Genomic DNA, 109,203 nt, shown 5'->3' with positions numbered 1-109,203 from the left:
TCCGTTGCCCGCTGAAACCCGCGCCTATGTCGCCGCGCTCGCGCCCATTATCGGCGGCGCAGACGCGCTTGCTCCCGTCACGGTCGCGGCCGCCGATCCCAACGCCTGGACGCGCTCGCCGCTGTTCATCGTGCAATCCGAGCGCGCCGCCACCGCTGTTTCGACGACCGGCGATAGCGCGTCGAATGAGACCCCGGCTGCAACTCCGGTGCGCGATGCCACAGCCATCGCTCCGCAATCCGCAGGCCTGTTTGTCGCCCGAAACGGCGATGGGGGGCCGCGATGACGGTGCTCGCAGTATTTCGTGGAATAGCGTGCTCTGGCGGAAGGATGGCGGTCCGAGGAGGGAGAGCAGGCAACACAACCGCACGATGGCGAGATAAAAGCGCGCGAGGTGCGGCTTGGTGCGGTCGTGTGTTTTCAGGGACTTATGGCGCATTGGCGCGAGGTGCGCCTGATCGGCGCAGCCTGCGCATCCGCCATTTCGCCAAGGATTACCGCGCGATTGCGCGAGGTGCGGGGCCTCGGCCATGAGCAGCGAGGACGATTTCCGCATCCGGCCAGGCCGCATCCGCTCGACCCGCGCGCAGCAGGCGCGACCCTTCATCGCCCAAGCGCTGGCGGCCGCGCAGCGCGCCGGCGGCAGCGTCTCGCGGTCCGGCACGATCAGTTCGGGCAACCGCTCGCGTTTCGGGCGCGGCCAGCGCGCGACGGTGCAGGCCAACCGGCTGCTCACCAGCCGATCGCGCAACACCGTAATCAAGACGCGCGTCGTCCGTCATAGCGCGCGGGCCACGCCGCTTTCCGCCCACCTTAGCTACCTGCGGCGCGAGGGTGTCACCCGGGATGGGGAGAAGGCGCGGCTGTTCGGTCCCGAGACCGAGGACGCCGATCCCAAGGCCTTCGCCGAGCGGACCCAGGATGATCGGCATCATTTCCGGTTCATCGTCTCGCCCGAGGACGCGACGGAGATGTCCGACCTCAAGACCTATGCCCGCGACCTGATGGGGCAGATGGAAAAGGATCTCGGCACCAAGCTCGACTGGGTCGGTGTCGATCACTGGAACACGGATAATCCGCACGTCCACATCATCCTGCGCGGGCGCACCGATGACGGCCAGGACCTCGTCATCTCGCGCGACTACATCAAGGAAGGCATGCGCGCCCGCGCGCAGGATCTCGCCACCCAAGAGTTGGGGCCGCGCACCGATCACGAGATACGCCGCAATCTCGAACGCCAGATCGAGTCGGAACGCTGGACCAATCTCGACCGCCAGCTTTCGCGCGACGCCTATCGCACCGGCGTCGTCGATCTCGCCCCGCATCCCGATCGCCAGCCCGACGAGTTCCACGCGATGAAGGTCGGCCGGCTGCGGAAGCTGGAGACGCTCGGCCTTGCGGATCAGGTCGGCCCCGGCCAATGGGTCGTATCGGAGAATGCCGAGGCGACGCTGCGCGAACTGGGCGAGCGCGGCGACATCATCAAACGCATTCATCGCGGCCTGACGGAACGCGGTATCGAGCGCGGCGCCGCCAGCTATGTGCTCGCCGGCGAGAGCCTCAACGATCCTGTCGTTGGCCGGCTGGTCGATCGTGGTCTCGACGATGAGCTGAAGGGCACCGCCTACGCCGTGGTCGATGGCACGGACGGACGGACCCATCATATCAAGCTGCCCGACCTCGACGCGGCCGGCGATAGCGCGCCGGGCTCGATCGTCGAGCTGCGCAAATTCGACGACGCGCAGGGACGCAGACGGGTCGCGCTCGCCATCCGCTCCGATCTCGACATCGAGAGGCAAGTCCATGCAACCGGCGCGACCTGGCTCGACCGGCAGGCGATCGCCCGTGAGCCCGTTCCGCTCGGCGGCGGCGGCTTCGGCACCGAGGTGCGCCAGGCTATGGACCGCCGTGCCGACCATCTCGTTGGTCAAGGTCTCGCCGAGCGACAAACACGGGGCGTCAGCTTCTCACCCGGGCTGATCGAGATGCTGCGGCAGCGCGAGGTCGACGCCCTTGGCGAGAAGCTCGCGGCCGAGACCGGCCGACAATTCTCGAAGGCCGCAACGGGCGAGTATGTGGCGGGCACCTACCGGCAGCGCTTCGCGCTCGCGTCTGGCCGCTTCGCCATGATCGATGACGGCCTCGGATTCCAGCTCGTGCCCTGGTCGCCGTCCCTCGAACGCCAGGTCGGTCAGCACGTCTCCGGCGTGTCGCACGGCGCCGCTGGCGTCGACTGGAGCTTCGGCCGCAACCGCGGCCTCGGCATGTAGCCCAATCAAGAAAGGAGTGCCCGCCATGTCGGCGACCAAAATCCTCTGGGGCCAGATCCTCACCGTCGTCCTGATCGTGCTGATGACAACCTGGGCGGCGACGCAATGGACGGCCTATCGGCTCGGCTTCCAGCCACAGCTTGGACTTCCGTGGTTCGAACTGGCCGGTTGGCCGATCTACTATCCGCCAGCCTTCTTCTGGTGGTGGTACTTCTACGATGCCTATGCCCCGCCTATCTTCATCGAGGGCGCTTATATCGCCGCGTCAGGCGGCTTCATCTCCATCGCCGTCGCGATTGGCATGTCGGTCTGGCGGGCGCGTGAAGCCAAGAACGCCGAGACCTTCGGCTCCGCCCGATGGGCTGATGCCCGCGAAGTGAGCGCCGCCGGCCTGCTGGGCGTGGACGGCGTCGTCCTGGGGAAGTTCGATCGCGACTATCTCCGCCATGACGGTCCCGAGCATGTGCTATGCTTTGCACCCACACGGTCCGGCAAGGGCGTCGGCCTGGTCGTGCCGTCACTGCTGACCTGGCCGGGCTCCGCCATCGTCCATGACATCAAGGGGGAGAACTGGACGCTCACCGCCGGCTATCGCGCCCGCCATGGCCGCGTGCTGCTGTTCGATCCGACCAATACGAAGTCGGCGGCCTACAACCCGCTGCTCGAGGTGCGCCGGGGCGAGTGGGAGGTCCGCGACGTCCAGAACATCGCCGACATTCTGGTCGATCCCGAAGGTTCGCTGGAAAAGCGCAATCACTGGGAGAAGACCAGCCACGCGCTTCTGGTCGGCGCCATCCTTCACGTCCTCTACGCCGAGGCCGACAAGACGCTTGCCGGCGTCGCCGGCTTCCTCTCCGACCCGAAGCGGCCGATCGAGTCGACGCTCGCCGCCATGATGAAGACGGCGCATCTCGGCGAGGCCGGGCCACATCCCGTCATCGCGTCCGCCGCGCGCGAGCTGCTGAACAAATCCGACAATGAGCGGTCGGGCGTGCTGTCGACGGCCATGTCGTTCCTCGGCCTCTATCGCGATCCTGTTGTCGCCGAGGTCACGCGCCGCTGCGACTGGCGGATCGTCGATATCGTAGGCGGCAAGCATCCGACCACGCTCTACCTCGTGGTGCCACCGTCGGACATCAACCGGACCAAGCCGCTGATCCGTCTGATCCTCAATCAGATCGGCCGGCGTCTCACGGAGGATCTGAACGCGAAGAGCAACCGCCACCGGCTGCTGCTCATGCTCGACGAGTTTCCAGCCCTCGGCCGTCTCGACTTCTTCGAGAGCGCGCTCGCCTTCATGGCGGGATACGGCCTCAAAGCCTTCCTCATCGCGCAGTCGCTGAACCAGATCGAGAAGGCCTATGGGCCGAACAATTCGATCCTCGATAACTGCCATGTGCGCGTCAGCTTCGCGACCAATGACGAACGGACCGCCAAGCGTGTCTCGGACGCGCTCGGCACCGCGACCGAGATGCGCGCGATGAAGAACTATGCCGGTCATCGCCTGTCGCCCTGGCTCGGCCACATGATGGTCTCGCGCTCGGAAACAGCCCGGCAGCTGATGACGCCCGGCGAGATCATGCAGCTTCCGCCATCCGATGAAATCGTCATGGTCGCCGGCACCCCCCCGATCCGCGCGAAAAAGGCGCGATATTATGAGGATCGCCGGTTTCAGGAGCGCATCGTATCGCCGCCGAACCTGGTGAAGCCGGCAACGGCCCGACCGGACGACTGGAGCACGCTGCCCCTTCCGGCGACGCCGGCGGTCGCGATGGCCACCAGCGGCGGCAGATCGGAGGACGAGGATACGACCGACTCCGAGCGCCGGCATCAGCCGGAGCTGAGCCGCTCGAAACCCGTCGAGCCTAAGCAACCCATCGAAAACGAATTCGAGATCGATCCTCGCGACGACGCCGCCGATGAGGACGCCGCACGCCTCTCGCGCATGAATCAGACCATGCGCCAAGTGGCGCGCCAGGCGTCGCTCGATCCCGGCGACGGCATCGAGCTTTACACGGGTCGGCCGGCAGCAGGTCGCTGTCGACGTCTCCAGCGTCATCCGCGCGTCCCCGGACAGCTTCCGCGTCGCCTGGGTCGAGCGCCGATACGAAAATGGCCAGCTCGCCGAGACCACGCGCTGGACCGCGATCCTGACGATCGTCGTGCAGATCCCCCGAAACGCCGACCGGCTCAGGGCGAACCCGCTCGGCATCTACGTCAACGCCATCAACTGGTCACGGGAGCTTGGGCAATGAAGCCGTATTTCCGTAAAGCCGGAAACCCGGCTTCACACACACACGTACTCCCGGCTCTCCGTAGAGCCGCATTCCCGGTCGTTCTGCTAGCGGCGACCGCGCTCGCGGGCTGCGCGACCACCAATCCGCCGCCGGAGATTTCCTACGACAATGCGGCTGCGGCGGTGCAGACCGTCGATCCACCCGCGCCGGTCACCGTGGTTGAGCTGCCCCGGCCGCTGCCGCTGCCTGGCCAATTGCAGCGTGTGGAGGAGACGCGGCGTGCCCCGGAGCCTTCTAATCCGACCGCTCGCGTCAACCAGGCAAACGAGGCGGCACGAGTCCAACCGGTGCGCGACGGCTTCATTAACTCGATGCAGGTCTACCCGTGGACTCAAGGGGCGCTTTATCAAGTCTATACCGCCGTCGGGCAGATCACCGACATCGCGCTCCAACCCGGGGAGCAGCTTGTCGGCGCAGGCCCGGTGGCCGCCGGCGACACAGTGCGCTGGATCATCGGCGACACCGAGAGCGGATCGGGGGCAACGCGCCAGATCCACATCCTAGTAAAGCCCACCCGCGCCGACCTGATGACAAACCTCGTCATCAACACCAACATGCGCACCTATCACATGGAGCTGCGCTCGACAGAGCGCACCTATATGGCGTCGGTCTCATGGCAGTATCCGCAAGACCAGCTCATTGCGCTGCGCCGTCAGAACGCCGAGGCGCAGGCGGCCCAGCCGGTGGCGAGCGGCGTCGATCTCGCGAACGTCAACTTCCGCTATGCGATCGAGGGCGACCGTGCGCCGTGGCGGCCGCTGCGCGCCTTCGACGACGGACGCCAGGTCTTTATCGAGTTTCCGCGCGGCATCGGTCAGGGCGAGATGCCGCCACTCTTCGTCGTCGGCCCCGAGGGCAACACCTCTGAGTTCGTGAACTATCGCGTTCGCGGCCACCACATGATCGTTGATCGTCTGTTCGCGGCTGCCGAACTTCGCTTCGGCTCCGGCCGCGAGCAGAAGCGCGTCAGGATCGTCCGCACAGACGGGAGGCCGACCTCGTGAGCGAGAACCCGCCCCGGATTGAGGAAGTGCCGGACGACGATGCGCAGCCCCTGACCGGCGAGCCGGTCGGGCCTGCGCCGATGCGGCTGCGGGCCGAACCGCCCCGCGTCACCCGGTTGTCGCGGAAGGTTCTCGCCGGCCTCGGTCTTGTCGCCAGCGTCGGGCTCGGAGGTGCGCTGATCTACGCGCTTCAGACCCGCGACGCCGGTCGGCCGAACGACGAACTCTATTCGACCGAGAACCGCTCGACCGCTGACGGACTGGCCGGCCTGCCGCGAGATTACAGTGGCGTGCCACAGCTCGGTCCCCCTCTTCCCGGTGACCTCGGTCGGCCGATCCTTAGTACCCAGGATCGCGGACAGCCGGTGCCCACACCCGGGACGGCCACGCCCAATCCCGGCATCAGCCCGGAAGAGCAGCGCCGCCTTCAGGAGATCGAGACCGCTCGTACAAGCCGTCTCTTCTCCGGATCGGAAAGCCGGGGCGTACCCGCTGCGGATGGTGCTGTCACATCGCCCCAACCCGCGCCGGACCTGACGAGCCTCGGTCTCGCGCCGCCGCCCAGCTCCCCTTCTGCACAGGACCGCCAGAACGCCTTTCTCAATGCGGCAGCCGACCGGAGGACGGTAGCGCCCGATCGCGTCATTGCGCCGGCGTCACCGAACATCCTTCAGGCGGGAGCCGTGATATCCGCCGCACTGATCACCGGCATCCGCTCCGACCTTCCCGGCCAGATCACCGCCCAGGTGACCGAGAACATCTACGACAGTCCGACCGGCCGCATCCTCCTCGTGCCGCAGGGCACGCGCGTCATCGGCCAGTACGACAACAACGTGCAGTTCGGGCAAAGCCGTGTGCTGCTTGTCTGGAACCGGCTGATCTTTCCGAATGGCCGCTCGATCGTTCTTGAGCGCCAGCCTGGTGCTGACGCTGAAGGGTTCGCCGGGCTGCAGGATGGGGTGGATTACCACTGGTGGGATCTGGCCAAGGCTGCGGGATTGTCGACCCTATTGAGCGTCGGCGCCGAACTCGCTGTCGATAGTGACGATCGCCTTATTCAGGCGATTCGGAACGGCGGCCAGGACACCATCAACGACGCAGGACAGCAGATTGTCAGACGGCAGCTCAACGTCGCACCCACGCTCACTATTCGGCCCGGATTTCCCGTGCGCGTTATCGTGACGCGCGACTTGGTGATGGAACCATATGGAGGGTGATGATGTCGAAGCTTAAGCTAGGCCCCATAGCGGACGAAAAGCCGGTTAAGGTACAGGTCGAGCTACCCGCAGCTCTCCACCAGGACCTTGTTGACTACGCCCACCTATTGGGCCGAGAGCAAGGTCAGTCCGCCCTTGACCCAGCTCGGTTAATCGTCCCGATGTTGCAACGGTTCATCGCGACAGACCGTGGCTTCGCCAAAGCCAGGCGAACGTCGGCGCCGGGGAGCACCGATTAATCGGTGGCTCCCGGCCTAATCCTAGAAAGGTTGTCGAAACACTTCAGTAGTAACGGCAGAGCCGGATTGTCGTTGTCGCGGGACGAAATCATAGCGGCCGTCGGGGCCAGCGCCGAAGGGAGCGGAATCAAGGCAATATCCGGCCGGTAGACCACACTGGTTATGGTCAGACCGAAGCCCTGTTCGACCATCGTCAGCAGGGTTTCTCGGCTGACTTGTTGGATCGAGAGGTGAACCGCTCCGTCTTCGGCGCCCACCATGCGCCGGAGCATTCCAGCGAGTTCACGCCCGGCGCCATCCGAGCGAACGAGGAAGACTTCGTCACAAATGTCGTCCCACGACAGCTGTGGCCGTGCTGCCAACTCGTGAAGTGGGGACAATGCCACGAACAGATTTGGTTCGCAGAGGCGTCGAACTAGGAACTGAGGGCTCTTGCTCGCACTCAGGCTGATTGCTGCGTCCAGTAATCCGCGCTTCACCCCCAAAGTGTTTTCTTCTGAAGTGCCTTCCTCAAGCTTTACCTCGATCGTCGGATGTCTATTTCTGAATGCCGAGAGAATGTTGATGATCGGGCACGCCGGGAACGCTTCAAGCATTCCGAACCTCACGAGCCCGGTCTTGAGTTTCCGCGCGGAGTGGATCTCCGTTGCGGCGTTACGAAGGTAGCGCGCTCCCACCACCGCTTGTTGAAGGAAGCGCTCACCTTCTGGAGTCAGCCCTGCCCCCGCTCGCGTACGCTTGAAGAGAGAAAAGCCAAGTTGGCGCTCAAACAGCTGCACACGTCGGCTGACGGTGGATTGCGATATCGATAGGCGCTCCGCCGCTCGGCGGAAGCTGCCGGCCTCGGCGACCTGAACGGCGTACTTCAGGTATCGGAGATCAAGAGTCAGGTCGAGCATGAGACCCGTCCGATCATACCGGCGGTCTCATCGGCGAACCGCCTGCGCCCGGTGAGCGGCACCCATGCACGTCCACTTTCATCGAGCCCACCCCCGCTAGCGCCTGGGAAACGAGCACGTCCGTTGATCTCAGATGTGGAATCCGAGTTGAGCCCCTCAATGAGCATGACCATGTCCGAATCTGTCATAGATGCATGCGGCGGTCATACATTTTCACACGCTTGAAGTCTATGCGCGAAGCATATATTCTTGCGGTATGGAGCCTGAGGTCGCCAAGTACCATTTAGGTGCACTCGCGTTGGCGGTTGCAGACAGCATCGCCAGTGTCTCGGCCTCGTTTTCACCAAGCGGCCCGGGGACCGCCGTGATGGTGTTACTCAGCATGGAGCCCGGACTGCCGATCAGCGTTTTGGCTACCTCGATCGGGCTTTCTCATGCCGGGACGGTGCGATTGATCGATAGGCTCGAGCGCGAACAGTTGGTGGAACGACGAAGACAAATCACCGACAGGCGGGCGCGCTTCATTCACCTCACCAATTCGGGGAAGAAGATAACGGAAGCCTTGCTCAAGGCACGGGAGCAGGTGATCTCCGAATGTGTTTCGCCCCTGTCGCCCAATGACCTCGACATTCTAGGCATGCTGTCAGAGCGGCTCCTTGTGGCAAACGGCTTCGACAAAGATGGCTCGGTCAGCCTTTGCCATCTGTGCGGCTACAGCAGGATCGCGCCTTCCCGTGGTAAAGCTAAGCCGGGGCGCTCGCCACGCTGGAACGTCGCATCAGAAGGCTGACGATATGATCAGGCAGGCTTGATATAATGGGATCGTTTGCGCTCGAACTTCTTCTATGCGTACTTGCCTTCGGGTTCGGATATGCGGCGAACCAAGGCGGAACCTGTTTAGTGGTGGCCGCTCATGAGTTACACAGAAGACAGCCGCCGAAAATGTTCGTCGGATTTCTCGCAGCGTCGGCAGCGGCAGGCCTGGTTGCGGTCCCGATAGTCTGGACGGGAACACTGGGCGCAACACTCGCACCCTCGACCAGCATCAATTTCCTCCTGCTCATCGGCGCCATCGCCTTCGGCCTCGGCGCACTCATTAATGACACATGCCTGCTCGGATCGCTGGCGCGGCTTGGGGATGGGGAGATGCGACTTCTAGCTCTACCCTTGGGATTAACGATTGGTATCTTGGCTGCCGACCATGGCAGGTTCGGCTACGATTCAACATGGCCAAGCTTAATCTCCAAACCGAGTGCAACAGGCCTCGTTACTCTCCTAGCCTTCCTAGTTGTGCTCGTGCTGGCACTCGTTTTCGTTTCCACGAAGAGCGTTCTGCGAACAAAGCCGGGTTGGTCGTTCGGCGCTTCGATGATTGGACTCGGTATCACTGGCGGACTTCTATATGCACTCTCGCCGGCCTGGACCTTCGCAGACGTGATTCAACGCGCCCTTCCTCTCAGAATGTCGCCGGCCGGCGAGGTCGCGCTCACTGCGGTGATCTCTTCGATCGCAGGCGCCCTTACCGCCTCCTTTCGCCAAGGAAATCTGCGTCTCCAACTGCCGACAGCCAATGGCATTCTGCGATCTGTCGTCGGCGGCACATTGATGGGTATCGGAATAGCGCTCATACCCGGCGGGAATGATGGGTTGATCCTCGCAGCGGTTCCGACTCTTTCACCTGGTGGGATAGTCGCCTACCTTCTGATGACGATGACAATCGTCTTCGGATTTGCAGCGCGTGGTAATTTGTTTCGGCGCCGCCTTTCACGGCCATGATAAGGGCAACAGAGGACGCCGGCAGTCTGCTCCGCGACATCTGGGGTGGTGATGAAAAAGGCCACCTTCGCTATTTATACGGTTGATCGCGCGCACATCCTTCGGGGGCAAGCTCGGTGTCGCTGATCTACCTGCGCGGCCTGGATGACGGCGCTGACGCGCGGTGATTCTCGGGCGCGACCTATGGCGATTCCGAGCGGAGAGGCTCGCCCTATAGCCGCCAGGTATCAACGGTTCCGCGGCCTTGACGGGCCGGACCCGCTTTCTTCGGCGCGCTTGATCAGTCGAAATCCTCCGAAACCCTTTTAAAACAAGACCTTTTCCATAAGCCTCCCGGAGGAAGAAGACCACGGTATGACTTGCTGTCTATGCTCCGCGCACATATAGATGTGGCAATGGATGGACCTCGAGATCGAAACATTTTTGGGGCGTTCGCACTCATGATCAGCGACGACATCGTTCGCGCTAGTTCATCGCGGGCGCCGGAAGCTGGACCCGCCGCCTCAGCGCTGGCGTTGCTCGCGCACAAGCCCGGGCTCTCGATCCGTATGCTTGCGGTCGGGGTGGGCCTTTCACATGCGGGGACCGTTCGCCTAGTGGATCGATTGGCCACCGAGGGATTGATCGAGCGTAGGGAGCATTCGACAGACGGGCGCGCGCGATCTCTCTATCTTACTACAGTTGGCAAGGTCGCGAGCGACGAGGTCCTAGCCTCGCGCGATCAAGTGATTGCCGAAGGGCTATCGATCCTTAATCCAGACGAACTGAAAATCTTATCGGACATCGCTGAACGCGTTCTTCGCAATCGCTTGGAAAACCTGGAGCAGTCATACCGCATCTGCCGGCTGTGCTGCTACGAGGGTTGCACGAACTGCCCCATTGATGCCGAATTGTATGAACGAGGTGTAGACCGTGAGAAGAGCGACGACGCGTAGAAGGCTCGCAATCTCGGCCTGTAGCGACGCGTCGCGCTTTCGACTCCATTCTCCAGGTATTAAGACAGTATCTCCGACTTGCTCATTGAGCTGATCTATCCAAACGCCAGGTCGGACGCGCGAAGTGGCAACTATAGCCCCCAGGATAGCGTACCAGGTATCTTTGGTGCTCTGGCTCCGCCTCCCAAAAGGGTTCTTCCGGATTGATTTCCGACACGACCGGGCCAGGCCAGCGACCTGATGCCTCGATCTCGGCGATGGTCGCCAGGGCGACTTCCTTCTGCATCTCGGTGGTATAGAAAATTGCCGATCGATAGCTCGGACCGACATCGCTGCCCTGTTGCTCGTAGGTTGTGGGGTCGTGGACCTGGAAGAAGAGCTCCAAGAGAGAGCGATAACTGAGAACGGAAGGGTCAAAGGTCACTTCCACTGCTTCCGCATGACCGTGATGTCTCGCATAGGTCGGATCAGGCATTTCTCCGCCTATGTAACCGACACGCGTCGATACGACTCCCTTCGCTCGGCGCAGCAAATCCTCCATGCCCCAGAAGCAGCCGCCTGCGAGAACCGCTCGCTCTGTTGCGACCGCCTCATTACCGGTAGCTGATTGGCTCACAGTCCGTTCGCCTTTCTCTGCAAGCGCCAAGGTCAAGCCAGCCTCGTGGGATCCGCAGCCTGATTGGTGCTCGAGAACTCGGTCTGTACGTCGGAACCCCGGACAAGAGTTAAATCAACCGGACACCGATCAGCGATCGCGAGAATTCGAGCGCGCTGATCATCACTCAGCGGCCCATCGAGGGCGATGGTGCGGGTGAATCGGTCGGGCGGCATCATGTCCGGCACCTTCTCGTGCTGCACGGTCGTGCTCGCCCGTTCGAGCGGAAAGCCCTTGCGGTTTGCATAGAGACGCATCGTCATCACCGTACAGGCTGCGAGGCCGGCGGATACCAGTTCGTAAGGAGATAGGCCGGTTCCGAGACCACCGACCGTCGCTGGCTCATCGGCGAACAGAGTGTGCTCGCCACTGCGGACCTTGAGCTGGAACGTCCCCTCAAGAGTTTCGGTGGCGACGACGCCCTCGGCGACCTCGACCTGCGGAAGATCCGTGGTGAGTGGTGGGAGAAAGCGGCTTGCCCAAGCCGCCACCATAGCCGCGGCGTAGTTGGCGTCTGAAACATCGGTGAGAAGGTGATCCGCGTTGTCGAGAGAGATGAAGCTTTTTGGATGCCTGGAGGCGACGAAGATGCGCGACGCGTGGTCGATCCCGACCACCTGATCCAGCGGAGAATGCATCACGAGCACCGGACGTCGCAGAGAGGCAATGGACTTCTCGACGTCGATCCCCTCAACCGCCTCAAGGAACCCGCGGCGAATGAGGAAGGGCCTACCGGCGATCTCCACCGAAGCCTCGCCCTCGCTCGCGATGGTGTCCAGATCATTCGGTCCGAAGAGGCGCAAGATATGCTGAAGGTCGGCCGGCGCACCAATCGTCGCGACCGCCGCAATATCAGGCAAGTCGGCGGCGGCTACGATCGCAGCGGTGCCACCCAGGCTGTGCCCGACGAGGAGGGACGGTGACATGCCCGCCGCCGCCATAGCCTTTGCGGCTGCCCGTAGGTCCTCGACGTCCGACGCAAAGTTCACAGGTTCTCCCGTCCCACCACCGATCCCGGTCCCGGCGAAATCGAACCTCAAGACCCCGATGCCCGCACGCGACAGCGCGCGCGAGATGTAAACGGCGGCGCGACTATCTTTCCCGCAGGTGAAGCAGTGGGCGAAGATCGCCCAGCCCCGCGGCGTCCCTTCCGGCGGTTCGAGGTGCCCGGAAAGCTGAGAGCCAGCCCCAATAGCAAACGTGAATGTTTTTTCTGCCATGTCCATCGAACCTCCAGCAATTGGCTTGGCCGTTCCGCTCCCAGAACCTTCGACGGAACTGAGCGGAGCGCGCCGCCAAACGAATAATCGTCATCTCAGGGTATCATTTATATGCCTCGCGCATATAGACAAGCCCCTAGATCGTGATTATATGCGCCAAGCATACTTCTGCGGCCTGCTCTCCGAAGGCGGTCTCACGGAAGAGGCATCAGTCAGGCGCATGGGCCAAAGGACTATGGAACTCAATCAAGTCAGCTATTTCATCAACTTGGCCGAGACGCTGAATTTCACAGCGGCCGCTCGCTTGAGCGGTGTGTCACAGCCAAGTCTGACCCGCGCGATCCGCCGCTTGGAAGATGAGCTTGGCGGGCCGCTGATCTATCGCGACGGGAAGAATAGCCGCCTGACTGGCCTTGGCCATGACGTCGAGGCAGAATTCCGGCGCATGGTGGTCGCGATGAAGAGCGTTCGCAATCACTCGGAGCACTGGGCGATGGGGGGGCACCGCGTGCTGGATGTTGCCGTCGCGCCCACCGTCGGACCAAAGGAATTTACGGCATTCTTCGAGAGCGCATTGGCGGAGATGCCATCCATCGAAATCAAGCTGCACTCGCTCCAGTCGAACGAGGACACATCGGAGGTGCTTTCAGGAAAATACCACGCGTGCATCATGCCGCGTGAAACAAGACCGGAACGCAAGCTGGATGTGCATCCTCTATTTCGGGAGCGCTTCGTGCTCGGCTGCTCTGCAAACCATCCCTTAGCAGCCAGTGAGATCGTTAGCGGCGAGGACCTACTCGAATTTCCTTTCGTTGATCGCCTGAAATGCGAGTTTCGCGATCAGATCCTCGATCACTTCGCGCCGCGGGACTTGCTCATGCAACCCCGCTTTCGATCAGATCGCGAGGACTGGGTGCAACGGGTCGTCGCTGACGGCCACGCCATATGCATTCTTCCGGAACGATCGGCCACCGTGCAAGGCCTCGTTACTCGGCCGATCGACGGATTTGACTTGGAGCGCGAAGTCGTGATCGCGACGGTATCCGGCTCCACGGCAACGGTCGAGATACGGAAGATCGCGCAACTGGCAGCCCGGTACGAGTGGAACTGAATTACGACTTGAAGAGCTTCGGCGCTATGGAAACTATACGCGCAGCGTATTGGATAAATCTGAGGCGTACTGCGATAGTCGACGCGATGACTGCCAAGATAAATGACAGTGTGTCTAGCTCTCTAGATTAATTATTGGAGACTATCATGAAGTTTGAAAAGTCACAGACAGCAGTTGACCGCCTGACCCCCGAGCAACGCCGGATTACCCAGGAGTCGGGGACCGAAAGGCCCTTCACGGGCGAGCACAACGACAACAAGGAGCCTGGCATCTACGTCGACATAGTGTCGGGCGAGCCGCTGTTCGCTTCAACGGACAAGTTCGATTCGGGTACTGGCTGGCCCAGCTTCACCAAGCCGATCGTTCCGGCAAACGTGAACGAGGTGCGGGACAGCGCACACGGCATGGTCCGGACGGAGGTCAGGTCGGTACATGCCGACAGCCATCTCGGCCACGTGTTCCCAGATGGTCCTTCCGACCGCGGCGGTCTGCGCTACTGCATCAACTCAGCGTCCCTTCGCTTCATCCCGCGCGACGAAATGGAGGCCGAGGGATACGGTGAATATCTCGATCAGGTAGAGGAGGCTTAACATGCATCAGCGCGCTATTCTCGCAGGCGGATGTTTCTGGGGCATGCAGGATCTGATCCGCAAGCGGCCCGGCATCGTCTCGACTCGTGTAGGTTACACTGGCGGCGATGTTCCGAACGCCACTTATCGCAATCACGGCACGCATGCCGAGGCGATCGAGATCGTTTTCGACCCGGCGGTGACGAGCTACCGGAACATCCTGGAATATTTCTTCCAGATCCACGATCCGACGACCAAGAACCGCCAGGGCGGTGATATTGGGCTCTCCTACCGGTCGGGCATCTATTACGTCGACGAGGAGCAGAAGCGCGTCGCCGAGGACACGATCGCCGACGTGGATGCCTCCGGGCTGTGGAAAGGCATAGTGGTCACTGAAGTCGTCCCGGTCGGAGATTTCTGGGAGGCCGAGCCCGACCACCAAGATTATCTGGAGAAACGGCCGGGTGGCTACACATGCCACTTCCCCCGTCCCGACTGGGTTCTTCCGAAGCGGCGTGAGGCCGGCGATATGAGCCCTGCGGCCGGGGCTGCAGCGGAATAAGCTTCGCTGCCGTCCGTGTCGCGTCGATCCGGTTCGCAACCTTCGACGACCGCGTCAATCGACGCGGTCGTCGAACCTGGCCTTGAAGCAGATCATTTCATTCAGCCGCCGTCGCAGTGCCAGGATCCAGATATGACAGACCTCTCCTCCTTTCCCATCACGCAGCGCTGGCCAGCATCTTATCCGGATCGCCTGCAACTATACGCGGCCCCCACGCCCAACGGCGTCAAGGTCTCGATGATGCTGGAGGAGACTGGCCTGCCGTACGAGCCCCACTTCGTCGACATCTCGAACAACGAATCGAAAGATCCAGCGTTCGTGTCGTTGAATCCCAACGGCCGCATACCCGCGATCATCGATCCGGCTGGCCCTGACGGCCAGCCCATTGGCATATGGGAAACCGGTGCGATCCTCGTCTATCTGGCCGAAAAGACTGGCCAGTTCATCTCAACCACACCCACCCAACGATACGAGACTCTGGCCTGGGTGTTCTTTCAAGTGTCCGGCATCGGGCCGACCTTCGGCCAGCTTGGCTTTTTCCTGCGATCTGCTGGCAAGGATTATGAGGACAAGCGGCCTCGGCAGCGCTTTATCGATGAATCCAAGCGTCTTCTCGGGGTCCTAGATCGCCGCCTGGAAGACCGCGAATGGATTGTCGATGATTACTCGATCGCGGACATCGCGACGTTTGGCTGGGTGAATGCGCTGGTTGAATTTTACGCTGCTGGCGACATCCTCGGCCTTAGCAGCTATCCTAACGTCCAGGCATGGGTCGGGCGCGGGCTGGCGCGGCCCGCGGTACAGCGTGGCCTGCGAATTCCTGCGAGGCCTGCATGACCATCATCGCCGCTTATTATTACAACGAAGGCAAGCGAGTCCGGGAAATCGCGCTCGACGAGCGCATTGAACTGGGCGAGAGTCGTTCGGGCTTCTGCTGGATCGCTCTTCTGGATCCCACCGCCGACGAACTTCACGCGCTTCAGGCGACGTATCACCTCCATCCGTTGGCAATCGATAACGCGATGCACCCGCTGTGCCCGCCCAGGCTCGACGTCTACAACGGCGAGCTATACATCGTCGCGCAGACTGCCGAACTGGTCGGCGACCGGATCAGCTACGGCAAGATGGCGATCTTCACCGGTCACAATCATCTCATCAGCGTGCGGCACGGCAACGCCGGAGCGCTAGGCAAACTTCGGGAGCAACTCGAGGCTTCGCCGGCGCTCTTCGGAAAGGGTGTCGACTACGTGCTGCACGCGATCTTGCACCGTATCGTCGACCAGTATCTGCCCATCTTCGAAATGATCGAGGATGACGTCCTCGCGATGGAGAAACGGTCGTTAGACGATTTTCTCGGACGGGCAGAAGTCGCCCGCATCTTCGGGCTGAGGGCCGAACTCACGCGCTTCCAACGCACGCTCGGCGCTATGGCCGAACTGGTCAGAAAACTCGTCCGCGGGCATTTCCCCTGCATCAGCGCCGAAGTGAGGCCGTACTTTAACGATGTCGCGGATCACGTCGATCGGGTGCAGTCAATGGTCGACGGCCTCCTTCAGGTCCTGTCTACAGTCTTTGAGGCCAGCAGCCTTTTGGAAGCACAAAGGATCGGGGTGATCACCCGTCAGCTTGCCGCTTGGGCGGCAATACTCGCAGTCCCGACGGCGATCGCTGGAATATACGGCATGAACTTCAAGCATATGCCGGAACTGGACACGGCCTACGGATACTTCGTCGTACTCGGGGTGATGGCGATATCCTGCCTTTTCCTGTTTGTGCGCTTCAAGATGGCCAAGTGGCTGTGAATACCGCGTCTCGCAAAACTCGCCGTCATCCGACCGGTCACAGCGCGCCCGACGCCGGGGCGGGCTCAATACGACACCAAGCATAGGTGCAGCCGTGACATCCCAAGTGACCGACGTTCTAGAAACAGTGCAGTCCTTCGTCGCCAAGGGCTACAACCGCGAGTACCGCGTCAAAGACGGCAATCTCGTCGATCTCGATCTCGGATCAACACTGGACCCTTGCGCCCTTCGCATCGACGCGGCGTTACGTCTCGAAAGCGGGAGTGACGCAGAAGACGCCTCCAACATCTACGCGATCACCGATCCAGCGACAGGGCACAAGGGCCTGTTGATCGACGCGTTCGACGTATTCGACGAAATGTGTCACCGCGACCTCTCTGAGCGCCTCGTAGCGCATCGGGAAACAGTCCCGGCAGGTGACCAGGATGTGCCGAGCAAGCACGGACTGCGCAAAGTCTACAAGAGCGAGTTTGACCGCGATCCCGAGCGTTACGTTGTGCGGCAGGGCTTTCCAGACTTCCCAGCATGCCCCTTCGGCGGAGCCTTCAGCATTCTCGGCTTCGATACCGCCGAGCGGTCATATGTCTGGCTCGTCACAAGCATCATCCGAGATTCACGGCTGATTAGAATTCCTTATCAGGGAGAGGACGTCATCAGCGATGAATAGCAGGATCAGCGAGCCCCTGTGGTCCCCTCCCGAAGAGGTCGCGGACCAGTCTACCGGATATTTGTATTATCGAAACATAACGAGGTGATTTATGGATTGGAATAAAGACCATATTCGGGAAACTATGCTTTCGATGGAAACTGCAGCCTTGCATAGCGCTCGCGACAATTATCTGGATTATGTCTCCACCGCTCGGCTCGATCGGAGCGAACCGATCGAAAACGACGAACTAGCTCAGGCCGAGGTCGCAAGCGACTTCGCCGAAGCGCTCGATGACACGCTCCATGACTATGCTGATAAACTCGAAAAACTCAGGACGATCGATTTCGGTCCCAAGTTGGCCGTCAACGAAGGCGCAGTCGTCAAGCTGTCTGGCCGCCACTTTGTGATCGCGGTGTCAACGAGCAAGTTCACCTGTCAGGGGCGTGAGCTCATGGGCATTTCCACGATGGCGCCGATCTTCGAAGCAATCGAGGGTGCCCGAGCCGGGGAGACCGTGCAGTTCAACGGACGGGATCTCACAGTAGAAGACGTAGAATAAGGCACCCCACCGCCGCCCACACTAATGCCGAACGTCCTGGGTCTTTCCTTGCATGCATATCATCGTATCGAGAGATCCCGTGATCATCGGCGTGCTCGGACAACGGGCGCCGGCCTTGGCCTGGTTTGGGGGACTCGGCTGCCTGCGTGTGACGGCCAGCACCGCCAGGATGATGAGCAACGCCGCCGCATAAAGGAACAAGCCGCCTGGACCTACGATAGCCATCGCCGCTCCCCCGATGAGGGGGCCCGCGGCTGTCCCGATCCCGTTGAGTAGCAGAAGCCCGCGCGCGGTGCCCAGTAGCCGACTGGCCGGAAGATCGTCGTTCGCGACCGCGAGGCACAACGAATAGATCGGTATGCCAAAGCCACCAAAAAGAGCACCCGCCGCGAGGAGCAGGGGCAGAGGTGCTTCCGCGGCCATCGCTACGCCGACGGCAGCCGCCGCGGACGCCAGTGCCGCACCGGCGATGACAAGATTTCGGGACACTCGATCCGAAAGCCAGCCGAGTGGCCACTGCAACGCCAGCGTTCCACCAAGAACCGCAGCCATGAAGGCGGATATGCCGCCCACATCGAGTCCGATCCTCTGGCCAAAGTTTGGGCCCATGCCCCAGAAACCGCCGATAGCCAGGCCGGCCAGGAACGCGCCAGCAGCAGCGAGGGGCGATGCGAGGACGAGGTCCCTGAATACGACCCGCTCCTGTTCGACCTGGGCCGGCGGATGACTGGGCAGCAAGGTGATCGGAACCACAGCCGCCGATATCAAGAGCGACACGATGAGGAACAGTGTCACGTCGGCGGGCGGTGCGATGTTGAGTAGCGCCTGCCCGATTGCCCATGAGCCCATCGAGACGACTCCGAATATCGACAGGAGTTGCCCGCGCGTGGATTGCACTGCGTGCGCGTTGAGCCAGCTCTCCGTTGCGAGGATCATGCCTGCATAGGCGAAGCCGGTAATCAGGCGAAGCGGCATCCAGGCGATCGGCTCCACGAACGCCACATGGAAAAGTGCGGTCATCGAAGCGATGGCCGCAAAGCCGGCGAAGGTTCTAACATGCCCTACGGAGACGATGATCCGCGGCAACACGAGCGCACCGATCGTGAAACCCGCGAAGTAGAAGGACATCATCGCGCTGATCGCGCCGGTCGAGAACCCCTCCTGGCCGGCTCTCACGATCAGGAGCGTGCCTAGCAGGCCGTTGCCCAGCAGCAAAGCGGCGACGCTCAGCAGCAGCGCCGCCACTGGCGCGAGAACTAGGCCGCGCTTACCTGCAGACCTCATGGTATCCATCGCCGGGCTCATTTTCGAGCCTGACTTGAGGGTTGATACTCTGCCGCACTGATGAACTGGTCGAATGCTTCGCACCAGACGACGACCGCGCTGTAGTCGCGAACATCGACGCCGACAGGCACCTCGACGATGAAGCCGTTGAACGTCTTCACGTCGCCCACGCGGAGCGATTCGCCCTTGATCTGGAGAAAGGCTTCCTTGGTGTCGACGAAACGTGGGGCAAGGTAGAGCTTGTAGTCGGGACCAGGGGCGAGCCGCCCAATGTGTGCGATCCGATTGCGCGAGACCCGGATTTCGCCTTCCCCCCAATGAAGCAGGTCGCTGCCTTTGAGATCGCGAGCCAGGCGCCCTGCGTAAAGCGTTTCAGTCGCGATCATCTGAAAGGCTGCCGTGTCCGGCGCGCGGGGCGCTGTGAGGATCGGCAGCGTATAGATGCCGCCAGCAAAGCCCATTGCGAGCACGACGAGATGGCTGGCAATCAGGATGAGCCAACGCCGCATTGGTTACGCGAGCTCCAGTTCCTTCACGAGTTGGTCCGCGTCGAGATGGAAGTCCGAGAAAGCGATGCGGCCGCCAGCGTCAATAACCGTGAACCAGGGCGTTCCCCGTGTGCGGTAGTCCTCCATGAACGTGGGAAGCGTCGCGCCGACTGGTGGCTCGTCATGACCGAAAGCGACAGGAAGCTCATACTTGAGCTGGTTCACGCGCAGCTTCTCGAAGGTGTTCTCATGCGCTCCTTCGAAAACGGTCTGGATCACTGCGAACCCCACGCCCTTGTAGCTCAATGCACCATGCAACACTCGTAGCGTCGGAAACCCATGCAGATGGCAGCCACGGCACCAGTGCTGAAATGCGAACAAGATCTTTGGGCCGGTGCCGAAATCCGCCAGTTTGAGCGGCGCGACCACGCTTCTTCCATCCTCGCCAATCCATTTTTGCACCCGCAACTCAGGCGCTTGTCGTTCGTCCACGCTCATCTGATCCTCCAACCCCGATGCAGAAGCCCGCCGGATGGTCGAGCGTCGCGACGGTATGCGAACTTCTGACCTTGATTGCACCCTGCATCCTGAAGTCTTGATCGATCATATCGACGTTTATTTCGGACTATACTTGGCCATTAAAGGTGTCGCGCGTCAGACTATGAAGGTATCCGCTGAGATTTTCCAATAGCGGCGCGACATAGTTTTTATACCTTACATCTGTCCAGCCACGGGGGCCGCGCCTACATAGCTCGGAGGCATAGCAGCTCGAGAATGGCAGTGACGGGCAGCCCACGCTTATATGCTATCCTTTGATAAGCGCGGACGATCGTAGCTGCTGCCGAATGCATGGGCTTGCCCTCATGTCGACCTCTCAGCGGTAGCGTTAGCAACGGCGATCTCGCCCCCCATCTACACCACCACTGGCAATCAACGGGGTCCGGTCGAAATCCGCCAACGGGGATACGCCTGTAATGCCACTGTGAAGGCTATCAAAACTATAGCGACAGGGTATTTGGAAATCATACTGAACTGACGCTATAGTGTACATAAAATAATCACGACTCAACGCGAGTACAACGCATTTCTATACTGATATAACATCCGGTATTCTGATTTTCAGTCAATTGGCCCGTTCGACGGATGTGCGTGCAAAGGTCTTGTACAGAATTCTGAATTGATGCCGGTTCAGGTCTGTCGTGACAAGCAAGGGGGTTTCGCTATGGTCACTAGAGGTTTCACCGGCCGCGGTTCAGGCGGCGACCAGTCCGATCGGATTCCGCCAGGTCAGCATCTCGTGGAGAATTTCCCTGTTCTGACGGCCGGGCCAACGCCGAGCGTGGAGCCCTCCGATTGGAAATTCACCGTCAAGATCGGTCCGAAGCCCGTCAAAGTGTGGAACTGGAGCGAGTTCAACGCCCTACCGAAGACCAAGATCACCCGAGACATTCACTGCGTCACGTCCTGGTCCAAGCTGGATACCGCGTGGGAGGGCGTACTCATCGAAGACATCCTTGCAGATGCAGGGCTCGATCGGCCCACCGATTTCGTCTTGGCGCACTGCTACGATAATTACTCGACAAACGTCCCGCTGGCGGATCTGCTCTCCGGGAAAGCGATGGTCGCCCTCAACTATGCGGGCAAGCCGCTTCCCCGCGATCATGGAGGGCCGGCGCGTCTTCTGGTTCCGCACCTTTACTTCTGGAAGTCCGCCAAATGGGTGAACGCGCTGCAATTCACAACGCGTGACGAGGCGGGCTTCTGGGAGCTGCGCGGCTATCACATCTACGGCGATCCGTGGCGCGAGCAACGCTACACCAATGACTGAGAACGGCGCGCAAATCGCGTGGCAGCCATGCGTAATCGACGAAATCGTCCAACAAACCCCGAGTATCAAAAGCTTCATCCTTCGGTTGAGCAAACCGTTCGCGCACATCGCAGGTCAGCACGTCGATGTCCGGCTGACCGCGCCTGACGGCTACAGTGCGATGCGTAGCTACTCGATCGCGTCGTCGGCAGTCTCGTCCCCGACCGTCGAGCTCGCTATCGAGCGCCTGCCGGATGGCGAAGTTTCGCCGTTCTTTCACGATGTCGCAGCGATCGGCGACGAAATCGAGCTTCGTGGTCCGCTCGGTGGCCATTTCCTATGGCCTGAACCTGCCATAGACCCGGTTCTGTTGATCGGGGCAGGCTCCGGCCTCGTGCCGTTGATGGCAATGATCCGGCAGCGCCGCGCACTGGCCCAGACCGTTCCGACAGCGCTGCTCCTGTCCGCACGAACCGCTGAGGACGTTCTCTTTTCAGAAGAGCTTCATTCCATCGAAATCGCCGATCCGGCGTTCGTCTTGGCGCTGGCGATCACGCGCGAGAGACCGATCCGCGCATCGGACTTTGCGCGACGAATCGACAGCTTGATGGTCCAGGAAATTCTGGCTCGGCTTCACGGAAAGCCGACACAAGTATTCGTTTGCGGGTCCAACGGTTTCGTCAACATCGCGACCGAGGGCGCGCTGCTGGCCGGCCTGGACCCCACCATTATCAAAACCGAGCGCTACGGTGGTTAGCGGCCCAAGCGACTGCGCGTTCCGCCGTCGCGGAAGTGCAGCCCAGAAATAGTTTGGAGATCATAATGAGCCGCTTTGCCGAACCCGTCTTCGTTGCAGCCGGCCTTCGGACCCCTTTCGGCCGCGGTGGAGGCGCGTTGGCGGCTTACGACGCCATCTCTCTGTCCGTGCCTGTCGTACAGGCGATGGCGACGCAGGCGGAGCCCGATCTCCTTGTCTGGGGAACCGTGATCCCGAATTTGGGCTGGAGCAATATTGCTCGCGAAACCTGGCTTGATGCCAAGCTCAATCCGACTGTTCCGGCGTTCTCCGTCGTCCTGGCATGCTCGACCAGCATGACGGCGACCTTCGCTGCGGCAGGGATGCTGGGCGGAGGAACCGACCTCACCATGGTCGGCGGGTCCGAAGTCATGAGCCGGCCGTCAATCGCCCTGACGGCCGATGCATCGAAGCGGCTCACCGACCTCTTTGCGCAGGATGCGACCGCCGCGCTTGCCGCCCTCCAGTCTCTGACTCCACGAGACTACGTGCTCCCCACAAAGGGCTGGGCCAACCGGATCACCGGAAGGACGATGGGTGATCATATGGAGGAGACCGCCCAGGCTTGGCGGGTCTCGCGCGTCGCGCAGGATGATTGGGCGCTCAAGAGCCACCAGCGGGCAGTCGCTGGTTGGGAACGTGGCTTCTTCGACGATCTCGTGATTTCGCTGCCTGAGCTGGCGCGCGATGCGAACCCGCGCGCCGATACGTCGCCCGAACGGCTGGCCGCACTCAAGCCCGCCTTCGATCGCGACAGCGGGAGGGGAACCCTGACCGCCGGTAACAGCTCACCGATTACGGATGGAGCCGCCGGGTGTTGGGTCGCTACCGAAGCCGGTGTGGCGAGACTCCCGGCGGGCACCCCCTACGCGCGGCTCGTCGACTACGAGATCTCTGCCGTCGATTTCCACATCGAGGGTCTGCTGATGGCGCCCTCCTATGGCATTCCGCGCCTGCTCGCGCGGCATAAACTCAGCTTCTCCGACATCGCGCTCTGGGAAATCCACGAAGCCTTCGCAGCCCAGGTCCTGGCGAACGTCGCGGCCATCACCGATCGGGAGTGGGTGCGCGCGACAGCCGGTGTCCAGGCGGCTATGGGCGATTTCGACTGGGACCGCGTCAATCCCAATGGAGGCTCGGTCGCCCTGGGTCATCCGTTCGGCGCTACAGGCGCGCGCGACCTCAGCCAGGCGGTGAAGGAACTTTGGGCCATGCCGCCCGGATCGCGCGCAATCGTCAGCATCTGCGCCGACGGCGGTCAAGGCACAGTCGCCCTCCTCGAACGCGGCTGACCGTAGATCAACGCCATGACAGCGATCCGCTTCCAACTGTCGGAGACGCGATATGACAACTGATGTGCTGCTGTACACCACGAACTGGTGCCCGTTCTGCCGCCGGGCGAAGACGCTCCTCAAGGAGAAGGGCGTGCAATGGAAGGAACTCGATATCGAGGCGGATCCGGTTCACCGGCAGGCCATGACGGAGGCGTCGGGTCGAAACACTGTGCCGCAGATCTTCATCAACGGCACGCATGTCGGTGGCTCCGACGAGCTTTTCGAGCTCGATGTCAGAGGCGAACTCGACAAACTCCTCGGGCGCACGCCGCGCGCCAACTGAGGGGATGCGGCCCGGGCAGACACCCCGTGACCCCGTGCCGGTTTTTGAACGGGAAAGGAGAGTCCGTTGGTCTCAGCTATCTGGAATGACGCCACCATCGCCACAAGCAACGAGACGGTCGTCGTCGAGGGAAACCACTACTTCCCACCGTCGGCGGTCGATTTTGGCCTGCTTGAGATGAGCCCGCACACGTCCGTCTGTCCGATCAAGGGCACCGCGCGCTACTTCCATGTTCGTGTGGGCGATGCGCTCAACGCGAACGCGGCCTGGACCTATCCCGATCCGACGCCGGAAGCCGAGGGCATTCGGGATCACGTCGCTTTCTGGAAGGGCGTGGACGTTGCATAGCAGACCGGTCAGGCGGCGGCTTCGCTGATGGCCCTGTGCAAGCGCCGGCATCTCAGATCGTCCGCCCATCCCGAAGCGGCTCGGCTGAAGGATACTGCCCCGGGCCGTTCGGCGCCAACAGCGTCGAATCCTTGCGGCTCTGCCGGATCAAGACGGGTGGATTGAGATGGAGCATGCCGGGTTCGATGCCGCTTTCGCCAAGCTTGCGGAGGGATACAGCGAAGGCGCCTACGAAGGCCGGCGTTTCGGCCTGACTGTCCGGCGATCCGCGGATGGGCGCCGCAACAGCCTGTTCGCCAGGGAGTTGGCCGGGACCGACATTGTCAGCTTCAACCTCTACCGCGTTGCGTCAGACAAAACCTTGCTGAAGCCGTGCGAGATGTCCGCCGAAAAGGTCGTGGCGTTCGTGCTGGATTTCCGACCGGACCCCTGACGGGCAGGTGGAGGTCCCGGCCGACCGGTCCGCCTGCGACGCCCGCCCCCTACGATTGCGCATGTCGCTCAAAGGTATCGAAACTATAGCCGCTGATCATTGGACTTCGTCTGGCGATGAATTCATCTTCTATACATCACCATCCGTGGGGGAATCGGTGCTGGCTCCCGTGTAAGCCAGATTGAGAAAGTCCAAGCGATGACGAACAACAATGCCGCCACCCTTCCGACGCCTTCTGATCTTGACGAATGCGCGGCGATGACCGTCGCCGAAGCTCTGAAGATTATTCTGGCGAACAGCTACGCGATCTACCTGAAGACAAAAAATTTCCACTGGCACGTCTCCGGACCCTACTTCAGGGACTATCACCTGCTTCTTGATGAGCAGGCCGCACAGATCCTCGCCGCCGCCGATGCGATCGCCGAGCGCGCCCGAAAGACTGGCAACACCACCATACGATCGATCGGCGATATCGCGCGCCACCAGACCATCAAGGACAATGATGCTGAGTTCGTGACGCCGCAGGACATGCTGGGCGAGCTCCGCGCCGACAATCTCCACATGGTCGAGTCGTTTCGCCGCGCAAAGGACGTCGCGGACAAGGCGAAGGATAATGCGACGTCCGGCCTGATCGATGCCTGGACGGACGAGGCTGAGCGCCGTGCGTGGTTCCTCTTCGAAATCAGCCGCTAGCGCTTCGCCGGGCAAACCTACGTCAGGAATGACGCCTGGGCGTGGAGGTGATGATGGCGAAGGCCGGCTTTGGAGGGGGGTGCCATTGGTGCACAGAAGGAGTGTTCCAGGCGTTGCGCGGCGTCGCCCAGGTCGACCAGGGCTTTGTTCAGTCGGACGCGCCGGCGGATACCTGGTCAGAAGGCGTGATCGTTACCTTCGATCCATCGGTTATTCCGTTGGCGACGCTTTCCGAGGTCCATCTCAGAACGCATTCCGCTGCCAGGGCCCGTTCACCTCGCAGCAAATACCGTAGCGCGATCTACATCTTTGAAGAGAGCCAGCGGCCTGAGGCCGAACAGGCGATCGTCCGCTTCGCCGGCGCGTCTGCCAAGGCGGTGCACACCCTGGTCCTCCCGTTTAAAGGTTTCAGAGCGTCGGACGAGCGTTACCAAAACTACTATCGAACCGACCCGAGCAGGCCCTTCTGCCGCCGCTACATCGATCCCAAGCTGGATCATATCCGACGGCACTTTTCGGAACTGGCGCTCCCTGAAGCGAACCCGACTGTCCGGCAAGTCATCGATAGCGGTGATGGCTCGTGGTTCTAATGCGGCTCCGTGCTGAAGCATTCGACGAGTTCGCGCGTAATGAGACCTTGATTGCCATGCCCCATACGGCGTTCCCCGGAATCGGCCATGTCCGCCGCAACCCTGTCGGATACGCATGGGTTGCTCTCAACTACACCAACCGCGACCCCAACTGATCATCGACAGCGCGGTGCGCCTATTCGGCCCATCTTCGGACTGACGGCCGGCAGCGTTCCGGTTAAGCGGCTCGCCGTGGAACAGCGCGGTAACGCCCGTAGCCAACCTTGATCAACAGTCCTTCCTCGCACATCCTTGTTAAGTAGCACCGAGGAATGCCGACCTCCGTCAAATCACGGGTGCGGACTTCGCCTAGCTTCTCCGCCAACATCACTGCGCGCTCTCGGAGATTCGGCATCGGCCCGCCGGCGGCGACAATCCTTTCTGCTCTCAGTCGATCACGCTTGCGCATCTTGACGGCGGGCCTTTGGATATGATTGAGGGGAATCGGCAGATCGAAGTTCGCATTTTCACCGACTCCGGCGAGCCGGGTGAGATTCGAACTTTTTGGCCGTCGGTTTACCTTGAGATTAAAGGTGGTGCGGGTGGTCGGAATCGAACCGACACTCCTCTCGGAACCGGATTTTGAATCCGGCGCGTCTACCAGTTCCACCACACCCGCACGGTGCCGAACCCCTGCGTGCAGTGCGCCTGAGGGTAGCTTGGCGCTCCTATACAGCACCTGCGGAAGAATTTCTAGACGGAAACCGAGGCCATTTTCAATCGGATTGTCAGGCCTTTAGTGGCAACTGGACGTCTCCACCCGACCGCTTCGCCGCTATCTCTTTGCACCTGTGGTGCCCCTAAGAAGTTTTTCATTATCGAGCCGTGAGCGGAGGGTCGCAATTGCGAAGCTCGTATTCGGCGTGCTCAGGCTGGGCTTTGCGCAGTGTCGGACATAGGTAACCGGCACCGCAGGAAGGCTTATCGAAATTTTACGAATGCACGGATCAGGCACCGTGCAAAGCCCATTCCGGTCTTTCCAGCACCGCTTAGCCTGAGCTGAAGATGTAGGCAAATGACGACAGCTTCACATAGGGCGTCACAAGTGTTGACATATGACACGTGAGCGATGTACACAGTTGTGACAATCATTCACGGAGGAAGTCCATGGAGCACGATCTGGTCGGCATCAACGAAATCGCGGCAATGGCGGGAGTGAGCACGCAGGCGGTCGCCAACTGGCGAGTTCGGTCATCCGATTTCCCGCAGCCGCTCAAGGAGTTGGCCTCCGGCCCCGTATTCCGGCGCACGCAGGTCCGCGCTTGGCTCAAGCGCAATAATCGCAAACTTAACGCACTCGAGGAATCGTCCTCCTACTACCCGCGTCTCAAGAGTTTCCGGAACGACGACGAGGCGCTCTCCAACTGCATAGAAGAGATCGTGGACGAGCTCGAGAGTGCATCCACCACCGGCGACAAGCCGGGCATGCTCCTAGGTAAGATCCAGTCGGGCAAAACGCGCGGCTTCGTCGGCGTCATCGCCAGGGCGTTCGACCGTGGCTTCGACATGGCCATCGTTCTGACTAAGGGTACGAAGACGCTCTCGGCCCAGACCGTTCGCCGTCTCGAAGGCGATTTCGCCGAGTTCATCGAAGACGACGAATTCCTAGTGGTCGACATCATGAACCTGCCGGGCACATTGCGTCGCAGCGAACTTCGCCGGAAAGTGGTCATTGTCGCCAAAAAGCAGGCTCGCAATCTCGATAAGCTGATCGAATTCATCGAGAAGCATGAGGACCTGCAGAACCGGAAGGTCCTGCTCGTAGACGACGAGGCCGACCTCGCCAGCGTTCGTTTCGTACGCAAGGCCGGCGATCCCGCGATCAACCAGGGCACCATCGCCGATCAGATTGATCAGCTCCGCGAAATGACCACGGGCATCGCTTTTCTCCAAGTCACCGCTACGCCCTACTCGCTGTACCTCCAGCCCGAGGATTACGACGAGGCGAACACGAACTACGTCTTTAAGCCCAAGCGTCCGGCCTTCACCAAGCTGTTGCCGATCCACTCCGGCTACGTCGGCGGCGACGACTATTTCGGACCCTTCGAGGAAGACGATCCCCGCTGCAAGCTGATAGTCGAAGTGGCCGAGCAGGAGCAGGACGCCCTGCGCCGTCCGGACAAGCGCCGCATCAGCTCGAACAACGTGCTCGAGACCGACAACGTCTCCGGCCTGCGCCGCGCCATCATCACCTTCGTAGTGGCCGTCGGCGTGCGCCGCTGGCAGCAGCGTGAAGGCGGCGAGCGCGCGAAAAAGTACGCGATGGTGATCCACAACGACATTGCACGGGCAGCCCACGCTTGGCAGGACCAAGTGATCGACTGGATCTTCCAAGCAATCGTCGATGCTGCCGAGAACGACCCGACGCAACTGCGTCCGCTGTTTGACGCGGCCTACGCCGACCTCGAGGCATCGGTGCTGGCCGACAAGGGTAAGATGCCGCCGCGCGACGACGCCTTCGATGCCTTCATCGACGCCCTGCAGAGCGACGACGTGGCGGTCGAAAAGGTGAACTCGGACACAGACGTTATGGCTCTGCTCGACGCCAATGCCGAGCTGAAGCTCCGCACGCCCTACAACATCTGGGTAGGCGGTAACATCCTCGACCGTGGCATTACGATCCCAAACCTCATCTCATTCTACTACGGGCGCAACCCCAAGACGATGCAGGCAGACACGGTGCTGCAGCACTCGCGCATGTACGGCAATCGCGAACGTCGCGACCTGGCGGTGACCCGGTTCTACACGTCACGGGCAGTCTATGACCGGCTGTACACGATCAATGCCCTTGAGGGTTCGCTCCGAAACGCCTTCGAGACGGGCGCGCATGATGCCGGCGTGGTGTTTATCCAGTCCGATGGCGCCCGACGCGTGCGCCCCTGCGCGCCTAACAAGGTCCTACTGAGCGCCGTCGTTGCGGTCTCGCCGAACGACATGCTGCTGCCCAGTGACTTCCAGACCAAGGGCGGTACGACGATGGCGAAGATTCAAGCCGAACTGGATCGCCTGATCAGGCCGGAATGGCGCGACAAGGAGGATTTCGTGGCCGTCGATCGCAAGACTGCCATCTCTATCATCGATACCATCGAGAAGAGCATGGAGTTCGACACGGTCGAGTTCGAGTGGGCTGCCATGCGCGGCTTGATCGACTATTATGCCGACGTGGCGCAGGGCGGGAACGGCAAAATCCTGATCTACGCCGAGACTGGCAGAAAGCTGTCGCGGGCGGGATCGGGTGACAAATCCGGCCGCTCGATCCTCGGCACATCCCTTCGCAGGAAGGTTCTGGGTGAGCCTCGCTCTAAGCCGGCGCTTATCTTGCTCCAGCAGGAAGGCGGCCGGGAGCTGGGCTGGACCGCGCATAAGTTCTGGTGGCCGCTCTTCGCTGCTCCGACCGATGCCGAGCCCTGCGTTTTCGCGACGAAAGTTGCTACTTGAGTTCAGCCGGGATTGGCGCTCCGGTGCCCTGCCCAAGAGACGACTTCATCACTGCCCTATCGCGCCACGCCATTCTTGCAGTCTGCATACTGATACCAACGTCACCTTCCAGCGGGCCACCCGGGGATGACCTCTTCGGGTTGAAGGCTGCGTGAGACCAACAAGCTCCGATTACACCTGCTATGCTTGGATTCAAAGTTTAAGGGGGCTAGCCGATGAGACAAATCCCAGACTACGGCGACGACAGAAATAAGGGATATTGCGTGCATTGCGGTAGCGGTGCCGACGAAAGCCGGGATCATGTTCCCTCGAAAGTCTTCCTCGACGAACCGCTTCCCGATAATGTAGCGGTCGCGTCCTCATGCCGTGAATGCAATCATGGATTCTCCCTCGATGAGCAGTACATGGCCTGCTTGCTGGAATGCGTGATGGTGGGGCTCGTCGATCCTGACCAGATCGAACGGTCGAAGATCTCGCAAACGCTTAGAAACGATGCGAAGCTCGCGGCAACTTTGGCAAGCACGCGGCAGGATAAGGACGGTCGCATCGTTTGGGATGCCGATATGAACCGTATCAAGCGTGTGGTGATCAAGCACGCCCGCTGCCATATGGCGTATGAACTGAACGAGCCCCAGATCGATGAACCCGAATTCGTTTCGATCAAGCCCCTGGAGCTTATGTCGGCAGACGAACGCAGACTTTTCGAACAAGACGAACAAGCGTTCGACTTGTGGCCAGAGGTGGGAAGTAGAGCGCTGAACCGGTTGTTAATCGCCGGCCCGGACGTCTTCTCCGAAGGCTGGCTGGTCGTCCAGGAAGGCAGATATCGTTACCGGGTGACGCAGCACGATGGTAATCGCGTCAGAATGGTGTTCCGCGACTATCTGGGTTGTGAGGTGGCCTGGTAGAAAGAAAACTCTCGAGGCACTCCATGAGCCGCTCGCGGTCTCTCGCTTTGGTTTCGCATTCCCAGATGATCAGCACCTGCCACCCGGCCTTTTGCAGCGCCCGGAAATTGCGCTGATCGCGCTCAACATTGCAGTTAATCTTGGCTTTCCAATACTCCGAGTTTGCCTTCGGTTGTCTTGCACCCCGGGCGCAGTCGTGGCCATGCCAGAAACATCCGTTGACGAGCACAATCTTGCGCGGACCGGGAAACACCAAGTCTGGATTGCCCGGCAAGTCCCTGCGATGTAACCGGTACCGGTAGCCCAGCCCATGTACCAGCCGACGCACGACCATTTCAGGCGCCGTGTCCTTCGACTTAACCGCCCTCATTACCGCGCTGCGCTGGGGATCAGTCGTTTTCGCCTTCGTCACCATTCTCTGTCTCGACAGACGCGGCACCGCCTAGGGCCAGGTAGCGACGTTCCGCAAGCCACTGCAGGCGTTTCGCCTGCGTCAACAGAACCCGACGTAGGCCGCCCTGAACCTTACGTTCGGATATCACCTGCGCTAGGCGCGAGATGATTAGGCTGCGGCGGGCAATCCGGAAATCGGGATGGCTCCTGATATTAGCGACCTCATCTGAAACGACGCGCAACTTGAAAGAAGGCGGAATCTCAATCGACACGGTCGGTACAGGCGGGTCCTTTTCGTTGAGGATCGCCTTAAACTGGCTACCTGCGATCGCCTTGCCGAAAACAGCATACTCCAGTGCATTTAGATGCGCCCGCGCTGCTGCCCGGTCTGTGGTGCTATTAATGTCCTGAAACTGTGGGAGGGGGAATACCTCAATTTCATAGACCTCGAACGGGTCGAGGACGGACATAGCCACCGCATCGGTCCGCTGGTTGGTAAGGTGACGGCGGATGCGGGTGCGGAGCATCTCGTTGGTCTGCCCGACATAGATGGGCTCACCGTCATAATCGTAGAAGATGTAAACGCCCCACCTGAAATTGCCGATGCGACGCTTCCCGCCTGTGATGGCGTCGTCAAATTCGCTGTCAAGGAAGGTGACTAGGTTACGGCGAAGGTCCTCGGTCTCGAATGGTGGGATATTGATATTGTCCGGTTTCTTCTCCGCCGCCATTCAGCCCCTCCGGATTGGAGTCATCTCCGATTCGACCTGGACTATACCTGCACGGGTCACGGTAGTCTTCCGCCAGGTTTCGGAACCGGTGAGCTGAATTTCGAAATCCACGAAGTTGACCTCGTCGTCCCGGCCGCCAAAGCAGGTGTGGAAAGCCTGCAGCAGCGTGACGTCGGCGAGCTGCTGCGCGATGGCCTTCGTTACGGCACCAGCTGGCACGATAGCGGGGAACATGTAGACGCACGGTGGCGGAACGCGGAAAGGACCGAGGTCGGTGAGCCTGGGTTCATCCGCCCCCATGATCTTTGGGCACGGCCGGCCAACGGTACCGCACACCATGTCCCATATGATCACACCATCGACTTGCTGGTCGCGTGCGATCATTTCGGCCGACAGCCGGGTGTGGATACCAGACCACGCATTGCGCCGAGGATCGCCGGCAGCATTAGTCATAATGCTCCAGATGATGAACTCGTCCGCAGAGCCAGGGCGTTCGAATAGAGTGACGTTGTTCCCATCCATGCCGCCTGTAAGGGCGATCACTGCGTTGCGGCCATGCGTTAAGCGGACCCAATAGTCACTGCGCTCGGCTGCCTCGCTGAGATCCCAACCCTCGATCAGACCAGAGTCCTCCATGTGGTTGAGAACATGCTGCACGAACTCCCGCTTCGGCCGCATAGTCGCCGAGTACTGCCCTCGAATACGCTCAATCGCACCCCGGAACAGGCCGGAATTGCAGAACTCCTTTTCGTCGAGCCCATGCTCGCCAAGCAGATGAGCTTGGGTCTTGAGGACCTCTGCGAATTTCTCTATCTGGTCGCGTAGGCCAGCGTTCTGCTCACAGGGAATGACGCTCATGCAGCAGCAGCATCCTGGGCCTTTTGGCGCTTGAGGAGGGGCTCGATCAAGTGATGGGCTAGATGCCTCACGACGGGCACAGCGACGCCATCGCCAGTAAGGTGGTAGGCCTCGTTGTAGTTCTTCGGAAGCACGTACTCTTCATCGAGCCCCATAAGGCGTGCGGTCTCGCGGGAAGAAATGAGGCGCGAGCGAATGCGATTGCCGTCGACCACAACGATAACCTGCCGCGACGAGCCGCCGGCAGGCGTGCGAAGGCAACCTGCTAAATCATCGAAGCGCACTTCAGCGCGCTGGTGCTTTATGCCATTTTCGATGCGCGTTCGCTTATACACGGCACCGACCATGCGACGTCCGGCGCGTTTGGCAGCCTCGACCTTCGCCAGGTTGATAGGCGACATCTGAGCGAGTAGCTTCGTGGTCTCCGCAGCAGTATGCCACTTTACGCTCTTTGGCTCTTCCTCAATAAGATCTGCAAAAACGGTGTTGCGATGCCGCGGCGTGGGCATGTTCCACCACAACCACTTCCCTTTAGCATCGTCATTTATCCGTTCGTAGGCCGCCTGCAGGCCGCGGGTGTGGAAAGGCTCGATCGGACCGGGGGAAACCATGGCGTCCTCGACTTCAACATCGTCACGGACACCAACAACAAACAGACGCGGACGCGAATGCGGCACGAACAGAGCGGCGTCGATCACCAGTGCGCCGTATCGATAGCCGTTCTCAGCGAAGGTCTGGCATATTGCCTCGAAATCCTTGCCGCTGTGGCTAGTTAATGTGCCGGTGACGTTCTCAAGCGCGACCACTCGCGGGGCACGACCCTCAGCGATTAGAAGCTTCACAATGTCCCAGAACGGGTAGAAGGTGCCGGAGCGCTCGCCCCGAAGACCAGCGCCGCCGCCAGCTAGTGACAAATCTTGGCACGGGAAGGATGCCCAGGCGAGATCAGCGATGCCCGGCAGCTCGCTTATCTCGACCGTACGGATGTCGCCCACCTTGAGGACCGTCTGACCGTCCTTGTCCCAGTTGGACTGATATGCCGCGCCCTTTTTAAAATCGAAGTCATTCGAAAAAACGCACTTCCAGTCGCCGCCGAGACCGGCGCGGGCCATTCCTCCACCGGCAAAAAATTCGTAGAAAGTAGGCTTGGTGGTGTCCGTCATTTGGCCCTCAGCATCCATCAGCATACCCGACAGTCGTTTACGGTTCGTTCTCACTCTAGCATTGTTCACGTGAATTCATAGAGGAGACGGAAAGTCTTCGCACCGCAATGTTCGTCGCAGGCTTTCATAAGCGCACGAAGGAACCGTGGCCGGAGAGGGCCGAAGGTATGAGAATGTCCCCACCCTTTTGCCGCCGATTACAGCCGGCGCTCCCTGCACCTATACTGCACCTAGCGCCAATCTCGACCTGCGGCGGCTTGAAATCCTATCTTGGCAACTAGTTGATCTTATTACAGTTTCGCATCACCGCAAAACCTGTGGATATGGTAGACAAACCACTTTTTGAAGGGAGTCGCGTCTTCCCCCCCCCGCCTGCAACCGCCCCGCAGTGACCTCGAAAAACGCCTCATTCGTCGACGTAGCGACACCTATGCCGCACCTGACCGCTGCCGCGGTCACCTGGCAGAGAGCGCAACCCCGCCGATGTGGCGTCGCCTGTATCCATTTTCCCGACACTCACCTGAAAGCGCTTTTGCGGAAGAAAATTGCACAGCATTGATGTCGGTGCAGAAGCGTGAGCGCCCGGGCCTGGGTGATGAAAGTGGTGATCCGGAGGGACGGCCTTCGGCCTCATCGCCTACACGCGATCGTCAACCTAGAATCGGCGACACGACCTCAGTCGTTGCGGCGGACGGAGGCAGAAATGGCAGAAAGCAAATTCCTTACTCCGGAAGAGGTGGCGGAGCGCTACCGCGGTGGCATCTCCGTTGGGACCCTCCGAAATTGGCGCGCCATGCGTCATGGTCCTTCGTTCGTCAAAGTTGGCAAGGCGGTGCTCTATCCAGTTGACGAGCTTGATGAGTGGGACGAAAAGAATAAAGTGCAGTGCCGTGCATCCAAACGACTTGTCGAACACACGGGTGATCAGGCGTGATTATCACGGTCGGGCACGAACAACCGATCCCAATGCGCGGCACCATCATCTCCAAACTTCCAGAATAATACTGCAAAATCAGCAGGTTGGAAATCTCGTTGGCGTGGTCCACAACCACCCCTCCGGGGACCCGACCCCGTCGCGCGCCGACATCGACATGACGCGCAAGATCATCGACGTGGCCAAGCCGCTGGGCATCGAGGTGCACGACCACATCATCGTCGGCAAGGACGGGCACGCCAGCCTGAAGGGGCTCAGGCTGATCTGATGGCGCCGGCTGGCCCTCAATGGCCGGAGAAGGACACCAGGGTGCGCACCGACACACCCGCGCGCCGCAGCTTGTCCGCGCCACCGAGATCCGGCAGGTCGACGATGAAGCAGGCCGCTTCCACCATGGCACCGCAGGTCTGAAGCAGCTTCACCGCGCCGGTGGCGGTGCCGCCGGTGGCGACGAGATCGTCAACCAGCAGCACGCGCTCGCCGGGCATCACGGCATCCACATGCATCTCGATCTCGTCCTCGCCATATTCGAGGGCGTAGGCCATGCGGACGGTCTGGTGGGGCAACTTGCCCTTCTTGCGGATCGGGACGAAGCCTGCCGAGAGCTGGTGCGCCACCGCCCCGCCGAGGATGAAGCCCCGCGCCTCGATGCCGGCCACCTTGTCGATCTTGGCACCCGCCCAGGGCTGCACCAGTTCGTCCACCGCCCGGCGGAAGGCGCGGGCGTCGCCGAGCAGGGTGGTGATGTCGCGGAACAGGATGCCCGGCTTGGGATAGTCCGGGATGGTGCGGATGCTGGCGGCAAAATCGTCAGGTGACATCGAGCGCTCCGGGAATGGCTACGCTTCCTTAGGGCCGGACACGCCGAAGGAAAAGCACGTTGACGCGCCACCGCCTCACGAACGGGCGAGACGCACAACCGATGTCGCTTCGCGCAGCGCTCACGCCTGCGCCGGCCTCGCGATCCCGGGCGGGGCCGTGGGGCTTTCCGGCGGAGCCCGCAAACGAAAAAGGGCCCCGAAGGGCCCTTGATCGTCGGGGACGAAACTTGGCTCAGTGCGCCACGTTCTGCCACACCTTCTTCTTGGTGAAGTAGAGCAGGCCGGACAGGACGATGAGGAAGATCATCGCCTGGAAGCCGATGCGCTTGCGCTCCTCGAGCTTCGGCTCCGCCACCCACATCATGAAGGCGGCGACGTCGCTCGCATACTGGTCCACCGTCTGCGGGGCGCCATCCGGGTATTCCACCTGGCCGTCGCTGATCGGCTTGGGCATGGCGATCTGGTTGCCCGGGAAATACTTGTTGTAGTTCAGGCCCGGCTGGAGATGCACACCGGCGGGCGCATCCTCATAACCGGTGAGCAACGCGTGGATATAGTCCACGCCATGCTCCTGATACTGGATGAAGGCGTCGGTGATGAAGCCGGGGAAGCCCACGTGGTAGGAGCGGGCCTTGGCCAGAACCGAGAAGTCCGGCGGCAGCGCACCACCATTGGCGGCGCGGGCGGCGTTGTCGTTCGGGAAAGGCGCCGGCCAGTGGTCCGACAGGCGCCCGGGACGCTGGAACATGTCGCCGGCGTCGTTCGGACCGTCGGTGATCTGGTACTCGCCAGCCACCTGCTTGGCCTGGGCCTCGGTGAAGCCGGGGCCGCCCGGCTGGGCCAGGTTGCGGAAGTACAGGTAGTTCGCCGAGTGGCAGGCGCTGCACACTTCCTTGAACACCTTGAAGCCGCGCTGGAGCTGGCCACGGTCGTAGGTGCCGAAGGGGCCCGCGAACGACCAGGACAGGCGAGGCGGGCGGCCGTCGTGACCGCCGCCGCCTTCCGACGCCAGCGCGCCGGCCGTGCCCGAGGCCAGGAGGAGCGCCGCCGCGACGGCACCGAAGAGACTGCTACGAATGGTCATTGCTGTTCTCTCCGCGCCGGCTCACTTGGTCTCGGGGCCGGCCGCACCGGCGACCACCACCGCTCCACCCTTGCTCTTGGCAAGGACGGCGTCCGCGATGGAGGCCGGCACAGGCTTCGGACGTTCGAACAGGCCGAGCAGCGGCAGGATGACGAGGAAGTGGGCAAAGTAATAGACGGTGAAGATGCGCGAGGCGATGACGTAGCCGCCCTCGGCCGGCTGCGAGCCGAGATAGCCGAGACCGACGGACACCGCCGCGAACACCCAGAAGAACTGCCGGAACAGCGGGCGATACTTGGCCGAGCGCACCTTGGAGGTGTCGAGCCAGGGCAGGAACGCCAGCACTGCGATGGCCGCGAACATGGCCAGCACGCCGCCCAGCTTGTCCGGCACCGAGCGCAGGATCGCGTAGAACGGCAGGTAATACCATTCGGGCACGATGTGGGCCGGGGTCGAGAGCGGGTTGGCCGGGATGTAGTTATCCGAGTGGCCGAGATAGTTCGGGATGTAGAAGATGAACCAGGAGAAGAAAATCAGGAACACCACCATCGCGAAGGTGTCCTTGATCGTGGCGTAGGGGGTGAAGGGCACCGAATCCTTGGCCACGTTCTTGATGTCGACGCCGTCCGGGTTGTTCTGGCCCACATGGTGGAGCGCCCAGATGTGCAGGCCAACCACGCCGGCGATCATGAACGGCAGCAGGTAGTGGAGCGAGAAGAAGCGGTTCAGCGTGGGCGCGCCCACCGAATAGCCGCCCCAGAGCCACTGCACGATGGTCTCACCCACCAGCGGGATGGCCGAGAACAGGTTGGTGATCACGGTGGCGCCCCAGAAGGACATCTGGCCCCAGGGCAGCACGTAGCCCATGAAGCCGGTGGCCATCATGAGCAGGTAGATGATCACGCCGAGGATCCACAGCACTTCGCGGGGGGCCTTGTAGGACCCGTAATACATGCCGCGGAACATGTGGATGTACACCGCCATGAAGAACATGGAGGCGCCGTTGGCGTGGATGTAGCGGATCAGCCAGCCGTAGCTCACGTCGCGCATGATGTGCTCGACGCGCTCGAAAGCCACCGGCGCATACGCCACATAGTGCATGGCGAGCACCACGCCGGAGATGATCTGGCAGACCAGCATCAAGCTCAGGATGGCACCGAAGGTCCACATGTAATTGAGATTCTTCGGCACCGGATAGGCGATGGCCGAGGAATGAATCAGCCCGACGATCGGCAAGCGGCTTTCGAACCACTGCGCGACCTTCCCCTTGGGCTGGTAGGTGGAATGTCCTTCCATGGGTCCAACCTTTTTGAAAGCGGCGACGATGCGCGCGTCAGCCGATCACGATCTTGGTGTCGGTGGTGAAGGTGTAGGGCGGGAGCGCGAGGTTGAGCGGCGCCGGTCCCTGCCGGATGCGGCCCGACGTGTCGTAGACCGAGCCGTGGCAGGGGCAGAACCAGCCGTTGTACTGGCCCTGATGGCCGAGCGGCACGCAGCCGAGGTGGGTGCAGATGCCGATCACCACCAGCCACTGGTCCTTACCCGCCTTCACGCGGTCCTGGTCGGGCTGGGGATCCTTCAGTTCCGAGAGCGGCACGTCCTGCGCCGACTTGATCTCCGCCGGAGTGCGATGGGAGATGAAGATGGGCTTGCCGCGCCACTGGACGGTCACGATCTGCCCCACGGCGATGGGGGAAATGTCCACTTCGGTGGTGGAGAGCGCGAGCACGGAGGCGTCGGGCTGCAGCTGGGAGATGAACGGCCACACCATCGCGGCGGCCCCGACGGCGCCCACCGCGCCCGTGGCGATGTAGAGGAAATCCCGACGCGTCGTCGTGTCCGACGTCTCCGTATGTGCCACGGCGCAGTCCCCGATCTGTTATCGTCTCGGCGCGCGCCCCGATCCAGAGGAACGCAGGCCACACGCGATGCGGCGTCGCATGAGCCCATGCGGCGCCACTTTCAAGCGCCTCTAATTGCACCCCCGCCCCATCTTGTCCAGATCGTGGCCGTGCGGCACGCGGTCCTGTCGTGCGACACCGGCCTGTCGAATCTCTGCGATAAGCTTCGCTCACCTTAAGGTAAGGCTTGCACCGGCGACGCAGCGTCATCCGCCCGCGGCTGAGGCGGGCAAGGCCCCAAGGCCAAGCTCAGGTATTGTATGACCATCGCGCCAACGATAACGTTCTTCCCGCGGGACCCCTGCGCACGGACCGGAACCGGTCTGTCGTTCGTCCTGCGGAACCTCAAACGCCAAAGCTAGCACCGCTATTTCAACTGCCGATCAAGGGGGAGCATATGCGCACGTGGGTCTTCTGTTCCGCCGCGGCAGCGGCGCTCGCCTGCGCCGGCATTCCGCAAGCAGCGGATGCGCAGACACTACCGGTCACGATCATCAACAAGACCGGCATCAAGGGTAAGATGTACATAACGGTCCTGGGACGGAGTCCTCAAAATCCAGCGATTCACATCTACAGCGACGCGAACGGCAATACCAGGCAATTTACCGTCAATCCGACGCCGACGGACTATGGATTTTCAACCACGGCACTGAGCTATACCTTCAAGATTCCCCAGATCAATTCGGGGCGAATCTACGTCTCCTTCTGCGCGCCGGCCTGGACCACCGCCAGCCAGACCGGCGACACGCCGCCCCAGATCGCCCCCAACACGCCGGCCACCTGGGTGCCCACAAACAAGAACTTCAATACCGTCCTGGACTTCGCCGAGTTCGACTGGGTTCCCTCGGGCAGCACCACCTCGATGGATATCGACACCACCCAGGTGGACGCCCTGAGCATCCCGATGACCCTCTCCCTCAGCGGGACACCCGGAGGCCGGGCCACGACGTTCACCTCCGGCTTCAAGGACCAGACCACCAGCACCAAGGTCGTGCCGGCGCTGGCCTCTGCGCCGTGGAACAAGCTCGTCGTCTACGACACCAGGAAGCGCCCGATCCGCATCCTGGTGCCGGAAAAGGCGATGGCGCTTCCCTCGTCGCATCCCAATTATTTTCCGAACAACTACCTGAGCAGCTACATCGGCCAGGTGTTCTCCAAATTCGCGACGCCGGGACAAACGTTCACCATCACCGGCGACGATGGCACGCTCTATTCCGGCAAGATCCAGAACAACCAGATCGTCCTGAAGCCGAACAACGGCAACCCTGCCAACGTCTTCGGCAAGCCGAGCACCGTGTATGTCTGGCAGAACGGCGCGCCGCCCGTGAGCGGCCCCGCGGCAACGGCGCCCCAGCTGCAGAAATACATCCAGGCCGCCTTCCTGCGTTCGACCTTCCTGAATACCACTACGAACTCGCTCTCCACCTGCCAGGGCGTGGTTCCCTATTCGTTGCCGCCGCAGAATTTGTACTCCAGCACCATCCACGCGCTCTCCATCAATCAGGGCGCCTATACCTTCCCCTATGACGACGTTTGCGCGCGCAGCAGCAACATCTCGCTGACCAGTCCCACGTCGGTGACCTTGACGCTGCTTCCGCTGAGCACCAGCATGAGTTCCATGACCTGCAACTGACGATGCGAACCCCGCCGCGGGCTCGATCGCAGCCCACGGACCGGTTTCACCCCAGATCATGGCCGTGCGCATCGCCTTGTACTGTCCCGACATTGCCCAGAATGCCGGGACGATCCTGCGAATCGGCGCCTGTTTCGGCATCGAGGTCCACATCATCGAGCCGGCCGGCTTCCCGGTGGGGGACGCCGGCTTTCGGCGGGCCGGCATGGACTATATCGACCAGGTAACGTGGCGGCGGCATGCGTCCTTCGCCGCCTTCGACGCAGAGCGGCGGGCCGAGGGCCGGCGCGTGGTCCTGTTCACCACGCAGGGCGCCGAGCCCCTGTTCGGCTTCCGCTTCCAGCCGGATGACGTGCTGCTGTTCGGCCGGGAATCGGCGGGCGTGCCCGAGAGCGTCCACGCCGTGGCCGACGCCCGCCTGCGCATCCCCATGCGGGCCGGGGTGCGCTCCCTCAACGTGGCGGTGAGCGCGGGGATCGCGCTGGCCGAGGCCCTGCGCCAGACTGGCGGCCTGCCGGATTGAACCCGGCGCCTGCCGCCTTGCTTTCTTCCGCCGCGCCGAAGCGATAAAAGCCCGAACCAACAAGATCTGGTCCCAAGGCGATCAAGACAGGCGGAGCGCCCCATGTGCCCCTCGACCTCAGCGCCCGACGCGGCGTCCGCACCCGAAACCGCCGGCGATGGGATCCTGGAGGAGCGCCGCAACCGCGCCCGCTCCTGGTTCGAGGACCTGCAGGGCCGCATCATCGCCGCCTTCGAGGCGCTGGAGAGTGAGGCGGACGCCGCCCTCTATGCCGGCGCGCCCGGCCGATTCGCCCGCACCCCCTGGTCGCGCACCGACCATACGGGCGCGCCAGGCGGCGGCGGCACCATGGCGCTCATGCGCGGACGCCTGTTCGAGAAGGTGGGGGTGCACACCTCCACCGTGTTCGGGGAGTTCGCACCCGAATTCCGCAGCCAGATCCCCGGCGCGGCGGAGGATCCGCGCTTCTGGGCGTCGGGCATCTCCCTCATTGCCCACATGGCCAACCCGCACGTGCCCGCGGTGCACATGAACACGCGCTTCGTGGTCACCACCAAGGCATGGTTCGGCGGCGGGGCCGACCTCACCCCCGTGCTCGACCGCCGCCGCACCCAGGACGACCCGGACACGGTAGCCTTCCACGCCGCCATGGCAGGTGCCTGCACCGCCCACACGGTGGCCGACTACGCGCGCTACAAGACGTGGTGCGACGACTATTTCTTCCTGAAGCACAGGAACGAGATGCGCGGCATCGGCGGCATCTTCTACGATTATCTCGACAGCGCCTCGTCCGGCACCGGGACCTGGGACAACGATTTCGCCTTTACCCGCGACGTGGGGCTCGCCTTCCTCGACATCTATCCGAAGCTGGTGCGGGCCAACATGGGCCAGCCCTGGAGCGCGGCGGAGCGCGAGGAACAGCTGGTGCGGCGCGGGCGCTACGTGGAATTCAACCTGCTGTACGACCGGGGCACCATCTTCGGCCTGAAGACCGGCGGCAACGTGGATTCGATCCTCTCCTCCATGCCGCCCGTGGTGAAGTGGCCGTGATCGGCCCGTCATGAACGCCGGCTAAGGCTGGCCCGGCGGCGTCGCGCATCGACGACAGCGGGAGACTGAAGCCATGGCATTCGCACCCGGAGATATCGTTCAGCTCAAGTCCGGCAGCCCTGCCCTCACCGTGGTGACGGCCTCGGAAACCGAAGTGTCCGTGGTCTGGTACGCGGAGGAGGACGACGCCTTCCGCACCCACACCCTTCCTGTCATCGCCCTCGAGAAGCTCGAAGTCGCCGATTTCGAGGATGAAGAAGAGGAAGAAGACGAAGACGAAGAGGAAGAAGACGAGGACTGACGCCTCAGGCGGCAGACGAGGCCTTGACCGCCTCCGCGAGGAGGCCGGCGACCACGTCCGGATCCGTCGGAAAGTCGGCGGCGATCCATCGTGCCTCGGCCCGGGCCAGGGCCGCGCCGAGCGCGCGGCCGGGGGTGAGCCCCAGCCCCATCAGGTCGGCCGCGGCGAACGGCAGGCGCGGTGGAGTCCAGGAGGCCGCCATGGCCGCCACCGCCTCCATCCCCCCGCGGCCATGGGCTGCGGCGAGCAACGCCAGGTCGAGCGCCGAATCCACGCCGTTCCGGTACAGAAACGCGCGCACCGCCCGGGCGTCGGGAAGGTCCGGCACGGTCGCGGACAGGGCCGCGAGCCGGCGGGCCTCCGCATTGGACAGCCGCAACCGGTCGCGCAGGCGCGCCGCGTCATCACTGACGCGCACGGCGAGAGCCGCGAGCCGGCGGATGGCGTCGGGCTTCGCCTGCCAGTCCCGCTCCAGCGCCGCGAGCCGCGTGAACGCCCCCACGTCGGCGATGCCGGCGATCAGCGGCTGGACGAGGCCGGCATCGCTCATGACGGCGAGGGTCGCCGCAGCGCCCGGCGCCACCAGCAGCTTCAGCATCTCGGTCCGCACCCGCTCCCGCGACAGGGTGAGAAGGCCGGCCCGCCGGCGCACGCTGGCGATGAAGGCGTCCTTGTCCACCGGCCCCGCGCCATAGGCCGCATGGAAGCGGAACAGGCGCAGGATGCGCAGGTAATCCTCGCGGATGCGCGCCTGCGGGTCGCCGATGAAGCGGATGCGCCGCGCGGTGAGATCCGACAGGCCGCCCACCAGGTCCACCACCGCCCCGTCAGCCGTCGCATAGAGGGCGTTGAGGGTGAAGTCCCGTCGCTCGGCATCATGCAGCCAGCTGCGGCCGAAGCGCACCACCGCGCGGCGGCCATCGGTTTCCATGTCCTCGCGCAGGGTGGTGACCTCAAAGGCGTGGTGGTCCGCCACCACGGTCACGGTGCCATGCTCGACGCCGGTGGGCACCGGCTTCAGGCCGGCCTTGCGCGCCCGCTCGGCCACCACCTCGGGAACGGCGGTGGTGGCGATGTCCACGTCCGAGACCGGAAGGCCGAGGAGGGTGTTGCGCACCGCGCCACCCACCACGCGCGCCTCCTCCCCGTCCGCATTGAGCGCGGCCAGCACGGCCATGAGGCCCGGCGTGCGCCAGAACGGCGCGCCGACGATGGACAGGCTCATTCGAAACGCCCCGGCACGAACACGCCGTCCTTCACCTGGGCGGGCACATAGCGGCTGCCGGGCGGGGCCACATTGCCGTGCTCGAACAGGAACAGGCCGGCGACCACCAGCGCCACGGCCGTCGCCGCCACCAGCGCAAGGGCGCGCGGCGACCAGTGCTCCGGCACCACCGAGCCCTTGGTGGCAAGCAGCAGAGCGCCGTAGAGCAGGAACGGCGTGAGAAAGAGCGCGAACTCGACCAGGAAGCTGCGCAGCATCAGGCGTAGACCTTTTCGTAGAGGTTGCGCAGCATGCCTGCGGTCGCCCCCCAGATGTTCCGCCCTTCATAAGGCATAACGTAGAAATGGCGCAGCGTGCCCTTCCAGTCGCGCGACTGGCGCTCATGATTGCGCGGGCTCATGAGGAAGCTGAGCGGTACCTCGAACGCCTCATCCACCTCCGCCGGATTAAGGGTCAGCGTGTAGGCTGGATCGACCAGCCCCACTGCCGGCGCGATCCAGAATCCGGTGCCGGAGAGATAGCCGTCCAGATAGCCGAGCGGCCGTACCAGCTGCGAATCGAGCCCCACTTCCTCTCGCGCCTCCCGCAGGGCGGCATCGAGCTCGTCCCGGTCGCCGGGGTCCACCCGCCCGCCGGGAAAGGCGATCTGCCCGGCATGGTTGGAAAGGCTCGACGACCGCAGGGTGAGCAGGATGGTAGGCTCCGGCCGGGCCACCACAGGAACCAGCACCGCCGCATGGCGTGGCGTCGCCGCCGGCGCGAGGCTCGCCTTCTCCGGCTGGAGGGCATGATCGCCATTGAGCCCGAGGAAGGCCGCCTGCGAATAGAAGGGCGGCGGCTCGGAAGACAGGCGCGCCGCCGCGCGGGCGAGAAAATCAGAAAGGCCGTCGGCTGTCCCAGTCGCGACGGACGCCTCCGCGTCGGTGTGGTGCGTCATTCGGAAAAATCCACATCGGCCCCAAATTCGAGCCCCAGATCGGCCGCCGGCAGGATGGGGAAGAAAACGCCCGCCGAGCCAACCCCGAACATGGGGACGCCGCCCTCCGCGCGCACCTCACCCTCCCCCATGAGGTCGAGATGGACCGCCCGGGTCAGCCGAGCATCAAGGCCGCGCCGCACATGGACATAGGGCACCACCTCGCCGGGGGCACCGCCGGGGGCAAAGCGCAGGGCGTGGCCGGGGCCGCAACGCACCAGATCGTCCAGGTTGGTGCGAAACACCAGGGTGCGGCCGTCAGCCGCATCCTCCACCGCCATCTCGACCGCGAGGAAAGGGGCGTCCTCGACTCGGATACCCACTTTCTCCACCGGCGTCTTCAGCACATAGCGCTCGCCGTCCCGGGTCAGCACCGACGCGAACAGGCGCACCAGGGCCGGCCGGCCGATGGGCATTCCCATATAGTGCCAGCTGCCGTCTGCCTTGATGACGAGGTCAATGTCGCCACAATCGGGCGGGTCCCACTTCTCCACCGGCGCCGGGCCGCGACCACCGGCCTCGCGCACGGCCGCCATCAGCGCATCGAGGCGGCCGGAGGCGGAAGCGGCAACGGGCGCGGTTGTGGCCTTCGGGGCTTCACCCGGCATGACTTCTCCCTTCCGCAGGGCCAGAGCCCCTTTCGGGGAACGGCCTCGCGACGACGTGAGTGCGCTCGGTTCCGGACGGCCGGGAGCGGGGTTCGATGTCCGTCGATCTTATCGTAAGCTCTGTGTCCGGGTGGCGCGACCCTTGCTACGTCGATCCGGGATTGGGTCGGGGCGTTATATTGCCGCTTTTGGCGGCAAGCCTGTCCCGCAGGCGCGTTGCGTTATGGAGAAGCTGAGATGTCGGCTGCCGGCGAGACCTTCGACCTCGACCAGATGATCATCCGCAATGCGGAGGCCGCGGCGGCCCATGTGAAAGCGGCGCGAACCGCCATCTCCTCGGTCATCTTCGGCCAGGAAGCCGTTGTGGACCGGGCGCTCATCACCATCCTCGCCGGCGGCCACGCGCTGCTGGTGGGCGTGCCAGGCCTGGCCAAGACCAAGCTGGTGGAGACCATGGGCACGGTGCTGGGCCTCGACGCCCGCCGCGTCCAGTTCACCCCGGACCTCATGCCCTCCGACATCCTCGGCGCGGAGGTGCTGGAGGAGAGCGCCGGCGGGCGCCGGGCGTTCCGCTTCATCAAGGGGCCGATCTTCGCCCAGTTGCTGATGGCCGATGAGATCAACCGCGCCTCGCCGCGCACCCAGTCGGCCCTGCTCCAGGCCATGCAGGAATACCATGTGACCGTGGCCGGCGAGCGCCACGACCTGCCCAAGCCGTTCCACGTGCTCGCGACCCAGAACCCGCTGGAGCAGGAAGGCACCTACCCTCTCCCCGAGGCGCAGCTCGACCGGTTCCTGATGGAAATCGACGTGGATTATCCCGACCGCGATGCCGAGCGGCGCATCCTATTCGAGACCACCTCCGCCGAGGAGCAGAAGCCCCGCGCCGCCATGAGCGTGGACGACCTCATCGCCGCCCAGCGCCTGGTGCGCCGCCTGCCGGTGGGCGAATCGGTGGTGGAGGCGATCCTCACCTTGGTGCGCTCGGCCCGTCCGGGGGCCGAGGGGCCGGAGCAGCGCTACATCGCCTGGGGTCCCGGCCCCCGCGCCAGCCAGGCGCTGATGCTGGCCGTGCGCGCCCGTGCCCTGCTGGATGGGCGCTATGCCCCCTCCCTCGACGACGTGGTGGCGCTGGCCGAGCCGGTGCTGAAGCACCGCATGGCCCTCACCTTCGCCGCCCGCGCGGAAGGCGAGAGCATCACTCACATCATCCGCCGCCTCACCGAGCGCCTCGGGTGACGGCGGACCGGGCCGACAAGGTGGCGCAGGACGCCCACCGCTCCGTCGAAACCGCCGCCCTCGCCGCAGCGGGCCTTGCGGCCGCCATGCCGCGGCTGGTGCTGGAGGCCCGCCGCATTGCCATGAGCGTGCAGCACGGTCTACACGGCCGTCGCCGCGCCGGGTCTGGCGAGAATTTCTGGCAGTACCGCCGCTTCGTCGACGGCGAGCCGGCCCAGCGGGTGGACTGGCGCCGCTCCGCCCGCGACGACGTGCTTTATGTGCGCGAACGCGAGTGGGAGGCCGCCCACACCGTGTGGATCTGGCCGGACCTCTCCCCTTCCATGCTCTATGCCTCAAAGGGCCAGGCACCGAAGCGCGACCGCGCGCTCATCGTCGCCTTTGCCCTCGCCGAGCTGCTGGTGAAGGGCGGGGAGCGGGTGGGCATTCCCGAGCTGATGCGCCCCTCCGCGACCCGACGCATCGTGGAGCGCATGGCCGAATCGGTGGTGCTGGCCCCCGTGCTGCCCGCGAGCCTTCCCGTGGCCTTCGCCCCCTCCCCCCTCTCCGAGGTGGTGCTGCTGGGTGATTTCTGGAGCCCGGCGGACGAGGTCGCCGCCACCCTTCATGCGCTGGCCGCCTCCGGCGCCCACGGCCATGTGGTGCAGATCGTCGATCCGGCGGAGGAGACCTTCCCCTTTTCCGGCCGCATCGAGTTCCGCGAGCCCGAGGGCGGCGCGCGGCTGACCGTGGGTCGCGCCGAGAGCTGGCGCACCGATTATGACCTGAAGCTGGTGGAGCATCGCGCCCGCATCCGCGCCGCCGCCGAGCGGCTGGGCTGGAGCTTTGCCGTCCACCGCACCGACCGGCCGGCGAGCGAACTGCTGCTCGCCCTGCACGCCCGCATGGGCGCTGGCGGCGGCCCTGCGATGACGCGCAAGGGGCGCTCCACGGGCGGCGACCATCCCTTCGTCTCGGGAGGCCCTGCCTGATGTTCGGCCTGCCCCTCGCCTTTTCCGCGCCGCTGCTGCTGACTGCGTTCGTAGCCCTGCCGCTGCTGTGGTTCCTGCTGCGCGTGGTGCCGCCCAAGCCTCGGGAAGTGGCGTTTCCGCCCATGCGGCTGCTGCTCGGCATCACCCCCAAGGAGGAGAGCGCGGCCCGCACCCCGTGGTGGCTCACCGCCCTGCGGCTGCTGCTGGCGGCGCTCATCATCCTGGCCGCCGCAGGTCCCATCCTGAACCCGCCCGCCGCCGGCCCCTCCTCCGGCGGGCCACTGGTGCTGATCATCGACCAGGGTTGGCCGGCCGCCGCGAGCTGGGAGGCGCGCCGCGCCGCCGCCGCCGCCCTCATCGACGAGGCGGAGACCAACGGGCGCGGCGTCGCCCTGATCCCCACCGGCGACGTGCCGCGCGAGGCCACCCTGCTCAGCCCTTCCGCCGCCCGCGACCGCCTGCGCTCGCTGGAGCCGGTGCCCTACGGCCCGGCCCGCAAGGACGCGCTGACGCTGGCCCAGCGCCTGCTCGGCAACGAGCCGCAGGCCGGCATCGTCTTCCTCGCCGACGCGGTGGATCTCGGCACCGACCCGGACCTCGCCCAGGGCTTTGCCGCCCTCAATGGCGCCGGCCGGCTGCTGGTGGTGGGCGGTGGCGTCGCCGCGCCCCTCGCCCTGGCCGGGGCCGAGAACGGCGCGGAGGCCCTCACCGTGAAGGTGCTGCGCCCCGAAGGCTCCGGCCCCCGCGCCGGTCGCGTCACCGCCCACGACATGCGCGGCCTCACCCTGGGCGAAACCGCCTTCACCCTGCCCGAGGGCGCCACCGAGGCCGAAGCCCGCTTCGACATGCCGGTGGAGATCCGCAACGAGATCGCCCGGCTGGAGATCGCCGGCGAGCGCTCGGCCGGCGTAGTGCAGTTGCTCGACAAAAGGTGGCGGCGCCGCGCCGTGGGCCTCGTCTCCGGCACCAGCACGGATACCGGCCAGCCCCTGCTCGCCCCCACCTATTATCTCTCCCGGGCGCTTGGCCCCTATGCGGACCTGCGCGTGGCCGAGACCGGATCGGCCACCGAGAACATCAACCGCTTCCTGGAACAGCGCCTGCCGGTGCTGGTGCTCACGGATGTGGGCACCATCCCGCCTGCCACCCGCGCCCGGCTCAATCGCTTCGTGGAAGAGGGCGGCGTGCTGGTGCGTTTCGCCGGCCCCCGCCTGGCCAATGCGCAGGACGACCTGTTGCCGGTGAAGCTGCGGCGCGGCGGCCGCGTGCTCGGCGGCTCGCTGTCGTGGGAGACGCCGCAGAAGCTTGGTGCCCTCTCCGCCGAGGGCCCGTTCCGCGACCTGCGCCTGCCCGACGACGTGACGGTGACCCGGCAGGTCCTGGCCGAGCCCGACGGTTTGCTGGGCGAACGGGCCTGGGCGACATTGGCCGACGGCACCCCCCTCGTCACCGGCGTACGCCGGGGCAAGGGCGCGCTGGTGCTGTTCCATGTGACCGGCGACACTTCCTGGTCCAACCTGCCGCTGTCCGGCACCTTTGTGGAAATGCTCCGCCGCGTGATCGCCCTGTCCGATGCTCCGCCCCCCGCCGAGACGGCGCCGGCGGAAACCCCTGTCCGCGCCTCAAGCCGCCCGGATGTGGCGGCGCTGCCGCCGGCCCGCGTGCTGGACGGCTTCGGCGCCTTCCGTCCCGCCGGTCCCACCGCCCGCGCCCTTCCCGCCGATTATGCCGGCCGCGCCACCGCCGACCATCCCCCCGGCTTTTACGGCCCGCCGGACGGGCTGGTGGCGGTGAACACGCTGCTGCCCGCCGACCGGCCGAAGGCGCTCGACCTCTCCGCCCTCGGCGGGCGCGTTGAACCCTTGCAGGAAAGCGCGCCGCGCGACCTGCGCGGGCCGGTGCTGGTGGCCGCCATGGGGCTGCTGCTGCTGGATGCGCTGGCGGTGCTGTTCCTGGCCGGCGGCTTCAGCCGCATGGGTGGCCCCAAGGTGCGGCGCGGCGCCGCCGCAGCTCTGTTCGCCGCGCTGGCGCTTGGCGCGGCCGGCTTTGCCGGTGCTCCGGTCCCCGCCCGCGCCGACGATGCCTTCGCCCTGAAGGCAACGCTCCAGACCCGCTTCGCCTATGTGGTGACCGGCGACAGCGAGGTCGACGAGATTTCCCGCGCCGGGCTCGACGGGCTCGCCACCTTCCTCGGCCAGCGCACCGCCCTGCAGGCCGGCGAGGCCATGGGGGTGGACATCGCCAAGGACGAACTCGCCTTCTTCCCCCTGCTCTATTGGCCCATCCTGCCCGATACGGCCGCACCCTCGCCCGCCGTGCTGGCGCGCATCGACGCTTACATGAAGCAGGGCGGCACGGTGATCTTCGACACCCGCGACGCCATCGAGGCTTCCGGCGCCCCCGGTGCGCCGCTCTCGGCCGCCGGGGCGCGGCTGAAGGATATCCTGTCGCGCCTCGACATTCCCGAGCTGGAGCCGGTGCCGCGCGACCACGTGCTCACCAAAGCCTTCTATTTGCTGAAGGATTTTCCCGGCCGCTTCACCGGCGGCACCACCTGGGTAGAGGCCCTGCCCACCGCCAACTCCGATTCGGATCGTCCCGCGCGGGCAGGCGACGGCGTCTCCCCGGTGATCATCACCTCCAACGACCTCGCCGGCGCCTGGGCGGTGACCAAGAGCGGCGAGCCACTGCTGCCACTGACGCCGGGCGAGCCGCGCCAGCGCGAGATCGCCTTCCGCGCCGGCGCCAACATGGTGATGTATGTGCTGACCGGAAACTACAAGGCGGACCAGGTGCATGTGCCGGCCCTGCTGGAAAGGCTCGGGCAATGAGCACTGACGCGCGCGCTGCGGACGCCGGCGCATGAATTACGGCATCACCTTCTCCCCCTTCCTGTCGCTGCCGCTGCTGATGGCAGTGGGCATCGTCGCGCTGGTGCTGGCGGGGCTGCTCCTGGCCTCGCGCACGCGGGGCGCCGTGTTCCGCGCGCTGGCGCTGGCGGTTGGGCTGCTCGCCCTCGCCAACCCCTCCTTCACGCGGGAGGAGCGCGAACCGCTCACCTCCGTGGTGGCGGTGGTGGTGGACAAGAGCGCCAGCCAGTCCTTCGGCGAACGCACCCAGCAGACGGACGCCGCCCGCACGGTGCTGGCCGAGCGGCTGGGCAAGCTCTCCGGCGTGGAGGTGCGCACCATCGAGGCCGATGCCGGCGACGGCTCCGCCGACGGCACGCGGCTGTTCTCCGCCCTCTCCGCAGGCCTTGCCGACGTGCCGCCGGAGCGGGTGGCGGGCGCCATCATGATCACCGACGGGCGCGTCCATGACGTGCCCGAGAACCCGCAGGCGCTGGGCTTCTCTGCGCCGGTGCATGCCCTCATCACCGGCCACGCCGGCGAGCGCGACCGCCGGGTGGCGCTGGAGAAGACGCCGCGCTTCGGCATCGTCGGCCAAAAGCAGGCGGTGACCTTCAAGGTGACCGATGAAGGCGCCCCCGCCGGCGCCCGCGTGGTGGTCACCATCCGCCGCGACGGCGAGGTCATCGCCCGGCCCACCGTCACCGCGGGACGCAGCACCTCCGTGGACGTGGACATCACCCATGCCGGGCCCAACATCGTCGAGTTCGAGGTGCCCGCGCTCGACGGCGAGCTGACGCTGGTGAACAACCGCACTGCCGTCGCCATCGACGGCGTGCGCGACAAGCTGCGCGTGCTGCTCGTCTCCGGCGAGCCGAACGTCGGCGAGCGCACCTGGCGCAACCTGCTGAAGAGCGACGCCAATGTGGACCTCGTCCACTTCACCATCCTGCGCCCGCCGGAGAAGCAGGACGGCACCCCCATCAACGAACTCTCGCTCATCGCCTTCCCGACCCGCGAACTGTTCCAGACCAAGATCAAGGATTTCGACCTGATCATCTTCGACCGCTACGCCCAGCAGGGCGTGCTGCCGCAGGTCTATTTCGACAATATCGTGCGCTATGTGCGCGCCGGCGGCGCGGTTCTAGTGGCGGCGGGCACGGACTTCATCGACACCGGCTCGCTCTATAACACGCCGCTGGAGGAGATCCTGCCCGGCGTGCCCCGGGGCGATGCCACCGACGCGCCCTACCACGCCCGCCTCACCGATCCGGGCAAGCGCCATCCCGTGACCCGCGCCCTGCCCGGCTCGGAGAGCGAGCCGCCCCACTGGAGCCGCTTCTTCCGCGTCATCGACGCCCAGGTGCGCTCCGGCACCAGCCTCATGTCCGCCCCCGGCGACAAGCCGGTGCTGCTGGTGGACCGGGTCGGCGAAGGCCGCGTGGCGCTGCTTTTGTCCGACCACATCTGGCTCTGGGCGCGCGGCTATGAGGGCGGCGGCCCGCACATTGATCTGTTGCGCCGGCTCTCGCACTGGCTCATGAAGGAACCTGACTTGGAGGAAGAGCGCCTGAAGCTCACCGTCTCCGGTCGCGATCTCGTGGTGGAGCGCCAGACCATGGCCGACAGCGTTCCCACCGCCACCATCACTACCCCATCTGGTGCACTGCGCACGCTCACCCTCACCCAGGCCGAGCCCGGCCTGTGGCGAGCGGCAACCCCGGCCGACGAGTTGGGCCTGTGGCGCGCCGCCAATGGCACGCTCACGGCGCTCGCCAACATCGGACCGCTGAACCCGAAGGAATTTGCCGAGGTGACAAGCACCCGTGATGTTCTCGCGCCCGTGGCGGCGGCCACCGGAGGCGGGGTGTGGCGGCTCGCGGACCTCGGCGGCACGGTGCCGCGCCTGGTGCAGGTCTCCGCATCCGACCGCCTCGCCGGCGAGGACTGGATGGGCCTGCGCACCCGCGATGTCTCGGTGGTGCGGGGCATCGGCCTGTTCCCGCTATTCGCCGGCCTGTCCGGTCTCCTGCTGCTGCTCGGCGCGCTCACCGCCGCCTGGGTGCGGGAGGGACGGTGATGGCCATGGCTATGTCCAAGGGCGCAACTGCCCTTCTCACGCGCCGCCGCATGCTCGGCGCCGGCCTGCTGCTGACCGCCCTCTGGGGCGGGCCGACGCTGGCTCAGGACATGCCGCTCACCCCCGTCGGCGCGTGGCTGGCGGAGGATATCGGCGGCGGGGGCGTGCTGGACCGGATCCAGACCACTCTCGTGCTCGGCGCCGATGGCGCAGTCTCCGGCTCGGGCGGCTGCAACACCTATAGCGGCAAGGCCAAGCTCGCGGGCCCCGCCCTGCTGTTCGGCGGCCTGTCCTCCAGCCGCATGGCCTGCGCGCCCGCCGTGATGGCGCAGGAACAGAAATTCCTGCTGGCGCTGGAACGGACGCGGGCCTGGCGGATCGATCCGTTGAAGCGCAAGCTGATCCTCATCGACCTCACCGGCACCGAGCTGGTTCGCTTTTCCACGCGGTAGGCACACCCGGGAGACCGGAGCGCGGCGCGCCGATGAAGTGCGGCGCGCTCTCGCTTGCCTCAGAATGCCAAAACCCTCCGGCGGCGCCGCCGCCGGCAGCACCTAGCCCGTCATGGCCGCGCGCTCTTCTGCCTGACGCTGGTTCTCCGCCCGCTTGGTCATGACCGACGCGATGATCACCACCACCGTCACGATGGCGATGAGGATGGTGCAGACCGCGTTGATCTCCGGCGTCACCCCGAGGCGCACCTGCGAATAGATGCGCATGGGCAGCGTGGTCGCCCCCGGCCCGGTGGTGAAGCTGGCGATGACCAGGTCATCCAGCGACAGGGTGAAAGCCAGCATGAAGCCGGACACCACCGCCGGCAGGATCAGGGGCAGCGTGATCTTGAAGAAGGTCTTGAACGGCGGGCAGCCGAGGTCGAGGGCCGCCTCCTCCAGCGCCCGGTGAAGGTGACGAGGCGCGACTGCACCACCACCGCCACGAAGCACATGGTGAAGGTGATGTGGGCCAGGAGCACGGTCCAGAATCCGCGATCGAAATTCACCGCCACGAACAGCAGCAGCAGGGACAGGCCGGTGATCACCTCGGGCATGACCAGGGGGGCGTAGATCATGCCGGAGAACAAGGTGCGCCCGGGAAAGCGGCCGTAGCGGGTGAGGGTCAGCGCCGCCATGGTTCCGAGCACGGTGGACACCAGCGACGAGAAGAAGGCGATGCGCAGGGTGACCCAGGCCGCATCCATGAGCTGCTCGTTCTCAAGCAGCGCCCAATACCATTGGGTGGAGAAGCCGGCCCACACGGTGACCAGCCGCGAGGCGTTGAAGGAATAGATCACCAGCAACAGGATGGGGATGTAGAGGAAGGCGAAGCCCAGCACGATTGACGTGATGTTGAACCAGGTAAGGCCTTTTCTCATTTGCCCGCCTCCAGCTCGCGCTGCTGGATGTTCTGGTAGATCACGATGGGGATCACCAGCACGAGCAGCAGCAGCACCGCCACCGCGGACGAGACCGTCCAGGACCGGTTCACGGTGAACTCGGTCCATAGCGACTTGCCGATCATCAGCGTGTCCGAGCCGCCCAGGAGGTCGGGAATGACGAACTCGCCCACCGCCGGGATGAAGCACAGCAGGGCGCCGGCCGCCACGCCCGGCAGGGAGAGCGGAAAGGTGATGGTCCAGAACGCCTTGGCCGGCGGGCAGCCGAGATCGGCGGCGGCCTCCAGCAGCGTGAGGTCGAGCTTTTCCAGTGCCGCGTAAAGCGGCAGCACCATGAAAGGCAGGTAGGAATAGACGATGCCGATATAGACGGCGAGGTTGGTATTCAGGATCTCCAGCGGCGTGTGGATCACCCCCAGCGCCATCAGGGCCTGATTGAGCAGCCCTTCCTGCGACAGGATGCCGATCCACGCATAGACGCGGATGAGGAAGGAGGTCCAGAACGGCAGGATCACCAGCATCAGCAGCGTCGGCTGGATCGAGCGCGGCGCCCGCGCCATGGCGTAGGCGACTGGGTACCCCACCAGCAGCAGAAGCACGGTGGAGATCGAGGCGATGATCAGGCTGGAGCCGTAAGCCTCCAGGAACTCATTCGAAAAATCCAGCACATAGGCATAGTTCGCGAAGGACAGGCCCGACAGGAATTCGGTGAAGCCCGCCCAGCCCTGCGCCAGGTCGAGGGTCGGCGCGTAGGGCGGCTGGGCCACCACGTCCTGCGACAGCGAGATCTTGAATACGATGAGGAAGGGCGCAAGGAACAGCGCGAGGAGCCACAGATAGGGCACCGCGATCACGAACCAGCGGCCCCGTCCCTTCTCCCCGGCCATCGCCATGGTTGCCTCCCGGCGCTTCCGCCCAATGAAAACGCGTCAGAACCCTCAACTCATACCATCGGCCCCGGCCTGCCACCGATGCCAGGCGGGTCACGCTCAAGCGCCGCGCAGGCCCAGCCCGTCGCGCGACCAGTGCGCAACCCTAGCCCATGAGCACCACGCCGGCATGGGGCGCAAAGGTCACCCAGACCTTGTCGTCCCACGAGATGGGGCGTGCCACCATGCGCGACAGGTTGGGCTGCGAGACCTTGATGCGCTGCCCGCAGGCCAGTTCCACATGGTAGATGGAGAGGTCGCCCAGATAGCCGATGTCCCAGATCTCGCCCTCGAAGACATTCTCGGTCGGGTCGACCGGCGGCTCCAGCGTGATGCGCAGCTTCTCGGGACGGATGGCGATGCAGGCGGTGTCGCCGGCCTTGCAGTCCACGGTCTGCGTCACCACCAGCGGAAAGGGCGTCACCGGCGAGGAGATGCGGGTCTCGTCCGGGCCCGCCTTGGTGATCTTGCCCTCGATGAGGTTCACCTCGCCGATGAAGTCGGCCACGTAGCGGGTGGAGGGCTGCTCGTAGATCACCGAGGGCGGCGCCACCTGCACCAGCACGCCATTATTCATCACCGCGATGCGATCGGCCACCGTCATGGCCTCTTCCTGGTCGTGGGTCACGATCAGGAAGGTCATGCCGAGGTCCATCTGCAGGTCCATCAGCTCGAACTGGGTTTCCTCGCGCAGCTTCTTGTCGAGGGCGCCCAGCGGCTCGTCCAGCAGCAGCACCTTGGGCCGCTTGGCGAGCGACCGGGCGAGGGCCACGCGCTGGCGCTGGCCGCCGGAGAGCTGGTGCGGCTTGCGCTTGGCGAACTTCTCCAGCTTGACGAGCTTCAACATCTCCTCGACGCGGGCGTCGATCTCGCCCTTGCCCATCTTGTCCTGCTTGAGGCCGAAAGCGATGTTGTCCTGCACATTCATGTGCGGAAACAGGGCGTAGGACTGGAACATCATGTTCACTGGCCGCCGATAGGGCGGCACGCCGGCCAGATCCTCCCCCGCGAGGGTCAGGCGGCCCTCGGTGGGCTCCTCAAAGCCGGCGAGCATGCGCATGAGTGTCGTCTTGCCGCAGCCGGAGGGGCCAAGCAGCGCGAAGAACTCGCGCTCGTAGATGTCGAGGCTGACGTGATCCACCGCGGTGAAGTCGCCGAAGCGCTTCACCACATTCTCGAAGCGAATAAGCGGCGTCTTGGTGGGATCGGTCCACGGGGCGAACGAGCGCCGGACAGCGCCGATGGTTTCCTTCCGCGCCTTATCCGCAGCCATCACGTCCCCCGAACTGGCCTCGTGATGTGGAGGCTAGCCGGGGAAACGGAAACGCTCAAGCCGTGTGCACGCGCAAAAATGCATCGCTGCGGCTGCTCAGACGTGCAACCCGTCCACATCTGGGGAGAAGTCACATCTTCGCCCCTCATGATGCATCGCCCCCTTGCACGTCCCCCCCGCATGTGGCAGAGGAAGCCGCCTGACGACGGCGATGCCCGTCGCCTTCCGGGCCGGTGGATTATTCTCTTGGAAAATTCCAAGGCCCACCCGGTGCGCTGCGGTAGCTCAGTGGTAGAGCACTCCCTTGGTAAGGGAGAGGTCGAGAGTTCAATCCTCTCTCGCAGCACCATCCCAACCCATTGCCCGGCCATAGTTTGTTGAAAATCACGGAATTTCGGGTCGCTCACTGAAACACGGGAGCGGCACACAATGGCCCGTCGCATGCCCGCCCCGTCCGTCGCCCAGACACCTCATTCCTATCCTTCCGCGCCCGAGTCCCTGCGGATTGCCTGTGCCACCTTCTGCGCCCTGTCGGTCACATAGCCGAAATCGGGAGGGATGTTCGTAGGCAGCACGCCATCTGCAATGAGCTTGGGGAGCAGCGGTCGCCATGGCCGGTCGGCGCCGAGCACGACCAGCGGCATCCGCTTGAGCAGCGGCGCGGCGCGGACCTGATCGAAGTTACGGTCGGCAGTCTGCGGTTAGGCGCGGGCCATGGCGTGGGCATGCTGGGATGAGAGCCAGGCGGGGGGCCGCCGCCGCATGTCAGTCCGCACAAGCCGTGGAGCCGACGAAACAAGGCGGGGCAGCCTCGCTCAACGCTCCGATCCCGCCGGGCGCGAGCGCGGATTCGCGCGGGGCGGACACCGCGCTCGCCATGGAGATCAGTCCGGCTGTGAGAACGCCGGCCGCGAGCGCTGACGCGCAGACGCCAAACAACCGGCGGAACGACACATGGTGGACACTCTTGGATTGGCCGTGCGGGGGCAGTCTATGGCCGCGCACGGCGCTCGTGTAGCGGAACCTGCCGGAACAGACACCCTGGTCGGGCAGGTTCAGCGGCGGTCGCGAGGGGCGGGGCAGCTCTGGAGGATGCCCCGCCTCGCCCGCCTCAGTTGCCGGTGGGCAGGGGCAGCTTGAAACCTTGTTCCTTCAGCGCATCCTGCACGAACTTGAAGCGCTCATACTGGGACAGGGTGATCGGGCCAGAATAGGCCTCGCTCTGGGCCTTGCGGGGCGGATATTGCACATAGGTCTTCATGAGCTTCTCGACCGCCACGTTGAACGGGATCGCCGCCCAGGTGCTCTCGGTGAAGGTGGTCATGAAGATGTCGTAGCGCTCCTGCGGATCGGCCGGCAGGTCGAACACCTGCGGCACGGTCGCCACGTACTTCTCCGGCCCCTTCCAGCCCTGGTTCGTGTCCACTGCGAGGCCGCCCGTATAGGCGCCGTTATCGCCGCGCAGGTTGAAGACATATTTGAAGTTGTCGACCCGCACGGCCCCGGGGGTGAGCTCGTTCTCGGTGAAATAGAACCACTCGTGCCGCAGATCCGCCCCCTTGCCGAGCCAGACCGGAGTCATGTCGTAGCTGTCGAAGATGATGGGCTGTCCCTCGCGGTCCTTCTCCGGCAGCTTCACGCCGGCGACGGAGGCGAAGGTGGCCATCAGGTCGAGGCCGCCCATGATGTCGTCGCTCTTGGTCGCGGCCTTGATCTTGCCCGGCCAGCGGGCCATGGACGGGACGAGGTTGCCGCCTTCGCGCACGGTGCCCTTGGTGCCGCGGAACGGGGTGTAGCCGGCGTCGGGATAGACGTCCTGCCAGGCGCCGTTATCCACGGTGTAGACCACCAGCGTGTTGTCGGCGAGGCCGAGCTGGTCAAGCTTCTTCAGCACGTTGCCGATCCGCGCGTCCAGCTCCACCACCGAATCCGCATACTTGGACTTGGAAAGCGACTTGCCCACGAATTCGGGCGCCGGCAGGTTCGGCTGGTGGTTCTTCATGAAGTTGACATTGATGAAGAACGGCGTGTTGGGCGCCTTGGCGGCCTCCTCCAGAAACTCGACCGCGGCCTTCTCGACGTAGGCGTCAAGGAAGGGAATGCCGACCACGCCCTTGTCGGGCGTGTCCACATACTCGCCGTTGACCTTGAAGTCTTCCTTCACCGGGCCGCCGGCGTTGCCGGATAGCGCGCCCTTCGTGACGGTATCGAACATGTGCCGCAAATCGGGGCTCATGCCGGGGAACCATTTGGGATCCGGATAGGTGTAGGCGTTCAGGTGGTAGAGGAAGGCGTACTTCATCACGTCATAGCCCTGGGCGTTGGGCAGCGCATAGTCCGCCTCGCCGAGATGCCATTTCCCGGTGAAATAGGTCTTATAGCCGCCCTGCTTGAGCACGGAGGCCAGTGTCCATTCGGCCTTCGGCAGGCCGCCGCCCTGGCCCTGGAAGGCCACGGTGGTCATGCCGGAGCGGTTGGGGATGCGCCCGGTCTGGATCGCGGCCCGGCCGGGCGTGCAGCTCGGCTGGCCGTAGAAGTTGGTGAACACCATGCCCTCGGCCGCCAGTTCGTCCATGTTGGGCGTCGGCATGCCGCGGCGCGCGCCGCCGAGATAGGCGCCGAGGTCGCCCCAGCCGGTATCGTCGGAGACGATCAGGAGGATGTTCGGCTTCTTGGCCTGGGCTGCGGCAGGCGCGGTGCCTTGGGCCTGGGCTGCGGGCCCCCAAACGATGAGCGTTGCCGCCACCGCGGCGGCCAGCGTGGTCGAGATTGCTGTTCTCATTGTCGTTTCCAGTGCAGTTGGAGACGTAAGCTGCGGTGAGGCGTTCACTTCGCCGGCGGGAAGATCGTCTTCCAGTCGGACTTCATGTCCACGACCGTCCAGCCCTGGCTTGCCGCCGCATCGAGCGCCCTGTCGAGATGTCCGAACGCCGACTTGCGGTCATAGGCGTATTCGCGCTCGGCATCGGTGTGGTGAACGATCAGCCCGAAGCGGGCACCGTCGCCGGCGGTCGTCCATTGCAGCATCTCAAGGTCGCCGTCGGAATTGCCAAAGGCGGCGATGGGGCGTTGGCCGATGTGCTGGTTGATGCCCACCGGCTTGCCGGCGCCGTCGTCGATGAAGTTCAACGCCGGTTCTCGCACCAGGGTCGGCTTGCCATCCACACTCTCGAACCGGGTCTTGATGCTCGATCCAACCACCTGGGCGGGGAGGATCCCATAGACCTTCTCGGACCAGGGCCGCATGAACTCGATGCCGCCACCGGAGACGATGTAGGTCGTGAAGCCGTTCTCGCGCAGATAGGCCAGCAGTTCCAGCATGGGCTGGTAAACGAGTTCGGTATACGGCTTCTTGAAGCGCGGGTGCTCGGCCTTGGCGAGCCAGTCGGTGACAACCTTCTGGAATTCGTCCGGCGTCATGCCGGCATGGGTGACCATGACCAGTTCCAGAAGCCCCTTGTCGCCGGCAGCGGCGACGGCTTTGAGGTCACCTTCGATGGCTGCCTTCAGCGTCGGGTTGCTCTGCCACTCCGGATGCTTCGGCGCCAGTTCCTTCAGCCGGTCGAGGGCGAAGGCCAGCTGCGTGTACATGGGCTGCTCGACCCACAGCGTGCCGTCATTGTCGAAAACGGCGATGCGCGCCTCAGGACGCACGAAATCCTTGCTGGCCGGATCGGTTACCCGCTTGACGAAGCCCTGGATCGCCGCCTTCGCGGACCCGTCGTTCCACGACGGGAGCACTTCCGCCAGAACGGATCCAGACGAAAACAGAAGCAGTGCCGTGATAACCAAGGCGCGGGCGAGGAACTTCATGCTTGAGTCTCTTTTACTCCTTGGATGGAAAACTTCCACCCGAACGAAACTTGCGTCAACGAAGTAATGGGCCGCGCATCGCGGATGCCCCACCATGGTGCGGCACGCATGGACAGCGGCGTCGAAACCAACTTTCCCTCTGCTTCGGACTTCCAGTCTCCGGCTGTCGTTTGCTAGAGAAGCCTGAACGTGTCTTTGATCTAGGCCATATCATCCCGGCGCTCTTCGCATTTTGCGTCACTCGACGAGGTTTCGATGCGTGGTCCGGGTTCAATCGTCCTCGTCCGCGCAAAGGGCTTCGGCGCCTTGCCCGAAAAGATCGAAAGGCAGGCCGGCGAACAGGCTCTCATCGACATGTTCGCCCGGGAGCACCTGCCGATGGCTCTACGGGACGCTCCGCAAACGCCCATACCGCTCCATTCGATGATGGGCTTGTTCGCACGGGGTGCCGCGGCCCTGGACCACCGCACATTCGGCCTGGACGTGGGCGAGGAGATGACCCACAGGGGCTATGGCCTCTGGATCGAGCATGCGGCCGCGGCCCCAACGCTCGGCGAGGGCCTGCGCCGCGCGATAGCGACGAGCTGGGCCCACCAGAGTGGCGCGCGGCTGGAACTGGTCCGGGACGGCGGGCACCGTATCCTGCGGTTTGCGACGCCCACTTTTGACGTGAGCAAGGTGCAGCATTGTGACCACCTCCTCCCGCCCATGCTCACTTTCGTTCGCCTTTATCTCGGCGCCCGATGGCGACCCGACTGGGCGGAAGTTGAATATGCACGCGACCCGGAAGCGAAGCAGGTGGAGGACCGCTTGCAGGTGGATCTGCGTTGCGAGCGGCCAGGTTCGGGCCTTGCCCTGAAGGCGAGCGAACTGAGCCGCCGACGCATCAACAGGATCACAGGAAGAACGCGAATCGTCACTCTGCGGGACGTGCTTGCCGACGTCATTCTCTCCGACGCGCCGGAACCGGCACGCGCGCTCTCTGCCATTGTCGCGCTCCGCCTCCTCGATGGCCAAAGCGACATCGACGGCGCCGCGCACCTCGCCGGCCTCGGAGTGCAAGGATTGCAGCGCCGCTTGCGCGAGAAGGGATTCACGTATCGCGAGATCGTCGAAGAGGCGCGCCGCGCACGGGCCATCCGCCTCCTCGTCGAGACGCAGATGTCGATCCTCGCGATCTCTCTGTCCCTCGGCTACGATACGCACGGCAGCTTTACCCGAGCCTTCATCCGCTGGATGGGATGCTCGCCATCAGAATACCGGCGCAGTGTGTTGGCGGTGCCGGAGCCTCACGAGGATCCGTGCTGATCAGTCGTGGGATTTTGGTGAAGCGGATGGGCAACAATCTGCACCGCCACAACGATATCATGGTCTTGGAAGACGCGTACCGTCGAGGCGCGCGTGCGGTCCTGGCCGCCGGCGCGCCAGCCGCCTCAGGCCTTCATGTGCATGTCGATCGCATTGCCGCGAGCGCGCGTCGTCTCGTCGAGCCGCGCGGCATCGAGGAAGCGGCCCGCCGTGGCGGAAACGTCCGCTTCCGGATCACCGACCAACGACAGCTTATGGCGCGGCGCGGTACATCGCGAATAGCCCTATTGGGCCAGGATGCTCTCCACATAATCCGCAAACGCGCGCGCCTTGGCGCTGGCGAGGCGCCCGGTCGGGAACACCGCCCACAGATCGACGGGCGGAAGCTCCCAGTCCTCCAGCACGCGCCGGACCGCGCCGCTCGCCAGTTCGGGGGCGAACATCCAGTCGGAATTGACCGTCAGCCCCAAGTCGGCTAGCACGGCCGCGCGGATGCCTTCCGCCGCGCTTAGACGCACGCGTCCGCGGACCGCGACGGACGCCTCGGTGCCGTTCCGGCGGAAGGTCCAGCTGGCGCCGAGCTGGCTGTAGACGATCGCCTCGTGGGTCGCGAGATCGGCCGGGACCAGGGGCGTGCCGGCGCGCGAGAGATAGGCGGGCGTCGCGATCACGGAACGCCGGCTGCGGGCGATCTGCCGGGCGATGGCGGCGGAATCGGTCAATTCCCCCATCCGCAGAGCCAGGTCGATGCCCTCTGAGACAAGATCAATGACCCGGTCATCGAGCAGCACGTCGATTTCGATGTCGGGATGGCGCGCTAGGAATTCCGGCAGGCGCGGAACGATGAGCAGACGCGCGAAGGTCGTGGCGGCCGAGACGCGCAGGCGTCCCGACAGGCCCGCGCCGGCGCCCCGCGCTTCGAGTTCGGCCTCATCCGCCTCTCGGATCGCCGCGCGCGCCCGTTCATAGAAGCGCACGCCCGCATCGGTCGGCGCGAGGCTGTGGGTCGAGCGCACGAGCAGGCGCACCTGAAGGCGCTCCTCGAGCTGGGCGATGGTCTTGGAGATGGCTGGTTGTCCGACACCGATCTGCCGTGCGGCAGCGGAGAACGATCCCGCCTCCACCACGGTCACGAACACCTGCATGGCCTGAAGTCGATCCACGCCCATTCCTCCTGAGAATGAGCGTTATCGCCTTAACCGGCCTGCCGCAACTTTCTAGGAATGATCATAACAGGCTCACGAACAGACCCAGACGCTATTCGCGGAGCTGAACATGATCGAAGTCTACGCATTCGCCACGCCCAACAGCGTCAAGGTCCCGATCGCGCTGGAAGAGATGGACCTTGTCTATGAGCTGAAGCCGGTCAACGTCCGAAAGGGCGAGCAGAAGAACGCCGCCTTCCTCGAACTGAACCCCAACGGCAAGGTGCCGGTGTTGGTCGAGCGCGACGGCGATGCGGCATTCGTGCTGAGCGAGAGCGCGGCGATCCTGGTCCATCTCGCGCAAAGGACCGGCAGACTACTGCCGGCGGACGCGGAAGGACAGGCGCGGGTTTTCGAGCAATTGTTCTTTCACGCCTCGGCGCTGAGCCCGGCCTTTGGCAATGCCGGCTTCTTCAAGCGCTCGTCGCCCGAACCTCAGCCGATCGCCGAAGCCCGCTTCTCCGCCGAGGCAGAGCGCGTCCTCGATCTCCTCGAAGCCAAGCTGGCGACCCAGCGTTTCGCCGCCGGCGACGATTTCACCATCGCCGACATCGCCCACTTCGGCTGGCTGTGGCGACGCGCATTTCCCGGCGTGACTCTGGACGCCCGCCCCAACCTCTCCCGCTGGTACGACCAGATCGCCACGCGGCCCGCCGTGCAACGCGCGATCACCCGTGTCGAGGCCCTCGTCCCGGCGGCGTGATCTTCCCCCCGATCCATTCGCCCCTGCGAACACACCAAGGAGCCATCCCATGTCCCGCTTCAGCGCTTACAAGGACGCCTTCCCCAATGCCCAGCTCACCCGCTCGGACAGCGGCGTGCTCGAAGTCCGCTTTCACACCGACGGTGGAAAGCTGGTCTTCAACGGCCATACCCATGAACAGTTCGTCGAGCTGTTTCACCAGATCGGCGCCGACCCGGACAACCGGGTGGTCATCCTGACCGGATCGGGCGACGCGTTCATGGATGCGATCAGCCCCGAGGGCTTCGATTTCTTCTCGCCGCGCGGCTACGACAAGATCTATCGCGAGGGCAAGAAGGTGCTCATGAACATCCTCGACATCGAGGTGCCGATGATCACCGCGCTCAACGGCCCCGTTCTGCTGCACAGCGAATATGCGCTGCTCACCGACATCATCCTCGCCACGCCGGAAACCGTGTTCCAGGACAAGCCGCATTTCGACTTCGGGATCGTACCGGGCGACGGCGTCAATCTGCTCTGGCCGGAAGTGATCGGCAGCGTGCGCGGCCGCTATTTCATCCTCACCCGGCAGGTGCTCGACGCCGCGACGGCGAAGAACTGGGGCGTGGTCAACGAGATCGTCCCTGCTGACCAGCTGCTCATCCGTGCCCACGAAATCGCCGAAGGGATCGCTGCTCTGCCGCCGCTCACCAGCAGCTACACCCGCATCGCGCTGACGCAGAAGCTGCGTCGGATCATCGACGAGGGCACCGGCTATGGCCTCGCGCTCGAAGGCATCAGCGCCGCCGAGGTCGCCCGCTCGATGGCGGCCGGCTGACGGCCGGCTGTCCTCGTCGCACACGCCATACCACCCGACAAGGAGCACCCCCATGTCCCTCCAGGCGAAGCTTGACGCCTTCAAGGCCGATTTCGAAACGGGCAAACCGCCCCACAACGTGCCACCCGCGGTGATCGAAACCATGCGCCGCGCCACCGCTGAACTCATCGCCTCCGGCGCGGCACGGCAGGCGCTAAAGGCCGGCGAGAAGATTCCCGCCTTCACCCTTGCGGACCCCGAGGGGAATGCGGTGTCGTCGGCCGACCTTCTCGCCAAGGGGCTGCTGGTCATCACCTTCTATCGCGGCGTGTGGTGCCCCTATTGCAACATGGAATTGCAGGCGCTTCAGGAGGCGCTTCCGCAGCTCCAGGCGCTGGGCGCGAACCTGATTGCGATCTCGCCACAGAACGCCGTGAACAGCCGCAAGTCGGTCCGCCAGAACAAGCTGTCGTTCCCGATCTTGTCGGACCCTCGTAACGAGGTCGCCGCGGCGTTCGGTCTGCGGTTCGCGCTGCCGGATTATCTGGTCGAGCTCTACAAGTCCTTGAAGAATGACCTGCCGTCCTTCAACGGCGACCCGAGCTGGACCCTCCCCATGCCGGCCCGTTTCGTGGTCGGCCAGGACGGCACCATCCTCTATGCCGAGGTCAATCCGGACTATACCCGCCGGCCCGAACCGGCGGACATGCTGCCCGCCCTTCGCCGCGCCGCGGGTGCCACCGCCGCCTGATCCACCCCGACATGCCCCGCCCCAACATGCCCCGCCCCAAGCGAGCGGGGGGGAGAACCCACCCATGCAACGCACCTTCCTCATCACCGGCGCCAGCAAGGGCATCGGCCTCGCGCTTTCCCTGCGCCTCGCGGCGCAGGGCCATCGCATCATCGGCATCGCCCGACACCGCAGCGACGGCTTTCCCGGAACGCTCCACGCGCTCGATCTCAGCACGCAGGATGCGGGCAGGCGGCTGGCGCAGATCGTCGCTGCCGATCCGGTCGACGGCATCGTCAACAATGTCGGGCTGGTGCGCGCCGAGCCACTCGGGGCGATCGAGGCCGAAACCCTCGACGAGGTGCTGCGGACCAATCTCCATCCTGCGCTCGCCGCCGTCCAGGCGGCGGTGCCGGGCATGACCGCGCGCGGCTGGGGACGCATCGTCAATATCTCCAGCCTCACCATCCTCGGCGCCGTCGAGCGCACCTCCTACGCCGCAGCCAAGGCGGCGCTGGTGAGCTTCACCCGCAGTTGGGCGCTGGAGCTTGCGACCTCCGGCATCACCGTCAATGCGGTTGCGCCGGGGCCGACCGAGACCGAACTGTTCCGCGCCAACAACGCGCCGGGAAGCGCGGGCGAGGCGCGCTACCTCTCCGGCGTGCCGATGAAGCGGTTCGGAACCCCGCAGGAAATCGCCGCCGCCGTCGCGTTCCTGATGTCAGACGATGCGGCATTCATCACCGGCCAGACGTTGCATGTGGACGGAGGCGGCTCGATCGGAAAGGCGTCGTTCTGACCTTCGGCCAATGTCCGGACTGGGAGGCGCAGCGAGGGTCTGCTCCCGGCGCGCGACAGACTGCCCAGGCATTCACAGCCGCAGCGTCTCGAACTCGATCTTGCCTATCTCCATCGCCAGGATCGCTGCGAATTTGGCGCCACCACCCCCATCCATGGTCACCCGCCCATCGGGCGCCCCGGAACGACGAATGCGACAACCGTCGCACCCGTTGCGCCCCAAGCCCTCTGCGAACCCGCCTCAACGCCAGCCCAGCGCGGGCGCCACATGGGTGAGGATGGCCTCGATCACGTGCGCGTTGTAGTCGACGCCCAGCTGGTTCGGCACGGTGAGCAGCAGCGTGTCCGCTTCGGCGATGGCCTCGTCCGCGGCAAGCTGCCGGATGAGCGCGTCCGGCTCGTCGGCGTAGCTGCGGCCGAAGATGGCGCGGGTCTTCTCGTCGATGAAGCCGACGGAATCCTCGTCCTTTCCGCCCCGCCCAAAATAGGCGCGGTCGCGATCGTCCACCAAAGCGAAGATGGAGCGGCTGACCGAGATGCGGGGCGCGCGGGCGTGGCCCGCCTCCGCCCACGCGGCACGATAGGCGCGGATCTGCGCGGCCTGCTGGATGTGGAAGGGTTCGCCGGTCTCGTCGTTCTTCAGGGTGGAACTCTGCAGGTTCAGGCCCAGCTTCGCCGCCCACACTGCGGTGGCGTTGGAGCTGGCGCCCCACCAGATGCGCTCGCGCAGCCCCTCGGAATGGGGTTCCAGCCGCAGCAGGCCCGGCGGGTTGGGGAACATGGGCCGCGGGTTGGGCTTGGCGAAGCCCTCGCCCTCAAGCACCTGAAGGAAGACCTCGGCATGGCGGCGGGCCATGTCGGCGTCGGTCTGGCCGTCCGGCGGCGCATAGCCGAAGTGCCGCCACCCCTCGATGACCTGCTCCGGCGAGCCCCGGCTTATGCCGAGCTGCAGCCGTCCGCCGGCGATGAGGTCGGACGCGCCGGCATCCTCCGCCATGTAGAGCGGGTTCTCATAGCGCATGTCGATGACGGCGGTGCCGATCTCGATCCGCCGCGTGCGCGCGCCCACGGCGGCGAGCAGCGGGAAGGGCGCGGCCAGCTGGCGGGCAAAATGATGGACGCGGAAATAGGCGCCGTCGGCGCCCAGATCCTCCGCCGCCACCGCCAGCTCGATGGATTGGAGCAGCGCATCGGCGGCCGAGCGCGTCTGCGACTGGGGCGAGGGCGTCCAGTGTCCGAACGAGAGAAAGCCGATCTTCTTCAAGGTGGATGCTTCTCGGTTGCGCAAAGATGCGCCAGCCTAGCCCGACGCCCCGCCGGACGCACCTGACACGCCACGGTCGCTCCTCGCCCCCTCACCGCCATGGTGGGGGCCGGCCGTCGCGGAGGAGATGACCACGCGGTTCTCGCCACCCGCTACGGTCGCAAGGCGTCCGCCCGCCGCCGCCTGACAGAGGATCACGGCTCAGGTGGTGCCGTAGCCATTACGCTCAGCCTACGGAAGTTGATGCGCCGGCCCTCTGTTGCGCCGGCATGCCCTGCGGCTTCCCTGCACGGGATATGCTTGAGCATCCGGAAGACGATGCATTTCCTCTATTTGAGATGCTCGTCTTTCGGTGTTCGTCCCGGTGGACTTCTGCCTTGAGCGTCGTCGCAACCGGTTGCAACAAGCCGCGGCTCTTCACCCAAGGTTCCGATATCGCGCCCCCTTACGGGTTCGTCGGGACTGGACGACACCGGCCGATGGAGCGGAGCGCGCGGAAATTCACGGTGCGCTGCTGAACATGCGCCCTCAAGCGATCTCCAGAACCTCCACCTCGCGGCCGGCCACCAGCGCCACATCCCCCACGACCTTGCTCATCAGGGCCTTCGCCAGCGGCGAGACATAGGACACCGAACCCTTGGCCGGGTCGGCCTCGTCCTCGCCGACGATGCGAAAGACCTGGCGGCGGCCATCCTCGCGAGAGATGGTGACGGTGGTCCCGAACTGGACCGACTGAGGATGAGCAACAGCTTCAATGAGTTGGGCGCTGGCCCGGCGGGCGCTGTAGTAGCGCAGGTCGCGGGTCGCGCGCGCCATGGCCATCCGGTCGGCCTGGATGTCACCCATCTGCGCCAGCGCATAGGCGGCCCGGGCCTCGCCGAGGGCCGCATCCAGCGCCGCCATCCCGGTGGGGGTCACCAGATTGGGATGCGGCGAGATCGGCCGGTCCGGCAGGTCGGCGGCGGTCGCTTCGAGGTCGTTTTCGCGCGTAAAGGCGACGGACATGCTGAACGGGATCCAGAGTGGCAAGACCCACGAACATACAACGCGGGACCCGCAAAGTCGCCCGTTTGCCCCAGCTGTCTCCCATCGCTTCAGTGAACCGGTTGCACCGGCGCCGAGCGGCCCGCCGGCTATGGCACTTGACATAACGTAAGCAGACAGGCTGTGATCGCCCCATGAGCGCGACGACCCACACCTTCCGCCGCACCTGCCCCATCGCAGGACAGTAGCCCCGCGCTCGGCCTCCGCGCCCCGGGCGCCGGGGTGATGATGTCTCGCCGTGCGCCTGCACGGCACCCGATGACGGCGCCCCAAGCCTTCCCATTCCCCAAGCCTTGCCCGCGCTGCCGCTCGACCGTGGCCGCGCGATGCCGGCAGTCCTTTGACGACGACACCCATGATGAAAAAGCAATCCAGATCTCAATCAAGGTCCCCTCGCCTGCCCGCGCTCGTTCTGAGCCATCCGGACCACGAACGCCTCGCTGGCCTCGCTACAGCCGCGCTCGACCGCATTCCCGACGTGGCGGAGGAGCTTCTCGCCGAGCTGGACCGGGCGCGTCTGGTCCCCATCGGCCGCGTCCCCGCCACCGCGGTGCAGATGGGCTCCAAAGTCACCTACGAAGCGGGCGGCAACGCGCGCACCGTGACACTGGTCTATCCGGAAGACGCGGACATCGCCGCTGCCAGGGTGTCGGTGATGACGCCCATCGGCGCTGCCCTGATCGGGCTCTCCAAAGGCCAGTCCATCTGCTGGACGGCCCGTGACGGTCGCCGCCACGAGTTGAAGGTCATCGAGGTCCAGCCACCGGAGGAGAAAACGCTCCTCTGACCTCTTGCGTCTTCACCGGTCTGATCGTTGCACCCGGTTGCACGACCTCCAGACGGATCCGGCGGGAGCTAGAGGCGGCTCCCGCCCACCTCGGGACGGTCCGAGCCCGGCGGCGAGGCGGCATGACACCCGCCGCCTCCGGCCAAGAATGCATGAGGTTAAGGGCAGGGTTTCCTCGTTGCCGCCCGTCGCCGGCGGCGCCACACGAATCCTTGATCTTGCGCGCCACCGCGTCAACCATAGCCTCAGCACGGGTCAGACCGAGACCGAGAGCAACACCGACACGGACATGGCGACGACAACTCTTCCTCTGGTGCGGGTGGCTGCCGCCTTCCCGTTCATGATCTGGCTCAGGGACAACGGGCGTCCGCTGGACCTCCTGCTGCGGGAGGCCGGACTGCCGCCCACGCTCGTCGCCGACCCCGACCAGCCGATTCCGCTGCAGGTGGGCATCGAATTCCTGCGCAGCGTGGCACATGCCGAGGGGCCCGATATCGGCTGCCGCGTGGTGGAGCATGCCGGCGTCGATCAGATCGGCCTCATCGGGGAGTTGGTGCGGGCGTCACGGACGCCGCGGGAAGCCTTTCACCTTGTCGCCCGCGCGTTCTTCCACCACGGCTCCCACGAGGTGTTCACCTTCACCCCCCACGCCGGCGGAGCCACGGTCCGCCACGTCTTCCGCGTCCCGCTCGATGATGAAGCCCTCTTCATCACCCAGCAATTCGTGGCGTCCCTGATCGCCAGCGTGGTGACCCGCGATGGCAAGGACAGGCCCGCCCTCGAGCGTGTGGAACTCACGCCCCATCCGGTTCTCGGGCTCTCGCTGCTGGAACCCCATTTCAGCTGCGCCGTCAGCCCCACTCTCACCGGCGCGGTGGCCGTGACCTTCAGCGATGAGGCGCTTGACGAACCTTATTCCCAGAGCCGCATTCCCCTCGCGCAGCAGGTGACGGAGGGGTGCGGCGTGATCCGCGGCGACGGCACGCTTGCCGGCTCCATCCGCGCCGTCCTGCCGCTGCTGCTGGCGCGCGGCGGCGAGCCGACCCTTGCCGAAGTGGCCCGCTTCGCCTTCATGAGCCCGCGCACCCTGCAACGCCGCCTCACCGCCGAGGGCACCAGCCTGTCTCGGCTGATCGAGCAGGAGCGCGCGGCCCGCGCCATCGCGCTGCTGACGGCCAGCACCAACCGGGTACAGGAGGTCGCGACGGAGATGGGCTACGGCTCCGGCGCCAGCTTCACCCGCGCCGTGCGGCGCTGGACCTCGGCGCCGCCCACCCGCCTGCGCAAGGGCAGGATCGGCACCCGATAGGCCTTGACGACGCTCAATCGCCGCGCGGGCGTGACCAGAGACGCCGCGCCATCACGGCCGAACTGACGCGAGCGCCGGGTCCGGCGGCCGGCCGAAGCTGCGCATTTCCCCCAGGAGCCAGGATTCCAGCGCCTTGAGATCGGATCGGAAGGCCACCTGAGGCGCGATCCACATCCTGAGGTGCCGCCCGCCGGGCACGAAGCCGAAGGGCGCGACAAGGCGGCCGGACTGCAACTCGCTCAGGGCCAGCATGTGGGGCACCACCGCCACCCCGAGGCCGCAGGCGGCGGCCTGGATCAGCAGGTAGAAGTGCTCGAAGCTGCGCTGCGCCTTCAGGCCGAGGTCGCCATTGCCAGTGGCCTGCGCCCAGTCGCGCCACGCCTCGGGACGCGTATTCGTGGACAGAAGATGCGCACTTCCAAGATCTTCCGGTGCGGCGAGGTCCCGGCCGGCAAGATAATCGGGCGAACACACCGGCCCGATCCATTCCGTTCCCAGCTCGCGGATGATGGCATCCCGTGGCGGCACGATGGTGCTGGAACGGATGGCGACGGAGATCTTGTCCCGGCTGAAATCCACCTTGTCGTAATTCATGTTCAGCTCCACCTGCACGTCCGGATTGCGGCGATGGAAGCCCGCCATGCGCGGGATCAGCCAGCACAGCATGATGGAGGCGGAGCAGGAGAGCGTGAGCGGGCCGGGCCGCAGCCGGTCGAGGGTGGCGTGGATGAGGCCGAAGGCGGTGGACAGGCCCTCGGCGAGCCGCTGCCCCTCGGGCGTCGGCTCGCTGGCGCCACCGCCGCGCGCCACCAAAGGCACGCCCAGCGTCGCCTCCAGCGCCTTGATGTGGCGGCTCACGGCGCCGTGGGTGACGCACAATTCCTCGGCCGCGCGGGTCATGCTGCGATGGCGGGCCGTGGCCTCGAACGCCCGCAACGCCACCAGTGAGGGCAAGGGCTGGTTGCCGATCTGCGACATGGAGCCAAGGTCCTGCGTTCACGTTCTTTATTGCTGCGTCGCAGCATCGATGATGTGAGTTTAGCTCACAACTCAAGGACAACAAATCGATTGTTCGGACCGCTGCCGGGCGCCTAATTGCGAGCGTCGATACCCCGGCTTGGCGGCCCGCGTGCCGTGCTCCCGCCGGGGCAAGAAGAACAAGAAGCGCAGATGCCGCAAGATCTGCCCCATTTCCTGGAGGAAATCCCATGACGGAGCCCGAGGTGTCCGCCGTCGAGCGGTCGGCCATTTCCAAGGTCTCGTGGCGGCTGACGCCGTTCATCGGCCTGATGTTCTTCATCAACTTCCTGGATCGCACCGCCGTGTCCTTCGCCGGACCCAACGGCATGTCGCGCGATCTCGGCCTCACCGCGTCCCAGTTCGGGTTCGCGGCGGGCATCTTTTTCCTCGGCTACATCCTGCTGGAAGTGCCGAGCAACCTGGCCCTGCACAAGTTCGGCGCCCGCCGCTGGCTCGCCCGCATCATGGTGACCTGGGGCATCGTCGCCCTGCTGTTCACCTGGGTGAGCAGCGTGGAAGGCCTCTATGTATTGCGCTTCCTGCTCGGCGTCGCCGAGGCGGGCTTTTTCCCCGGCGCCATCCTCTATCTCAGCCTCTGGGTGCCGGCCCGCCACCGCAACAAGGTGCTGGCCCTGTTCTATGTGGCGCAGCCGCTCACCATCGTCATCGGCGCGCCCTTCGCCTCGCTGCTGCTGGGCGCGGACGGCATGATGGGACTTGCCGGCTGGCGCATCATGTTCTTCGGCGTCGCCATTCCGGCCATCTTGGTCGGTATCGTCGCCTGGTTCTACCTGGTGGACCGGCCTGCCGACGCCGAATGGCTCACCACCGCCGAGCGCGACTGGCTCACCGGCGAGCTTGCCAAGGAAGAGAAGGCCAAGGCCGGCAAGCACAACATCCTTGCCTCCGGCGCGTTGCTGAACGGGCGGGTGTGGCTTTTGTCCTTCATCTACTTCGGGCTGATCTACGGCCTTTACGCGCTGGCCTTCTTCCTGCCCACCATCATCGGCGGCTTCGAGGCCCAGTTCGGCACCAAGTTCGACGTGATGCAGAAGGGCCTCATCACCGCCATTCCCTACCTGCCTGCGGCCGCGGCCCTGCTGCTGTGGAGCCGGCATGCAGCGAAGACCGGGGTGAAGCCCTGGCACGTGGGCCTGCCGGCGCTCATCGGCGCCCTGTCCATCCCGGCGGCTTTGTTCATGAACTCGCCCGCCGCCACGGTGGCGGTGATCACCATCACGGCCTGTGCCATCTTCTCGGCCCTGCCCAACTTCTGGGCCATCCCGGCACGCTTCCTGTCGGGGGCGGGCGCTGCGGCAGGCATCGCCCTCATCAACACGGTGGGCAACGTGGCCGGGTTTGCGGCCCCCTTCATCACCGGAGCGGTGAAGGACGCGACAGGCTCGTTCCAGGTCGCCATGCTGGTGGTGGGCGGCTTCATGATGCTCTCCGCCGTCCTCACCCTGGTGGTGTCGCGGCAGCGGGACGCCGTGCCGGACGCAGCGGCGATGGCCGCCCGCTCGGCCTGAAAAACAGGGGGCCGGGCGAACCGGCCCCATTCATCGGGGACCCTGTCCCGGAGTGTTGGAGATACCGGAATGAACGCGAAGATCGCCCTGTTCGGGGCCGGCGGGAAGATGGGCGTGCGCCTGTCGAAGAACCTCGCCAAGTCCGACTTTCAGGTCGCCCATGTGGAGGTCAGCGACATCGGCCGCAAGCGCCTCAAGGATGAGGTGGGCGTCGACTGCACCGAGATCGACGCCGCCCTCGACGGCGCCGACGTGGTCATCCTGGCCGTGCCCGACACCCTCATCGGCAAGGTCGCGCACAGCATCTCGCCGAAGCTGAAGGCGGGCACCATGGTGATGCTGCTCGACGCGGCGGCGCCCTTCGCCGGCCACCTGCCGGACCGGCCGGACCTGATCTATTTCGTCTCCCACCCCTGCCACCCGCTCATCTTCAACGACGAGACCGATCCGGCGGCGCGGCGTGACTTCTTCGGCGGCGCGGGAGCCAAGCAGTCCATCACCTCCGCCCTCATGCAGGGGCCGGACGAGGCGTTCGCCCTGGGCGAGGCGGTGGCCAAGGCCATCTATGCCCCGATCCTGCGCTCCTATCGCCTCACCGTGGACCAGATGGCGATCCTGGAACCCGGCCTGTCGGAGACCATCTGCGCCACGCTGCTCGACGTGATGCGCGAAGCCATGGACGAGACCGTGCGCCGGGGCGTGCCGGAGGAGTGCGCCCGTGACTTCCTGCTGGGCCACATGAACATTCTCGCCGCGGTGATCTTCAAGGAGATCCCCGGCGTGTTCTCGGACGCCTGCAACAAGGCCATCCAGTTCGGCAAGCCGCGCCTCATGCGCGACGACTGGATCAAGTGCCTCGACAAGCCGGAAATCGCCGAGAGCATCCGCCGCATCACCTGATTGCTCGGACGGGGTCCTCCCTTAAAGGGACGCGGCCCCGCCCCTCCTCACGGCCCGGCCCCTCCCCTGCGTGGCAGCGGCGGCCGGGCCGCGCTACACACAGACGGCTGCAGGAATCCTCCGCCATGAGCGAACGCGTCTATGCCACCTACTGGATGGAGACCGGCGGCGACCCGGCCCGCACCGCCGAGGTCATCGCCGGCGAGCAATCCAGCGGCACCTTCGTGGCGCTCGCCACCGAGACCGCGGAGCTGAAGGAACGCTCCGGCGCGCGCGTGGAGCGGCTCGACATCCTCGACACGGCGGACACCCCCAGCCTGCCGGGCGGCATGGCCTCCGACCGCTACACCCGCGCCATTCTCGAACTGTCCTGGCCGGTGGAGAATTTCGGCCCCTCCCTGCCGAACCTCATGTCCACCATCGCCGGCAACCTGTTCGAACTGCACCAGGTCTCCGGCCTGCGCCTCATCGACCTGAAGCTGCCCCCGTCCTTCACCAATGCCTTCGCCGGCCCGGCCTTCGGCATCGCCGGCACCCGCAAGCTGGCCGGCGTGGCGCAGGGGCCGATCATCGGCACCATCATCAAGCCGTCCATCGGCCTCACGCCGGAAGAGACCGCCCAGCAGGTGCGTGAGCTGATCGCCGGCGACATCGACTTCATCAAGGACGACGAACTCCAGGCTGACGGCGCCCGCTGCCCGTTCGAGGCGCGGGTGAAGGCGGTGATGCGCGTGGTGAACGATGCCGCCGACCGGCGCGGGCGTAAGGTGATGGTGGCCTTCAACATCACCGGCGACCTCGACGAGATGCGCCGCCGCCACGACCTGGTGCTGGCCGAGGGCGGCACCTGCGTCATGGTCTGCCTGAATTCCATCGGCCTCGTGGGGGTGCGCGAGATCCGCCGCCACACCCAATTGCCCATCCACGGCCATCGCGCCGGCTGGGGCTATCTCTACCGCTGCCCGTCGCTGGGATGGGACTATGCCCCCTGGCAGCAGCTGTGGCGGCTCGCCGGCGTGGACCACCTGCATGTGAACGGGCTCGACAACAAATTCTCGGAGGCCAACGCCAGCGTCATTGCCGCCGCGCAGGCGGTGCTCTCGCCCCTCAACGATGCGGCGCCCATGGGAGCCATGCCGGTGTTTTCCTCCGGCCAGACCGGGCGGCAGGCGGCCGAGACTTACGCGGCCATCGGCTGCGCCGACCTCATCCACACGGCAGGGGGTGGCATCTTCGGTCATCCGGCGGGGGTGCCGGCGGGTGTCGAAGCCCTAAGGGCCGCCTGGCGCGCCGCCATGGCCGGCGCCAGCCTCGAGGACGAGGCAACCCGCAGCCCTGCCCTGCGCAGCGCCCTCGGGTTCTGGCGATGACGGCGGGCGCCTCTTCTGCCGCCTCATGGCCCGCCGGCCTGCTGCTGGCCTATTACGGCGACGACTTCACCGGCTCCACCGATGCGCTGGAAGCCATCACGGCGGCGGGCGTGCCGTCCGTGCTGTTCCTGCGCCTGCCCACGGACGAGATGCTCGCCCGCTTTCCCAGCGTCCGCTGCGTCGGCCTCGCCGGCTCCTCGCGCGGGCGCTCGCCGGAGTGGATGGACGCCGAGCTGCCCGCCGTGTTCGCCCGACTGAAGGCCTTGGGCGCGCCGATCCTGCACTACAAGGTCTGCTCCACCTTCGATTCCGCCCCGCACGTGGGCTCCATCGGCCGTGCCGTGGATCTGGGGGTGGGGGCCATGGGCGGGCGCTGGAGCCCCATGGTGGTGGGCGTGCCGCGCCTCGGCCGGTTCCAGGTGTTCGGCACCCTGTTCGTCACCGTGAACGGCACCACCTACCGGCTCGACCGCCACCCCACAATGTCGCGCCATCCGGTGACGCCCATGGACGAGGCGGACCTTGGCCGCCACCTCGCCCGCCAGACCGCACGGCGCATCGACCTCATCGACATGGCCCAGATCCGCGCCGACGCCGCCGACACCCGCCGCGCCATGCTGGAGGGCGACGATACCCCGGTTGTGCTCATCGACGTGATGGACGAGGACACGCTGACCGAGGCCGGCCGCCTCATCTGGGAGAACCGGGGCGAGGGCCTGTTCAGCGCCTCCTCTTCCGGCCTGCAATATGCGCTGGCCGCCCACTGGCGGCGGCTGGGCCTGCTGCCGGCGCAGCCCGGCCTGCCGGCGGCGGCGGGCGTGCCGCAGATCGCGGTGGTGAGCGGCAGTTGCTCCCCGGTCACCGCCGCCCAGATCGGCTGGGCGCGGGCCCACGGCTTCCACACCGAGCGGCTGGACCTGTCCCGCGCCCTCGACCCGACGCTGCGCGAGGCCGAGATCGCCCGCACGCTGGAAGTCGCCCGTGCGGCGCTCGGGCGCGGCGAGAGCCCGGTGATCTACAGCGCCGAAGGCCCGGACGATCCCCACGTCCTCGCCTTCGACCATACGGCAAGCACCCTCGGCCTCACTCGCGCGGAGGCGGCGCGGACGGTCGGCACAGTGCTGGCCGAGATCATGCGGCGCATGGTGGAGGCCCGGCTGGTCCGCCGCATCATGGTGGCGGGAGGCGACAGCTCCGGCGAGGTGATGGAGGCGCTGAACGCTTTCGCCCTCGACATCGCCGCCGGCCTTGCCCCCGGCGCGCCCCTGTGCCGTGCGTGGTCGGACGATCCCCTCTATGACGGGCTGGAAGTGGTGCTGAAGGGCGGCCAGATGGGGCCCACGGACTTCTTCACCACCGTCCGCGACGGGCTTGCGGCGGCGCCAGTCCGCGCCACGGACCGGAGCGCCGTGGCGTAGCCGGACGGCGGCCGGGTCCCCTCATTCGCCGTAGTGGTTCCATGACTGCGGAAGGCGGCAATCCATTCTGCCGATCGCGAGGGCAGCTAGGCGCTCTCACAGATCGCAGCTCATGCGGTCAGCCCCGGCACGTCCCGAATACCGGCGCCTCGCCTCCTGCAGGAAGTCCCTGCCCTCGCCATTTTCGAGACCTGCAGCCCGAGCCGGTGATATAAGCACGCCGCAGTTCGAGAAACGCGCGCCAAGCGCGCCGCAGCACAAGGAAGGCACCCCATGGGCTCGAAACACTGGCTTCTCGCAGCTTCGATCCTGGTCGCCGGCGCGCCGGCCGCCCTGGCCCAGACCCCCGCACCGGCACCCGCCCCTGCAGCCCCCGCCGCCCCGGCGCCCACCGTGGTCAAGGCGGACCTCGTCGGCAATAGCGGCAAGCCCATCGGCAGCGCCACCGCCACGGGCACCGACCGCGTCACCATCGTGCGCCTCGTGCTTCAGCCCGGTGCCATCCCGCCTGGCTGGCACGGCATCCACTTCCACGCCGTGGCCGACTGCTCCGACACCGAGAAGTTCCTGGCCTCGAAGGCCCATGTGAATCACGGCGGCAAGGCCCACGGCCTGCTCAATCCCAACGGTCCCGACGACGGCGACCTGCCCAACATCTTCGCCGTCGCCGATGGCTCGGTATCGGCCGAGGTGACGAGCCCGGTGGGCCTCACCGGCGCCAACGGCCTGCTTGGCCCCACCGGATTCGCTCTGGTGGTTCACGCCGGCCCGGACGACCACACCACCCAGCCCATCGGTGGTGCCGGCGCGCGCATCGCCTGCGCCGCGTTCAAGCCCTGAGCCGAGCTAGAATCGAAAAACAGCCGCGCCGCCGGTGAGGCCGGCGCCGGCGGCGGCAATCAGCAGCACGTCGCCCGCGCCATAGGCGCGGGTGGCGCGCAGCGCCGACAGCGTGAAGGGCACGGTGGCGGCGGACGAATTGCCATAGTCGGCGACGCTCGACAGGGTCCGCTCCGGGCTGATGCCGAGCCGCTCCGCCACCGCCGTGATGATGCGGGCGTTGGCCTGGTGCGGCAGGAAATGGGTCACATCGTCCAGGGTGAGCCCGGCCTCCTCAAGCGCGGTGCGGCAGGAGGCGGCCATCATGGCCACCGCCCGGGAAAACACCGTGCGCCCTTCCCGCATCACCATCCGCCCGGCCCCTGCCTGCCCCGTCGCCGACAGGCGGCTGCCACTGTCGGGGATCTGGATGAGGTCGTAGCCCGATCCGTCGGAGGCAAGGCAAGACCCGACCACACCGGCCCCCTCCCGGGGGGATGGGGCCAGCACCACCGCGCCGGCCGCATCGGCAAACAGCGCCGCTGTCGATGGATCCGATGGATCCACACGGCGCGACAGGATGTTGGCCGCCGCCACCAGCACCGCGCGTCCCGTGGTCCGCACGAAGCCATCGGCCAGCACCAGAGCATAGAGGAAGCCGGCGCAGGCCCCCGTCAGGTCCACCGCGCCGCTCGCCGGCAGGCCGAGGCGGTGGGCGAGCAGCGGCGCGGTGGGCGGCAGCAGGTGATCCGGCGTGCTAGTGGCCAGCAGGGTCAGGCCGATGGCGGCCTTGGGGATCCCCGCATCGGCCAGCGCCTTTTCGGCGGCCGCGAAGGCAAGGTCGCTCACCGCCTCGTGCGGCGCCGCCACCCGCCGTTCACGGATGCCGGTGCGGCCAACGATCCACCCCTCCTCAAGGCCCAGCCCGCGCTCGATCTCAACGCTCGTCACCACCTGCTCTGGTGCGTAGTGGCCGAAGCCGGCGATGCGGGTTCCCGCCACGGGTGTCCGTGCCATGCTCAAGCCCGCCCGAAGCGGTCGGCGGCGGTGGCGATGGCCCCGTAGACGAGGTCGAGGTCCTCGGCCGTGGTGCAATAGGGCGGCATCACATACAGCGTGTTGCCCAGCGGGCGGATCAGCAGCCCCTCGTCCCGGAAGAAGGCGGCGAGCCGCGGCCCCACATCCGCGAGATAGCCGGGATCGGGCGCCACGAGGTCCAGCGCAGCGATAGTCCCGATGCGGCGCACGTTGGCAAAGCGCCGGTCGTCGCGGAAGTTCGCGAGGCGCTCCTCCTGCGCGTCCCCAAGCGCGGTGATGCGCCCGCGAACCGGCTCCTCCGCCCAGATCTTCAGGTTGGCGACCGCCGCCGCGCAGGCGATGGGATTGGCCGTGAACGAGCTGGAATGGAAGAAGGTGCGCGCCCGGTCGGTGGAATAATGGGCATCGAAGATGGCGCGCCGGCACAGAGTGACGGCCAGCGGCAGCGAGCCGCCGGTGAGGCCCTTGGCGTAGCAGGCGATATCCGGAACCACACCCGCCTGCTCACAGGCAAACAGGGTGCCGGTGCGTCCGAATCCGGTCATCACCTCGTCGGCGATGAAGAGTACACCGTGGCGGGCGCAGATCGCCGCCATTTCGGCCAGCACCTCGGGCCCATAGATGTACATGCCGCCGGCACCGAGGATCAGTGGCTCGACCAGCAGCGCGGCCGGCGCCTCCCGGCAGGCGGCTTCCAGCGCGTCCAGGGTCGCCTGCTCGCGGCCCTTCTCAGGGAACGGCAGCCGCGTCACCTCGAACAGGAACGGCTCGTAGGCCGCGTTGTAGACGCCGCGCGCGCCCACCGACATGGAGCCGATGGTATCGCCGTGATAGCCGTGCTCCAGCGCCAGGATGCGGGTGCGCTGCTCGCCGGTGTGGCGCCAGTAGCCCGCCGCCATCTTGAGCGCGACCTCGACCGCGGTGGAGCCGCTGTCCGAGAAGAAGACGTGATCGAGCCCCTCCGGCGTCATGGCCACGAGGCCGCGCGCCAGCGCCTCGGCGGCGGGATGGGTGTGGCCGGCGAAGATCACCTGGTCGAGCTGCCCGGCCTGCTCCGCGATGGCGGCGACGATGCGCGGATGGCAATGGCCGTGGGTGATGACCCACCACGAGGAAATAGCGTCCAGAATGCGCCCGCCGCTGGCGGTCTCCAGCCACGCGCCATTCCCCCGCACCACCACCGGCGGCTCAGGCGCAAGCGCGTGCTGGGTGAAGGGATGCCAGACGGGAGAAGGGCTTGCGGTCATGGCCGGAGGTCCTCTCGGCGAAAATCATCAAGGGTGAAGGCCGCCGCGAAGGCGGCCTTGAGCGCGACGGGCGTCACCTCGGGCAGGTGCGGCAGGCGCCCGAGGCGGCGCGTTCCGCCGAGGTCCGCGATGATCTGCTCGCTGTCCTCGTTGGCATCGCCGATGAAGGCGACGCCGTGCAGCGTGATGCCTCGCCGCGACAGGGCCTCGATGGCGAGCAAGGTGTGGTTGATGGTGCCGAGGCTGGTGCGGGCGCACAGGATCACCGGCAATCCCCACGCGGCGAACACATCGGCGAAAAGCCGGCGGCGGGTGAGCGGCACCAAGGGTCCGCCGGCCCCCTCGACCACCAGCGGCCGCGTGGTCGCAGGAAGCACCAGCGCATCGGGATCGATGGTGATGCCCTCGGCCTCCGCCGCCCGGTGGGGGGAGGCCGGCATCGCGAGCCGGTAGGCCTCCGGCAGGATGCGATCGGGCGCGAGGCCCGACAGCCGCTGCACCACCTGGGAATCCGTCTCTTCCTCAAGGCCGGACTGCACCGGCTTCCAATAAGCGGCATCCAGCGCGCCGGCGAGGGCGGCGGCGAACATGGTCTTGCCGATGCCGGTATCCGTCCCGGTGACGATGTAGCCCGTCATGGGGCGGACCTCACGGCCTTCGTACCCGGCTCCGCCGCAAGGGCCTGCGCGAGCGCGTCCACCAGACCATCCAGGTCGGCTTCGGACACGTTGAGCGTGAGCGCCACGCGCAAGCGCGCGGTGCCCTCGGGCACGGTGGGCGGCCGGATCGCGCGCACGTCGAACCCCTGTGCCTGCAAGGCGGTGGCGACGGCGGTCGCGCGCCGGTCCGAGCCCAGAATCACCTTCTGGATCTGCGAAGAGGTTGCCGGCAGGCCGATCCCCGCCAGCGCGCGTTGCGCGTGGGCGATGCGCGCCATCAGGCGGTCCCGCCGGTCCTGCGCCGCCTCGACCAGAGTCAGCGCCGCCCGCACGGTGGCAGCCAGCAGCGGCGACGGCGCGGTGGCGTAGATGAAGGGGCGCGACCGGTTGACCATATAGTCCTTCAGCCCGCGCGGCAGGCATACCAGGGCACCCATCACGCCCAGCGCCTTGCCGCAGGTGTGCAGCGTCACCACGTTGGCGCGCCCTTCCAGATGGGCGGCAAGCCCCCGCCCCGCCGGCCCATAGACGCCGGTGGCGTGGGCCTCATCCAGAAGCAGCATGGCGTCGTGCCGCTCGGCGACGGCCATGAGATCGTCCATCGGGGCGAAATCGCCGTCCATGCTGTAGAGGGTTTCCGCCGCGATCCAGGCACGTCCGCGCCCGCCCTTGGCGCGCCAGGCGCGGATGGCATCGTCCACCGCATGGGCATCGGCATGTGGCGTCGCCACCGCCTCGACGCGCTCGGCCGATGACGCCCCGGCGAGCCCCTCATGGACGCTGGCGTGGATGAGCTCGTCATAGACCACCAGGTCGCCCCGGCGCGGCAGGGTGGAGACCAGCGCGGCGTTGGCGGCGAACCCGCCGGCGAAGAACAGCGCCGCCTCGGCGCCGAAGAAGGCCGCCGCCTCGGCTTCAAGGGCCTCGTGCTCCGGGTGGTTGCCGCGCAGCAGGCGCGATCCGCCGGCCCCGAGCGGCACGCCACGGGCGAGGGCGGAGGCCGTCGCCTGCCGCAACTCTTCGGATTGCGCGAGGCCAAGATAGTCGTTGGAGGCGAAATCGGCCCCCTGCGCGGGTGCCAGCGTCCGCAGCCGGCCCCGGCGGCGGAGCGCCGCGAGCGCCGCCTCATGCGCCTCCATGCGAGCTCCCGCCGGTGTTCGTCCCCGTCCCGCTTGGCCGCGCGAAGCGGGCAGCATCCCGCTCATGCACGGAATTGGCCGCTGCGCGAAACGGGTCTGCCAGGGGATTGCACCGCGCGGCCACCATGCCGATCTCCGAATTGAGCGATCAATTTTCTCGATTTATCGCGCGTAACTTCCACAGGATCCCGGAAACGACAAGTGGCCCTTCCGCGCACGCTCCCCGGATCGTGAAGCCGCAGCACTCTGGAATCCGTCAAGAAAGCGGGCTAGCATATCGTTGTGGAGCCATCTGCGTCGGGGCGACGCCATGGCGCCTTTGAGGCGCGTCGCGTGCGCGCCTTCTTCTCCTATCAAGCACAGATGCGGCTGTGCCTCTCGCAACAACGAGGTACCCATGGCCGTCACACTCACAGTGAACGGACAGGCGCGCACCGTCGACGCCGATCCCGATACCCCGCTGCTCTGGGTCCTGCGCGACGAGCTTGATCTCGTCGGCACCAAGTTCGGCTGCGGCCAGGCCCTATGCGGCGCCTGCACCGTGCATCTCGACGGCACCCCGGTGAGGTCCTGCCAGACCGCGCTCGGCGATGTCGGCGACGGCAAGGTCGTCACCATCGAAGGCATCCAGGGCCGCGAGGCCGAGGCGGTCCGCGCCGCCTGGGTCAGCCTCGACGTGGTCCAGTGCGGCTATTGCCAGTCCGGGCAGATCATGTCCGCCGTGGCGCTGCTGGCCGAGAACAAGAAGCCTACCGATCCCGACATTGACGCGGCGATGGACGGCAATGTCTGCCGCTGCGCCACCTACCACCGCATCCGCGCCGCGATCCACGACGCGGCCCGCCGGCTGGAGGCCTGATCCATGCACATGCTACAGAAGCTGGAGCCGGGCGTCGTGTCCGGCCTTGCCGCCGCGCTGTCCGGCGCGGCACAGACGCCGCTCTCCCGCCGCTTCGTCCTCGCTGCCATGGGCGGGGCCGGCATCGGCCTCGTGCTCGGGCTGAGGCCCGAGATGGCGCACGGCGCTCCGGCCGGCGCAGACACAGCCGGTCAGGCCTTCAACCCCTTCGTCAGGATCGCGCCGGACGGGACAGTCACCGTCATCGTCAAGCATCTCGACAAGGGCCAGGGCATCGCCACCGGCCTGGCGACCCTCGCGGCCGACGAGATGGATGCGGACTGGTCCAAGGTGACCACGCAGTTCGCACCGGCCGACGCCAAGACCTACGGCAACGCCTTGTTCGGTGGCGCCCAGGGCACCGGCGGCTCCACCTCCATCGCCGCTAGCTACACCGTCTACCGCAACGCTGGTGCCGCCGCCCGCGCCATGCTGGTGGCCGCCGCCGCCCGGCAGTGGGGCGTCGATCCTTCGACCGTCAAGGTCTCGAACGGCGTGGTGAGCGCCGGCAGCCGCAGCGCCGGCTTCGGCGCGCTCGCCGAGGCCGCCGCCAAGGAGCAGGTGCCAGCCGAGCCGAAGCTGAAGGAGGTGTCCGCCTTCACCCTCATCGGCAAGGAGGGCGTCCACCGGGTGGACAATGCGGCCAAGACCACGGGCGCCCGCATCTACACCCAGGACCTCAAGCTGCCGGACATGCTGGTGGCGGTGGTCGCCCATCCGCCGCGCTTCGGCGCCACGCCGAAGAGCTTCGACGCCACCGCCGCGAAGGCGGTGAAAGGCGTGAAGGACGTGGTGATGGTGCCGCAGGGCGTCGCCGTGCTGGCCACCACCACCCACGCCGCCATCAAGGGCCGCGACGCCCTCAAGGTGGACTGGGACGAGAGCAAAGCCGAGACCCGCAGCACCGCCGACATCCTCGCCGACTATCGCGGCGCGCTCACCAAGCCCGGCCTGCCGGTGGAGGCCCACGGCGACGTGGAGGCGGCGCTCAAGGCCCCGGGCGTGAAGCTGGTGGAGGCCGAGTTCGAATTCCCCTACCTCGCCCACGCCCCCATGGAGCCCATGAACGCGGCGGCGCAGGTGAAGGACGGGGCGGTCACCATCTGGACCGGCTGCCAGTTCCCCTCGGCGGACCTGCCCAACGCGGCCCGCACCGCCGGCGTCACGCCGGACAAGGTGGAGATCCACACCCTGTGGGCCGGCGGCAGCTTCGGCCGCCGCGCGCTCGCCAGCTCGGACTTCGTGGTGGAGGCGGTGGCCATCGCCAAGGCCCACGGCAAGGGCGTGCCGGTGAAGCTGGTGTGGACCCGAGAGGACGACATGAAGTCCGGTTATTACCGGCCGGTCTATGTCCACAAGGTGCGCGCGGCGGTGGACGCGTCGGGCAAGCCAGTGGCCTGGCATCACCATGTGGTCGGCCAGTCCATCCTCGCCGGGACCTTCTTCGAGCAGGTCATGGTGAAGAATGGCGTCGACGAGACCTCGATCGAGGGCACCCATGGCGCCTACGACATCCCCAACATGAAGGTGGAGCTCACCACCATGAAGGCGGGCGTGCCGGTGCTGTGGTGGCGCTCGGTGGGCCACACCCACACCGCCTATGCGGTGGAGGTGATGATGGACCAGCTCGCCCGCGCGGCGGGACAGGACCCGGTGGCCTTCCGCCTCGCCCATGCCACGGATGAACGGCTGAAGGCCGTCATCCGCCTCGCCGCCGACAAGGCCGGCTGGGGCACGCCGCTGCCCGCGGGCCGCACCCGCGGCATCGCCGCCCACAAGAGCTTCAACACCTATGTGGCGGAGGTGGCGGAGATTTCCCTCGCCGATTCCGGCGTGAAGGTGGAGCGCGTGGTGGCGGCGGTGGATTGCGGCGTGGTGGTCAATCCGGATGTCGTGCGGGCCCAGATCGAGGGCGGCATCGGCTTCGGCCTCGGCGCCGCCCTCCATGATGCCATCACCCTCGAGAAGGGCGCCGTGGAGCAGGCCAACTTCGACACCTATGCGCCCCTGCGCATGTCCGAGATGCCGAAGGTGGAGGTGCATCTGGTCGCATCGGCCGCGGCGCCGACTGGCGTGGGCGAGCCGGGCGTGCCGCCCCTTGCCCCCGCTGTGGCGAACGCCGTGCTCGCCGCCACCGGCCGACCGGTCCATCGCCTGCCCTTCGCCGGGCAGGCGTTCAAGCCGGCCTGATCACCGGCTATCCACGATAGTGGCGCCGGGGCTTGCCCTGCCCCGGCGCCACCACCCATCCTCCGAGCCTGAACACCGCCCGCTCCCGGACTTTGAGCGCCGGGCCGTCTCATGGACGCGCGCCGGCTTGGGCCTTTCGTCCATGGGCATCTCGTCCGGCGGCCGCGCCTGTGCCTGCCGCGTCACCTCGCCAGAAATTCGATTCCAGCCAACCCGCGGCGCGCAAGTCCGCCGCGTGGGAACGAGGCTTTTCGCCTCGCCGGCGTACCTCTTACCTCTGCGCGGGGAAAGGGGCACCATGGGCGCAACACTCAGGATCGCCCCAAGGACAACATGCATGTCGGCAGCCGCGCGCATCCTTGCCTCGCTCAAGGCCTCCATCGGCGACGTGGTGTTCGGCATGGAGGACGGCACCGTCTCAATCTTCGGCCTCGTGTTCGGCGTCGCCATGAGCACCAACGATCCGCATACGGTGCTGATCGCCGGGGCCACGGGTGCGGCGGCCGCGGCGGTCTCCATGATGGCGGGCAGCTATCTGGATGCCGAATCGGTGCGGGATGCCCGCCGGGCCCGGCGCGACGGACCGGTTGATCCCCTCGTCGCGCAGACCGAGGCGCAGGCCATCACCTCGGCGCTCGCCCGCAGCGGCATGGCGCCCCAGGATGTGACGCTGGTGGCCGACGCCTTCGCCCGCGCGCCGCGTGCGGTGGCGGGCCTGCGCACGGAACTCGCCGAGGCCGACGATGGGGCGAGCCCCACGTCCCATGCCTTCTGGATGTTCATTTCAGACCTGTTCGCCGGGTTCACGCCGGTGCTGCCCTTTGCCTTCCTGCCCATGGACAGCGCCCGCGTCGTCTCCCTCGCGCTCACCACCGTGCTGCTGGTGGCGCTCGGCATTGGCCGCGGGCTGGTGGCGAAACGCTCCATTGTGCGCGCCACATTGGAGACTTTGGGGATCGCCGCCGCCGCCGCTCTGGCGGGCATCGCCATGGGCCACTTCCTGTCCTGATGGGACGCCCCGCGCTCAGAAATCGCCGCCGTCGTCGGGCGCGATCACCACGAGCATCTGTTCGAGACCCGGCTCCAGCTTGAGCTGGCAGGACAATCGGGAGCTGAGGGTGCGATAACGGCTCGTCGCCAGCATCCGCGCCTCTGCCGGCCCGACCGGCGGCAGCGCGACCCCTTCGGCCGGCGTCACATAGACATGGCAGGTGGCGCAGGCGCAGCCGCCGCCACACTGGGCGACCACCTCTTCCACACCCGCCTTGCGCATGGCTTTCAGAAGCGTGGCGCCGTCGCGGCCCGTCACCTCCATCTGGTCGCCGTTGCGCATCTGTACGGTGAAGCGTGCCATGTAAAGCGTGCCCTGTCCCAGCTTTCAATCGGTGAAATGCGCCGCGCCCACCGCCATTCGCCCTATCCAATGGTCACCGACGCGAAATCGGCGGCCACCGGATGGTTGCCGCCCCCGCCGCCCTCGCGCGCGATCAGCGCGGTGGCAAGGCCGGCGGCCTTGGCGGCATCCAGCTCATCCTCATTCCCGGACAGCACCAGGATTTCCCCGGCCGGCACGGCCAATTGCTCGGCGATGGCCTTGTAGGATTCCTCCTCCAGCTTCTGGCCGACGCGGGTATCGAAGAAGCCCTCGAACACCTCCGCCCCCGCCGACCCGAGCCACAGCCTCTGCGCCAGCTCGGAGCTGGACGAATAGGTGAACAGGCGGATCCCGGCATTCTTCCAGGCGCCCAGGCTCGGCGCCACATCGGGGAAGATCTCGGCGGTGAAGGCGCCGGCCTCGTAGCCCTGCTGCCAGATCCGGCCCTGGATGATCTTGAGGGGTGTCGGATTGCGGCCCTGCTTCATCCAGCGCTGCAGCAGCGCCTCGGCCTCGTCGGGCTTGAGCGAGAAGCCGCCCATGAGGCGCCCGGCTTCCTCCAGCGCCTCCTCGATGTCGTCATCCTCGGCGTGGGCCGCGATGAAGGCGCCGAGATGCTCCCGGGCATAAGGCAGCAAAATGTCCTTCAGGAAGGACGCGGGACCGGCGGCGCCCTCGATGTCGGTCAGGATGGCCTTTATGGTCATGGACGAGCCCCCACCGGCGCCGGGCGCGACGCGACATGCTCCCCTGATTGTTCGGAAATCGCCATGGACCGGGTGCTCCGTGCCGTGATCAGGCCTTCACCGCAGGCGCAAGCACCGGGCGTGCCAGAGGGGCGGATGGCACGTTGCAGGCAAGGCCTTGGCCCGCGTCGCCGGCCCCGGCAACTCCATATGCGAACATCCGCGCGGCCGCCCTGCCCCTCCCGGCAAGACTGAGGGCAGGCCCAGCTTCACGCGCATGGAGGGGCGGCCCGGGGAGAACTCTCGATGGCGATTGCCGGCACGACGATTGCTTCGTCTCAAGGAATGAACGTGATCTTGTCATTCTCCGACACAGGATTCTCTTCACAGGATTGCCGGAACAGCGGGTTCGCCCTCCATGGCGATCCGCACCAGTTCATGACCGCGCCCCGCCTTCCGGCGGGCAGTGTGCACCGTCCCTTTCAGACCCACCCCTTTTGTGCAGATATCCTCATATGAGCAAGTTCATCTGTGCCCATGCCGGCGATGCCAAATGGGAAATCGCCCTCGGGTCCTGCTGGGGCCAGGTCCGCTTTCAGCTTCAGAATGCGCCCAAGCCCAATCTGGGCTGGTGCTACCTCACCGACCATTACACCCAGGCGGCGGGCAACATCATGGAGGCGCTGCGCGAGCACATGCCGGGGGTCCATTGGGTGGGCACGGTGGGTGTCGGCGTTGGCGCGGAAGGGGTGGAATATTTCGACGAGCCGGCCATGGTGCTCATGCTGGCCGATCTGCCACCGGACTCCTTCAAGCTGTTTTCCAGCCCAAAGCCGCTGCAGGCGCTCCCGGAAGCCGGCTCGAACGGCTTCGAGGCATTCACCGCCCTGGTCCATGCGGACGGCGGAAGCCCCGACCTGCCGATCCAGCTCAAGGACCTGAGCGGGAAGACCACCACCGGCTACCTGTTCGGTGGCCTGTCCTCCGCGCGGAACCAGCCCCTGTGCTTCGCCGACGAGGTGTTCCTCGGCGGGCTCTCCGGGGTGGCTTTCGGCCCTGAGGTTCCGGTGCTGTCCCGGGTGACCCAGGGCTGCCAGCCCGTGGGCCCCCAGCGCACCATCACCCGCGCCGAAGGCAATTATCTGGTGACCCTGGACAAGGCCCGGGCCCTGGACTGCGTGCTGGAGGACCTGGGCCTGAGCCTCGACATCCCCGACCCGGAGCTGCGCAACGAACTGGCCCAGACCCTCGCGGGGCTGATCGCCGCCGACGAGGATGTGTCCGCCAAGCCCGGCCAGTTCGGCACCAATACCGAGGTGCGCCACCTGCTGGGTGTCGGCCGCCAGAGCGGCGTCCTAGTGGTGGCGGAGCAGATCGCGGCGGGCATGAAACTCGCCTTCTGCAAGCGCAACGCGGAGGCGGCGAAGCACGACCTGCTGCGCATCGTCGGCGAGGTCCGGGCCCAGGCGGAAGCCGCAGGCGGCATCAGGGGCGCCCTGTACATCAGCTGTTCCGGGCGGGGCGGCCCCCATTTCGGCCACCGCAACGCGGAATTCCAGATGGTCAGCGAGGCCCTGGGCCCGGTGCCCCTCATCGGCTTCTTCGCCGGCGGCGAGATCGCCCGCCACCATCTCTACGGCTACACCGGGGTGCTGACGGTCTTTACCGGGGCGGCCTGAGAGCGGGGACGCAAATGATGACACCACAGCGGTTTCCAGCAAAACCGACCCCGGTTCTCACGCCCGTGGAGGCCTGAGCATGCCTGCGGCAGATCGAGTCTCGACGGACGGCGGCGAAGACCAGAGCCGCATCGTCTCCGCGCGCGGGGTCGTCATGCCCCGGATCCTCTACGGCACGGCCTGGAAAAAGGAACGCACCGCGGAATTGGTGGAATTGGCCCTGCGTTCGGGCTTTCGCGGCATCGACACCGCCTGTCAGCCCAAGCATTACCATGAGCCGGGCGTGGGCGAGGGACTGGCCGCCGTGTTGGGACCTGGGCTCACCCGCGCGGACATCTATCTGCAAACCAAGTTCACCGCCGTCGCGGGGCAGGACCCCGACGCCATCCCCTACGATCCCAAGGCCACCCTGGGCGAGCAGGTGCGGCAGTCCTTCCAGGCCTCGCTCGCCAACCTGCGCACCGACTATCTCGATGGCCTCGTCCTGCATTCCCCCTATCCCGAAGACAGGGATACGCTGGAGGTGTGGCGGGCCATGGAGGGCCTGTGCGAGCAAGGTCGCGTCCGCCAACTGGGCATCAGCAACTGCTATGACCTGCGGCGGCTCGAAACCCTGTTCCGGCAGGCCCGGATCAAGCCCGCGCTGGTCCAGAACCGCTTTTACGCCAAGACCAAGTACGACCGGCGGCTTCGGGCCTTTTGCGGCACCAACGGCATTCTCTACCAGAGCTTCTGGACCCTGACCGCCAATCCCGAGGTCCTGGCCCAGCCGAGCCTTGTCGCGATGGCCGCCAGACATGGCCGCACCCCGGCCCAGGTGTTCTTCCGCTACCTGACCCAGATGGACATGGTGTGCCTGACCGGCACCACCTCGCAGGACCACATGACCCAGGACCTGGCCATCTTCGAATTTCGCCTGAGCCCCGCCGAATGCGAGACGCTGGACGCCCTGCTGCGCTGACCCCGGCAGAAGCCATGGGGCGCCTATCGCCCGCGCTGGTCCCAGGAGCCGCCCATGGTCTGGACCAGGTGGATATAGTCGAACACGTCGCTCAGCATGAAGTGGCGGTTCTCGACGGTTGTCATGTGCGCGACCGTGTGCGGGTCGCCTTCGAGATAGCGGAAGGCGGTGGTGCGGAATTGCTCGGGCAAGCTGAGATTGAACGCGGAGGGCTGGGTGAGCATGCGGCAGATCTGATCGAACAGCAGCCGGAACCGCTCGTCCTCGGGGTCCATGTAGACATCCCCGAAGTCTTCCTTGTACCGGCTGAAAAGGGCGAGGTAATCGCCGCTGTCAGGCTTGCTCTGCATGGAACCCATCCGTGTGTCCCTGTCGCGTCATGGCGCGGCAATCAAAAACAATGCCACCATGTGGCGACCCGCCCGGCAGGTGATCACGCGCAGCACGGCAGGCAGAATATCCCCATGGGGCAACGGAAGGCATGGCAATGATCGAGGTGCGGCAGAGCGCCGGCGGGGATCCCCTGAAATTCGCGGTGGTGGTGCGCGACGACGCGGGGGAGACCCGCCACGTGGTCACCATGGCGCCGGCCACCTATCAGGAGTTGACGGCGGGTGCGCATAGCCCGGTCAAGTGTATCGAGGCCGCATTCCGCTTCCTCCTGGACCGGGAAGCGAAGGAGCAGATCCTCGGACGGTTCGATATGGGGGTTATCCCGCATTACTACCCGGACTTCCAGCGGAGGTTTCCCGATTACTTGTCGCAGGCGTGACACCCGTCACAGCGTGATCGCTCGCATCACCATCTCATCGAGCGCTTTGGCGACGAGGCGGCGACGACCAAGACCGGGAAGCTGCAACGCAAGATGCCACGCGATTTGGAGGAAGCCCGCGCGGCCGGGAGAACGCTCCCAGATGTCACTCGGGCGTGACCCGGTGCCGGTGGAACCCGCCTTCCGCCGCGTGGCCCGCACCATCGAGGACAAGATCCTGTTGGGCGGGATCGCGCCCGGGACCTGCTGCCCCCCGAGACGGGGCTCACGCAGAAGCCGGGCGTCAAGCGCTCCACCCTTCCCGAGGCCATCCGGGACCATGACGAGAAGCGCGAGTGGGCGTAGATGGAAAAGCACATCCTCGATTTCAAGCGCGGCTACAAGCTCGCCACTCTCCATATGGCAACCCCCGTGGACCTATTCGGAAAATGAACGCACCCCTTTCCCCTCCCGCTGCTTTGGAAGCCTCCGCGCCCACCGCTGAAGAGGCCATCCGCTCGCGCCGCTCGGTGCGCGCCTTCCTGCCGACGCCGGTGCCGGACCAAATCTTGGCCCGCATCCTGGAACTCGGCGCCCGCGCGCCGTCCGGCTCCAACATCCAGCCCTGGCAGGTGGCGGTGCTGCGGGGGGAACCCCTCGCCGCCCTCACACGGGAGCTTCACGCCCTGTCGCTGGCCGGGGATCCCGGCCGTGAGGACTACGCCTACTATCCCCGCCAATGGCGAGAGCCCTATCTTGGACGCCGCCGCAAGGTGGGCTGGGACCTCTACGGCACGCTGGGCATCGCCAAGCGCGACATCGAGCGCATGCGACAGCAGCACGCCCGCAACTTCCTGTTCTTCGATGCCCCGGTGGGGCTCGTCTTCACCATCGATCGGGACCTGGAGCGCGGCTCCTGGCTCGACTACGGCATGTTCCTCCAGAACATCATGATCGCCGCCCGCAGCTTCGGCCTCGACACCTGTCCGCAGGCCGCCTTCAACACCTACGGAGCAGTCATCGCCAGGCGCCTCGCCATTCCGGACACACAGATGGTGGTGTGCGGCATGGCGCTCGGATACGCGGACGCCACCGCCCCTGAGAACCGCCTCGAAACCGAGCGCGAGTCGCTGGAGGGCTTCGTGCGCTTCGTCGATACGCTCGCCTGAGCGAGGAGCCGGCGGCCCGGCCTGCTGCCATTCGAACCCTGACGCGCCTGCCGCCGGCGGTGCGGGGCTTGGCGCGCCATGGCATCGGCGGCGCAGCCGTCGCGCTAAGCCTGTCCAGCGTACTCTATCGAGTAAGCCAAGGGTTGGCGCCTCACCCTCGCCGCCTACTTCTGCGACCGCCTCGCCTTGATGAAGGACGGCATCCTGATCGCCGAGGAGCCGCCCGCCGCCATGCTTACGGCGGAGCGCGGGGAATTCGGCGGCAAGCCCTTCATTCTCACCTGGCGCCGCCACGACCGGGCGCTGGATCTTAAACGGCCCGATGCCTGACATTCCCGCCCTTCGACATCCCGCAGCGCCACGCGTTCGATCCGCGAACCCGCTGAAGCCTGACCGTCCGCAGCGCTCTCATGACCGTCGAAGTGATCTTCATCGAGCAAAATGGTAATGGTCCGGGCGTGCGCCCGAGGGACCGGACATGACAGACGAGGCAGACCGCCAGGAGCCTTCCACGCCCTATCACCCCGAGGAAATGAAGGCGGCGTGGGAGCTGAAAGTCGGCAAGAGCATCACGCTCCAGGCCACGGCCCGCTGGACGCCAGCTGGCGTCGTGACGGCCGGAATTGCCGCATCAGCCGTGCTGCTCTCCATTGCCGCCCTGGTTCGGGCGACGCGGAAGCCGTAATGCACGTCGGCGCCTCTGAGCCGTGCTTTTCTTGGACCGGGACAGGAGCGGCCCTCACGTGCGGCTGAGCGGATGCTCCCTCGCAGCCGAGGAGCCCAGCGAGCCAGAATGGCGGCAGGATGGACGCGCGGTTCGGTGTATAGCGGGCGCGAGATGATGGCTTCGAAAGGGTTTCGGTGATGGTGACGGCAGTTGCGCGGGCCATCCGGCGCGCCCTGGGCGTGGTGGCGGGCGTTGTGGTCGTCGCGGCCAGTGTCTATTTCGGGCTCGCCATCCATTACTGGATCGCCTGGCCGGCTGACGTCCGGCAGGTCGGGAGCTTCGCCTTCCCCCTCGCCGTAATCGCCCTGTGGTTCGCTCCCGGCCTCGGCCGCGGCATCCGCCGGGTGCTGGCGCTCGTCGCCATCGCCACGCTCGGCGTCGCGTTCTTCAGCACGGAGCCGATCGAGCGGGACTGGGTCGCGCTCCAGCAGCACAATCCCACGGCGACGATCGACGGCGACAAGGTCACCATCCGCAATTTCCGCGATGCGCTGCACTGGCCCGGCGCGGAGTCGGTGCCGCGGTGGACCACGGCCACCTTCGACCTGTCGACCCTCACCGGCGCTGACCTCATCATCCAGCCGTTCGGGGACATGAAGGCACTCGCCCACGTCATGCTCTCCTTCGGCTTCGCCGACGGACGGCACGTGGTGGTCTCCATCGAGGCCCGGCAGGCCAAGGGCGTCAGCTTCGATGCCGTCGCCGGCTTCTTCCGCCGGGATCCCATCTATCCGGAACTTGGCAGCGAGCGGGACCTGATCTGGAGCCGCCTCGCGCGCACGCCGCCCGACGAGGTGCAGATCTTTCCGATCCATCGGGACGCGGCGGCGATCCGCCTCTATTTCGAGCGCATCCTCGCCTTCATCAACCGGGTGGACGCGCGCCCGATCTTCTACTCGACCCTGCGCGAGAGCTGCATGACAACGCTCATGAACCTCGCGCCGGAAAGCTTTGCCCAGGTGCCCTGGCACGACATGCGCCGATGGATTCCCGGCTACGCCCTGAGCCTGTTCCAGCAACTCGGACTGGTGGACGACGGCATGTCCCCGGAGGAGATGGCGCGGACCCACGGGGTGCGCGACGGCATCCGCTCGCCGGAGGCGTTTCCGACCGAAGCGGCGTGGAGCGGCTACCTGCGCGCGAAGCTGCCGGTCAGCGCGGCAAGGGCAGCGCTTCCCTCGAGCGCGAACTGAGGCGGGGGCATCCCCGCCGGCATGAGCCCAGACCCCGGAATTTTCCAGTTCCCCATGAACTGGAATGGGGAGAAGGTCCCTCCACATCCAAACATCCGACGGCGCGAGCGGTCGCGCACGTCCCCTGGGCGAATGGCTCGAACTGGCCCTCTACCTACGCCGGGGTGAAATTTGAATCGGAGGATGTGGAAGAACGAGTGAGACGGTTCGCGGGTAAAAGAGGGACAGGGAACGGGCACGCCTCCTTGGGCAAATCCGCGACGCCAACCTAAGCCGCGCCATGGAAAACGCGTGCGATTTCTGCTTCGTAACGGATATCAGCCACTTTGTCCGGCGCTGCACTCTGCGGGAATTGGTGGCGCTCGTGACGTTGGCCCCAGGTTTTGTCCAGCGTCGATTTCGTTCTGGCGGGTGGATTTGGCCTTGTTTGCCGGGTGAGCGGCGGGATCTGGCGCGGAGCTTTTGGCCTAGCGCAGCGGCAGATGCCGTTGCGTGCGGAAGGTGGCGGCGAAGGCGGATGGGGTCTGCCAGCCGATTGCGGAGTGCGGGCGTGATCCGTGTAGTCGGGTCTCCACCTGCTCAAGGCCGCTCTGCCCTGGGTGAGCGTCGAGAACAGCGTCTCGTTGAGCAGTTCGTTGCGCAGGGGCAACGTCACTCTCACTTACAGCGGGCGGAGCGGGCACGTCCGGTAAACAGGGAATCCCATCTTCCTGAGGATTTCCCGACAACCTATTGAGGCTCTCGGGGGGTCTTCGAGCAGGTGGTCGCTACGTCGGACCGCTCTGGAACTATGCCGCCATGAACGCCGTCGAACGGACCGCGGGCAAAGCACCCCGCCCTCCAGACTCCGTCACCCAGCGGTTCCAACACGCTCATGGCCTGCTTACTATCGAGTGCGGTGTGGCGTGGCATTGAAGCTCTTTCGTTTCGCTTCTATTCAATCGTGCCCCAGCGACGGCGGCATCGCGCGAATCGGAAGGCGGTGTCCGTCGAAGCGATAGGGAGGAGCCAGGACAAACCTCAGCGCGCTATCGGCCGCGGCGTGCACCACCATGCCGCTGGACCTCGTCCGGTCCGATGTCAGAGCCTCGTGAAGGCCGAGAACCTCGCCGGCGGGAATACCCTCGGCGCGCAGCTTCGCCAGCAGCTCCCCGCGGCTGTACCGGTGCAACTCGGCGCCGATCTGCGGCAGCAGCTCCGCCCGGTTGCACGAGCGATCGAGATTGGTGGCGAAGCGCGGATCCTCCGCCAGCTCCGGCCGTCCGATCACCGCCGTGCAGAAGCGCCGGAACTGGGCATTGTTGCCCACGGTGATGACGAGCGGCCCGTCTCCCGCCTCGAACACGCCGTAAGGCACGATGGAGGGATGGGCATTGCCGTAGCGCGGCGGGTCCTTGCCCTGCACCAGCGCCTCGAGCCCGTAATAGGAGGTGATGGCGAGACCACAGTCGAACAGCGCCAGCTCCACCCGCCGGCCCCTGCCGGTGCGGGTGCGCTGGTAGAGCGCGGCGAGCACCGCCTGCGCCGCATACTGGCCGGTGAACAGGTCCACGGCGGCCACCCCGAACTTGAGCGGCGGCTGGCCGGCCTCCCCGTTCAGGGCCATCAGCCCCGCCTCGCCCTGCACCAGCAGGTCGTATCCCGGGCGCGTCGCCTCCGGCCCGCCGGAGCCGTAGCCGGTGATGGAGCAGTAAATGAGGCCGGTGTTCTCCGCGCGCAGCGCCTCGTAGCCGAGGCCGAGGCGATCGGCCCCGCCGGTCTTGAAGTTCTCCACCAGCACGTCGCTCTCGCGCGCCATGGCCTTGACCCGGGCGAGACCCTCCGGGGTCGAGAGGTCGATGCTGACCGACGTCTTGTTGCGGTTCACCGCGTCGAAATAGGAGGTGTTGGTGATCCCGGTCCGCAGGCCCCAGTCGCGGGTGTCGTCACCGCGCTCGGGGTGTTCCACCTTCACCACCTCCGCCCCGAGATCGCCCAGCACCTGGGCGCACCATGGCCCGGCGAGGATGCGCGACAGGTCGAGCACGCGCACGCCGGCGAGCGGCAGCTCGTCCTCCCGCAGATCCTCGGTCACGGCAGAAGCGGTTTCACTCATAGACGCAAGCTCCAGCAGGCACACGGTCAGGCCCCCATGACGCCATCGAGCCCGCGCACCATCTCCACGAGGCGCGGGCGCACCTCGTCAAGCAGGAACTGGGGGGCGGTGATGACGGTGGGCGCGCCGCAATTGATGGCCATGGGCGGCAGCCCACGCCCCGGCCGGAAGCCGACTGCGATGGCGCTGACGCTCTCCTGCCACTCGCCGAACGAGCAGCAGCAGCCGAGCGTGGCGTGATCCTCGATCGCCTTCTCAATATTCTCGCGCACCTTGGGCCAGGCGAGCGGATCGAGCATGCGCAGCTCCTCGAACAGGGGCGCGCGCTCAGGCGGCGTCAGGGCGGCGATGAAGGCACGGCCGATGGAGGAGCGCACCATGGACATGCGGACGCCCACCTCGATGTTGAGCGAGATGGCCGCCGGCCCGCGCATGCATTCCACGTAGCGCATGGAGAGGCGGTCGCGCACCGCGAGGCCCACGGTTCCATTGGAGAAATTGGCGAGATCCCGCATGGCCGGCCGGGCGATCTGGCGGACATCGAGCCCCCCCAGCGCCACCGTGCTCAGCGCCATCAGCTGCGTGCCGAGGCGATACTTGCCCATCTCTTCCGAGTAATGCAGGTAGCCGAGCTTAGTGAGGGTGTGGGTGAGACGCGAGACCGTGGAGCGCGGTAGCTTGCAGCGCTCGGTGATCTCGTGGTTGGCGAGGAAGGTCTCACCGCGCTTGAAGCAGGCCAGCACTTCGAGCCCGCGCGCGAGTGCGGTCACGAAGTGGCGGTCGTCCTTGCCGTCGCCTTCGGTCTCGAGATCGGGATCGGTGTGTTTCATGGTCGTGCTCTCGATGGTGTCCGGGGCGCTGCGGCCAAAGCCCCGAACCGCGCCATTATCGGGGATTCGCGGCCGGACGCATCGCCGTCTCTATTTCCTGAAGAAGGCGGCGAATGCAGCCTGCGCTGCCGGCTCCAGACGCAGCGCGTGGAAGTGCTCGGCCTCGGTCGCCAGCGCCTGCGCCACCGGGCCGGCGGTGGCCGTGCGCAGGAGGCGCTTGGTCGTGGCGAGCGAGCGCGGCGGCAGCGCCGCCAGCGCCTGCGCCTTCTCAAGCGCGAGGGCAAGCGCCCCGCCCGCCTTGGTCACGGCATTGACGATGCCGGCCTCCGCCGCCACCTCGGCGCCGAACGCCTCGCCGAGCAGCAGCAGCTCGCTCGCGCGCTTGAGGCCGGCAATGCGCGGCAGCAGGTAGCTCGATGCCCCCTCCGGGCACAGGCCCAGATTCGCGAACGGCAGGCGGAAGCGCGCGCCCGATCCGGCATAGGCGAGATCGAAATGCAGCAGCATGGTGGTGCCGATGCCCACCGCGAACCCCTCGACCGCCGCCACCGCCGGCTTTGGAAAGGCGGTGAGGGCATTCAGGAAGGTGAGGCCGGCGCTCGGCTCCCCCGCATTGGAGGTGTCCTGGAAATCGGCGAGGTCGTTGCCGGCAGTGAAGCAGTTGCCGACCCCGGTCAGCACTACCACCCGCACCGCCTCATCCTCTCCGGCGGCGGCGAAGGCATCGCCCAGCGCGGTGTAGGTGGCGCGATCCAGCGCGTTGCGGCGCTCGGGCCGGGACATGGTGAGAAGGCGCACGCAGGGGTGCGGATCGGTGACGATGAGGCTCTGCGTCATGGCGGCGGCTCCTGATCCCTCTGGCGCTCCCCCGCGATCGGGAGCCGGTGCGGCGGCGACGTTCAGGCGGCGAAGCTGGATGCGGTCGCGGCGAGGCGGGCGCGCGCATCGGCATATTCGCTGGCGAGGCGGGCAACCACCTCGGCCACCGGCGGCGCGTCCGCGATGGTGCCCACGCCCTGCCCCGCGCCCCACACGTCGCGCCACGCCTTCACCTTGCCGGAGCTGAAACTCATGGTGGCTTTGTCGGCGTGGGGCAGGTTGTCCGGGTCGAGGCCCGAGGCGACGACGGACGGCTTGAGATAATTGCCGGGCACGCCGGTGAAGAAGGGCGAATAGAGGATATCGGCGGCCGAGGCGTCGGCGATCATCTCCTTGTAGGGCGGCCCGGCGCGGGATTCCGCGGTGGCGATGAAGCGCGTGCCCATATAGGCGAAGTCCGCGCCCATGGCCTGCGCGGCGAGGATCGCCTCGCCGGTGGTGATGGCGCCGGCGAGGGCAACAGGCCCGTCGTAGAAGCGGCGCACCTCGCCCAGCAGCGCGAACGGGCTCAGCGTGCCGGCATGGCCGCCGGCCCCCGCACACACCAGGATGAGGCCGTCCACACCGGCCTCCAGCGCCTTCTCCGCATGGCGCACGGTGGTGACGTCATGGAAGACGACGCCGCCATACGAGTGGGCCTGCCGCACCACCTCGCCCGGCGCGCGCAGGGAGGTGATGATGAGCGGCACCTCATGGGCGACGCAGGTTTCCATGTCGCGCTCCAACCGGTCATTGGAGGCGTGGACGATCTGGTTCACCGCGAACGGGGCGATGCGCCGCGAGGGATCGGCGGCGCGCGCCGCGGCGAGCTCCGCCTTGATGCGGGTGAGCCAGCCGTCGAGCGTGTCCGGCGCGCGGGCGTTCAGCGCCGGGAAGGCGCCCACCACGCCGGCGAGGCATTCGGCGATGACCAGCTCCGGCCCCGACAGGATGAACATGGGCGAAGCGATCACCGGCAGCGCGAGCGTGCCGCGGAAGGCGGCCGGAAGACGGTCTGACGGCGCGGTCATCGTCCGGCTCCTTCCTTCGCGCCCTCGCGGGCGAAATAGAGATCATGCAGGTGGTCGAGATCGAGGCCCTGCGCTTTCTCGGACAGGATCACCTTGCCCGAGCGCATGAGGTACACGTCGTCCGCCACCGAGAGGGCGATGCGGGTGTTCTGCTCGATGAGGACGATGGTGGTGCCCTCGCCCTTCAGCCGGCGGATGATGTCGAACACCTCGTTGACGATCACCGGGGCGAGGCCCAGCGACGGCTCGTCGATGAGCAGGATGCGGGGCTGCGCCATCAACCCCCGGCCCATGGCGACCATCTGCGCCTCGCCGCCGGAGAGCGAGCCGGCGAGCTGGTGCCGGCGCTCCTTCAGACGCGGGAAGAAGGCGTACATGCGCTCCAGGTTGGCGGAAAGATCGCCCCGGCAGCGCTCGGGATAGGCGCCGAGGCAGAGGTTCTCCTCCACCGACATGTCGCGGAACACGAGGCGCCCTTCCGGCACCATCACCAGCCCCTGAGCGGCGAGGTCCCAGGTCTTCCCCTTCAACGGCGCGCCATCCATCAGGATCTCGCCGCTGTAGGGCAGAAGCCCGGTGAGGGTGCGCAGCAGCGTGGTCTTGCCGGCGCCGTTGGGGCCCACGATGGCGGTGAGCGCGCCGGCGCGGAACGTGAGGTTCACGTCCCACAGCACAGTGATGGCGCCGTAGCCGGAGGAAAGGTTGCGCGTCTCAAGCATGGGCGTTCCCCGTGTAGCTCTCCACCACGGCCGGATTGCTGAACACTTCGGCCGGCGTTCCGTCGGCGAGGAGCTGGCCGAAGTTGAGCACCACCGCCCGCGTGCACAGGCCCGAGATGGTCTCGATGTCGTGCTCGACGATGACGACGGTGAGGCCGAACAGCGCGTGCAGCTCCTTCAGCTTCAGCATGAAGGAGCGCTTCGCGTTGCTCTCTAGGCCGGCCAGCACCTCGTCCAGCAGCAGCAGCTTCGGCTCGGTGGCGAGCGCCTTGGCGATCTCCAGCCGCTTCAGCTCCTGCAGCGCCAGGGCTGTGGCGGCGTCGGCATCGGCCTTGTGGGACAGCTCCATCACCGAGAGGATCTCGTCGATCCGCTTCTCGTCGTACCGCCCGGCGCCGAACACCTGCGCCACCGCCAAATTCTCCCGCACGGTGAGATGGTGCATGGGCTGGGGGATCTGGAAGGTGCGTCCGATGCCCGCCCGCGCCCTTTTGTGCAGCGGCAGGCCTGTGACTTCCCGCCCGTTGAAGCTGATGCGCCCGCGCGCCTTCACGAGGCCGGAGATAGAGTTGAACAGGGTTGTCTTGCCCGCCCCGTTCGGTCCCACGAGGCCGAGGATCTCGCCCTGCGCGATCCGGAACGAGATGCCGGACAATGCGGTGAGGCCGCCGAAGCGGACGGTAACGGCGTCGAGCTCAAGCATGGCCCTTCTCCGCGTTCGAGAGGCTGCGGCCGGCGAGGCGCGGCAGGAAGCGGGCGACGAGGCCGGACAGCCCGTTGGGCGCCAGCAGCACCATGATGGCGAGCACGATGCCGAGCAGGATCTGGTGGCCCACCGGGATCAGGCTTTTCGCGATCACCTGGTCGAACAGATAGATCACCACCGCGCCGAAGATGGGCCCCAGCACGCTGCGGTAGCCGCCGAACACCGCGGCGATGATGGGCATGACGCTCCAGATGCCCGAGAAGGCGTAATCCGGCTCCAGGAAGCCGATGATGTGGGCGTTGAGCGCGCCGAACACCCCGGCGATGAAGGCGGAGAGCAGCAGCATCCAGGTCTTCAGCACGGTGGCGTTGACGCCCACCACGCGGGTGGCGTCCTCGCTGTCGGCGATGGCGCGCAAAGCGGTGCCCACATGGCTGCGCCGGAGCGCCATGTAGACCAGCGCGAACACCACCACGCAGGCGAGCACCAGCACATAGCTGCCCGCCCGGTCCGCGAGATTGAAGCCGAGCACGGTGGGCAGGCCCGGATAACGCTGCAGGCCCGCCGCGCCGCCGGTGAGCCAGTCGAGCTCGGTGGCGAGGATACGGAAGATCTGTGCGTAGGCGAGGATGGCGAGGGCGAAGTACGGCCCGGAGAGCCGCAGCGCCGGCAGCATGGCCAGCGAGAACACCGTGGCGATGAGGCCGCCCAGCGGGATGGCGAGGAGCACCGGCATGCCGAGCTTTCCCGCCAGCAGCGCCGAGCCATAGGCGCCCACCCCGAAGAAGGCGGCGTGGCCGAACGACACCATGCCGCCGAGATTGCCCAGCAGCGCCCACGACAGGGCAAGGCCGGAGAGGATCAGCGCCGAAATCAGCAGGCCCAGCATGTAGGGGCTGGCGCCCGCCACCAGCGGCAGCAGCGCCAGCGCGAGGACGCCCGCGCCGATGAGCGCGCCGCGACCCCGCTGCGATACGGCTGCGGGCGCCGCCTGCGCGGCTGCGTTGGAAGTGACCGGCATGGCTTCGCCTTTCAGCCGCGACGGGCGCGCGCGCCGAACAGGCCGTTCGGCATCAGGAACAGGACGAGCAGGAACAGCACCATGCCGGCGAGCTCCTGCAGGGCGGACGAGGCGAGCGTCACGGTCAGCGCCTCGGTGACGCCGAGCAGCACCGCGCCCAGGAACACGCCCGGAATGGAGCCGACGCCCGCCAGCACGGTGATTATGAAGGCCTTCACTGTCAGCGCATGCCCGGTTGCCGGCTGCACCACGCTCATGGTGTAGAGCGCCACGCCGGCGAACGAAGCGAGCGCCCCAGCCACCAGGAACGACACCGTCTCGATGCGGGTGGGGTTGATGCCCATGAGCTTGGCCGCGCCGCGATTGGAGGAGACGGCGCGCACCGCGCGGCCGTACCAGCTGGACTTCAGCCACCACCACAGCGCGCCCATCAGCACCAGCGAGAGCACGAAGGCGATGATCTCGCTGCGCATGGCGAACAGGTCGCCCAGCGACACCGCATCCTGCAGGAAGGGCGACGCGGTGGTGCGCACGTCGCTGGCGAACACCAGCAGGATGGCGTTGGTGAGGATGATGCCGATGGCGAAGGTGAGGATGAGCGAGTTCAACTCGCGGTGGTCCTTGATGCGGTCCACCAGCAGGAACAGCACGAAGCTCGCCGCCGCCACCACCACCAGCGCGAGCGGGATGGCGAAATAGGGATCGAGCCCCGTCCGCGATTCCACCAGATAGGCCATGTAGGCGGCGAGCAGCACCAGCTCGCCATGGGCGAGGTTGATGATGCGCATGGCGCCGAAAGCGAGGGCGAGGCCGAGGGCCACCAGCGCATAAACGCTGCCGATGAGCACGCCGGAGAACAGCGCCTGCAGGATGAGTTCGGTCATGTCACCTCGGATGGGGCAAGGCGGTCGGGTTCAGGGAACCGGAAGGATGCGGCCCGCAGGCACGAGTGCGCCCTCGGGCCGCTCGCATCAGCCCCGCCTCACCACGGCAGGGCGGGATAGGCGATCTCGCCGGTGGCGGCCGACTTCGGCGACACCAGCACGATCTTGCCGTCGCGGTGCTGGCCCATGGAGAGCGCGAAGTTGGGGTTGTCGCCGGTCTCGTCGAACTGGATGCGGCCGAGCAGGCTGTTGCGGTCGGTCTTGCGCATCTCGGCGGCGAGCCCGCCCTTCTCAAGCGTCCCCGCCTCGGCCGAGCGGACGATGGCCTCGCACAGCGCCATGGTCTCCACGAAGCTCAGGGTGGAGAGATACTCGATCTCTTTATTGTACGACTGCTTGTAAATCTCGGAGAACTTACGCCCCTCCTCGTCCTTCACTTCCACCGGGAACGGCAGGAAGGAGGTGCCGACCACGTTGTTCATCAGGTCGGGGAACTCGGTGTACATCTTCGGAGTGGCGAGGGACCAGGTGCCGACGATCAGCTTCACGTTGGGCTTCAGCACCTTGGCGGCGCGGATGATGCCCACATAGTCGTTCTCGTAGGCCGACATCATGATGATGTCCGGCTTGTCCTGCAACTTGATCTTGTTGATGATCGGCTTGAAATCCGTGATCGCCGGATCGAACTTGTGCACCGTCACCGCGATGCCCTTGGCGGCGAGGTCCTTCTCCAGCCCCTCGGCGAGCAGCGCGGGCGCTTCCTTGGTGGAGGCGATGATGGACACCTTCGCCGGCTTCAGGTCGCCGATGAGGGTGGCGATGCCGCGCTGGTAGCCGGCATTGTTGTTGATGCGGAAGAAGGTCTTTAGCCCGCGCTTGGTCAGCTCGTCGGAGACCGCGCCGGCGGTGATGTACACCTTGCCGAGCTTGTCGGAGGCATCGGACGCCGGGCCGATGATGTTCGAGCCGTAGCCGCCGATGATTGCCACAGCGCCGTCGGAGGCGAGCTTCTCCACCGCAGAGACCGCCTTGGCTGGGGTGCTCTCGTCGTCGATGAGATCCACCTTCACCTGGAACTTCGGTGAGGCGGCGTTGCACATTTTCACCGCCACCTGCATGCCTTCGGTGAAGGCCTGGCCGGAGCGGGCGAGCGAGCCGGTGAGCGGCATATGCGCGCCGATGGTGAAGGTCTTCGGCGCGTCCTGTGCCCCGGCGGCGGCGCCTGCCATGGCGAGGCCGAACGCCAGCGCCACCGACACGATTGTCCTGCCGACCATGTATGTCCTCCCTGAGCGTTTCTTACGCCGGGCGGCCGATCCCATCGGCGCGGCCATCCGGTCGGGCGCAGGCGTGCCGGCTTGCGGACCGGCCGGGGCCGGCCGTCACGCGACCGCCGCTGCGGTGATCTGGCGGGAACGGCCTGCGCGAGACATGTGGCGCCTCCCGCAGCCGGGCCGAGCCCGGACGGCAAAGACCTCCCCTTCCGCGCGGCTTCTCCGCGTTCTGACCCCGTCACGCGACCAGCGCCCGGGGCTCGGGAATGAATGCCATGCCCAGCGGCCGCATGTCAATTATGCAGTCGCCTATTCTGCATAATGGAACATTTTGCCATATCACCTTACCAAAATACCGTTCGCCGCAAAGCACATTCGCTTGACAATCCACGATGAGCAAGGCACGTCTTCCTCGAATTGCAGGCGTTAATTCTGCATTGCAGAACGCAAGGGAGACAACATGGCTCCGGTCCGCACCGAGGTCTCGAACGGCGTCGCCGTCCTCGCCATCGACAATCCGCCCGTCAACGCGCTCGGTGCCGCCGTTCGGAGAGCCATCGCCGAGGGCGTCGCCGCGACCGTGGCAGATCCCGCCGTGAAGGCCATCGTGCTCACCGCCGCAGGCAAGATGTTCGTGGCCGGGGCCGATATCTCCGAGTTCGGCAAGCCGCCCGCCCCCCCCGCCCTGCCCGAGGTACTGGCCGCTATCGAGGACAGCCCCAAGCCGGTGGTCGCCGCCGTGAACGGCATGGCGCTCGGCGGCGGGCTGGAGCTCGCCCTCGCCTGCCATGCGCGGGTGGTGGCGCCCGGCGCGTGGCTCGGCCTGCCCGAGATCAAGCTCGGCATCATTCCCGGCGCCGGCGGAACCCAGCGGCTGCCGCGCCTCATCGGCGCCGCGCCGGCCTTCGCCATGATGGTTTCGGGCGATCCCGTGACGACGCAGAAGGCGCTCAGCCTCGGCCTTGCCGATGCCATCGCAGACGGTGACCTCGTGGCCGCCGCCGCCGATCGCGCGCTCGCTCTCGCGGCAGCGGGCACATGGCCCCGGGCACGGGAGCAGGCCGACAAGCTGACCACCGAGGACCGCGCCGCATTCGAGGCCGCAGCAGCCGAGGCGCAGAAGCGCTCCGCCCGCATCCCCAACGTGCCGGCGCTGATCGATGCGGTGCGTGGCGTCTTCGAGCGCACGTTCGCCGAGGCCCTCGCCGCCGAGCGGGCGCATTTCAAAGCGCTGGTGGCCGACCCGAGCTCCAAGGCCCTACGCCACGTCTTCTTCGCCGAGCGGGAGGCCACGCGCATCCCCGGTATCGGCAAGGAGGTGAAGGCCCGGCCGATCGGCGCTGCGGCGGTCATCGGCGCCGGCACAATGGGTGGCGGCATCGCCATGTGCTTCGCGCAGGCCGGCATCCCCGTCACCCTCACCGAGGTGAAGGCCGAGGCGCTCGACGTGGGCATGGAGCGCATCCGCGCCAATTACGCCACCTCGGTGAAGCGCGGCTCGCTCTCGCAGGAGGCGATGGATGCGCGCATGGCTCTCATCACTCCCAAGGTGGGCCTCGAGGCGGCGGCCGATGCCGACATCGTCGTGGAAGCCGCGTTCGAGGACATGGGCGTGAAGGCCGAGATCTTCCGCACGCTCGATCGGGTGACGAAGCCCGGCACCATCCTCGCCACCAACACCTCCTACCTCGACGTGGACGCCATCGCCGCTACCACCGGCCGGCCGCAGGATGTGGTGGGCCTGCATTTCTTCAGCCCCGCCAACGTGATGCGCCTGCTCGAGGTGGTGCGCGGGGAAAAGACGGCGCCCGACGTGCTGGTGACCGGCCTCGATCTCGGCAGCAAGCTCGGCAAACTGCCGGTGGTGGTGGGCGTGTGCTACGGCTTCGTCGGCAACCGCATTCTGGCCCGCCGCACCGAGGCGGCCGAGCGCCTGCTCCTCGCCGGCGCCCTGCCCCACGAGGTGGATGCGGCTCTGACCGATTTCGGCTTCCGCATGGGTCCGTTCGCCATGGCGGATCTCGCCGGCATCGACATCGGCTGGCGCGCCCGCAAGGCGGCCGGCGACAAGGCGGTGAAGGCCCCGGTGGCGGACGCGCTGGCCGAGCAGGGCCGGTTCGGCCAGAAGACCGGGCGCGGCTTCTATCTCTATCCCGAGGGCGCCCGCGCGGGCGCGCGCGATCCGCAGACCGAGGCGCTGATTGCCGCGCTCTCCGCCGAGCACGGCATCGCCCGCCGCAGCTTCACCACCGAGGAGATCCAGGCGCGCCTGTTCTACCCGATGGTGAACGAGGGCGCGAAGATCCTGGAGGAGGGCATCGCCGCCCGCTCCGGCGACATCGATATCATCTGGCTCAACGGCTACAACTGGCCGTCCTTCACCGGCGGCCCCATGCACTGGGCCGAGGGCGTGGGCCTTGCCCGCATCGTGGCCGGCCTCGAGGAGATGGCCGCCGAGACCGGTGACGACAGCCTGAATCCGGCGGCGCTGATGAAGCGCCTCGCAGCCGGGTCCGGCACGTTCGCGGCAGCGGAGGCGGCGTGATGGTGCAAGGCCACTCCCCTGCGCCGTCTCCCGTGCTGGGTGGCGAAGTGCCGCCCTGGCAGGCGCATTTTCCGAACGTGTGCGACTGGTCCGCGCCGCTGGAGATCACCACCCTTCCGGATCTGCTCGCCGCTGGTGTCGCGGCAGGCGGCGAGCGGCCGGCGTTCGATTTCCGCGATGCCAAGATCAGCTATGACACGCTCCGGCGCGATGTGGAGCGCCTCGCCAGCGGGCTGGCGCAGGACGGGGTGCGGCGCGGCGACAATATCGCCTTGCTGCTGCCCAACACGCCCTGGCACCCCATCGCCTTCTTCGCGCTGACGCGGCTCGGGGCGCGGGTGGTGCACATCAGCGCGCTCGATGCCCGCCGCGAGATCATCCACAAGCTGAAGGCCACCGGCGCAAGCCGCATCATCACGACCAACCTGCCCGGCTTCTTGCCGGGCGCGCTGGAGATGCTGGACACCGGCGTCGTGGACGAGGTGCTGGTGGGCGACGACGCCATGTGGGGCGCCGGTGAAACCGAGCCCCTCCCCCTGCCCGCGCGACCCGGTGTGCGCTCCCTCGCCGCGCTGTTCAGCGATGCCCCGCTCCACGCGCCGATGCCGTCGGTGGACGATATCGCCGTGCTGCAGTTCACCGGCGGCACCACCGGCCTGCCCAAGGCCGCCATGCTCAGCCACGGCAACCTCACCTCGGCGGTGAGCATGTATCGCCTGTGGCGCGACGGCGGCCGCCCGCTGGTGGCCGGCACCGAGAAGGTGGTGGCGGTGCTGCCGCTGTTCCACATCTATGCGCTCACCACCGTGCTGCTGCGCCATGTGCGCGACGGCAACGAGATCCTGCTGCGCCAGCGCTTCGACGTGGAACGGCTGATCTGCGACGTGACCGAGCTGAAGGCCAGCCAGTTCTCCGGCGTGCCCACCATGTGGGTGGCGCTGCTCAACCGGCCGGGGGTGGAGGCGGTGGACTTCTCCCCGCTGAAGTCCTGCGTCTCCGGCGGCGCGCCGCTGCCGTTCGAGGTGCAGGCGCGCATCGAGGCCATCATCGGCACCCAGCTCAACAACGGCTGGGGCATGACCGAAACCGGCCCCGCCGGCTCGCGCGTGCCGTTCCAGGTGCCGCGCCGGCTCGGCCTCATCGGCATTCCGCTGCCGGGCCTTGCCCTGCGGATCGTCGCCATGGACGCGCCCGGCACGGCGCTGCCCCCCGGCGAGGTGGGCGAGATCGCCATCCGCGGCCCCAACGTGTTCAAGGGCTATCTGGGCGACGAGGCCGGCACCGCCGCCGCCTTCCACGACGGCTGGTTCCTCACCGGCGACATGGGCCGCATGGACGAGAGCGGGCTGTTCGAGATCGTTGACCGCCGCAAGAACATGATCATCTCGTCGGGCTTCAACGTCTACCCGGCGACGGTGGAGAGCGCCATCTACGAGCATCCGGCGGTGGAGGAAGTGATCGTCATCGGCGTACCCGATGCCTATCGCGGCCAGTCCGCCAAGGCCTACGTGAAGCTGAAGGCCGTGGCCGAGCCCTTCACCCTCGATGCGCTCACCGACTTCCTCGCCGACCGCCTCGGCCGCCACGAGATGCCCCGCGCGCTGGAATTCCGCGATGAGCTGCCGCGCAGCCCGGTCGGCAAGCTGCTGCCCAAGGTGCTGATGGCGGAAGTCGCCGCTGCCGCTGGCGAAGCCCCTGAAACACACTGAAGATCGGAACGAGGAAGACCCATGGTCGATGCCGTCATCGTCTCCACCGCGCGCACGCCCATCGGCAAGGCGCAGCGCGGCGCGCTCAATATCACCAAGGGCGCCGACATGGCCGCCCACGCGATCCGCCACGCCCTCGCCCGCGGCAAGGTGGACCCCGCCGAGGTGGAGGAGGTGGTGATGGGCTGCGGCTATCCGGAAGGCGCCACGGGCGGCAACGTCGCCCGCCACGGCGCGCTGGTGGCCGGCATTCCGGTGACCGCGACCGGCGTCACCGTCAGCCGCTTCTGCGCCTCGGGGCTGGAGGCGGTGGCCCATGCGGCGCGGCGCATCGCGTTCGACGGCGTGCCGGTTGCGGTGGCCGGCGGGGTGGAATCCATCTCGCTGGTGCAGCCGGTGAACCGCGAGCTGTTCCGCAACGACTGGCTGATGGCGCACAGGCCGGACATCTACGTCACCATGATCGAGACCGGGGACAACGTCGCCCGGCGCTACGGCGTCACCCGGGAGGCGCAGGACGCCTTCTCGCTCGAAAGCCAGCAGCGCACCGCCCGCGCCCAGCAAGCCGGCCTGTTCGACACCGAGATCGTGCCCATCACCGCCGAGAAGGCGGTGACGGACAAGGAGACCGGCGAGACCCGGCACGAGAGCGTCACCCTTTCCCGCGACGAGGGCAACCGCGCCGACACCACGCTGGAGGGCCTCGCCAAGCTGAAGCCGGTACGCGGCGACGACCAGTTCGTCACCGCCGGCAACGCCTCGCAGCTCTCGGACGGCGCCTCCGCCACCGTGCTCATGTCGTCCACCGAGGCGGCGCGGCGGGGGGCCGATGTGCTCGGCATCTTCCGCGGCTATGCCACCGCCGGCTGCGAGCCGGACGAGATGGGCATCGGCCCAGTCTTCGCTGTGCCGCGCCTCCTGGAGCGCAACGGCCTCAAGGTGTCCGACATCGGCCTGTGGGAGCTGAACGAGGCGTTCGCCTCCCAGTCCGTCTACTGCCGCGACACGCTCGGCATCGACCCCGAGATCTGCAACGTCAACGGCGGCGCCATCTCGGTGGGCCATCCGTTCGGCATGAGCGGGGCGCGCCTCGTGGGCCACGCGGTGCTCGAAGGGCGCCGGCGCGGCGTGCGCTATGCGGTCGTCACCATGTGCATCGCCGGCGGCATGGGTGCCGCGGGCCTCATCGAAATCAATCCGGAGGCCTGATCCATGGACCTGCGCTTCACCCCCGAAGAAATGGCCTTCCGCGAGGAGGTCCGCAGCTTCTTCCGCACCGCCATCCCGGCCGAGATCCGCACCAAGGTGTCCGAGGGCCGCAAGCTGGCGCGCGAGGACTACGTGACCTCCCAGCGCCTCCTGAACGACAAGGGCTGGGCCGTGCCCCACTGGCCGGCGGAGCATGGCGGCCAGCCGTGGAGCGCGGTTCAGCGCTACATCTTCATGGAAGAGCTGATGCAGGCGGCGGTGCCGCTTCCGCTGCAGTTCAACTGCTTCATGGTGGGCCCGGTGATCGCCACCTTCGGCAGCGAGGAGCAGAAGCGCCGCTTCCTGCCGCGCATCAAGAGCCTGGAGGACTGGTGGTGCCAGGGCTTCTCCGAGCCCGGCGCCGGCTCCGATCTCGCCTCGCTGAAGACCCGCGCGGTCAAGGACGGCGACCATTACATCGTCGACGGGCAGAAGACCTGGACCACGCTCGGCCAGTATGCCGACTGGATGTTCTGCCTCGTCCGCACCGACCCCGCGGCCAAGAAGCAGGCCGGCATCTCCTTCATCCTCATCGACATGAAGAGCCCAGGCGTCACCGTGCGGCCTATCATCACCATCGACGGCCGGCACGAGGTGAACGAGGTGTTCCTCGACGCAGTGAAGGTACCGGTGGAGAACCTCGTGGGCGAGGAGAACAAGGGCTGGGACTATGCCAAGTTCCTGCTCGCCAACGAGCGCACCGGCATCGCCCGCATCGGCATGTCCAAGGAGCGCATCGCCCGCATCAAGCGCCTCGCCCGCACCACCCCGGCCGGCGCCGGCACCATGTGGGACGACCTCAATTTCCGCTACCGCCTCGCGAGCGTGGAGATCGAGCTGAAGGCGCTGGAGATCACCCAGATGCGCGTGGTGGCGGCGCAGGCGACGCGCGATCCCACCAAGCCCGATCCCGCTTCCTCCATCCTGAAGATCAAGGGCTCCGAGCTGCAGCAGGCCACCACCGAGCTCTTGCTGGAGCTGGCCGGCCCGCAGGCCCTGCCCGCCCTGCGCGACGGCGCCGGCAACAATGATGCCGAAGCCCTGTTCGCCTGGGCCGACGCGGCTGCGCCGGTCTATTTCAACCACCGCAAGGTGTCCATCTACGGCGGATCCAACGAGATCCAGCACAATGTGATCGCCAAGGCGATCCTCGGCCTGTGAGGAGGGCTCCATGGATTTCGACCTGACCGACGAGCAATCGCTCCTCAAGGATACCGTCCAGCGCTGGGCGGCCGACACCTATCCCGGCATCGAGGAATTGGCCGCCGCCCGCGCCGAGCCCCTCGGCTTTCCGAAGACGCGGTGGGCGGAGCTGGCGGAGCTGGGCCTCCTCGGCCTGCCGTTCGCGGAAGAGGACGGCGGCTTCGGCGGCGGTCCGGTGGAAACGCTGGTGGTGATGGAGGCGCTCGGCCGCGCGCTCGCGCCCGAGCCCTATCTCGCCAGCGTCATCCTCGGCGGCGGCACCCTTCGCCTCGCCGGCAGCCCGGCCCAGCGCGCCGCGCTGCTGCCCGGCCTGATGGACGGCACCGCCGGCCTCGCCTTCGCCCATTCCGAGGCGCAAGCGCGCTATGACCTCAACGATGTCGCCACCACCGCCCGCGCCGTGGAGGGCGGCTTCCGCCTTGATGGCCGCAAGAGCGTGGTGCTGAACGCCGATGCCGCCGCGACCCTCGTGGTCAGCGCCCGCACCGCCGGCGACCGGCGCGACGCGGCCGGCATCACCCTGTTCCTGGTGCCAGTGGATGCGGCGGGCGTCAGCCTCATCGCCTATCCCACCCAGGACGGCGGGCGCGCGGCGGACGTGATCCTCTCCGACGTGTTCGTCCCCACCGATGCAGTGCTGGGTCCCGTCGGCGAGGGGCTCGCCATCGTCGAGCGGGTGGTGGAGGGCGCCATCGCCGCCCTGTGCGCCGAGGCGGTGGGCCTGATGGAGGCGCTGCACGAGCTCACCGTGGAGTATCTGAAGACGCGCAAGCAGTTCGGCGTCGCCATCGGCTCGTTCCAGGCGCTGCAGCACCAGGCGGTGGACATGTTCGTCGCGCTGGAGCAGGCTCGCTCCATGGTGCTCTATGCCGCCATGATGGTGGAGGCGGAGGACGCGGCCGAGCGCGCCGTCGCCCTCTCCGCCGCGAAGGTGCAGATCAACCGCGCCGCCCGCTTCGTGGGCCAGACGGCGGTGCAGTTGCACGGCGGCATCGGCATGACCATGGAATATATCGGCGCGCATCACTTCCGCCGCCTCGCCATAATCGAGCTGATGTTCGGCGACACCGCCTATCACCAGCGGCGGGTGACCCTCGCCGGCGGCCTCGTCGGGATAGGTTGAAGCTTCTCCTTGGGTGTAAGAGCGCGGCGGGTTTAGGCGCCCACGCGGTCCACGGGAACAAAGTCAGTGGGGCGTTCGATGATCACTCTGGGAAATTGATATGAGTACGGAGGCCGGACTGCCTGAGCGCGAGGGCATGGATTATGACGTGGTGGTGGAGAAGGGCTCGGAAGTCGGCGCCCACATCCTTTGCGGCGCAGTCGTCGATCCCATCGGCTGTGTTTCGGCATGGAAGATTGCCCCCGTTGTAAGGGGGATCGGCGTGTAATTTTGACCCCCCTCTTGGCTCATA

The 109,203-nt window shown here is 66.0% G+C and carries 107 protein-coding genes, 2 tRNA genes and 4 pseudogenes (1 of these 113 only partly in view); 68 read left to right on the top strand and 45 right to left on the bottom strand.

Going from position 1 to position 109,203, the window contains the following annotated elements:
- From V5F66_RS07965 to V5F66_RS07935, 7 genes and pseudogenes are all read left to right on the top strand, one after another.
- A protein-coding gene (locus V5F66_RS07965) for a lytic transglycosylase domain-containing protein (RefSeq protein WP_092160973.1) crosses the window boundary here: on the top strand, nt 1-286 show its 3' portion. Its footprint begins 476 nt before the window's first position; 286 of the gene's 762 nt are visible here — the last part of the coding sequence; its start codon lies off the left edge, out of view; the stop codon is at nt 284-286.
- Nucleotides 287-530: 244 nt separating this feature from the next.
- On the top strand, nt 531-2,270 hold the full coding sequence (locus V5F66_RS07960) for a relaxase/mobilization nuclease domain-containing protein (RefSeq protein WP_394093611.1): 1,740 nt from the start codon (nt 531-533) through the stop codon (nt 2,268-2,270).
- Nucleotides 2,271-2,295: 25 nt separating this feature from the next.
- A pseudogene (locus V5F66_RS07955) lies at nt 2,296-4,281 on the top strand (conjugal transfer protein TraG); the annotation flags it as partial.
- Nucleotides 4,280-4,525: pseudogene (locus V5F66_RS07950) on the top strand (VirB8/TrbF family protein); the annotation flags it as partial. The pseudogenes V5F66_RS07955 and V5F66_RS07950, both read left to right, overlap by 2 nt.
- Nucleotides 4,522-5,571: a P-type conjugative transfer protein TrbG gene (gene trbG / locus V5F66_RS07945; RefSeq protein WP_303703149.1), complete on the top strand. Its 1,050-nt coding sequence runs from the start codon at nt 4,522-4,524 to the stop codon at nt 5,569-5,571. The pseudogene V5F66_RS07950 and the gene trbG, both read left to right, overlap by 4 nt.
- Nucleotides 5,568-6,788, top strand: a complete 1,221-nt coding sequence (locus V5F66_RS07940) for a TraB/TrbI/VirB10 family type IV secretion system protein (protein WP_303703148.1) — start codon at nt 5,568-5,570, stop codon at nt 6,786-6,788. Before trbG ends, V5F66_RS07940 begins: the two co-directional genes overlap by 4 nt.
- A gap of 2 nt (nt 6,789-6,790) precedes the next feature.
- On the top strand, nt 6,791-7,027 hold the full coding sequence (locus V5F66_RS07935; protein ID WP_299176815.1) for a DUF2274 domain-containing protein: 237 nt from the start codon (nt 6,791-6,793) through the stop codon (nt 7,025-7,027).
- On the opposite strand, the gene V5F66_RS07930 is transcribed toward V5F66_RS07935, so the two are convergent.
- Nucleotides 7,024-7,926, bottom strand: coding sequence for a LysR family transcriptional regulator (locus tag V5F66_RS07930; RefSeq protein WP_394093610.1), 903 nt, complete (start codon nt 7,924-7,926; stop codon nt 7,024-7,026). The genes V5F66_RS07935 and V5F66_RS07930 overlap by 4 nt on opposite strands.
- A gap of 367 nt (nt 7,927-8,293) precedes the next feature.
- On the opposite strand from V5F66_RS07930, the gene V5F66_RS07925 reads away from it, so the two are divergent.
- The 3 genes from V5F66_RS07925 (at nt 8,294) to V5F66_RS07915 (ending at nt 10,637) form a co-directional block, all read left to right on the top strand.
- On the top strand, nt 8,294-8,716 hold the full coding sequence (locus tag V5F66_RS07925) for a MarR family winged helix-turn-helix transcriptional regulator (RefSeq protein ID WP_394093750.1): 423 nt from the start codon (nt 8,294-8,296) through the stop codon (nt 8,714-8,716).
- A 26-nt stretch (nt 8,717-8,742) separates the two neighbouring features.
- Nucleotides 8,743-9,702, top strand: a complete 960-nt coding sequence (locus tag V5F66_RS07920; RefSeq protein WP_299177143.1) for a YeeE/YedE thiosulfate transporter family protein — start codon at nt 8,743-8,745, stop codon at nt 9,700-9,702.
- Between the two features lie 440 nt (nt 9,703-10,142).
- The gene (locus V5F66_RS07915) at nt 10,143-10,637 is read left to right on the top strand and encodes a MarR family winged helix-turn-helix transcriptional regulator (protein ID WP_219628103.1); all 495 of its coding nucleotides are present in this window, start codon (nt 10,143-10,145) and stop codon (nt 10,635-10,637) included.
- A gap of 82 nt (nt 10,638-10,719) precedes the next feature.
- Here V5F66_RS07915 and msrA (V5F66_RS07910) read toward each other — a convergent pair whose 3' ends face one another.
- The gene (gene msrA / locus V5F66_RS07910; RefSeq protein ID WP_116089487.1) at nt 10,720-11,253 is read right to left on the bottom strand and encodes a peptide-methionine (S)-S-oxide reductase MsrA; all 534 of its coding nucleotides are present in this window, start codon (nt 11,251-11,253) and stop codon (nt 10,720-10,722) included.
- Nucleotides 11,254-11,285: 32 nt separating this feature from the next.
- Nucleotides 11,286-12,518: a bifunctional alpha/beta hydrolase/OsmC family protein gene (locus tag V5F66_RS07905; RefSeq protein WP_116089482.1), complete on the bottom strand. Its 1,233-nt coding sequence runs from the start codon at nt 12,516-12,518 to the stop codon at nt 11,286-11,288.
- A gap of 229 nt (nt 12,519-12,747) precedes the next feature.
- On the opposite strand from V5F66_RS07905, the gene V5F66_RS07900 reads away from it, so the two are divergent.
- From V5F66_RS07900 to V5F66_RS07870, 7 genes are all read left to right on the top strand, one after another.
- Complete coding sequence (locus tag V5F66_RS07900) at nt 12,748-13,623, top strand: LysR family transcriptional regulator (RefSeq protein ID WP_289388824.1); 876 nt, start codon at nt 12,748-12,750, stop codon at nt 13,621-13,623.
- A gap of 146 nt (nt 13,624-13,769) precedes the next feature.
- On the top strand, nt 13,770-14,213 hold the full coding sequence (gene msrB, locus V5F66_RS07895; protein WP_116089488.1) for a peptide-methionine (R)-S-oxide reductase MsrB: 444 nt from the start codon (nt 13,770-13,772) through the stop codon (nt 14,211-14,213).
- 1 nt (nt 14,214) lies between these two features.
- Nucleotides 14,215-14,754, top strand: coding sequence for a peptide-methionine (S)-S-oxide reductase MsrA (gene msrA / locus V5F66_RS07890; RefSeq protein WP_164146002.1), 540 nt, complete (start codon nt 14,215-14,217; stop codon nt 14,752-14,754).
- Nucleotides 14,755-14,886: 132 nt separating this feature from the next.
- Nucleotides 14,887-15,591, top strand: a complete 705-nt coding sequence (locus V5F66_RS07885; protein ID WP_164146003.1) for a glutathione S-transferase N-terminal domain-containing protein — start codon at nt 14,887-14,889, stop codon at nt 15,589-15,591.
- On the top strand, nt 15,588-16,556 hold the full coding sequence (locus V5F66_RS07880; RefSeq protein ID WP_394093609.1) for a magnesium and cobalt transport protein CorA: 969 nt from the start codon (nt 15,588-15,590) through the stop codon (nt 16,554-16,556). The genes V5F66_RS07885 and V5F66_RS07880 overlap by 4 nt, the downstream gene beginning before the upstream one ends.
- A gap of 106 nt (nt 16,557-16,662) precedes the next feature.
- Nucleotides 16,663-17,223: a hypothetical protein gene (locus V5F66_RS07875; protein ID WP_244543487.1), complete on the top strand. Its 561-nt coding sequence runs from the start codon at nt 16,663-16,665 to the stop codon at nt 17,221-17,223.
- Nucleotides 17,224-17,314: 91 nt separating this feature from the next.
- Nucleotides 17,315-17,764: a hypothetical protein gene (locus tag V5F66_RS07870; protein ID WP_092161041.1), complete on the top strand. Its 450-nt coding sequence runs from the start codon at nt 17,315-17,317 to the stop codon at nt 17,762-17,764.
- Nucleotides 17,765-17,785: 21 nt separating this feature from the next.
- On the opposite strand, the gene V5F66_RS07865 is transcribed toward V5F66_RS07870, so the two are convergent.
- Genes V5F66_RS07865 through V5F66_RS07855 form a run of 3 tightly spaced genes read right to left on the bottom strand, consistent with a single transcriptional unit; the run spans nt 17,786 to nt 20,034 of the window.
- Entirely contained in the window at nt 17,786-19,057 is a 1,272-nt protein-coding gene (locus V5F66_RS07865; RefSeq protein WP_092161043.1) for an MFS transporter, read from the bottom strand.
- 8 nt (nt 19,058-19,065) lie between these two features.
- On the bottom strand, nt 19,066-19,557 hold the full coding sequence (locus V5F66_RS07860) for a DM13 domain-containing protein (RefSeq protein ID WP_092161046.1): 492 nt from the start codon (nt 19,555-19,557) through the stop codon (nt 19,066-19,068).
- Between the two features lie 3 nt (nt 19,558-19,560).
- Nucleotides 19,561-20,034: a TlpA family protein disulfide reductase gene (locus V5F66_RS07855; RefSeq protein WP_092161048.1), complete on the bottom strand. Its 474-nt coding sequence runs from the start codon at nt 20,032-20,034 to the stop codon at nt 19,561-19,563.
- 724 nt (nt 20,035-20,758) lie between these two features.
- Here V5F66_RS07855 and V5F66_RS07850 point away from each other — a divergent pair.
- The 8 genes from V5F66_RS07850 to V5F66_RS07815 all read left to right on the top strand — a co-directional run bounded on the left by V5F66_RS07850 (nt 20,759) and on the right by V5F66_RS07815 (nt 25,820).
- The gene (locus tag V5F66_RS07850; RefSeq protein WP_092161050.1) at nt 20,759-21,364 is read left to right on the top strand and encodes a sulfite oxidase-like oxidoreductase; all 606 of its coding nucleotides are present in this window, start codon (nt 20,759-20,761) and stop codon (nt 21,362-21,364) included.
- A complete protein-coding gene (locus V5F66_RS07845) occupies nt 21,357-22,100 on the top strand; it encodes a ferredoxin reductase (protein WP_092161052.1) in 744 nt (247 codons plus the stop codon). The genes V5F66_RS07850 and V5F66_RS07845 overlap by 8 nt, the downstream gene beginning before the upstream one ends.
- Before the next feature lie 65 nt (nt 22,101-22,165).
- Nucleotides 22,166-23,431 (top strand): thiolase family protein, encoded by a 1,266-nt coding sequence (locus V5F66_RS07840; RefSeq protein ID WP_092161054.1) that lies wholly within the window; start codon nt 22,166-22,168, stop codon nt 23,429-23,431.
- A gap of 52 nt (nt 23,432-23,483) precedes the next feature.
- On the top strand, nt 23,484-23,756 hold the full coding sequence (grxC, locus tag V5F66_RS07835) for a glutaredoxin 3 (RefSeq protein WP_092161056.1): 273 nt from the start codon (nt 23,484-23,486) through the stop codon (nt 23,754-23,756).
- A 66-nt stretch (nt 23,757-23,822) separates the two neighbouring features.
- Nucleotides 23,823-24,104 carry a DUF427 domain-containing protein gene (locus V5F66_RS07830; protein WP_052818854.1) on the top strand — a complete coding sequence of 94 codons (282 nt, stop codon included), beginning with the start codon at nt 23,823-23,825 and terminating at the stop codon, nt 24,102-24,104.
- A 166-nt stretch (nt 24,105-24,270) separates the two neighbouring features.
- Nucleotides 24,271-24,537: a hypothetical protein gene (locus tag V5F66_RS07825; RefSeq protein WP_092161058.1), complete on the top strand. Its 267-nt coding sequence runs from the start codon at nt 24,271-24,273 to the stop codon at nt 24,535-24,537.
- A gap of 198 nt (nt 24,538-24,735) precedes the next feature.
- Nucleotides 24,736-25,230, top strand: coding sequence for a Dps family protein (locus V5F66_RS07820; protein WP_092161060.1), 495 nt, complete (start codon nt 24,736-24,738; stop codon nt 25,228-25,230).
- 53 nt (nt 25,231-25,283) lie between these two features.
- A complete protein-coding gene (locus V5F66_RS07815) occupies nt 25,284-25,820 on the top strand; it encodes a peptide-methionine (S)-S-oxide reductase (RefSeq protein ID WP_244543488.1) in 537 nt (178 codons plus the stop codon).
- A 573-nt stretch (nt 25,821-26,393) separates the two neighbouring features.
- Here the strand turns inward: V5F66_RS07815 and V5F66_RS07810 are convergent.
- Nucleotides 26,394-26,478 (bottom strand) — tRNA-Leu (locus V5F66_RS07810).
- A gap of 488 nt (nt 26,479-26,966) precedes the next feature.
- On the opposite strand from V5F66_RS07810, the gene V5F66_RS07805 reads away from it, so the two are divergent.
- Both V5F66_RS07805 and V5F66_RS07800 read left to right on the top strand, forming a co-directional pair.
- Entirely contained in the window at nt 26,967-29,297 is a 2,331-nt protein-coding gene (locus V5F66_RS07805) for a Z1 domain-containing protein (protein ID WP_394093608.1), read from the top strand.
- 215 nt (nt 29,298-29,512) lie between these two features.
- Nucleotides 29,513-30,205, top strand: a complete 693-nt coding sequence (locus tag V5F66_RS07800) for a hypothetical protein (RefSeq protein WP_394093607.1) — start codon at nt 29,513-29,515, stop codon at nt 30,203-30,205.
- Here V5F66_RS07800 and V5F66_RS07795 read toward each other — a convergent pair.
- The 4 genes from V5F66_RS07795 to V5F66_RS07780 are packed head-to-tail and all read right to left on the bottom strand — an operon-like array spanning nt 30,159 to nt 33,350.
- Nucleotides 30,159-30,575 carry a very short patch repair endonuclease gene (locus tag V5F66_RS07795; RefSeq protein WP_394093748.1) on the bottom strand — a complete coding sequence of 139 codons (417 nt, stop codon included), beginning with the start codon at nt 30,573-30,575 and terminating at the stop codon, nt 30,159-30,161. The two genes, V5F66_RS07800 and V5F66_RS07795, sit on opposite strands and share 47 nt — an antisense overlap.
- Nucleotides 30,576-30,594: 19 nt before the next feature.
- The gene (locus tag V5F66_RS07790; RefSeq protein WP_394093606.1) at nt 30,595-31,329 is read right to left on the bottom strand and encodes a GIY-YIG nuclease family protein; all 735 of its coding nucleotides are present in this window, start codon (nt 31,327-31,329) and stop codon (nt 30,595-30,597) included.
- The gene (locus V5F66_RS07785) at nt 31,330-32,187 is read right to left on the bottom strand and encodes a hypothetical protein (protein ID WP_394093605.1); all 858 of its coding nucleotides are present in this window, start codon (nt 32,185-32,187) and stop codon (nt 31,330-31,332) included.
- The gene (locus V5F66_RS07780) at nt 32,184-33,350 is read right to left on the bottom strand and encodes a DNA cytosine methyltransferase (RefSeq protein WP_394093604.1); all 1,167 of its coding nucleotides are present in this window, start codon (nt 33,348-33,350) and stop codon (nt 32,184-32,186) included. Before V5F66_RS07780 ends, V5F66_RS07785 begins: the two co-directional genes overlap by 4 nt.
- Before the next feature lie 703 nt (nt 33,351-34,053).
- Between V5F66_RS07780 and V5F66_RS07775 the strand changes: the two genes are divergently transcribed.
- Together V5F66_RS07775 and V5F66_RS07770 are read left to right on the top strand one after the other, a co-directional pair.
- The gene (locus V5F66_RS07775) at nt 34,054-34,284 is read left to right on the top strand and encodes a helix-turn-helix transcriptional regulator (RefSeq protein ID WP_092161062.1); all 231 of its coding nucleotides are present in this window, start codon (nt 34,054-34,056) and stop codon (nt 34,282-34,284) included.
- 103 nt (nt 34,285-34,387) lie between these two features.
- Nucleotides 34,388-34,552: pseudogene (locus V5F66_RS07770) on the top strand (JAB domain-containing protein); the annotation flags it as partial.
- 16 nt (nt 34,553-34,568) lie between these two features.
- On the opposite strand, the gene V5F66_RS07765 reads toward V5F66_RS07770, so the two are convergent.
- From V5F66_RS07765 to petA, 4 genes are all read right to left on the bottom strand, one after another.
- Nucleotides 34,569-35,105: an adenine phosphoribosyltransferase gene (locus tag V5F66_RS07765; protein ID WP_394093603.1), complete on the bottom strand. Its 537-nt coding sequence runs from the start codon at nt 35,103-35,105 to the stop codon at nt 34,569-34,571.
- Between the two features lie 232 nt (nt 35,106-35,337).
- Nucleotides 35,338-36,189 (bottom strand): cytochrome c1, encoded by an 852-nt coding sequence (locus V5F66_RS07760; protein WP_041575651.1) that lies wholly within the window; start codon nt 36,187-36,189, stop codon nt 35,338-35,340.
- A 21-nt stretch (nt 36,190-36,210) separates the two neighbouring features.
- Nucleotides 36,211-37,485, bottom strand: coding sequence for a cytochrome b (locus tag V5F66_RS07755; RefSeq protein WP_012114944.1), 1,275 nt, complete (start codon nt 37,483-37,485; stop codon nt 36,211-36,213).
- 37 nt (nt 37,486-37,522) lie between these two features.
- Entirely contained in the window at nt 37,523-38,050 is a 528-nt protein-coding gene (petA, locus tag V5F66_RS07750; protein ID WP_012114943.1) for a ubiquinol-cytochrome c reductase iron-sulfur subunit, read from the bottom strand.
- Nucleotides 38,051-38,487: 437 nt separating this feature from the next.
- Here petA and V5F66_RS07745 point away from each other — a divergent pair, with 437 nt between their 5' ends.
- The 4 genes from V5F66_RS07745 to V5F66_RS07730 all read left to right on the top strand — a co-directional run bounded on the left by V5F66_RS07745 (nt 38,488) and on the right by V5F66_RS07730 (nt 41,597).
- A complete protein-coding gene (locus V5F66_RS07745; protein WP_012114942.1) occupies nt 38,488-39,723 on the top strand; it encodes a glycoside hydrolase family 64 protein in 1,236 nt (411 codons plus the stop codon).
- Between the two features lie 58 nt (nt 39,724-39,781).
- Entirely contained in the window at nt 39,782-40,246 is a 465-nt protein-coding gene (locus V5F66_RS07740) for a tRNA (cytidine(34)-2'-O)-methyltransferase (protein ID WP_012114941.1), read from the top strand.
- A 102-nt stretch (nt 40,247-40,348) separates the two neighbouring features.
- Nucleotides 40,349-41,296 (top strand): oxygen-dependent coproporphyrinogen oxidase, encoded by a 948-nt coding sequence (gene hemF / locus V5F66_RS07735; protein ID WP_394093602.1) that lies wholly within the window; start codon nt 40,349-40,351, stop codon nt 41,294-41,296.
- 73 nt (nt 41,297-41,369) lie between these two features.
- Nucleotides 41,370-41,597 carry a DUF2158 domain-containing protein gene (locus tag V5F66_RS07730; protein ID WP_394093601.1) on the top strand — a complete coding sequence of 76 codons (228 nt, stop codon included), beginning with the start codon at nt 41,370-41,372 and terminating at the stop codon, nt 41,595-41,597.
- Nucleotides 41,598-41,601: 4 nt separating this feature from the next.
- On the opposite strand, the gene V5F66_RS07725 is transcribed toward V5F66_RS07730, so the two are convergent.
- From V5F66_RS07725 to V5F66_RS07710, 4 genes are read right to left on the bottom strand one after another with little or no spacing between them, the layout of a single operon-like run.
- Nucleotides 41,602-42,822, bottom strand: a complete 1,221-nt coding sequence (locus tag V5F66_RS07725) for a CCA tRNA nucleotidyltransferase (RefSeq protein WP_393999095.1) — start codon at nt 42,820-42,822, stop codon at nt 41,602-41,604.
- On the bottom strand, nt 42,819-43,079 hold the full coding sequence (locus V5F66_RS07720) for a DUF6111 family protein (RefSeq protein WP_394093600.1): 261 nt from the start codon (nt 43,077-43,079) through the stop codon (nt 42,819-42,821). The genes V5F66_RS07725 and V5F66_RS07720 overlap by 4 nt, the downstream gene beginning before the upstream one ends.
- A complete protein-coding gene (locus tag V5F66_RS07715) occupies nt 43,079-43,759 on the bottom strand; it encodes a CoA pyrophosphatase (RefSeq protein WP_394093599.1) in 681 nt (226 codons plus the stop codon). Before V5F66_RS07715 ends, V5F66_RS07720 begins: the two co-directional genes overlap by 1 nt.
- Complete coding sequence (locus V5F66_RS07710) at nt 43,756-44,406, bottom strand: DUF1285 domain-containing protein (protein WP_394093598.1); 651 nt, start codon at nt 44,404-44,406, stop codon at nt 43,756-43,758. The genes V5F66_RS07715 and V5F66_RS07710 overlap by 4 nt, the downstream gene beginning before the upstream one ends.
- Before the next feature lie 273 nt (nt 44,407-44,679).
- Between V5F66_RS07710 and V5F66_RS07705 the strand changes: the two genes are divergently transcribed.
- The 5 genes from V5F66_RS07705 to V5F66_RS07685 are packed head-to-tail and all read left to right on the top strand — an operon-like array spanning nt 44,680 to nt 51,997.
- On the top strand, nt 44,680-45,645 hold the full coding sequence (locus tag V5F66_RS07705) for an AAA family ATPase (RefSeq protein WP_393999267.1): 966 nt from the start codon (nt 44,680-44,682) through the stop codon (nt 45,643-45,645).
- A complete protein-coding gene (locus V5F66_RS07700; RefSeq protein WP_394093597.1) occupies nt 45,642-46,616 on the top strand; it encodes a DUF58 domain-containing protein in 975 nt (324 codons plus the stop codon). Before V5F66_RS07705 ends, V5F66_RS07700 begins: the two co-directional genes overlap by 4 nt.
- Nucleotides 46,616-49,447 carry a DUF4159 domain-containing protein gene (locus tag V5F66_RS07695; RefSeq protein WP_394093596.1) on the top strand — a complete coding sequence of 944 codons (2,832 nt, stop codon included), beginning with the start codon at nt 46,616-46,618 and terminating at the stop codon, nt 49,445-49,447. Before V5F66_RS07700 ends, V5F66_RS07695 begins: the two co-directional genes overlap by 1 nt.
- Nucleotides 49,448-49,478: 31 nt before the next feature.
- Nucleotides 49,479-51,545 (top strand): hypothetical protein, encoded by a 2,067-nt coding sequence (locus tag V5F66_RS07690; RefSeq protein ID WP_394093595.1) that lies wholly within the window; start codon nt 49,479-49,481, stop codon nt 51,543-51,545.
- A 5-nt stretch (nt 51,546-51,550) separates the two neighbouring features.
- On the top strand, nt 51,551-51,997 hold the full coding sequence (locus V5F66_RS07685; RefSeq protein WP_394051702.1) for an META domain-containing protein: 447 nt from the start codon (nt 51,551-51,553) through the stop codon (nt 51,995-51,997).
- A gap of 102 nt (nt 51,998-52,099) precedes the next feature.
- Here the strand turns inward: V5F66_RS07685 and V5F66_RS07680 are convergent.
- The 3 genes and pseudogenes from V5F66_RS07680 to V5F66_RS07670 form a co-directional block, all read right to left on the bottom strand.
- A pseudogene (locus V5F66_RS07680) lies at nt 52,100-52,917 on the bottom strand (ABC transporter permease).
- On the bottom strand, nt 52,914-53,831 hold the full coding sequence (locus V5F66_RS07675; RefSeq protein WP_012114928.1) for an ABC transporter permease subunit: 918 nt from the start codon (nt 53,829-53,831) through the stop codon (nt 52,914-52,916). Before V5F66_RS07675 ends, V5F66_RS07680 begins: the two are co-directional and overlap by 4 nt.
- Nucleotides 53,832-53,973: 142 nt before the next feature.
- Nucleotides 53,974-55,140 carry an ABC transporter ATP-binding protein gene (locus V5F66_RS07670; protein ID WP_012114927.1) on the bottom strand — a complete coding sequence of 389 codons (1,167 nt, stop codon included), beginning with the start codon at nt 55,138-55,140 and terminating at the stop codon, nt 53,974-53,976.
- 274 nt (nt 55,141-55,414) lie between these two features.
- On the opposite strand from V5F66_RS07670, the gene V5F66_RS07665 reads away from it, so the two are divergent.
- Nucleotides 55,415-55,489, top strand: a tRNA-Thr gene (locus V5F66_RS07665).
- 762 nt (nt 55,490-56,251) lie between these two features.
- Here the strand turns inward: V5F66_RS07665 and V5F66_RS07660 are convergent.
- The gene (locus V5F66_RS07660; RefSeq protein WP_394093594.1) at nt 56,252-57,922 is read right to left on the bottom strand and encodes an arylsulfatase; all 1,671 of its coding nucleotides are present in this window, start codon (nt 57,920-57,922) and stop codon (nt 56,252-56,254) included.
- A 44-nt stretch (nt 57,923-57,966) separates the two neighbouring features.
- A complete protein-coding gene (locus tag V5F66_RS07655; protein WP_394093593.1) occupies nt 57,967-58,953 on the bottom strand; it encodes an HAD family hydrolase in 987 nt (328 codons plus the stop codon).
- Between the two features lie 255 nt (nt 58,954-59,208).
- Here V5F66_RS07655 and V5F66_RS07650 point away from each other — a divergent pair, with 255 nt between their 5' ends.
- Nucleotides 59,209-60,261 (top strand): helix-turn-helix domain-containing protein, encoded by a 1,053-nt coding sequence (locus V5F66_RS07650; protein WP_393999103.1) that lies wholly within the window; start codon nt 59,209-59,211, stop codon nt 60,259-60,261.
- A gap of 284 nt (nt 60,262-60,545) precedes the next feature.
- Here the strand turns inward: V5F66_RS07650 and V5F66_RS07645 are convergent, their stop codons facing one another.
- Nucleotides 60,546-61,424 carry a LysR family transcriptional regulator gene (locus tag V5F66_RS07645; RefSeq protein ID WP_394093592.1) on the bottom strand — a complete coding sequence of 293 codons (879 nt, stop codon included), beginning with the start codon at nt 61,422-61,424 and terminating at the stop codon, nt 60,546-60,548.
- A gap of 112 nt (nt 61,425-61,536) precedes the next feature.
- Here V5F66_RS07645 and V5F66_RS07640 point away from each other — a divergent pair, with 112 nt between their 5' ends.
- The 4 genes from V5F66_RS07640 to V5F66_RS07625 all read left to right on the top strand — a co-directional run bounded on the left by V5F66_RS07640 (nt 61,537) and on the right by V5F66_RS07625 (nt 64,494).
- A complete protein-coding gene (locus V5F66_RS07640) occupies nt 61,537-62,169 on the top strand; it encodes a glutathione S-transferase family protein (protein ID WP_394093591.1) in 633 nt (210 codons plus the stop codon).
- Nucleotides 62,170-62,218: 49 nt separating this feature from the next.
- The gene (locus V5F66_RS07635; protein WP_012114920.1) at nt 62,219-62,986 is read left to right on the top strand and encodes an enoyl-CoA hydratase/isomerase family protein; all 768 of its coding nucleotides are present in this window, start codon (nt 62,219-62,221) and stop codon (nt 62,984-62,986) included.
- 52 nt (nt 62,987-63,038) lie between these two features.
- Nucleotides 63,039-63,716, top strand: coding sequence for a peroxiredoxin-like family protein (locus V5F66_RS07630; protein ID WP_394093590.1), 678 nt, complete (start codon nt 63,039-63,041; stop codon nt 63,714-63,716).
- A gap of 64 nt (nt 63,717-63,780) precedes the next feature.
- Complete coding sequence (locus tag V5F66_RS07625; protein ID WP_394093589.1) at nt 63,781-64,494, top strand: SDR family oxidoreductase; 714 nt, start codon at nt 63,781-63,783, stop codon at nt 64,492-64,494.
- A 240-nt stretch (nt 64,495-64,734) separates the two neighbouring features.
- Here V5F66_RS07625 and V5F66_RS07620 read toward each other — a convergent pair whose 3' ends face one another.
- On the bottom strand, nt 64,735-65,757 hold the full coding sequence (locus V5F66_RS07620) for an LLM class flavin-dependent oxidoreductase (RefSeq protein WP_394093588.1): 1,023 nt from the start codon (nt 65,755-65,757) through the stop codon (nt 64,735-64,737).
- A gap of 528 nt (nt 65,758-66,285) precedes the next feature.
- On the bottom strand, nt 66,286-66,762 hold the full coding sequence (gene greA, locus V5F66_RS07615) for a transcription elongation factor GreA (RefSeq protein ID WP_394093587.1): 477 nt from the start codon (nt 66,760-66,762) through the stop codon (nt 66,286-66,288).
- A 394-nt stretch (nt 66,763-67,156) separates the two neighbouring features.
- On the opposite strand from greA, the gene rnk reads away from it, so the two are divergent.
- Together rnk and V5F66_RS07605 are read left to right on the top strand one after the other, a co-directional pair.
- Nucleotides 67,157-67,588, top strand: a complete 432-nt coding sequence (rnk, locus tag V5F66_RS07610; protein WP_394009341.1) for a nucleoside diphosphate kinase regulator — start codon at nt 67,157-67,159, stop codon at nt 67,586-67,588.
- Between the two features lie 289 nt (nt 67,589-67,877).
- The gene (locus tag V5F66_RS07605; RefSeq protein WP_394093586.1) at nt 67,878-68,897 is read left to right on the top strand and encodes a helix-turn-helix transcriptional regulator; all 1,020 of its coding nucleotides are present in this window, start codon (nt 67,878-67,880) and stop codon (nt 68,895-68,897) included.
- 51 nt (nt 68,898-68,948) lie between these two features.
- Here the strand turns inward: V5F66_RS07605 and V5F66_RS07600 are convergent, their stop codons facing one another.
- Nucleotides 68,949-69,875 (bottom strand): LysR substrate-binding domain-containing protein, encoded by a 927-nt coding sequence (locus V5F66_RS07600; RefSeq protein ID WP_394093585.1) that lies wholly within the window; start codon nt 69,873-69,875, stop codon nt 68,949-68,951.
- 230 nt (nt 69,876-70,105) lie between these two features.
- Between V5F66_RS07600 and V5F66_RS07595 the strand changes: the two genes are divergently transcribed.
- The 5 genes from V5F66_RS07595 to V5F66_RS07575 all read left to right on the top strand — a co-directional run bounded on the left by V5F66_RS07595 (nt 70,106) and on the right by V5F66_RS07575 (nt 75,974).
- Nucleotides 70,106-71,446 (top strand): MFS transporter, encoded by a 1,341-nt coding sequence (locus V5F66_RS07595; protein ID WP_394051717.1) that lies wholly within the window; start codon nt 70,106-70,108, stop codon nt 71,444-71,446.
- A 69-nt stretch (nt 71,447-71,515) separates the two neighbouring features.
- On the top strand, nt 71,516-72,346 hold the full coding sequence (locus V5F66_RS07590) for a phosphogluconate dehydrogenase C-terminal domain-containing protein (protein WP_012114911.1): 831 nt from the start codon (nt 71,516-71,518) through the stop codon (nt 72,344-72,346).
- A gap of 125 nt (nt 72,347-72,471) precedes the next feature.
- Nucleotides 72,472-73,716: a ribulose-bisphosphate carboxylase large subunit family protein gene (locus tag V5F66_RS07585; RefSeq protein ID WP_393999115.1), complete on the top strand. Its 1,245-nt coding sequence runs from the start codon at nt 72,472-72,474 to the stop codon at nt 73,714-73,716.
- Nucleotides 73,713-75,134 carry a 3-oxo-isoapionate kinase OiaK gene (gene oiaK, locus V5F66_RS07580; RefSeq protein WP_394093584.1) on the top strand — a complete coding sequence of 474 codons (1,422 nt, stop codon included), beginning with the start codon at nt 73,713-73,715 and terminating at the stop codon, nt 75,132-75,134. The genes V5F66_RS07585 and oiaK overlap by 4 nt, the downstream gene beginning before the upstream one ends.
- Nucleotides 75,135-75,407: 273 nt before the next feature.
- Nucleotides 75,408-75,974 (top strand): superoxide dismutase family protein, encoded by a 567-nt coding sequence (locus V5F66_RS07575; protein ID WP_394093583.1) that lies wholly within the window; start codon nt 75,408-75,410, stop codon nt 75,972-75,974.
- A 6-nt stretch (nt 75,975-75,980) separates the two neighbouring features.
- Here the strand turns inward: V5F66_RS07575 and V5F66_RS07570 are convergent, their stop codons facing one another.
- From V5F66_RS07570 to V5F66_RS07555, 4 genes are read right to left on the bottom strand one after another with little or no spacing between them, the layout of a single operon-like run.
- On the bottom strand, nt 75,981-76,970 hold the full coding sequence (locus tag V5F66_RS07570) for a beta-ketoacyl-ACP synthase III (protein WP_394093582.1): 990 nt from the start codon (nt 76,968-76,970) through the stop codon (nt 75,981-75,983).
- 2 nt (nt 76,971-76,972) lie between these two features.
- On the bottom strand, nt 76,973-78,238 hold the full coding sequence (locus V5F66_RS07565; protein ID WP_394093581.1) for an adenosylmethionine--8-amino-7-oxononanoate transaminase: 1,266 nt from the start codon (nt 78,236-78,238) through the stop codon (nt 76,973-76,975).
- Nucleotides 78,235-78,876 (bottom strand): dethiobiotin synthase, encoded by a 642-nt coding sequence (gene bioD, locus V5F66_RS07560; RefSeq protein WP_394093580.1) that lies wholly within the window; start codon nt 78,874-78,876, stop codon nt 78,235-78,237. Before bioD ends, V5F66_RS07565 begins: the two co-directional genes overlap by 4 nt.
- Nucleotides 78,873-80,036 (bottom strand): 8-amino-7-oxononanoate synthase, encoded by a 1,164-nt coding sequence (locus tag V5F66_RS07555; protein ID WP_394093579.1) that lies wholly within the window; start codon nt 80,034-80,036, stop codon nt 78,873-78,875. The genes bioD and V5F66_RS07555 overlap by 4 nt, the downstream gene beginning before the upstream one ends.
- A 397-nt stretch (nt 80,037-80,433) precedes the next feature.
- Between V5F66_RS07555 and V5F66_RS07550 the strand changes: the two genes are divergently transcribed.
- The 3 genes from V5F66_RS07550 (at nt 80,434) to V5F66_RS07540 (ending at nt 84,133) form a co-directional block, all read left to right on the top strand.
- A complete protein-coding gene (locus V5F66_RS07550) occupies nt 80,434-80,895 on the top strand; it encodes a (2Fe-2S)-binding protein (protein WP_012114903.1) in 462 nt (153 codons plus the stop codon).
- Nucleotides 80,896-80,898: 3 nt separating this feature from the next.
- Nucleotides 80,899-83,124, top strand: a complete 2,226-nt coding sequence (locus tag V5F66_RS07545; protein ID WP_394093578.1) for a xanthine dehydrogenase family protein molybdopterin-binding subunit — start codon at nt 80,899-80,901, stop codon at nt 83,122-83,124.
- A 337-nt stretch (nt 83,125-83,461) separates the two neighbouring features.
- Nucleotides 83,462-84,133, top strand: a complete 672-nt coding sequence (locus V5F66_RS07540; protein WP_394093577.1) for a VIT1/CCC1 transporter family protein — start codon at nt 83,462-83,464, stop codon at nt 84,131-84,133.
- 15 nt (nt 84,134-84,148) lie between these two features.
- On the opposite strand, the gene V5F66_RS07535 is transcribed toward V5F66_RS07540, so the two are convergent.
- Nucleotides 84,149-84,478, bottom strand: coding sequence for a 2Fe-2S iron-sulfur cluster-binding protein (locus V5F66_RS07535; protein WP_394051735.1), 330 nt, complete (start codon nt 84,476-84,478; stop codon nt 84,149-84,151).
- Between the two features lie 62 nt (nt 84,479-84,540).
- Complete coding sequence (gene mtnC, locus V5F66_RS07530; RefSeq protein WP_394051737.1) at nt 84,541-85,206, bottom strand: acireductone synthase; 666 nt, start codon at nt 85,204-85,206, stop codon at nt 84,541-84,543.
- Between the two features lie 285 nt (nt 85,207-85,491).
- Between mtnC and V5F66_RS07525 the strand changes: the two genes are divergently transcribed.
- From V5F66_RS07525 to V5F66_RS07515, 3 genes are all read left to right on the top strand, one after another.
- Nucleotides 85,492-85,704 (top strand): hypothetical protein, encoded by a 213-nt coding sequence (locus V5F66_RS07525; RefSeq protein ID WP_394093576.1) that lies wholly within the window; start codon nt 85,492-85,494, stop codon nt 85,702-85,704.
- Nucleotides 85,701-86,864, top strand: coding sequence for an FIST signal transduction protein (locus V5F66_RS07520; protein WP_393999126.1), 1,164 nt, complete (start codon nt 85,701-85,703; stop codon nt 86,862-86,864). The genes V5F66_RS07525 and V5F66_RS07520 overlap by 4 nt, the downstream gene beginning before the upstream one ends.
- 79 nt (nt 86,865-86,943) lie before the next feature.
- Nucleotides 86,944-87,825 (top strand): aldo/keto reductase family protein, encoded by an 882-nt coding sequence (locus tag V5F66_RS07515; protein WP_394093575.1) that lies wholly within the window; start codon nt 86,944-86,946, stop codon nt 87,823-87,825.
- Between the two features lie 23 nt (nt 87,826-87,848).
- Here V5F66_RS07515 and V5F66_RS07510 read toward each other — a convergent pair whose 3' ends face one another.
- Entirely contained in the window at nt 87,849-88,175 is a 327-nt protein-coding gene (locus tag V5F66_RS07510; protein WP_149575005.1) for a hypothetical protein, read from the bottom strand.
- Between the two features lie 137 nt (nt 88,176-88,312).
- Between V5F66_RS07510 and V5F66_RS07505 the strand changes: the two genes are divergently transcribed.
- Nucleotides 88,313-88,597: a hypothetical protein gene (locus tag V5F66_RS07505; protein ID WP_041575631.1), complete on the top strand. Its 285-nt coding sequence runs from the start codon at nt 88,313-88,315 to the stop codon at nt 88,595-88,597.
- 6 nt (nt 88,598-88,603) lie between these two features.
- Here V5F66_RS07505 and V5F66_RS07500 read toward each other — a convergent pair whose 3' ends face one another.
- Nucleotides 88,604-88,801, bottom strand: coding sequence for a hypothetical protein (locus tag V5F66_RS07500; RefSeq protein WP_394093574.1), 198 nt, complete (start codon nt 88,799-88,801; stop codon nt 88,604-88,606).
- Nucleotides 88,802-89,025: 224 nt separating this feature from the next.
- Between V5F66_RS07500 and V5F66_RS07495 the strand changes: the two genes are divergently transcribed.
- The 4 genes from V5F66_RS07495 (at nt 89,026) to V5F66_RS07480 (ending at nt 91,665) form a co-directional block, all read left to right on the top strand.
- On the top strand, nt 89,026-89,745 hold the full coding sequence (locus V5F66_RS07495; protein WP_394093573.1) for a nitroreductase: 720 nt from the start codon (nt 89,026-89,028) through the stop codon (nt 89,743-89,745).
- Nucleotides 89,746-89,934: 189 nt separating this feature from the next.
- Entirely contained in the window at nt 89,935-90,075 is a 141-nt protein-coding gene (locus V5F66_RS07490) for a hypothetical protein (RefSeq protein ID WP_394093572.1), read from the top strand.
- 148 nt (nt 90,076-90,223) lie between these two features.
- Nucleotides 90,224-90,430, top strand: coding sequence for a hypothetical protein (locus V5F66_RS07485; RefSeq protein ID WP_041575627.1), 207 nt, complete (start codon nt 90,224-90,226; stop codon nt 90,428-90,430).
- Between the two features lie 179 nt (nt 90,431-90,609).
- Complete coding sequence (locus tag V5F66_RS07480; protein ID WP_394093571.1) at nt 90,610-91,665, top strand: Lnb N-terminal periplasmic domain-containing protein; 1,056 nt, start codon at nt 90,610-90,612, stop codon at nt 91,663-91,665.
- Nucleotides 91,666-92,602: 937 nt separating this feature from the next.
- Here V5F66_RS07480 and V5F66_RS07475 read toward each other — a convergent pair.
- The 9 genes from V5F66_RS07475 to V5F66_RS07435 all read right to left on the bottom strand — a co-directional run bounded on the left by V5F66_RS07475 (nt 92,603) and on the right by V5F66_RS07435 (nt 101,086).
- A complete protein-coding gene (locus V5F66_RS07475; RefSeq protein ID WP_394051747.1) occupies nt 92,603-93,760 on the bottom strand; it encodes a CaiB/BaiF CoA transferase family protein in 1,158 nt (385 codons plus the stop codon).
- 26 nt (nt 93,761-93,786) lie between these two features.
- A complete protein-coding gene (locus tag V5F66_RS07470) occupies nt 93,787-94,590 on the bottom strand; it encodes an IclR family transcriptional regulator (protein ID WP_394051749.1) in 804 nt (267 codons plus the stop codon).
- Nucleotides 94,591-94,680: 90 nt separating this feature from the next.
- On the bottom strand, nt 94,681-95,427 hold the full coding sequence (locus tag V5F66_RS07465; protein ID WP_394051751.1) for an enoyl-CoA hydratase-related protein: 747 nt from the start codon (nt 95,425-95,427) through the stop codon (nt 94,681-94,683).
- Nucleotides 95,428-95,489: 62 nt separating this feature from the next.
- Nucleotides 95,490-96,479, bottom strand: coding sequence for an NAD(P)H-dependent flavin oxidoreductase (locus V5F66_RS07460; RefSeq protein ID WP_394093570.1), 990 nt, complete (start codon nt 96,477-96,479; stop codon nt 95,490-95,492).
- Nucleotides 96,476-97,198 (bottom strand): ABC transporter ATP-binding protein, encoded by a 723-nt coding sequence (locus V5F66_RS07455; RefSeq protein WP_394051755.1) that lies wholly within the window; start codon nt 97,196-97,198, stop codon nt 96,476-96,478. The genes V5F66_RS07460 and V5F66_RS07455 overlap by 4 nt, the downstream gene beginning before the upstream one ends.
- On the bottom strand, nt 97,191-97,901 hold the full coding sequence (locus V5F66_RS07450) for an ABC transporter ATP-binding protein (RefSeq protein ID WP_394051757.1): 711 nt from the start codon (nt 97,899-97,901) through the stop codon (nt 97,191-97,193). The genes V5F66_RS07455 and V5F66_RS07450 overlap by 8 nt, the downstream gene beginning before the upstream one ends.
- Nucleotides 97,894-98,925, bottom strand: a complete 1,032-nt coding sequence (locus tag V5F66_RS07445) for a branched-chain amino acid ABC transporter permease (protein WP_394051759.1) — start codon at nt 98,923-98,925, stop codon at nt 97,894-97,896. Before V5F66_RS07445 ends, V5F66_RS07450 begins: the two co-directional genes overlap by 8 nt.
- Before the next feature lie 11 nt (nt 98,926-98,936).
- Nucleotides 98,937-99,809 carry a branched-chain amino acid ABC transporter permease gene (locus V5F66_RS07440; RefSeq protein ID WP_237355876.1) on the bottom strand — a complete coding sequence of 291 codons (873 nt, stop codon included), beginning with the start codon at nt 99,807-99,809 and terminating at the stop codon, nt 98,937-98,939.
- 98 nt (nt 99,810-99,907) lie between these two features.
- Complete coding sequence (locus V5F66_RS07435) at nt 99,908-101,086, bottom strand: ABC transporter substrate-binding protein (RefSeq protein WP_394051761.1); 1,179 nt, start codon at nt 101,084-101,086, stop codon at nt 99,908-99,910.
- Nucleotides 101,087-101,543: 457 nt separating this feature from the next.
- Here V5F66_RS07435 and V5F66_RS07430 point away from each other — a divergent pair, with 457 nt between their 5' ends.
- From V5F66_RS07430 to V5F66_RS07405, 6 genes are all read left to right on the top strand, one after another.
- On the top strand, nt 101,544-103,628 hold the full coding sequence (locus V5F66_RS07430; protein ID WP_394051763.1) for a 3-hydroxyacyl-CoA dehydrogenase NAD-binding domain-containing protein: 2,085 nt from the start codon (nt 101,544-101,546) through the stop codon (nt 103,626-103,628).
- Complete coding sequence (locus V5F66_RS07425) at nt 103,628-105,337, top strand: AMP-binding protein (protein WP_394051765.1); 1,710 nt, start codon at nt 103,628-103,630, stop codon at nt 105,335-105,337. The genes V5F66_RS07430 and V5F66_RS07425 overlap by 1 nt, the downstream gene beginning before the upstream one ends.
- Before the next feature lie 21 nt (nt 105,338-105,358).
- Complete coding sequence (locus tag V5F66_RS07420) at nt 105,359-106,546, top strand: acetyl-CoA C-acyltransferase (RefSeq protein WP_394051767.1); 1,188 nt, start codon at nt 105,359-105,361, stop codon at nt 106,544-106,546.
- Nucleotides 106,547-106,549: 3 nt separating this feature from the next.
- Nucleotides 106,550-107,746, top strand: a complete 1,197-nt coding sequence (locus V5F66_RS07415) for an acyl-CoA dehydrogenase family protein (RefSeq protein WP_394051769.1) — start codon at nt 106,550-106,552, stop codon at nt 107,744-107,746.
- 10 nt (nt 107,747-107,756) lie between these two features.
- A complete protein-coding gene (locus tag V5F66_RS07410) occupies nt 107,757-108,911 on the top strand; it encodes an acyl-CoA dehydrogenase family protein (protein WP_394093569.1) in 1,155 nt (384 codons plus the stop codon).
- Nucleotides 108,912-109,011: 100 nt separating this feature from the next.
- Nucleotides 109,012-109,179 (top strand): hypothetical protein, encoded by a 168-nt coding sequence (locus V5F66_RS07405; RefSeq protein ID WP_394093759.1) that lies wholly within the window; start codon nt 109,012-109,014, stop codon nt 109,177-109,179.
- Nucleotides 109,180-109,203: the final 24 nt, after the last annotated feature.

The organism is Xanthobacter versatilis (assembly GCF_043193975.1).
Lineage (GTDB): Bacteria > Pseudomonadota > Alphaproteobacteria > Rhizobiales > Xanthobacteraceae > Xanthobacter > Xanthobacter autotrophicus_E.
The sequence above is the reverse complement of the archived record's forward strand: the minus strand, read 5'-3'. Positions and strand labels throughout refer to the sequence as shown.

What these genes read in the sequence shown, in the direction of transcription:
- V5F66_RS07960 (WP_394093611.1), top strand. Translation starts at nt 531, where the DNA reads ATGAGCAGCGAGGACGATTTCCGCATCCGGCCAGGCCGCATCCGCTCG.
- trbG (WP_303703149.1), top strand. Translation starts at nt 4,522, where the DNA reads ATGAAGCCGTATTTCCGTAAAGCCGGAAACCCGGCTTCACACACACAC.
- V5F66_RS07935 (WP_299176815.1), top strand. Translation starts at nt 6,791, where the DNA reads ATGTCGAAGCTTAAGCTAGGCCCCATAGCGGACGAAAAGCCGGTTAAG.
- V5F66_RS07930 (WP_394093610.1), bottom strand. Translation starts at nt 7,926, where the DNA reads ATGCTCGACCTGACTCTTGATCTCCGATACCTGAAGTACGCCGTTCAG.
- V5F66_RS07925 (WP_394093750.1), top strand. Translation starts at nt 8,294, where the DNA reads ATGGTGTTACTCAGCATGGAGCCCGGACTGCCGATCAGCGTTTTGGCT.
- V5F66_RS07920 (WP_299177143.1), top strand. Translation starts at nt 8,743, where the DNA reads ATGGGATCGTTTGCGCTCGAACTTCTTCTATGCGTACTTGCCTTCGGG.
- V5F66_RS07915 (WP_219628103.1), top strand. Translation starts at nt 10,143, where the DNA reads ATGATCAGCGACGACATCGTTCGCGCTAGTTCATCGCGGGCGCCGGAA.
- V5F66_RS07905 (WP_116089482.1), bottom strand. Translation starts at nt 12,518, where the DNA reads ATGGACATGGCAGAAAAAACATTCACGTTTGCTATTGGGGCTGGCTCT.
- V5F66_RS07900 (WP_289388824.1), top strand. Translation starts at nt 12,748, where the DNA reads ATGGAACTCAATCAAGTCAGCTATTTCATCAACTTGGCCGAGACGCTG.
- msrB (WP_116089488.1), top strand. Translation starts at nt 13,770, where the DNA reads ATGAAGTTTGAAAAGTCACAGACAGCAGTTGACCGCCTGACCCCCGAG.
- msrA (WP_164146002.1), top strand. Translation starts at nt 14,215, where the DNA reads ATGCATCAGCGCGCTATTCTCGCAGGCGGATGTTTCTGGGGCATGCAG.
- V5F66_RS07885 (WP_164146003.1), top strand. Translation starts at nt 14,887, where the DNA reads ATGACAGACCTCTCCTCCTTTCCCATCACGCAGCGCTGGCCAGCATCT.
- V5F66_RS07880 (WP_394093609.1), top strand. Translation starts at nt 15,588, where the DNA reads ATGACCATCATCGCCGCTTATTATTACAACGAAGGCAAGCGAGTCCGG.
- V5F66_RS07870 (WP_092161041.1), top strand. Translation starts at nt 17,315, where the DNA reads ATGGATTGGAATAAAGACCATATTCGGGAAACTATGCTTTCGATGGAA.
- V5F66_RS07865 (WP_092161043.1), bottom strand. Translation starts at nt 19,057, where the DNA reads ATGGATACCATGAGGTCTGCAGGTAAGCGCGGCCTAGTTCTCGCGCCA.
- V5F66_RS07860 (WP_092161046.1), bottom strand. Translation starts at nt 19,557, where the DNA reads ATGCGGCGTTGGCTCATCCTGATTGCCAGCCATCTCGTCGTGCTCGCA.
- V5F66_RS07855 (WP_092161048.1), bottom strand. Translation starts at nt 20,034, where the DNA reads ATGAGCGTGGACGAACGACAAGCGCCTGAGTTGCGGGTGCAAAAATGG.
- V5F66_RS07850 (WP_092161050.1), top strand. Translation starts at nt 20,759, where the DNA reads ATGGTCACTAGAGGTTTCACCGGCCGCGGTTCAGGCGGCGACCAGTCC.
- V5F66_RS07845 (WP_092161052.1), top strand. Translation starts at nt 21,357, where the DNA reads ATGACTGAGAACGGCGCGCAAATCGCGTGGCAGCCATGCGTAATCGAC.
- V5F66_RS07840 (WP_092161054.1), top strand. Translation starts at nt 22,166, where the DNA reads ATGAGCCGCTTTGCCGAACCCGTCTTCGTTGCAGCCGGCCTTCGGACC.
- grxC (WP_092161056.1), top strand. Translation starts at nt 23,484, where the DNA reads ATGACAACTGATGTGCTGCTGTACACCACGAACTGGTGCCCGTTCTGC.
- V5F66_RS07825 (WP_092161058.1), top strand. Translation starts at nt 24,271, where the DNA reads ATGGAGCATGCCGGGTTCGATGCCGCTTTCGCCAAGCTTGCGGAGGGA.
- V5F66_RS07820 (WP_092161060.1), top strand. Translation starts at nt 24,736, where the DNA reads ATGACGAACAACAATGCCGCCACCCTTCCGACGCCTTCTGATCTTGAC.
- V5F66_RS07815 (WP_244543488.1), top strand. Translation starts at nt 25,284, where the DNA reads ATGGCGAAGGCCGGCTTTGGAGGGGGGTGCCATTGGTGCACAGAAGGA.
- V5F66_RS07805 (WP_394093608.1), top strand. Translation starts at nt 26,967, where the DNA reads ATGGAGCACGATCTGGTCGGCATCAACGAAATCGCGGCAATGGCGGGA.
- V5F66_RS07800 (WP_394093607.1), top strand. Translation starts at nt 29,513, where the DNA reads ATGAGACAAATCCCAGACTACGGCGACGACAGAAATAAGGGATATTGC.
- V5F66_RS07795 (WP_394093748.1), bottom strand. Translation starts at nt 30,575, where the DNA reads ATGAGGGCGGTTAAGTCGAAGGACACGGCGCCTGAAATGGTCGTGCGT.
- V5F66_RS07790 (WP_394093606.1), bottom strand. Translation starts at nt 31,329, where the DNA reads ATGGCGGCGGAGAAGAAACCGGACAATATCAATATCCCACCATTCGAG.
- V5F66_RS07785 (WP_394093605.1), bottom strand. Translation starts at nt 32,187, where the DNA reads ATGAGCGTCATTCCCTGTGAGCAGAACGCTGGCCTACGCGACCAGATA.
- V5F66_RS07780 (WP_394093604.1), bottom strand. Translation starts at nt 33,350, where the DNA reads ATGACGGACACCACCAAGCCTACTTTCTACGAATTTTTTGCCGGTGGA.
- V5F66_RS07775 (WP_092161062.1), top strand. Translation starts at nt 34,054, where the DNA reads ATGGCAGAAAGCAAATTCCTTACTCCGGAAGAGGTGGCGGAGCGCTAC.
- V5F66_RS07765 (WP_394093603.1), bottom strand. Translation starts at nt 35,105, where the DNA reads ATGTCACCTGACGATTTTGCCGCCAGCATCCGCACCATCCCGGACTAT.
- V5F66_RS07760 (WP_041575651.1), bottom strand. Translation starts at nt 36,189, where the DNA reads ATGACCATTCGTAGCAGTCTCTTCGGTGCCGTCGCGGCGGCGCTCCTC.
- V5F66_RS07755 (WP_012114944.1), bottom strand. Translation starts at nt 37,485, where the DNA reads ATGGAAGGACATTCCACCTACCAGCCCAAGGGGAAGGTCGCGCAGTGG.
- V5F66_RS07745 (WP_012114942.1), top strand. Translation starts at nt 38,488, where the DNA reads ATGCGCACGTGGGTCTTCTGTTCCGCCGCGGCAGCGGCGCTCGCCTGC.
- V5F66_RS07740 (WP_012114941.1), top strand. Translation starts at nt 39,782, where the DNA reads ATGGCCGTGCGCATCGCCTTGTACTGTCCCGACATTGCCCAGAATGCC.
- hemF (WP_394093602.1), top strand. Translation starts at nt 40,349, where the DNA reads ATGTGCCCCTCGACCTCAGCGCCCGACGCGGCGTCCGCACCCGAAACC.
- V5F66_RS07730 (WP_394093601.1), top strand. Translation starts at nt 41,370, where the DNA reads ATGGCATTCGCACCCGGAGATATCGTTCAGCTCAAGTCCGGCAGCCCT.
- V5F66_RS07725 (WP_393999095.1), bottom strand. Translation starts at nt 42,822, where the DNA reads ATGAGCCTGTCCATCGTCGGCGCGCCGTTCTGGCGCACGCCGGGCCTC.
- V5F66_RS07720 (WP_394093600.1), bottom strand. Translation starts at nt 43,079, where the DNA reads ATGCTGCGCAGCTTCCTGGTCGAGTTCGCGCTCTTTCTCACGCCGTTC.
- V5F66_RS07715 (WP_394093599.1), bottom strand. Translation starts at nt 43,759, where the DNA reads ATGACGCACCACACCGACGCGGAGGCGTCCGTCGCGACTGGGACAGCC.
- V5F66_RS07710 (WP_394093598.1), bottom strand. Translation starts at nt 44,406, where the DNA reads ATGCCGGGTGAAGCCCCGAAGGCCACAACCGCGCCCGTTGCCGCTTCC.
- V5F66_RS07705 (WP_393999267.1), top strand. Translation starts at nt 44,680, where the DNA reads ATGATCATCCGCAATGCGGAGGCCGCGGCGGCCCATGTGAAAGCGGCG.
- V5F66_RS07695 (WP_394093596.1), top strand. Translation starts at nt 46,616, where the DNA reads ATGTTCGGCCTGCCCCTCGCCTTTTCCGCGCCGCTGCTGCTGACTGCG.
- V5F66_RS07690 (WP_394093595.1), top strand. Translation starts at nt 49,479, where the DNA reads ATGAATTACGGCATCACCTTCTCCCCCTTCCTGTCGCTGCCGCTGCTG.
- V5F66_RS07685 (WP_394051702.1), top strand. Translation starts at nt 51,551, where the DNA reads ATGGCTATGTCCAAGGGCGCAACTGCCCTTCTCACGCGCCGCCGCATG.
- V5F66_RS07675 (WP_012114928.1), bottom strand. Translation starts at nt 53,831, where the DNA reads ATGGCGATGGCCGGGGAGAAGGGACGGGGCCGCTGGTTCGTGATCGCG.
- V5F66_RS07670 (WP_012114927.1), bottom strand. Translation starts at nt 55,140, where the DNA reads ATGGCTGCGGATAAGGCGCGGAAGGAAACCATCGGCGCTGTCCGGCGC.
- V5F66_RS07660 (WP_394093594.1), bottom strand. Translation starts at nt 57,922, where the DNA reads ATGAGAACAGCAATCTCGACCACGCTGGCCGCCGCGGTGGCGGCAACG.
- V5F66_RS07655 (WP_394093593.1), bottom strand. Translation starts at nt 58,953, where the DNA reads ATGAAGTTCCTCGCCCGCGCCTTGGTTATCACGGCACTGCTTCTGTTT.
- V5F66_RS07650 (WP_393999103.1), top strand. Translation starts at nt 59,209, where the DNA reads ATGCGTGGTCCGGGTTCAATCGTCCTCGTCCGCGCAAAGGGCTTCGGC.
- V5F66_RS07640 (WP_394093591.1), top strand. Translation starts at nt 61,537, where the DNA reads ATGATCGAAGTCTACGCATTCGCCACGCCCAACAGCGTCAAGGTCCCG.
- V5F66_RS07635 (WP_012114920.1), top strand. Translation starts at nt 62,219, where the DNA reads ATGTCCCGCTTCAGCGCTTACAAGGACGCCTTCCCCAATGCCCAGCTC.
- V5F66_RS07630 (WP_394093590.1), top strand. Translation starts at nt 63,039, where the DNA reads ATGTCCCTCCAGGCGAAGCTTGACGCCTTCAAGGCCGATTTCGAAACG.
- V5F66_RS07625 (WP_394093589.1), top strand. Translation starts at nt 63,781, where the DNA reads ATGCAACGCACCTTCCTCATCACCGGCGCCAGCAAGGGCATCGGCCTC.
- greA (WP_394093587.1), bottom strand. Translation starts at nt 66,762, where the DNA reads ATGTCCGTCGCCTTTACGCGCGAAAACGACCTCGAAGCGACCGCCGCC.
- rnk (WP_394009341.1), top strand. Translation starts at nt 67,157, where the DNA reads ATGATGAAAAAGCAATCCAGATCTCAATCAAGGTCCCCTCGCCTGCCC.
- V5F66_RS07605 (WP_394093586.1), top strand. Translation starts at nt 67,878, where the DNA reads ATGGCGACGACAACTCTTCCTCTGGTGCGGGTGGCTGCCGCCTTCCCG.
- V5F66_RS07600 (WP_394093585.1), bottom strand. Translation starts at nt 69,875, where the DNA reads ATGTCGCAGATCGGCAACCAGCCCTTGCCCTCACTGGTGGCGTTGCGG.
- V5F66_RS07595 (WP_394051717.1), top strand. Translation starts at nt 70,106, where the DNA reads ATGACGGAGCCCGAGGTGTCCGCCGTCGAGCGGTCGGCCATTTCCAAG.
- V5F66_RS07590 (WP_012114911.1), top strand. Translation starts at nt 71,516, where the DNA reads ATGAACGCGAAGATCGCCCTGTTCGGGGCCGGCGGGAAGATGGGCGTG.
- V5F66_RS07585 (WP_393999115.1), top strand. Translation starts at nt 72,472, where the DNA reads ATGAGCGAACGCGTCTATGCCACCTACTGGATGGAGACCGGCGGCGAC.
- oiaK (WP_394093584.1), top strand. Translation starts at nt 73,713, where the DNA reads ATGACGGCGGGCGCCTCTTCTGCCGCCTCATGGCCCGCCGGCCTGCTG.
- V5F66_RS07575 (WP_394093583.1), top strand. Translation starts at nt 75,408, where the DNA reads ATGGGCTCGAAACACTGGCTTCTCGCAGCTTCGATCCTGGTCGCCGGC.
- V5F66_RS07570 (WP_394093582.1), bottom strand. Translation starts at nt 76,970, where the DNA reads ATGGCACGGACACCCGTGGCGGGAACCCGCATCGCCGGCTTCGGCCAC.
- V5F66_RS07565 (WP_394093581.1), bottom strand. Translation starts at nt 78,238, where the DNA reads ATGACCGCAAGCCCTTCTCCCGTCTGGCATCCCTTCACCCAGCACGCG.
- bioD (WP_394093580.1), bottom strand. Translation starts at nt 78,876, where the DNA reads ATGACGGGCTACATCGTCACCGGGACGGATACCGGCATCGGCAAGACC.
- V5F66_RS07555 (WP_394093579.1), bottom strand. Translation starts at nt 80,036, where the DNA reads ATGGAGGCGCATGAGGCGGCGCTCGCGGCGCTCCGCCGCCGGGGCCGG.
- V5F66_RS07550 (WP_012114903.1), top strand. Translation starts at nt 80,434, where the DNA reads ATGGCCGTCACACTCACAGTGAACGGACAGGCGCGCACCGTCGACGCC.
- V5F66_RS07545 (WP_394093578.1), top strand. Translation starts at nt 80,899, where the DNA reads ATGCACATGCTACAGAAGCTGGAGCCGGGCGTCGTGTCCGGCCTTGCC.
- V5F66_RS07540 (WP_394093577.1), top strand. Translation starts at nt 83,462, where the DNA reads ATGTCGGCAGCCGCGCGCATCCTTGCCTCGCTCAAGGCCTCCATCGGC.
- V5F66_RS07535 (WP_394051735.1), bottom strand. Translation starts at nt 84,478, where the DNA reads ATGGCACGCTTCACCGTACAGATGCGCAACGGCGACCAGATGGAGGTG.
- mtnC (WP_394051737.1), bottom strand. Translation starts at nt 85,206, where the DNA reads ATGACCATAAAGGCCATCCTGACCGACATCGAGGGCGCCGCCGGTCCC.
- V5F66_RS07525 (WP_394093576.1), top strand. Translation starts at nt 85,492, where the DNA reads ATGGCGATTGCCGGCACGACGATTGCTTCGTCTCAAGGAATGAACGTG.
- V5F66_RS07520 (WP_393999126.1), top strand. Translation starts at nt 85,701, where the DNA reads ATGAGCAAGTTCATCTGTGCCCATGCCGGCGATGCCAAATGGGAAATC.
- V5F66_RS07515 (WP_394093575.1), top strand. Translation starts at nt 86,944, where the DNA reads ATGCCTGCGGCAGATCGAGTCTCGACGGACGGCGGCGAAGACCAGAGC.
- V5F66_RS07510 (WP_149575005.1), bottom strand. Translation starts at nt 88,175, where the DNA reads ATGCAGAGCAAGCCTGACAGCGGCGATTACCTCGCCCTTTTCAGCCGG.
- V5F66_RS07505 (WP_041575631.1), top strand. Translation starts at nt 88,313, where the DNA reads ATGATCGAGGTGCGGCAGAGCGCCGGCGGGGATCCCCTGAAATTCGCG.
- V5F66_RS07500 (WP_394093574.1), bottom strand. Translation starts at nt 88,801, where the DNA reads ATGGTGCGGGCCACGCGGCGGAAGGCGGGTTCCACCGGCACCGGGTCA.
- V5F66_RS07495 (WP_394093573.1), top strand. Translation starts at nt 89,026, where the DNA reads ATGAACGCACCCCTTTCCCCTCCCGCTGCTTTGGAAGCCTCCGCGCCC.
- V5F66_RS07490 (WP_394093572.1), top strand. Translation starts at nt 89,935, where the DNA reads ATGAAGGACGGCATCCTGATCGCCGAGGAGCCGCCCGCCGCCATGCTT.
- V5F66_RS07485 (WP_041575627.1), top strand. Translation starts at nt 90,224, where the DNA reads ATGACAGACGAGGCAGACCGCCAGGAGCCTTCCACGCCCTATCACCCC.
- V5F66_RS07480 (WP_394093571.1), top strand. Translation starts at nt 90,610, where the DNA reads ATGGTGACGGCAGTTGCGCGGGCCATCCGGCGCGCCCTGGGCGTGGTG.
- V5F66_RS07475 (WP_394051747.1), bottom strand. Translation starts at nt 93,760, where the DNA reads ATGAGTGAAACCGCTTCTGCCGTGACCGAGGATCTGCGGGAGGACGAG.
- V5F66_RS07470 (WP_394051749.1), bottom strand. Translation starts at nt 94,590, where the DNA reads ATGAAACACACCGATCCCGATCTCGAGACCGAAGGCGACGGCAAGGAC.
- V5F66_RS07465 (WP_394051751.1), bottom strand. Translation starts at nt 95,427, where the DNA reads ATGACGCAGAGCCTCATCGTCACCGATCCGCACCCCTGCGTGCGCCTT.
- V5F66_RS07460 (WP_394093570.1), bottom strand. Translation starts at nt 96,479, where the DNA reads ATGACCGCGCCGTCAGACCGTCTTCCGGCCGCCTTCCGCGGCACGCTC.
- V5F66_RS07455 (WP_394051755.1), bottom strand. Translation starts at nt 97,198, where the DNA reads ATGCTTGAGACGCGCAACCTTTCCTCCGGCTACGGCGCCATCACTGTG.
- V5F66_RS07450 (WP_394051757.1), bottom strand. Translation starts at nt 97,901, where the DNA reads ATGCTTGAGCTCGACGCCGTTACCGTCCGCTTCGGCGGCCTCACCGCA.
- V5F66_RS07445 (WP_394051759.1), bottom strand. Translation starts at nt 98,925, where the DNA reads ATGCCGGTCACTTCCAACGCAGCCGCGCAGGCGGCGCCCGCAGCCGTA.
- V5F66_RS07440 (WP_237355876.1), bottom strand. Translation starts at nt 99,809, where the DNA reads ATGACCGAACTCATCCTGCAGGCGCTGTTCTCCGGCGTGCTCATCGGC.
- V5F66_RS07435 (WP_394051761.1), bottom strand. Translation starts at nt 101,086, where the DNA reads ATGGTCGGCAGGACAATCGTGTCGGTGGCGCTGGCGTTCGGCCTCGCC.
- V5F66_RS07430 (WP_394051763.1), top strand. Translation starts at nt 101,544, where the DNA reads ATGGCTCCGGTCCGCACCGAGGTCTCGAACGGCGTCGCCGTCCTCGCC.
- V5F66_RS07425 (WP_394051765.1), top strand. Translation starts at nt 103,628, where the DNA reads ATGGTGCAAGGCCACTCCCCTGCGCCGTCTCCCGTGCTGGGTGGCGAA.
- V5F66_RS07420 (WP_394051767.1), top strand. Translation starts at nt 105,359, where the DNA reads ATGGTCGATGCCGTCATCGTCTCCACCGCGCGCACGCCCATCGGCAAG.
- V5F66_RS07415 (WP_394051769.1), top strand. Translation starts at nt 106,550, where the DNA reads ATGGACCTGCGCTTCACCCCCGAAGAAATGGCCTTCCGCGAGGAGGTC.
- V5F66_RS07410 (WP_394093569.1), top strand. Translation starts at nt 107,757, where the DNA reads ATGGATTTCGACCTGACCGACGAGCAATCGCTCCTCAAGGATACCGTC.
- V5F66_RS07405 (WP_394093759.1), top strand. Translation starts at nt 109,012, where the DNA reads ATGAGTACGGAGGCCGGACTGCCTGAGCGCGAGGGCATGGATTATGAC.